Source organism: Flavobacterium notoginsengisoli, from assembly GCF_014207905.1.
Lineage (GTDB): Bacteria > Bacteroidota > Bacteroidia > Flavobacteriales > Flavobacteriaceae > Flavobacterium > Flavobacterium notoginsengisoli_A.
Genome location: NZ_JACHLB010000006.1, coordinates 173,014 through 288,356, shown reverse-complemented (window position 1 = coordinate 288,356; position 115,343 = coordinate 173,014). Strand labels below are relative to the sequence as shown.

Here is a 115,343-nt window from a genome sequence, read left to right as displayed (position 1 = left end):
AATTTAGTCTCTGTTTTTTTACTTTGTGCATTACCAGAAACCATTACAAATACCATAACTATGGCTGAAAGAATTACATTTTTCATTTTTATTTAATTTTAATTGTTTAAAAAAAGGGTACTATTGATGTTTCTGAAAATATGTATATCAACTTACTTACATGAAAACACATATCATCAGTGACTATTTGGTTAAAGAACGGATCAAAGGGCAGTCTAAAAAATTAGATGCATTTTTTCCATTTCAATAAATTCGGAACATCAGTAGTCACCGGAACATTGATTGGTTATTATGTAAATAACCCGATATATTTATAAGTAAGTAGTTAACTGTCCTACAGTTCTTTTTTCATAGAACCACAGGTTAGCATTTTTTTTCCTTGATATGGATTCTTGATTTCCTTAGTTTCGCTTATCCAAATAGCTCCTTTCCCACCATCATACATAGGGCAAAAATCTTGATACAATTTTTGCTCTGATTTGAAAGATTTTATCAAATCATTCAAGTCTTTACTTAACATGGCAAAATGCTCTCTTTGGTGTTCGATATTTCCACCGTTAGCTCCAATATGTTCTGCGTGTTCTTTAGCATCATCAGCAATGTCAAGATATTCTGACTTTAATTTCGCATCTATTGAATTGGGATTTACATTATTAAAAATTGCATACAATGCTTGTCCGGCATTTGCAGCTCCTTTTGTATCATCTTTGGTTAATGCATTTTTTAAAGTTAGATAATTGCTCACAATTTCGTTTATAGAAAATGTTGCTTGAGCAGCTTGAGTTGTTTTTACCTCTGCACTTTTTTCAGTAATTTCCTTTACTGGCTCGGTTAATTCCATTCCGCATTTGGAACATTTGTCTCCTTTTTTTCCTGTAACTTCAGGATGCATGGAACAGGCGTACAATTGTGAATCATTCTGAGTGGTCCCGGAAGTAGCTTCAGGCGTTGTAGTTTCTTTGTTTTTTGAATTACAGGCTGCAAGTACAATTACCATTACAAGGGTTGAGAAAATTATTTTTTTCATTTTTTTTAGTTTTTGATCTCTTATAAATGTTGTTTTGTCCAACATTCTTTTATTTGAGTGTTATACGAATTATTCTTTTTTTGATTGTGCAAATTCAATCTCCAGTTGGCATTTTGAAGACCTTTTTAGGATAGGATTTACATTTTTAGCACCAACCCGTTGGGTTTTCGGCCTACATTAATGGTTTTAGAGACAGTGTGATTTGATACATTGACTACAGAGACTGTATTGGCTGTCTGATTGGTCACATATGCTGTATTGCCATCCGCTGTAAATGTTATTGCATGGGCACCAGCGCCAGTAGTAAATACACCTCCATGCATCCACATCATCATAGTCTGGTCCCAAGTCCAATAATGTACTTTTGCATTAACTGGATCGCTTACCCAAAGTTCTTTCTTACTACCATTATGAGACGCTATTCCAGGCATAAATCCTAAATCAATTGTTTGATCTACAGCATCCGTTGCCACATTGATTACCGAGATAGATTGCCCGTCTTCATTATCAACATACATTCTGGCATCACTTCCTGTCCAAGCACCCACAGGGTTGTTCCCTACAGCAACAGTGGCTGTAACTTGTTTGCTTGTCGTATTTATAACTGACACAGTATTATCATCTCCATTAGCAACATAAGCCTTAGTCCCGTCAGAAGAAAAGGTAAGCTCAGCAGGCATCATGCCCACTGCAATGGTATTTTTCAATGTGTATGTTAATGCATCATAAACCAGAACTTTTCCATTCATGTCCATTTGAGGTACCCAAATTTCTAAACCATTTGGACTGTAGATCGTGTTATGGTTCATCATTGGCAGGTTAATGTTTTTTACAGTTGTTCCATTGACGGCATCAATTACTAGGAGTTTACCTGTCATTCCTTCCATGCCGGCAGTATGACCGGCAGAGAAGTCCATTCCGGGCACGCCAATGGCCAGGTGATTAGAATGTAAAGAAATGTGGTGCGGCCACATGATCATATCGGTTCCGGTCCCCATAAGGCTGACGGTCTCTGTAACTTCATTGGTTGCCAATTTGATTACTGAAATTGTGCCGTCCTGACCATTGACCACATATGCGGCAGGATAGTTTATATTCAATTTTGGATCGGACATATTCATATCATCTGATTTACTGCAAGAAGACAGCCATAGGGTTCCTAAGATTAATGCTCCAAGGATTGAAGTACCTGTAATTATATTTTTCATTTTTGATTTGGGATTATTTGATTGTTTCTATAGTTGATCCACAGCTTAGCATCTGGGAACCGTAATACGGATTCTTGATACCACTTTCTTTGCTCAGCCAATTCGCATCAACCATTGGGCAATGATTATAATAAACTGGTTGTGGCTGATTGGTAGTTTTTATAAGATCATAAGTGTTTTTAGATAAGCTTTTAAAGGATTCTCTTTGTTTCTTAATATCCTGGGTTTCAGAAATGTTTTTTGCATCTGTAGCTAAACTTTTCATTACATTCATCCATGCAGTATGTTCTTTAGGTTTTAGGTTGTCCATTTTAACAGCATTGATTGCAGTAAGAAGCTCTTTAGATTTGATTGCAGTAGTCTTGGCATCTGTTTTCACTAAAGCATCTTTTAACTCAAAGTAGTTGTCGAAAATTGTTTTAAATGGACTGTCTTGTTGTGCATCTGGAAGAACTGCGGTTGTATGCTGGGAATGATCCATTTTCTCCATATCCATTTTTGATTCTTTGATTGGGACAGCCATCTTATTTGTTCTTTCATATTGGCAGCATTGTGGAAGTTTTGCATATGCTTCGGCAGGAGATAAGAATTGCTCACTGTCATATCCCGCTAAGGCAATTCGTTTAAGGATCTCATCCTGATTTGTTTTCTTCTGGTCGTAGGTAATGGCCGCAATTTTGGTGTTCTCATCCCAGTTTACCAAAGCAATATTTTTGATGTTTCCTGCTTTTTCAATAGCAGTTTTGCACATTAGACAATTACCATAAATTTTTGTGTTTACGGTTTTGGCATTTTTTATAGGTGCGCCATACACTATGACTGATAGCAATATTGTAATTGCCATCAATCCTTTTTGAATTGATTTCATTTTAAAATGTATTTAGAAGTGAATGTAGCCTTATGAGAAATAATTGTATATACGAGGTGTATAGACTATTATTCTATATAAGCGAAAAATTAAAATAAATGAAAAGCAAATGCCTTCCTTTTTTGACACACGTATGGCTATCAAAAAAGGTTTTTAGCTTATTTTAGGTATAAGCCAGATAGAATAGAAACCTGTTAAAATTGAGGTTTCTGAATTGTAGAATTTTTGTTTTTGAGAAAAAAGACTCAAAGTATTGTTTTTGAATTCTAGTTCGTTTAAAAAGGAGATACCTCCATTACAAACTGAAGCACACCCGCATGAAGCATGTCCACATTTATGACCGCATCCATCATGGTTTTCCTTTTTGGAATGACTGCCTTCTTCTGAGCAGCAATCCTCATTATGGGTTTTAGAAGTTTCCTTAGTACAGGAAGCTTTCTTTGAAAGATTTCCACATGCAAAAGTTGCCGTTGGCACTAGGAAGAGGCCAAGGGTAACAATTAATATGATGTAAAATCTTTTCATGAGAAGTAAATGTATACAACAAAGGTACTTATTATAAGTATAAGTTAAAATAAATTAAATGTTAAAGTTGTTAATTTTAAATACCGTTTATCAGCTCCACGGATAATTCCTGCCATGGTTAAAATGGCAGGATGATTAATTTATATTTTTTACAATGTAATCAAAGTTGCTTTGCTCATTATAATGTGCGTATTCTACCTCCGGAATAGCAAAAGGATCACAATGTAATACTAAATACGAAACAGTTCAATTTTAATAAGCATTAATCTTTAAATTAGTGTAACTGTACTTAATGTTTATCGAGATCTTGTAAGATTATTTTAGCACAGCATTTTGTTGAAATTTTAGGTATCTTTGACTAGATAGTAACCTGATTTAAGAAAGTTTGCGTAATGAAGATTAAAACAATAGAAATAGGAAATTTTAGGCTATTAAAGAAGGTTGTTCTTAGCTTAGAAGATTACACTACCGTCGTGGTAGGTAGAAACAATTCTGGAAAAACCTCATTAACCGAAATTTTCCGAAGGCTGATAGGGGATAAAAACCCAACTTTTTCGCTTTTTGATTTCAGTATTTCTTCTATCGAAGGTTTTAAATCTGCATTGCAGAAAAAGCTAAGCGGTGCAAATGATCAAGAAATTCGAGCTGATATTCCCTCAATTGAAATTAAAATTACAATTGAATATCCTATTGACGCTGAAGACTTGGGCGCACTAAGTGATTTTATTATCGATCTTAACGTAGCAAGTAACACTGCCGTTATCTTGGTTCAATACACTTTGAAAGATGGTAAATTAGATAACTTATTTGAAGGAACTACTGACGATAGTGCTGAAAGCATTGCGGCATTTCTTAAGTCATTACGAGAAAAAATTCCTAATCTTTTTGAAGCTAAGATATTTGCACAAGATCCAAATGATGAAACTAATGTTGCGGCAATGGATCACTCTAAATTTAAAGCCGTTATTGGAGCAGGTTTCATCAATGCACAGCGTGGCCTTGATGATGTGACACATTCAGAAAAGGACGTACTAGGTAAAGTATTGTCGCAACTTTTTAAAACATCAAAATCTGATTCAGCACCTGAAGACATGAAAGAAAAGTCAGAGGCACTGCAAGTTATTATAGATGAAATTCAAGAAAAAGTTGATACAGATTTTAATGGAAAACTTGACAAACTGCTTCCAGCGTTAGCACTATTTGGCTATCCTGGTTTGGCCGACCCAAACCTAAGTACAGAAACGCGTCTCGACGTGTCAAACATCTTAGATAGTCATACCAAAATAAGATACAATCAGGGCGACAACCTATTCTTGCCAGAAACATATAATGGCCTTGGATCAAGAAATCTAATTTATATTTTGTTTCAATTATTTGAGTTTTTTCGTCAATATCAAAGTAGACCGGTTAGCAATAGTCTAGACATAATCTTTATTGAAGAGCCTGAAGCACACCTTCATCCACAGATGCAGCAGATATTTATTAAGAAGCTTTACGAAATTGCAGAAGAATTTTCAAATGTTTTAAATGAAGGAAAACCTTGGCCCGTACAATTTGTTGTAACTACACACTCAACTCATATTGCCAATGAAGCGGAATTTGAGGCTATACGATATTTTCTAACTTCCAATAATGAACAAAGAGAAACAACAATAAAAGATCTGCGAAAAGAATTTCGTGCTGATGAACTGCAGGTTGACAAAGAATTTTTACACAAATATCTAACTCTTACAAAATGTGATCTTTACTTTGCAGATAAAGCCATTTTGATTGAAGGTATTGCAGAGCGACTAATGATGCCATTACTAATTAGCAAAAGCGATGCTTTGACGAAGGCCAAATTAACTGTAAATCCTTCAACTGATATAGTTATTGATGAAGAGGATCTAAAAGATACTGTGACCAGAGAAATTCGAGCTCAGCTTCCGGATACAGAGAAAGAAGCTGAAAAGGACACCAACGCTCCCGAGGCGATTTCAACTCACGAAGTTCCTATTACGGCAGCAGAAGCAGTTGACAATGCTTCTTTGGACGAAACCACGTTGTCCGTCGAAGACTGTCCTACACTGGAGACACAATACATTAGCGTAATCGAAGTTGGTGGTGCCTATGCACACCATTTTTATAAATTTTTAGACTTTTTAGAACTGAGGTGCCTCGTTATCACTGACATTGATGCCGTTGTTTCCACAGTAAAGGACAATAAAACTTCATATCCAGGATCAATTGTAAGCGAAGGCACACATAGTTCAAATGCAGGAATAAAAAATTGGTTCGCACCAGGTACAGCCGGTTATTATCCAATGGCGGATTGCTTAGCTAAAACAGCTGATCAAAAAGTTGCAGGTTCCCGACGGATTGCTTATCAAATTCCAGAGGATGGGCTTATTGGATGCGGAAGAAGTTTCGAAGAAGCTTTAATTTTAGCCAATCGCGATCTATTTGCAGTAACAGGAGCGTCGATTTCAGAGATTGAGAAGTTTGCTGACGATAATGCGCCAGACAACAAGAATAAGTCTGGTTTCGCTTTAGAGTACGGATTGGAAAAAACGGATTGGAAAGCACCAAAGTATATTGTTGAAGGTTTACAATGGCTGGCACTCAGACCGAACAAGCCTTCACAAGAAGTTGAGGAAGCAATTGTTGAACTTGTACAATAAAAATGATGGCAGAAGAAGATCAAACCAGTCCGGCAGAAAAAGCATCGCAAGAATGTTTAATGCAAGTGCTCAAGGCGATTGATGAGCATCAAAATTTTCTTGTTGAAGCAGGCGCAGGCGCAGGAAAAACTTATACGCTCATTAAAGCATTAAAACATTTAATATCAAAATATTCAGTGGAGTTTGAAAGAGCAAATAAAAAAATAGCTTGTATCACTTATACTAATGTCGCAAAAGATGAAATTAAATCTCGTACTGACAATCATCCGGTTATAATCGCTGATACAATTCATGCTTTTGCTTGGCAAGTCATGCAGGTTTTTCAAAAACCTTTACGGGATAGGATATCTGCCTTGGGGGAGAAATGGGTTGCAAGAATTGAAGTGGCTGGTGGTATTACTGACCAAAAAGTCATTTATAATTTGGGATATCCCAAAATTACTGACACGGAGATTTTCTTGCATCATGACGATGTAATTAAACTTTTTACATCACTATTAAGCGACTTAAAATTTAGAAAGATATTTGCAAACAAATATCCGGTGCTATTGATTGACGAATATCAAGATACGAACTTATCTTTAGCAAATACATTGGTGGAGAATTTTATCGAAACCGAAGAAGGACCATTGATTGGTTTTTTTGGAGACCACTGGCAAAAAATATATGGTTCAAGCTCGTGCGGATTGATACAAGCTACAGATGGTAAATTACTTTCAATCGGAAAGCAGGCTAATTTCAGATCGGATAAAAGCATTGTTGATGTATTAAATAATATGCGGCCTGAATTACCTCAACACGAACATGACCCAACTTCTGCTGGCGAAATCAGTGTTTATCATACAAACAATTTTACTGGAGAGCGACGTACTGGAGCACACTGGAATGGTGATTTACCCGAAGATGTAGCGCATGAACGCTTGGAAACACTCAAAGAACTCCTGCGGGCATCAGGATGGAATATTTCTCCTGAAACTACAAAAATATTAATGCTGACAAACAATGTACTTGCTTCTGAGCAAGGATATCAAACTGTTTCCTCTGCATTTTCTGACTCAGATGATTACCTGAAAAAGAACAATGAATACATTTCATTTTTAACCGACACGGTAGAGATAGGTGCTGCGGCATTTTTAGAAAAGCGTTATGGCTTAATGATAGAAGCATTTAGAATTAATACCAATCGAATTAGAAGACATAGCGATAAGCAGGTCTGGCATGACGCTATGATGCAGCTAAATGATGAGCGCACCAATGGTACAATTGGCAGCGTTATAGATTTGCTTAAAGTGACTTCAAAACCAAGGCTACCAAAGAAAATCGATGAGCGTGAAAACCGCATAGCGACAGTTCGACTTCAGCCCGAATCAGAGCGTAGTGACGAGGATAAAAATTTCCTAACGAAATATGATGGTATTCGCACAATTCCTTATCCCGAAATTGGTAATTTGGCGAAATACATAGATGACAAAACCATTTATTCCACGAAGCACGGAGTCAAAGGCGCTCAATTTGACAACGTAATTGTTGTGTTTGGAAGGGGATGGAATCATTATAATTGGAATCAGATGCTTGAGCATGTCAACTCCGGAAATGTACCTGAGGGCAATCGAGATGCATTTGAAAGAAACAGAAATCTTTTTTACGTTGCGTGTTCTCGACCTAAGCATCGTCTAAGCCTTTTATTCACACAAGAATTATCGGCTAATGCTATTCTAGGCTTACAGCACTGGTTTGGTGAAATAGTACAACCTATTTAAGTAGTTGTTCATGATAAAAGTACATAACCGTTAGAGAAAGTCTCCATTTTAATTCTATTTTGTGAAGACAAGCATTTTTAAAAGTAAAAAATTGAAAAGCCTACTTATCCTAGATACGATCACAAGCAAAAAAAAATTATTATATAGTGTCTTCGTTATTGGTCCTTAGCGGTTTTTACCTTAATGTAGTTTGTGAGTTTCTCGTATTCTATTTTCTTTATGTAGTTTTCCATATAGTCATAGTCGATATGCCCTTTTTTATTTATCGGAAATAATAACTTTTGTCTTAACATTCGGGTTTCATTAAACTTATAGGCATATTGAAACTTGGACTTTTGGTTTAAAATACTTGTTTTTATGAACAAATATAAAAATTCATTTCCTTTTACTTCTTTTAGGCTTAATCTTTTTACATCATCAGAAAATATAGCTTTGTAAGGATGATAAAAGTTTTCTACAACACTTCCGTTGTAGTTTACTCCTAAAACATTCGAATCTAAAGAAGAATTGATATTTGAGACAAAGTTTGTAATCCCATTATTTGAATCAGATGCACCAATAAATGGGGTTTCACCCTTAAACATATCCGCTTTTGTCAGTCTTTTACCAGCCTTTATGTTAAAAACATCTTCAATAAAAAATTCTCCCCACTCTTTTTCATTAAGTGTCTCAACCTCCTTGAAATCTTTTACTTGTTCTAATTTTTTAGTAATGTAATTTTCAATTTGTTTGTTTTTTTCATGCATTTTAAACTCTATATACTTTTCCATAAAAGCATAATCAGGTTTACCTTTGGAATTTACAGGCAACAAAATTTTTTCTCTTTGAATTCTTTTGTCGTTTATTTCCCTATTAAAACCATATTTCTCATTTAGTCTTTTTGCAATACTTGATATAAATAAGTAAACGTTTTTACTAAAATCTTTATTCTCAAGTTTGGTAACGTGATCACTAGCTACAAATGAAAATGGCTGAAAAAAGGTTGCACCTACACTACCACTATTAGCAATTGTTAAACACTTTTCAAATTTTCTTACATTTTCTGTATTTCCAATAAAACCATCAACACCATTATTTAAAGCAGTTGATGAAATGTAAGGTTGATTACCTGCTTTATGGTCATCCTTTTTTAATCGTTTTCCTCTTTGAATACTTGGAAAAATTTCGTTTAAATTGAATTCACTCCACTTAATATCTCTTAAGTCCATTCTAATAAGGTTATTAGTTATCAAATAAATATTGTTTGCCTTGCAAAACCATATTTAATTCAAATGTTAGATAGTTTGCGATGGTCTTTTCAAAGTCATCTGCATTAGGAATTTCATCATTGAAATAGTAAAATGAATGCAACCATTCATCTTCAGGCTCAATAGTAGTTTTTACGCAAAATTTCGTTTCGGCTTCAATTCGGTTAAACCATACATCTAATAAATGTTGTTTTTTATCTTTAGCGTGGATGGTCTCAACAAGACCTCTATGTTTTTGGACTTCAAATCCATCTTTTTCAAAGTTAATAAACTTTACTTTCTTGTCTTTGTAATGTGGAACACCTGCAGTAAAAACTGCAATACAGGGATTTGTTCCTACTCCATAGAACGTATTTTTATTTAACGTAATCACCCCTTCCAAAGTGTGATGTTTTAAAATATTTTCTTTTATTGCCTGTTCTTCCTTAGTTTTACCTGTCATAGAAGATTGAGGAACAATTACAATTACTTTACCATCTTGAACGATAGAATTTAGTAAATGTTCAGTAAAATTGATCTCGTATAAATTCGTATTGTTTTTGCTCCCCATTGAGTAAGGTGGATTCATCATTCCAATTGTACAACCTTTTTCCTGTAATAAGGACGAGTTAAATTTTAAAAAGTCTTCTTGTTCAAGATTACTTTTCCCATCGCCACGCAAAATCATGTTTGTGGTAGCAATAGTAAACATATAAGGTTGTAGTTCTAAACCATGCAACTGGTTTTTCCTAATATTTTTTTGCTCTTCCGGATTATCCGTTTTTTGTAACATATTATGCATAGATGCGATTAAAAAACCTGCTGTTCCGCAGCAAGGGTCTAAAATTGAATCCGAAGGTTTTAATTCTACCAAGTCACAAAACAACTCGGTAACATGCTTTGGTGTTAATACAATACCTAATGATTGACCATCGCCGCCAGAATACGACATAAATTCCCCATAAAATCTTCCCAAATAATCTTCAGCAGACTGTATGTATTTAATGTTTTTATAAATGTTCTCGTATAAAAACTCTGTAAAGTGCTTTAAAGGAGTTTTCTTTAAATATTCGTTTTCTTCGTTAATGGCTTTGGTATCTTTTATTACCAAAAACTGGCTAAGTAATTTATCCTTTTTTACTTGAGGTGAAACATTGGCTCTTTTTAAGTTTTTTTCAACAGCTTCATAAATTTTTTCACCATCCGTTGTTGTTTGATCACCTACAAGGCTATCAATACTGAAACCTTTATGTTCCATCTCCCGTAATGCCAAAAGAATCCCTGAAACTATTAATGGCTTATCTTTGTCCTGAATACTACCATAGTTTCTTAAATCTTCGTGAAGATTCTTGGCATCCCTGAGAATTTCTTCTGTGGTTTTGTCTTCAGGTGTCTGCTCTTTGAGAATATTTTTAGTGTAATATTCATCAATATTTTTTTCATTGAAAAGAGTAAACGTTTCTACGTCGTCAAGTTCTTTATAACCTCCTCTTTCATCTATAAATATAGGCGTTATTTTATGTCTTTTCTCATTTCCTGAAACTCCAAAAACTATGAATTTTTTATAGGTTGTTTTCTGAGCTAAATGTTTGCCATAAAATAAAGCTCCATTTACAGCATAATTCTTTACGCTCGCAATTTCATTGCATATTAAGTCCTTTTCATTTCGCCTTACATGAAGTGAAACATCTGATTTATTTTCGATAATTAAAACAAAGTCTTTGACAACTCCGCAATATTCGGGAAAACCAACTTTTCCTGTACCTGCTTTTGAAGCTGATTTTAAAGCATTGTCAATATCTTTAATGTTGCTTCCTTGTGGGTGCAAATTAACATTCGCTTCTTTAAGCATTTCATAAACCCACAAATCTGTCAATACTTCTTTTTTTGCCATCTATCCACTCAAATTATAAATCATATGTAATAGTTGGTAAAGTTAAGTTTTTTTAACTCTTTTACCTTTCAAAAACTTTCAATTTATCAACTATTCGTATGCAGAATATTAACATAAATGTTTTCAGCAAAGGGGATCTAAATAAAAATTACACGAAAACTATTAATATTTATGCCACTTTAGCATCAATTTTAAGTATATCTTGCTTCACATTTATATTTAAAAAATAATAGGATTATCGATAATTCAGGTATGTTGGTGCATGATCAATACTAGATGCAACAACAAAAATTCTGTCTAATACCGATATTAAACCTGTCCAATCATGATCGGATTGAAGCGAGCCATTTGCTATGGCGACGCGTATTTCTTTTAAGTATTTTTTTTGCAATTCAGCTTTACGGGAAATCTCTCCTTGGCAAGTATTTATTTGCGCTTCAATATTTTTCCATTTAACAGGAACCAACGTGTTATTCGCGCCAGTCAAAATATCAATGCCTAAGTACATTTCAATGCTACATGCACGTCCATTGACATTTTCATATATTATTCCATCTGGTCCAATGGTTGGGTAGTTATTTGCAAGTTCAATTGCTGGCAAAGTTATTACTCTAAAATTGCTAGGGAATTTTCTTTTTTTTAAGCGTTCAGTCGCTGCTACACCTGCAGCATCATAATCAAATAACGCTATAATTTTATTGCTGATTCCAGCCGCTGCAAAAGATTTGACTGTTTTTTCAAGCATAGCTGATCCGCCCTCTGCTTTATAGGTGTCAAAATCCAGAAATGAAAAGTAGCTATACACCTTGGGATAGAGTAATTTCAAAGCTTTACTAAGTATCTTACTATCAGAAGAACCTTCGGTAAGGATTATGATTTTTTGGAATGGTAAAGTAGAATCAAGATACATCTGTGCGGTGCTTGCACAAACAGGCTCATCCTCTTTGTAATATCCCGAATCAACCACAGAGGTTATGTCTAAAATTAATTCTGAACGAGGTTCTACAGCTTCCAAAGCTCCCCGAAGAAAGTAACCTATACCGATATTCGGGTAACCTAAATACAAGTCTTCGTCAACATCATTATAATCAAGAATAAAGCTGTAGATATCGTCATGTAGCTCGAGGTTATCGCTAAAGTTGGTAATTTTGTTATCAAAAATATACTTAATTAATTTTAACCAGTATTCAAATCCACCATTCTTTAAAATATTGAGGTGTTTTTCATCACTATTTTCAACTGTATTAAATAGTTCAGCATTGTATTGCTGCCTACTTTTTAAAGCAATCTCAATACCATCAGCATATTTAAGTTTAACTTTATCTAAAGTATAACCCATGATTTCAAGGCGCAGCTTCATTGTATCAACAGAAGCCGAATACTCAAAGGTAGGCACATTATTATTATCTGTAATAGGTTGTGTATAATAAAGATCGTAGGGAACAGAACGACTTCGTCGGTCATCTTCATTAAAAAAACATGACCAAAACGTACTGATGTAGCTTTTAGACTGATCTATTTCATAACCATTTAATGTTAATGCGCAAAAACTTCCCATAGCTTTTAGTATTGTAAATATTTAAATTCAAATAATTCTTTTGCGTTTACCATTAAACTAAGAATTGGGTATGCTATAAAAAACTCCCACCTTAGATGAGAGTTTACATTGTAGCAATTCATTTCTATACAACTTATGGTGTTTTAAATTGTGAATAGTTTGTAATTTTGTGTTTCTCAACGAAAGCATAAAGTTCTTTTCTTAACTTAGTTTCGGTTGTCATCCTCTTATGTTCTTTTTCAATCGTAAAATTAAGTGAAATCTGTAGTTCTGCATCACTTGATCTTTTTGTAATATAGTCTGGGAATGCGATTACAAGATTAGCGGTACCTTTAACGCCCCTGATATCAAAACTATACTTAAGAGATATTGATGCAACGATTAGCTTGTCATGATAAAGATTGTTTTTCAGTAAAGGGTTATTTTGAAGGCCACGCCCGTTTATTTTTAATGAGTCAATTTCATCAACCAAAGCTTTGATATCTGCATGAGATTCTTGTTCTTCATCAAGATAAAGATCTATATCTGTTATTGATTGAAATTTTAAATAAATGCAGAAGTCTTTTGTAAAGGAGTAGAAAAACTGAATCCTCTGTGCGTTTGTAAAATCCTTAAACTTAATACGAATAAAATCATCACCTGGATTGATGAAGCTTTGGTCCTTGAGAAGTTTTTTTACCTCACCTACAATTAGCTCGTTTATCAAAATAGTTTCTTTTGAAGTTGAGTTCTGTTCGACTGACAATTCGAGATTCCCTTCTTTTGATTTTTTAACAAAAACCTTTCCCGAATGTTCGGTCTTGTTGCTGGTCCAGTTCTCAAGAAAGTTATCACGTTCGATTTTGTAATCGAAAATGGCCGTCTCATCCTCTATATAGAATGTCGGAGTTCCTAAAAGCTTAAAATTTGGCTCATACTTATGTGCCTCTTTAATTTTTGCAGCAAGATCCATTGGGGCAGAAAAAATATTTGTTAAATCGAAATCTGAAGTACATTTAATAGTTGCAGTTCTGAATTTAATAGTATCCTCTTTCTTCTTTTGCGCCTCATGTAAATCGCGAAAATCTTCAGGACTTACCAGAGTTTTCATCAATAACGGGATTGAATTATTCTTCTCTATGTGACCTAGAAAAACCCCTTTATCTCGAAGCAAACTGTTAATATTGGTCGTTGAAATGCTCGCGTTAACGAGGAGCTGTCTTATATGGTCGCCTTGTGGCAAAAAATCTTTTTCCATTTTTTAACTATTTCTAAAATCTGATGGATACTTACTTACTAAAAAGTTTTGATTAAAGGTGTATTTCGGAAATTTTGACAATTCGCCCTCAATAATGCCTTTGTGGTGTAATTCATTGTAATCAGGGAAAGATAAAATTGTTTTCTTCGCTGAGGCTAAATGATCGAAACTCTTTGCAAAAGAAAGAAGTTTAGATAGATTATCTTTTGAAAAACTATCTTTACAAAATATAAGAAATTCCACATCGCCTCCTTTTTCAATTCTCAATGGAATAATATTTGAAAAGATGTATTGTACAGGCATAACATCGCCGTAGCTTATAGAGTTTAAGCCGATGATATTGAGGCTAGTATTGTGATAAACAAATTTAACATTATCTACACCGTATACTTCCTTCGCCCTAAAAATTGTTTGATGTAGAAAATCCATTCGATTGTTGTCTATTACAATAATCTTGTCGAAAATAAGATCAGCATCAATTTGCATATTGGCAATTTTAGGAATAAGTTCGTAGTCTTCCGGGCTCTTGTCCGATAGCCATACTAAAATTCCTGTAATTTCTGTTCTGGTTATTCCGCTAAATTTATAGTTTGTTTCGGAATACAGTTTAGAATTCTTGAAGCATTCAAGGGTAAACGCCAAATCTTCGAAGTGCTCTTTAAATTTTGCCTTCGGGCTGTTGGGGTACTCGTCTGCAGTGTATTTTGATGATACGACAACTATATCCAGCAACTGATCTTCAAGAGGGCTTTTACTACTTATCAGCGCATCAATACCATGAGTAGTTTTATCCCCTTTAGACGCCTTAGATTTATGTTTTGTCCCTTTAATACAGTTTATTGTCTCATTGGAAGTAACAGAATTATATCCGAGTATATCCTTAAAGAAAAAGTCGACTACCTTTTCGCCTTTTTCGCCGACTGTTTTTGACCATTCTCCCATACGTTTTTAGTGTTTTATTGACTAGCTAAGATAAAGAGAATAATGCACTGTTCTTCGCCAAAATGTATATAAAATAAGAAAGTTACGAACTGATGATATATAAATTGAGAATTCATTTCTGTTTTTAACATTTTGTCAAATTAAGTGCATAGTCTGGATTTAAACTTTTCATTATCCTATTAAACAAAAAATATTAAAACATTTTTTTGTTTAATTATATTATCGTAATATTGCAATATAAATATATTACAATGGGAGCAACTAAAACAGATCACTTTACAGACCAGCAGAACGACCTTGCCATTCTGGCGAAAGCTTTAGGGCATCCCGCCCGTATAGCGATAATTGAATACATATTGAAAGTTGACGCTTGCATCTGCGGAGATATTGTCAACGAGCTGCCTTTGGCCCAACCTACAGTTTCACAGCACTTGAAGGAACTGAAAAACGCAGGACTTATTAAGGGAAATATTGAAGGCAATGCAATCTGCTATTGCATCAATGAACCGGGATTTGAAAAAATCAAAGGCTTCTTCCAGGATATTACTGAACGATTGGAAAAGAAAAGAAGCGAGTGCTGTTAAAAATCGATTAAACATTAAAAAATAAGAAAAATGAAACTATCTGAAATTAAAAATCATCTTGCCGATATGGAAACATTAAGCTTTATGCTTCCGAATGGCACATTTGTACCGCAAAATTTCCATGTGACTGAAGTGGGGCTAATTACCAAGAACTTTATTGATTGCGGCGGTACTGTAAGAAAAGAAACAGTTGTTAACTTCCAATTGTGGGAAGACTCAAACGATGAAGACCATAGGCTGAAACCACACAAGCTTTTAAGCATTATTGCCCTATCTGAAAAAGTATTGGGTATTGAAGATTTTGAAATTGAAGTCGAATATCAGGACACAACAATCGGAAAATACGATTTAGGATTTGACGGAAAAAACTTTACACTCCAGAATAAACAGACAGCCTGCCTTGCACAAGATCAGTGCGGAGTTCCGTCAGATAAGCAAAAAGTAAGTTTATCATCAATTACTGAACAATCAAATAGCTGCACTCCTGGTGGCGGATGCTGTTAATTTCAAAAGATGACCATGATATTAAAAACAAATCTTTTCCAGGAAATTCAAAGTGTAGTTACTGCATTTAAATTCGAAAGCGTAACTGTCGAGCGCAAGGCTGTATTGCAGCCGTTAATTGACTTTATTCAGGAAAAGCACACTTCCCATGAAGAAATAAGGCTTAATCTGATATGTACCCATAATTCGCGCAGAAGCCACCTTTCCCAAGTTTGGGCACAGACGGCAGCAGCTTACTATGGCATCAAAAATGTCTTTTGCTATTCCGGGGGAACGGAAGCTACTGCTTTGTTCCCGAAGGTCGCCGAAACCTTAAAACATTCCGGATTTAGGATTCAGGTAATTTCCGATGGAAACAATCCCGTATATGCCATAAAATATAGCGAAAATGAGCATCCTGTCATCGGATTTTCAAAAACCTATGATGATGCATTCAATCCTGAAAGCGGATTTGCCGCAATAATGACCTGCTCCCAGGCTGATGGCGGCTGCCCGTTTATTGCCGGTGCTGAAAAACGTATTCCGATAACCTTTGAAGATCCGAAGGCGTTTGACAATACACCTCAGCAAGCTGAAAAATATCAGGAAAGAAGCCTGCAGATTGCAAATGAAATGTTTTACATATTCTCACAAATCAAATAAAAATTATGTCAGCAAATAATTGTGCACCCGTGGCAGGGCGAAAAAAATTAGGATTCCTGGATCGCAACCTAACTTTATGGATATTTCTGGCTATGGGTATTGGCGTGGCAATTGGCTATTTCATGCCTTCAAGCAGCGGATTCATTAATTCTTTTTCAAGCGGTACTACAAATATCCCGCTCGCCATAGGATTGATCCTGATGATGTACCCACCGCTGGCTAAGGTTGACTACGGCAAGATGGGCGAAGTCTTCTCAAATACCAAAGTACTTGGCGCATCATTATTTTTAAATTGGATAGTTGGTCCGATCCTGATGTTTACCTTGGCACTGCTATTTCTTAAGGGATATCCAGAATACATGATAGGCGTTATCTTAATAGGACTGGCCCGATGTATAGCTATGGTAGTGGTGTGGAACGACCTTGCTGACGGAAATCGCGAATATGCGGCTGGTTTGATCGCCCTAAACAGCGTTTTTCAGGTTTTTCTATACAGCATATACGCCTATATTTTCATCACAGTCTTGCCGCCATACTTTGGATATGATGGTTTTAACGTCGATATAAGTATAGGACAGATTGCTGAAAGTGTAGGCATCTACCTGGGCATTCCTTTTGCCTTGGGAATCATCAGCAGGTATATGCTGATTAAATTAAAAGGCAGAAACTGGTTTGAGACAAAATATGTTCCTTTTATATCACCTATTACACTAATAGCTTTATTGTTTACTATCGTGATCATGTTCAGCCTGAAAGGCGAATTGATTGTGCAGATACCCATGGATGTAGTAAGGATAGCTATCCCGCTGGTCATATATTTCACGATTATGTTTGTGGTAAGCTTCTTTACTGGAAAGTACTTCGGGGCAGATTATTCTAAAAGCGCCTCTATAGCCTTTACGGCTACAGGCAATAACTTTGAGCTGGCTATTGCTGTTGCCATTGGCGTATTCGGCATTAACAGCGGACAGGCATTCGCTGGCGTTATCGGTCCGCTTGTTGAAGTGCCTGCATTAATTGCTTTGGTAAACCTGGCCTTTTGGTTCAGAAAAAAATATTACTCAAAGCCAATGATACAATAGCTATCTGGCAATAAAGAATCTTTGCCACACCTACAATTCCGGATTTTGCTTACATCTGATGCACCCCAATGAAAAAAAATGGATAAAATATTTGATAGTATTATTATAGGCGGAGGCCAAAGCGGCTTGGCGTGTGGCTATTATCTAAGACGAAGTAAATTAGAGTACCTCATCTTGGATAAGCAGGAACGTTGTGGTGGAGCATGGCGCAATACCTGGGACAGCCTCACCCTGTTTTCACCCGCACAGCACAGCTCCCTTCCGGGGTGGCTGATGCCTAAATCAGAAAATTTGTTTCCATTAAAACAGGAAGTGATCGATTATCTGTGCCAATACGAACAGCACTACCAGCTCCCTATTGAACGGAATGTAAATGTAAACACCATTACATCCGAAAACAGCATATTCAGAATCAGCACAAGCAAGGGCGAATATTTTGCAAGGACAATTATTGCCGCAACCGGAACATGGGAAAATCCTTTTGTTCCAGAGGTAAAGGGCATCGCCACATTTACCGGAATACAAATACACTCTGCCCAATACAAGAATCCCGAACCATTTAAAAGCCTAAAGGTACTGGTCGTAGGCGAAGGCAATTCAGGAGCTCAAATTGTAGCTGAAGTATCAAAAGTCGCCATTGTAAAATGGTCGACTAGAAAGCCACCGCAATACCTGCCCGATGATGTTGATGGATTCTATCTGTTCAATGTAGCATCGGCAAAATACAACGCAGAGAAAGAAGGAAAACCTTTCGATGCCGCCAATTATGATCTGGGAAATATCGTCATGGTACCGCCGGTCAAGGAAGCTCGTTCCAGGAATACACTTAATTCATCAGGGAAATTTGAAAGCCTGTATGAAAATGGCGTAGTCTGGGAAGATGGTACTAAGGAGGAATTTGATGCCATCATCTGGTGTACCGGTTTCGGCTATGCCACCTCATATCTAAAAGACCTCGTTTCAACCGATGAAAGAGGCATTGTGAAAACAGAAGAAAGCCGTGCTTTGGAAGTGTCAGGGTTATGGCTTGCGGGTTATGGCAGTTGGACAGGCTATGCCTCAGCAACTTTAATTGGAATTAACAGGAATGCCAAACAAACGGTAAATCAAATAAGTGAATACCTAAGTGAATCTAAATCAATAGTATCATGAAAATAGCATTATTCAGCGACATCCACGCCAACCTGCCGGCTTTGGAGTCATTCTTTAAAGACCTTGAAAGAAGCAAACCTGATGCAGTTTATTGCCTCGGAGATTTGGTAGGCTATAATATTTGGCCAAATGAAGTAATCAACGAAATTAGGAAAAGAGGGATTCCTACAATTGCAGGGAATTATGATTTCGGAATTGGCAGGACAAGCGATGATTGCGGGTGTGCCTACAAAACTGACGATGAGAAAGCGAATGGTGCCGTATCCATATCATTTACGAATTCAATTGTCAAGGACGAGCAGAGGCAATACTTACGAACTCTTCCTGCTCACCTTAAAATCGAGTTCCAATTAAATACTGATAAGCTAAATCTGCTGCTTGTACACGGAAGCCCTAGAAAGATAAATGAGTACCTTTTTGAGGATCGCGACCAGAAAAGTATGCTACGCATCATGGAGCAGGCTGATGCAGACATCATGTGCTTTGGACATACGCACAAACCGTATCACCGCATATTAAATTCAGCTGCTGACGGGCAGGATCATTTCCGCCATGCCGTTAATATAGGTTCAGTCGGAAAGCCTAAAGATGGAAATCCGCAAGGCGGCTATGTATTATTGACGATTGATGACAGTTCTTCCATACTCAGTAAAGACAGCATAGCAGTCGAATTTGTACGTTTTGATTATGATATTGAAAAAGCCGCAAACGCAGTCGAGAACAGTCCTCTTCCAAATGCATATGCTGAAAGCTTAAGAAACGGAATATAAAATATGAGAATTGCAATAATATCTGATATCCATGCAAATCTTCCTGCACTGGAGGAAGCATTCAAAAGTATTGATGGGCAGAAGGTAGATGCAATTTACTGTCTGGGTGATCTGGTCGGATATAATATCTGGCCAAATGCGGTGATAAGTGAGATTAGAAAGCGGCGAATACCGACAATCTCAGGAAACCATGATGAGAAAGCTGTCGAGATATTTAATGACGGCAGGTTTTTAAAAGATGATGACAACTTTGCTTGTAATATTATTAATAGAGAGCATATTCAATATCTCTCGATGCTGCCTGCCCATATTAGGCTGGAATTTCTTATCGGCGGTAAGCGGTTCAATATAATGATGGTGCATGGCAGCCCTTATAGCAGCAAGGAATATTTGCATTGTGATAAAGATGAAGCGGAGTTTAAAAATATTTTTTGGGAGAAAGGAATAGATATGCTCATATTTGGACATACCCACAAGCCTTATCATCGTCTCATCCATAATGAGTTTACCGGGGAAAATTTGCATGCCTTGAATGCGGGATCTGTGGGCAAGCCAAAGGATGGAGACTCCAGGGGTTGCTATACGATTATTACATTGGATCATAACAGCACGTTAGCTATGTCTAATAGAGTTTCGGTTGAATTTGTGCGGGTAGCCTACGACGTAGAAAAAGCTGCAAAAGCAATTGAAAACAGCCTTCTGCCACCGGCTTACGCAACAATGTTACGCAAAGCCTATTAAGGAAATACTCAGCAATTCATTCCAATAATTCTGCAAAATAAATACAGATGAAATCCAATAGTCTGCAAGTTGAGTGGGATAAAATACCAATTAAGGGAAACTTGCCAGACGATATAAAGTCAAAAATGTGGATCAATATTGAAAGGTCAACGATTCGCAAACCGAAAAGCTGGAACGGATACCTAATCATTCTGTTTGTCGTTAAACTTTTAAAGAAGCTAATAGCTTATAAAATAATTTAATGAGAGATAATAATGTTGTAATTTATTATCATTTTTAATACTTTTACATATATAAAAGTACATTGACTGACTGCTATTAAATTGATCAGAGACACAAAGGGCTATAAGGTAACTCGTTTTAAATGAGACCTATTCGGTTACCCTTTTTGGAAGAGTGCTTGGAAACACCAGTAAAATCAACGAATTAAGGAATAGGCAGGTCGTCCTGCCACCCCGACAAAAGTCTTTTCAGAAATGGAAAGACTTTTTTTTTGCAATAAAATCAAAAGCATTCGAACGGTTATCGTGTCCCGATTGTCATCGGGAAGACCGCAGGTTCTCCCGAAAGCTTTCGGGACTGCCACCCCGACAAAAGCCGAACAGAAATGTTTGGCTTTTTTTTGTTCTTATATATCTTCAAATTATGCAGGTGAACAAAACAATGAGATTTATAAAATAGCCTATGCTTTCAAACACAGGAATGCTTTATAATCTTACTATACGTTTCCCGTGGTTGAAACCACGGGCTATGCTTAAAAAAAACCTCTAAAAATCAATCGATTTTTAAAGGTTTTAATTTCAAAAGTATCAACGTCTTATTTGTTTTACATATTAATATACTCTGGATAAGATTCACGATTAGGCAAAGTAAACTCTTCATTATAAGGCTGTATACCATCGCCATTATTATAAAGAGCTACACGTTTTACTCCAGTAGCTGTACTTCCTCCAGTACTATTTATCACATTTTGAGTATTTCCTGGACCGGCAAAACGGGTAGTACACATTTTTTCCAGTTTCACATTAGGGCTATTTGGTACTTCAAAACCGTTCTTCTTATTCACTTTTCCATCTGTTCCGGTAAAAACAGCATAAGACCCCATTCCAATACTATGATGCTCTTTTACAGTATTGGCAACTTTGAATGCAGCATAACCATCAACCCTACCTCCTTGACTGCTCCAAGTAGCTTGATTTGGTGCATCATATGGTGGTTCATTCTGGAAGAAAAAAGTTCTGCCACGTTCTCCAAGCCATAAAACTTCGTACTCTTGATAATGTTCCGTAAACAATCCATAAAGTGTGACATCATTTCCAGTCACTATAAGTCCGTTTTTGCATCTGTCTCTTGTCCAGCGTGCATCTCCTCCACGCTGCGAACCATGATCGGCACGCCACAACCAAAAATGATCTCCAATTACATTGTTACTATTAATCTGCATAGAAGCTTGTATCTGGATATTTTTTGATTGCACTCCTCCCACACGGCAAGTAATATCACTAAGCAAAATAGGATCTACAGAATGATTAGCATTTGCTCCATCATTACCAATTCTAACCTGATAAGTTGTACTATTTAGCGAATCCATTAGAAGTCCCGCAATGATAATTCCGTCCTTATCATCAGCATAAATGCATCCCCAAGTATTTTTATCAGTTGGTTCTAATGTTACAGAAGCAATCCCAGCACCAAGAAGAATTGCATCTTTCCTATTAACTTGTATTGGGGCGTTTAACGAATAATGTCCCGGAGTAAAAAATATATTTTTACCAGCTTTTAATGCTGCATTTATTTCTACATCCGAATCACCTTCTTTAGCAACATACCAATTCATAAGCAAGTCCTGAGCCTCACCTTTACCCATATCCGTTGAGGTCCAAGAAACTCCTACTCTATCTTTTTGCCACGTTGGCACAAACACCTTGTATTCACCATCAGCATCAAGAAAAAGGAAAGGTTTTTCTCTTATAATAGGCGTTACAGCAATTGGAGAATTCACATCATCGGCTTGAGGTGGGTTTACACAACCTTGCCAAACCATATTATATGAACCTCCCATAGGTCCAGAACCATCAGGAAAAACAGCATTCCTGGTATACCATTGCTGTTGTCCTCCCCAACTAGGTCTTGATGACGCATAATACGTATCTGCAATAAATCCGCCACTACCCCAAAAATTAGTATCTCCAATATCTGAAATATATTTTGAGGTACTTCCAATTAAAATTCTTCTCGCACTTGTTGACTGAGAAACTGTCCAAGCAAAATCACGCATTACTTCTATATTTTCTACAGAACGCCAAAACGTACAAGTTGCATTTGCCCCCCCTGAAAGGTGTGGCCTTGTAAATATAGCTCCAAGCTTAACATCGGATGGCACTTTACCTAAACCTCCAATATGAGAATAGAAACCTAATTCTATAGCATTTGCGGATGCTGAAGATGCAGAACCCGATCCCCCAACATCATAAGTTTGACCTTTCTCATTTGGTTTAAAATAATAAGACTGTCTCTTTGTGGTCCATTCGCCATTTGCACCGCCTAAACCAATAGCACTAAATTGAGCATTAATATCATTTCGAGCACTTTCTGCTTTTTCATACTTTCTGTCATAGAAATACACATTATCTCCGAAAATCTGATTTTCTAACGAAATTACTACAGTAATACCACTACGCGAAACTTTATAATAATTCTCATATTTATTACTATTCGGCTTATTGTCAATAAATGACAACTTTGAAGTCGATCCAATTGAAACAAAATCTGATGCTAGACGACTGCCTCCTCTTGTAATTACATAATTGCCAGAAGAACCAAATGCAGCCCATGATAACGTAATATTGTGCTTCTTTTTATTGTAAATTATTTTACGTTCTATTTTTTCATTCCCTTCTAGTTTTTGGTTAACCGAATAGAGCGAAGTAAAACTGCATAAAAACAGCATGAACCCAAATAATAAGATTGTTTTTTTACTCATAAGAATGTTCGTTTTTTTTTGGCTTGATAGATTGTAATGATTAAAGTTTTTAGGATTCCCAAAATACCAATAATCTTTAATCTGCTTCGCCATTCTTATGTTCAATTTTCTTATCAAAAACTATACAAAATGCGGTATTTACCAGTTTTAGAAGCATAAGTAAACTACTTTCTCAAAAAAAAACTTCAGCGCGATATCAAAATAAGGGATAAAAAACAAAGAAATGCAAGAGAGTAAAAACTGTTTCTTTCTTATTTCTTAGATAGAAAAGTCAATCAAATCAAAAGAACATTTTAAACATTCTCTTCAATAAAAAACCGACCACGGAAAAGTCTTTCTTAAACTTAAAAAATATTTTTCTCCAAGACAAAATAAAGATTCGAACCTTTTATGACAGGAATAGCAAATAAATTAATAACAATGTAGCTAATAATTTTATTTATAACTAAAAAAAAATCTGCCGAACACCTATAAAACAACGAATAGTCAAACTTTCACAAATGTTAACAAAATAGATTTTCAAAAACCATAAATAATTGTATTTTTACGGTTCAAAATTCAGAAAATAAATGGGCAAAATCATTGCTATTGCTAATCAAAAAGGAGGCGTTGGAAAGACTACTACATCAGTAAATCTTGCTGCCTCATTAGGTGTTTTAGAAAAAAAAGTATTGTTAATCGATGCTGATCCTCAAGCCAATGCTACATCTGGTCTTGGAATTGATGTAGAAACTGTTGAACTAGGGACTTATCAAATTCTTGAGCATACTGCAACACCAACAGAAGCCGTTTTAAAATGTACAGCTCCAAATGTTGATGTGATACCTGCTCACATTGACCTTGTAGCTATCGAAATTGAATTGGTTGACAAAGAAAACCGTGAATATATGCTTAAAAAAGCATTGGAAGCAGCAAAAGAAGAATACGATTATATTATTATCGACTGCGCTCCTTCTCTAGGTTTGTTAACCTTGAATGCCTTAACTGCTGCAGATTCTGTAGTTATTCCTATCCAATGTGAGTATTTTGCTCTTGAAGGATTAGGAAAATTATTGAACACCATTAAAAGTATTCAAAAAATACACAATCCAGATTTAGACATCGAAGGTTTATTATTAACGATGTATGATTCTAGATTACGTTTATCAAATCAGGTCGTAGAAGAGGTTCAAAAACACTTTAACGACATGGTTTTTGACACTGTAATTCAGCGAAATGTAAAATTAAGTGAAGCACCTAGTTTTGGAGAAAGCATCATTAACTATGACGCAACTAGCAAAGGTGCAGTAAACTACATACATTTAGCTCAAGAAATTATCAAGAAAAACAGCAAATAGTTTTTATGACAAAAGCAATTAAAAAACAAGCCTTAGGAAGAGGATTATCAGCATTATTAAAAGATCCAGAAAACGACATTAAATCAGTAGATGACAAAAATGCTGACAAAGTTGTTGGAAACATCATTGAGCTTGAAATAAGTGCTATAGAAATAAATCCATTTCAGCCTAGAAGCAATTTTAATGAAGAATCGTTACGTGAATTAGCCACTTCTATTAAAGAATTGGGTGTAATTCAACCTATTACTGTTCGTAAATTAGATTTCAATAAATATCAATTAATCTCTGGAGAGCGTCGTCTTCGTGCTTCGAAATTAGTAGGACTTACACATGTTCCTGCGTATATTCGTATCGCTAACGACAATGAATCTTTGGTAATGGCATTGGTTGAAAATATCCAACGTCACGACTTAGATCCAATTGAGATTGCCTTATCATACCAACGTTTGATCGACGAAATTCAACTAACTCAAGAACAAATGAGCGAAAGAGTTGGAAAAAAACGTTCGACAATTGCTAATTATCTACGTCTTTTAAAACTTGACCCGATTATCCAAACTGGTATTCGTGATGGTTTTATTAGCATGGGACACGGTAGAGCCATTATCAACATTGATGACTTAGATGTTCAAACAGATATTTATCAAAAGATTGTAAGCCAAAATTTATCTGTTCGTGAAACGGAAGCTTTAGTTAAAAATTATCACGAAGGACTACAGCCAAAAGCAGAAGGAAAACCAAAAGCTGATTCTGCATTTGTAGTTAGAGAAACTCAAAAAAACACTTTCAACGATTACTTTGGTTCGAAAGTTGATATAAAAGTCGCTGGTAACGGAAAAGGAAAAATCACAATTCCATTTAATTCTGAAGCCGACTTTAACAGAATTATAAAATTAATAAACGGATAGTGAATAAAATTGTCCCCATCAGTCTATTGTTCTTTCTAATAGGAACCGTTTCTCTTTTTGCCCAGGTAAAAAAAGACACGGTTTTGGTCGTAAAAGACACCACTGCATATAAAGAAATAGACCCGCTTACACCAGCAAAAGCAGCCTTTTACTCTGCTATCTTACCTGGTTTAGGTCAAGCCTACAATAAAAAATACTGGAAAATTCCGTTGGTTTATGGAGCAATCGGTACCAGTTTATATTTTTACATTGACAACAACAAAAAATATCACGACTATCGTGATGCTTACAAACGTAGATTAGAAGGCTACAATGATGATAACTATCAATTCTTGGATGACAGCAGATTAATTGCTGGTCAAAAATTTTATCAAAGAAACAGAGACTTATCTGCCCTATTTGTGGTTGGCTTTTACGTTTTAAATATTATCGATGCCAATGTTGACGCTGCTTTGATTCAGTTTAACGTAAACGAAAGACTGTCTCTGCGTCCAGAAATTTATCCCGCCGACGTCACTTTTAAACCTAACGTCGGACTAACTTTTAATTACAAATTTTAATAGATTTAATTCTATTTAAAAAAATCAAAAAAATAACAATCATAATGAAAATTGCGCTTTTAGGATACGGAAAAATGGGTAAAGTAATTGAACGAATTGCTTTAGAACGAGGTCATGAAATAGTTTTAAAGAAAGATGAATTCAATACTTATGACGGACTTTCAACAGCAGATGTTGCTATTGATTTTAGCGTTCCTTCAGCTGCAGTAAGCAATATTTCTGCTTGTTTCAATTCTAATGTTCCTGTAGTTTCTGGAACAACAGGATGGCTAGAACATTATGACGAAATGATCGCACTTTGCAATGAGAAAAAAGGTGGTTTTATTTCGAGTTCAAACTTCAGCTTGGGTGTAAATATTTTCTTCGGATTAAATGAATACTTAGCTAAAATCATGAATCAATTTGATTCTTATAAAGTTTCAATGGAAGAAATTCACCATATTCACAAACTTGATGCACCAAGCGGAACTGCTATTTCTTTAGCACAAGGAGTTATTCAGAATAGCAATTATGCTGAGTGGACTATGGAAGAAGCAAAAAACAATCAAATTCATATTGAAGCAAAAAGAATTGGAGAAGTTCCAGGCACTCACACCGTAAACTACGATTCGGCTATTGACAGCATCGAAATTAAACATACTGCCCACAATCGTGAAGGTTTTGCCCTTGGAGCAGTTGTTGCTGCAGAATGGCTTGCCGGAAAACAAGGAATCTTCACTATGAAAGATGTATTAAACTTACAATAATTGAATAAAATTCAAGATTAATTTAATCTGAATTGAAAATTTAAAAATACAATATTATGACACTTTACTCTTGGTTCGTATTTTTCTTAGCTGTCCAAATAATCCATTTTCTTGGCACTTGGAAATTGTATCAGGCAGCAGGAAGAAAAAGCTGGGAAGCAGCAATTCCTGTGTATAATTCTATCGTTTTGATGAAAATGATTGGGCGTCCAACTTGGTGGACTCTTTTACTTTTTATCCCGATTATCAATTTGATTATGTTTCCTGTTGTATGGGTAGAAACCTTAAGAACATTTAATAAAAGATCAACTTTAGATACGATCTTAGGTCTTTTTACTTTAGGTTTTTATATTTATTATGTCAATTACACACAAAAACTTGAGTACCGCGCTGAACGCCAATTAACACCAGAAAACAAAACAGCAGACACTATTAGCTCTTTGCTTTTCGCTATAATTGTTGCCACTTTAGTACACACTTATGTTGTACAGCCTTACACAATTCCGACATCATCTTTAGAAAAATCATTATTAATTGGTGATTTCTTATTTGTAAGTAAAATAAATTACGGACCAAGAGTTCCGATGACAACGGTAGCATTACCGATGGTTCACGACTCTATTCCTTTAACTAAAAAGAAATCTTACTTAAGCTGGCCACAATTGCCTTATTTCAGATTACCAGCAATTCAAAAAATAAAACGATGCGACATTGTCGTTTTCAACTGGCCCGCAGATACTGTTCATTATTTCTTTGAGCCAAAAGGAAGACCAGGCGTTATCAAACCTATTGACAAAAAATCTAATTACGTAAAAAGATGCGTTGGTATTCCTGGAGACACTTTATCAATAAAAGATGGCTATGTTTTTATTAATGGCCAAAAATTAGTTTTACCAGAAAGAGCTAAGCCCCAATATTCTTATGCTGTTGCATTAGACGAAAAAACTCCGATTGATTTTGAAACAATTATCAGAGAATTAGACATTACAGATTCTTACTATTTCAGAGTAGAAGAAGATTCTTTAGGAAACAGAGTTCAAAAAAGAGATACACTTTATTTTAATTCCTTAACAGAAGTTGGAACTGAACGTTTTAAAAGTACTCCAGGTGTAACTGCCGTGGTTCGAAAAATTGACAGACAAGATGACAACAGAATATTTCCTCACATCAACAAATGGAGTCAGGATAATATGGGGCCAATCTACATTCCTGAAGCTGGAAAAACAGTAGCATTGAATAACGTATCGCTTCCTTTCTACAAAGAAATCATTACGAATTATGAAGGAAACAAATTAACGATAGAAGGTTCAAAATTCTTAATTAATGGAAAACCTGCAACAACTTATACCTTCAAACAAAATTATTACTGGATGATGGGAGATAACCGTCATAATTCTGAAGATAGCCGTTATTGGGGTTACGTTCCAGAAAATCATATTGTTGGAAAACCAGTCTTCATTTGGATGAGTTGGGATACTAACGGAAAAGGCATCAACAAAATTCGTTGGAGCAGAGTTTTCACAACTGTAGACGGAGAAGGCCAACCACAATCTTACTTCAAATATTTCCTAATCGTTCTTGCCTTGTATTTTGTAGGTGACTTTATTTGGAAAAAAAGAAGAGAAAATAAAGCATAATTAAAAACAGTCAAATGTTTAAAAGTCTAAAGTCATAAAGTCAAGCTCACAAACTTAATTTTATGGCTTTTGACTTTTGACTTTAAAACTTTAGACATATATGAATTCCCTACTACTTCCAACTTATTTCCCATCAATTAGTCATTTTGCTGTTATAGCGCAATCTGAAAGCATTACTTTTGAAATGGAAGATAATTTTCAGAAACAGACTAATAGAAACAGAACTTACATCTATAGTCCAAACGGAATTCAGTTATTAAATATTCCAGTTAAGCATTCAAAAGCAGCGCATCAAAAAACAAAAGACATTTTGATCGAAAATGAATTTGATTGGCAGAAACAGCATTTTAAATCGCTTGAAGCAGCTTACAGAAGCTCTCCCTTCTTTGAATACTTCGAAGATGACTTAATGCCTATTTTCGAAAAGAAACACACCTTTTTGATGGATTTAAATTTTGAAGTTCTAGACATCGTCACAAAATGTCTTAGATTGAAATTTGAATTTGGTAAAACAGCAGAATACTTTCATGAAACTCCAGATTTTACTGATTTCAGGTATTTAGCAAATGGAAAAAAAGACACTAATTCTTTCGAAAAATATACACAAGTTTTTGATGACAAACACGGTTTTATAAACAACCTAAGTGTTTTGGATTTACTTTTTAATGAAGGTAAATTTGCTGTAGATTATTTAAAAACTCAGAAACTAATTTAAGTTGTGAGTTACAAATTTCGACTTTCGACTTTCGACTAAAAAATTCATTCCATTGAAAGCCTTGTCATAATTGGATAATGATCCGAGTTTTCAAAATCTGAAAAACTTTCAAATTGCTTTACTTTCATTTTACTGTCTGTAAAAATGTAGTCAATTCTGGCAGGGTAATATTTAAATTTATAAGTAGCACCAAAACCTCCGCCTGCTTCTTCAAAGGCATCTTTCAGCTTCCCTTTGATATTTCTATAAACATAAGAAAATGGACTATTATTCATATCTCCGCAGATAATCATTGGAGTTTTACATTTTTTTATGTGTTCTTTAAAGATTTCAGCTTGTTCTTGCTGTTGAGAAAACCCTTTACTAATCCTGCCATAAATACGTTGCGATTTCTTCTGATTTACATTATCTATATCATCTGAAATTTCGCTAACATCAGGAGAAATTTTAATAGATTGCAAATGCATATTATAAACTCGTATCACATCTTTTCCTCGTTTAATATCGGCATAAACCACGTTGTTATCTGATTTTGGAAAAACAATATTGCCTTGATCAATAATTGGAAATTTCGAAAAAATAGCCTGTCCGGTTTTTACCTTTTTTCCATCTATAAAAATATATCGATGCGGGTATACTTTTAAATCGAGATGTGCAGAATTTGAATATTCTTGAATACATAGAATATCTGGATCTTTTTCATCAATAAAAGCTTTAATATTTTCTGGAATATCATCACGGTCCAACCATTTAAAAACATTAAAAAGACGAACATTATAGCTCATTACAGAGAAATCTTTCTCATCTCGAACATATTCTTTGGCAGAAAATTTATAAAATTTATTAATAAAAGTAATTCCGATTAATAAAACCAATCCAGACAAAATGAGACGCTTTTTAAACTGAATTGCCCAATAAACAAAGAAAAGTCCGTTTGCCACAAAAAAAGCCGGCATAAACAGCGTAAGCACCGATAAAAGCGGAAAACTTTTAGGTGCTAGAAAAGGCAGAATATAAATGCTAAATGTAAGCACAGTAAGCACTATATTCAAAAAGAACATTATTTTATTAAACCAAGAAAGGTTTTTCATATTTTTCTCCTACAAGTTTATTTTCCAGCTTTAAATAAAAACTCTTTTTCTTCTTTTGTCAGACAATCGTACCCTGATTGACTGATTTTATCTAAGATTTCATCAATTTGTTGTTGTGTTTTGTCTTTCGTAACAATTTTTGATGTCGTTCTTTCTGTAGGTTTTTTGTAATTTTTATGAACTTTTGTAAATGGGGTCGTAGGAGATTTTCTAAACAGATTTGCAAAGAAATCTAATGTTTTAGAAACAATTACGCTTAAGTCTGTACCGTTTTGAAGCAATTTAATATAAGCAAAACCAAAAAATGCACCTGCTAGATGTGAAATATGTCCGCCCATATTTCCTAAACGAAATTGCATTAAATCTAAAATTAAAATAACAGCCGTAATGTGCCATAATTTTACATTTCCAAAAAGAAATAAACGAACATTCATTAAAGGAGAATAAGTTGTAGCAGCCACCAAAATTGCCATGATAGCAGCAGAAGCTCCAACAATTGAAGCTGTATTTCCTAGAATATAAAAACTTAGTGCAAAAATAACCCCAGAGAAGATTGCACTTAAAATATAAAGTCCTAAATACTGCTTCTGAGTAAAAAAAGTTAAAAACAAATTACTAGCAAAATTTAAAACCAACATATTAAACAGCAAATGCCAAAAGTCGAAATGAAAAAAAGCATATGTTAAGAATGTCCAAGGCTTAAATAAAAAAACTTGAGGATCTGCAGATAAAGCAAGCCAATTAGGATAATCAAATCCACCACCTGAATACTGCCAGAAAAAAATCAAAGAGATAAGAAAACAAGCCACATTCCAATAAATCATGCGCATTGCTATACCACCCAATCTGTATTGCATTTTTAAATCATCAAGAATATTCATAAAGTCTTCTTTTGCTTTTTAAAATTAATTATTAAAGTTATAAATTAATTCCAACGATTGTTGTTAAACTGATTTTTTTTCCAGTACCACATAATCATAAATCCGAAAAAAGCACCGCCAATATGGGCATAATGAGCAATTCCTGAGTCTATTCCCATTAATGAATTTCCGAAAATCCCAAAAAAACCATCAAATAAAAGCATGTATACAGGCACAAAATATTTCGCTTTTACAGGAATCGGAATAAACATAATACCCAATTCTGCATTTGGAAACATAAAAGCAAATGCCACAAGCAAACCATAAATTGCACCAGATGCGCCTACAACAGCCCCAAAATAAGCTTCAAAAAGATGTTTAATTTGAGAGGTTGTTAAAATATCATTCCATCTTGTATCAATCTTTCCTTGATTTACTATTTGCAAAATTTGAGTTTTACTAAATCCATTTGACATCAAAACATTCATCGCATCTTGATAGAAATAATAATTTACTGCAAAATTTATCAAAGCTGCTCCTAATCCGCAGGAAATATAAAAGAATAAAAATTTCTTCCCGCCCCAGAAATGTTCTAGTGTTGAACCGAAAGAATACAATGCAAACATATTGAATGCAATATGAGCAAATCCCCCATGCATGAACATATGTGTAATAGGCTGCCAAACTCTAAACGACGGGTTTTCAGGAAAAAATAATGCTAAAAAATGTTCAGAAGCAGGCACTAATTGAGAACCAATAAAAAATATAATATTAATTATCAATAATTGTTTTACTACAGGAGTTATTTTCATCATAAGGCAAACTTTTTATCTATATCTTCCACACGCATCGTGATGAAAGTTGGTTTTTGAAAAGGTGAAATATTTGGATCTTTACAAGCAAACAAACCGTTTACTAAATTATCTTGTTCTTTTTCAGTTAAATAAGATCCCGTTTTAACCGCTAAACTTTTTGCCATAGATTTGGCAATGGTATCGTTTTGACTGTAGCTGCTTGCCGGAATTCCATCTTGCAAATCGCTCAATAATTGTTCGATTACAAGAGAAACTTCGCTTTCTGTAATATTTACAGGAATTCCCGAAACTACAATATGATCGGTTTTACTTTCATCAAAAACAAAACCTGTTGTTTCTAAAGAAGGTTTCAGTTCTTCAATCAATTTCATTTCTGTTGCCGAATAAAATAAATCTAACGGAAAGAGCAATTGCTGGCTAGAAGCCTGATTAACTGTCATATTCAGCAAAAATTGCTCGTATAAAATACGCTGGTGCGCACGATGTTGATCAACAATCACCATCCCTGATTTTATTGGCGAAACAATGTATTTTTTGTGAATTTGATAGGTTTTTTGAGTCGATTGCTCAATCTCATCATCATTAAACAAAGAAGAGGTAACTTCTTCATTTTCGAATGTAAATGGTGAACTTTCTATAGCTTCAGGATTTTCTGTATCCAAACCAACATATAAACTTTCCCAACTTGCCGTTGGTTCAACTCGTTTAGAATAACCCGAATAAGAAGAGCTTGAACCCGAACCAGAATAAGAAGACGATGAAGAAGATCCAGAACTATAACTTCCCGAACCTGATCCTGAACCCGCTTTACTATAATGCTGATTGGTTTTATCGTCTGTAAACGGATTAAAAGTGCCATCTACCTGAATCGTTGGCGTTTCTGCTTCCATATCTTTATAATGATATGGCGTATCTAGATTCGAATCTCTATCAAAATCTAAAACTGGCGCAACATTAAACTGTCCCAAACTATGTTTGATTGAGGCTCTTAAAATAGCATATAACGCAGATTCATCATCAAACTTAATTTCTGTTTTTGTTGGATGAATATTGATATCAATTGTGTTTGGAGGAACTTGCAGATACAAGAAATAACTTGGTTGAGAACCATCTTTCAATAATCCGTCATAAGCAGCCATTACTGCATGATGCAAGTAACCACTTTTTATGAAACGATCGTTTACAAAAAAGAACTGCTCTCCTCTATTTTTCTTTGCAAATTCAGGTTTGCAAACAAACCCTTGAATACTAATAATATCAGTTTCTTCACTTACAGGAACCAATTTCTCATTGGTTTTACCAGACATAATACCAACAATTCTTTGGCGATATCCCGCTGCAGGAAGATTGTACAATTCGCTTCCGTTATGATAAAAGCTAAAATGAATATTAGGATGTGCCAACGCTACACGCTGAAATTCGTCCATAACATGACGAAATTCGACTGTGTCTGATTTTAAGAAGTTGCGTCGGGCTGGAATATTAAAAAACAAATTCTTAACTGCAAATGAAGTCCCTTTTGGCAAAACTGCCACTTCTTGCGAAACAAATTTACTTCCTTCTATAACAATATGTGTCCCTAGTTCGTCCTGATCTTGCTTGGTTTTCATTTCCATGTGTGCAATCGCCGCTATAGAAGCCAAAGCCTCGCCACGAAAACCTTTTGTTCCAAGCGAAAACAAATCTTCTGCTTGACGAATTTTTGAAGTGGCATGACGCGCAAAACATAAACGTGCATCTGTAACGGTCATTCCAACCCCATTATCTATAACCTGCACCAAAGATTTACCAGCATCTTTGATGATTAATTTAATATCAGTCGCTTTCGCATCAACAGCGTTTTCTAACAACTCTTTTACTACAGAAGCTGGTCTTTGAACCACTTCTCCAGCAGCAATTTGGTTAGCAACGTGATCAGGAAGCAATTGAATAATACTCGACATTAAGCAAAAAAAGTTTTAAAGATTAGATTCGGTTTTTTCCAACCAAGAAGTACAAATTTAGTAAATTTTGATTGGCTTTTAGAATAAGAATAATCATAAAAAAAACAAAAAAACCTATACCGTTATGACACAGTATAGGTTTTAATATTTTTAAAACAAATGTGTTTATTCGTTCTCAATTTTCTTTGGAGAATCTTCAATTTGAAGCGCTCCAGAAGTTAATAATGGCTGATTGTAAGCATGAGCTATTGAAGCCTGCTGGCGAATATAAGCCATTTTTATTGCAGCAATTGCAGCTTCAGTACCTTTGTTTCCGTGAACACCGCCACTTCTATCGATAGACTGCTGCATGTTATTATCTGTTAAAACACAGAAAATAACCGGAATATCAGTTTGAACATTTAAGTCTTTTATTCCTTGTGTAACACCTTCGCAAACAAAATCAAAATGTTTGGTTTCTCCTTGAATTACGCATCCAATTACGATTACCGCATCAACATTCTGGGTTTGAAGCATTTTTTTTGCTCCGTAGATTAATTCAAAACTTCCTGGAACATTCCAACGAATAATTTGCTGAGCAGGAACTTCGCAATCAATTAATGCATCAAAAGCACCATTGTAAAGCCCTTCTGTTATAGTTTCATTCCATTCAGAAACAACAATCCCAAACCGAAAGTCTTTCGCGTTTGGGATTGTGTTTTTATCGTATTCTGATAGATTTTTATTTTCAGTAGCCATCTGTAATATTTTAGATTTTTTATTTTAGAATATAGATTCGTAACTACAAATCTACAATCTTAAATCTAAAGTCTAAAATTTTTATTGAGCTAATCCAATCAAAGCATCAACAGATGCTGCTTCTGGAGCAGTATCGTAATTGTCTTTGATATCATTTAAATATTTCAAAGCATCTTCTTTCTGACCTAAAGCTAAAGCTGTTTTAGCCGCTTTTAATAAGAAACGTGGTGTTGTAAAATCGTTTTTGTTAGATTCAGCAGCTTTCACATAAAAATCTAAAGCTTCTTTTTGCTGATTTTTTTGAGAATAAGCGTCTCCTGTTGCACCTTTAGCTAAAGCACTTAAGATTAAATCTTCAGATTTAAACTCTCCTAAATATTTAATTGCCTCATCGTATTTACCTGTATTCAAGTAAGCGATACCCGCGTAGTAGTTTGCTAAATTTCCTGCATCTGTTCCAGAATATTCGTCTGCGATTTTAATAAATCCGAATTTACCTTCTGAACCGTTTAATGATAATTTGAATAATGAATCGCTAGAAACACCATTTACAGCTTTTTCAAAGTTTTGCTGAGCAACGAACATTTCACTTGCAGCTTCTTCTTGTTTTGGAGTTGCAATGAATTTTTGGTAAGCCAAATACCCAATTGTAGCAACAGCAATACCAGCCACTAAACCAATAATGATTTTTTGATTTTTAGCCACCCAATCCTCAGTTTTTGAAGCTGTCTCATCTAGTTTTGAGAAAACACCAGCTGTTGTGCTGTCTTTTTCGTCAATAACCACTTGTTGTTCTTCAGTAACCTCTTTTACTTCCTTCTCTTTTGGTGTCTTATATCCTCTTTTATTGTAAGTTGCCATTTAAAATTTATTTAGTGAACGGCAAAAATAAAATTTTTATTGAAAATGACGTAAAAAATTTCAATTTTATCACTTATTTAAAGGAATTATTTTTGGTATTCGTTTTTTCTTTCGCTTAAGCGTTAAAATAAATCAGACGAGAATTGCTCTCAGACCAATTATATCAATAATTTTCGGTAATTTGCACCCTCAAATTTCCACTGGTTCAAATCAGTAAATTTTACCTATTGAGTCCCTAAAAAATGCATTTAAACAAAATATCTTTATTCAATTATAAAAACTTTTCTGAAGCAAGTTTTGATTTCGACATCAAAATCAACTGTTTTGTGGGAAAAAATGGTATCGGAAAAACCAATGTATTAGATGCTATTTATCATTTAGCATACGGGAAAAGTTATTTTAATCCTCTTGCAGTTCAAAACATCAAACACGGAGAAGATTTTTTTGTAATTGATGCCGAACTGGAAAAGAACGAAAGAACTGAGCAAATTGTATGCAGTTTAAAAAAAGGGCAAAAGAAGGTTCTAAAAAGAAACGGAAAAGCATACGACAAATTCTCAGATCATATTGGGTTTGTTCCGCTAGTCATTATTTCACCAGCCGATAGAGATTTGATTGTGGAAGGCAGCGAAACGCGTCGTAAATTTATGGATAGTGTGATTTCGCAGTTAGACTCCAATTATCTTCATGAATTGATATTGTACCAGAAAGTAATTACCCAGCGAAATGCTCTTTTGAAATATTTTGCTTTGAATCGTGTATTTGAAAACGACACCTTATCTATATATAACGAACAATTGCAAGGTTACGGAAAATCGATTTTCGAAAAGAGAAAAGAATTTCTAGAACAATTTATACCTATATTTAATAAGCATCATCAAGCCATCACTGGATCTGAAGAAAGTGTACAATTGGTTTACGAAAGCCATTTGTTCGAAAAAGACCTTTTGACTCTTCTGCAAGAAAACATCAACAAAGATCGCGTGCTTCAATATACAACGGTCGGAGTTCATAAAGATGATTTATCTTTTGAAATTGATTCACATCCGATAAAAAAATTTGGATCTCAAGGACAGCAAAAATCTTTTTTGATTGCTTTAAAATTGGCTCAATTCGAATTTCTAAAAAAACAAAGCGGCGTAAAGCCAATTCTCTTGTTTGATGATATTTTTGACAAACTAGACGAAACGCGTGTTGCCAAAATTGTAGAAATGGTAAACAGCGAAACTTTCGGACAGCTTTTTATTTCGGACACACATCCTGAAAGAACCGAAGCTATTGTAAAATCGACACATCAGAGTTATAAAATTTTCAATTTATAAAGTTTTTTCGCCACGAATTTCACGAATTTACGCTAATTAAAAACTTTGACAAAGTCTAGAACTTTGTCAAAGTTGATCGATAAGCAATTAAAAAATTAGTGTAAATTAGTGTAAATTCGTGTAATTCGTGGCAAACAAAAAAACGAATTAAAAAAATAACTGCAATCAAAAATATAAAATATGCTAACGAAAGAATCATTGCAATTTTTAGACGATTTAAAAAGAAACAATAATAGAGAATGGTTTCAGGAAAATAAAAAACGATACGAAGTTTTCAAAAAAGACTACCACCAATTGGTAAGCGATTTTTTGGATGCCATGAAACCGCTTGATCCTTCATTAGAATTATTGGAAGTTAAAAATTGTACTTTTAGAATCAATCGTGACATTCGTTTTTCTAAAGATAAATCTCCATACAAGGCGCATTTAGGAGTTTGGCTTTCGGCAGGTGCAAAAGGCGCAAATCGTGCAGGATATTATGTGCATATCGAGAAGGGAGCTAGTTTTATTGCTGGAGGATTTTATTCGCCTGAAGCGGAAGATTTAAAAAAAGTGCGTAAAGAAATTGCTTTTTTCTATGATGATTTGCAGGAAATTTTAAACGATAAAAACTTCAAAAAAGAATTTGGAAGCTTAGATATCAATGAGAATAATTCTCTAAAAAGCATGCCACGCGGTTATGAAAAAGATCATCCTGCAATTGAGTTTTTAAAATTAAAAAGCTTTACCGCGACGCAACCTTATGACATTTCTGAAGTTACAAAGAAAGATTTCGTAGAAAAAATGAGTAAGAAACTTATTGCTCTAAAACCGCTGAATGAGTTTATAAACCGTGCTTTAGAAACTGAAGAGTAAAAATAAATCGCCACGAATTCACGAATTTATCAAAAATCAATTCGTGAATTCGTGGCGGAAATTTTTTTATAAATGAAAAGAAAAATACTTTTTCTTGGAGAATCTTACCGCGCCGACGCCATAACTTGGATGAAAGGCCTGAAAGAATTTGGCGATTTTGAAATTATTACTTGGGAACTTCAAACACCAAACAATCAAAGATTCAAACGCATTTTGGAGTATCTCTTCTCTCCTTTTGCCATTCAGAAAATTATTAAAAGAGAAAAGCCAGATATGGTTATTGCAGAAAGAACCACAAGTTACGGTTTTCTAGCCGCATTATCTGGAGCAAAAACAATTGCAATCGCACAACAAGGACGAACCGATTTATGGCCAGAAGAATCTGTTTTATATCCATTTAAAAAATTCATTCAAAAATATGCTTTCAAAAAAGCACACTTAATTCACGCGTGGGGACCTGTAATGGCAATTCACATGAAAGCAGTTGGAGTTGACATGAATAAAGTTCTCATTCTTCCGAAAGGAATTGACTTGTCGATTTTTACTCCTTCAACAAACAATTCTCCTAAAATTGAAGCAATTGTAACACGTTCCTTAATGCCAGAATATCGTCATGAATCTATTTTAAAAGCATTTGGAGTTTTACATCAAACACAAATTGATTTTTCTTTGACAATTGTTGGCGATGGACCAAGATTGCAACATTTAAAAGATTTAGCAAAAGATCTTCAAATGGAAAAAAAAGTACTTTTTACTGGAAGAATTCCGAATACAGAACTTCCTAAATTATTACAGCAATCCAATATTTACATCAGCATGCCAATTACAGAAGGTGTTTCAGCATCTTTGTTTGAAGCTATGGCTTGTAATTGCTATCCAATAGTTTCAAATATTCCAGGAAATCAAAGTTGGATTACGCATCGGGAGAACGGGCAACTGATTGAAATTGACAATATCGAAATGCTAGCAAATGAATTGATTTGGTCTTTTGAAAATTCTGAATTTCGAAACCAAACTATTATTCGAAATAGAAAGTTTGTTGAAGAAAATGCCAATTATGATATTAATATGAAAATTATTTCGGAGAAATATCACGAATTGATTAATTATAGAAAATAATTTAACCGCAAAGAACACAAAGCTTTGCGAACTTTGCGTAAAACTTTGCGCTCTTTGCGGTTAGAAAAAATTATAATCCTTACTTTTGAAGTCAGATTTAAAAAGCCTTTTATTTATGGAAATCCAATCCAATTTTTCTTTAAAAAAACACAATACTTTTGGCATTGAAGCCAGTGCAAAACAATTCGTTGCAGTTCATTCTATTGCTGAATTGAAAACCATTTTATCGGAAAATAAAAACGAGAAAAAATTTATTTTGGGCGGCGGAAGCAATATGCTTTTAACGAAAGATATTGATGCTTTGGTTATTCATATTGATTTAAAAGGCAAAAAAATCACAAAAGAAGACGACGATTTTGTTTGGGTTGAAAGTCAGGCTGGCGAAACTTGGCACGATTTCGTTCTTTGGACAATCGACAATAATTTTGGTGGCTTAGAAAATATGTCCCTTATTCCGGGAAATGTTGGTACAACGCCTGTTCAGAATATTGGCGCTTATGGAACCGAAATTAAAGACACTTTTATTTCGTGCGACGCGATGAACATTGCAACTCAAGAAATGAGAACTTTCAATAATGACGAATGTAATTTTGGCTACCGTGAAAGTATTTTCAAACATGAAGTTAAAGATCAATACATTATTACTTCGGTGGTTTTCAAACTAACCAAACGCAATCATAAAATAAATACTTCTTACGGAGACATTTTAGCTGAATTGGCTAAAAACAATATTACGGAACCAACTTTAAAAGATGTTAGTAACGCTGTAATTGCTATCAGACAAAGCAAACTTCCTGATCCAAAAGAATTAGGAAATAGCGGAAGCTTCTTTAAAAATCCAATTATATCCAAATCTGATTTCGAGAAAATCCACCAGAATTTTCCAGAAATGAAGTTTTATGAAGTTTCCGAAACTGAAGTAAAAGTTCCTGCTGGTTGGCTTATTGAACAAGCTGGCTTTAAAGGAAAACGTTTTGGAGATGCGGGAGTTCATAAAAACCAGGCTTTGGTTTTAGTAAATTATGGAAACGCAACGGGACAAGAAATTTTAGCCGTTTCTAAAGAAGTTCAAAAAACGGTTTTTGAAAAATTTGGAATTCAGATTGAAGCGGAAGTAAATGTGATTTAAAAAAATATTCGCCACGAATTACACGAATTTTCACTAATTAAATTCGTGTAATTCGTGGCAAAAAAAAGACAACAATGTATACTCCAGATTTATACAAAAACGAAAATCAAGAAGAAATCAGAACTTTTATAAAAGAAAATAGTTTTGGAATCTTAATCAATCAAACTAACGGAAAGTTATGTGCCACACATATTCCGATAGAACTTGAGATTAACGCCGAAGGAAAAGAAATTTTACAAGGACATATTTCAAAATTAAATCCGCAAGCCGAAGGTTTTAAAGAAAACGATCAGGTTTTGGCTGTTTTCACAGGCTCACATAGTTATATTTCTTCTTCTTGGTATGATCACGAAAATGTTCCAACATGGAATTACATAGCCGTGCATGTTTATGGAAGAATCAAAATTGTTGATTATGAAACTTCTGTTGAACAATTAAAAAAGCTCGTAGACAAATACGAAGCAAATTCTGAAAATCCGGTACGAGTTGAAGATTTATCAGCAAAAACAATGCGTGAAGCTAGAGGAATATTTGGTTTTGAAATAGAAATTGACGAAATTCAAGCCACAAAAAAACTCTCTCAAAACCGAGACGACCACAATTATAAAAACATAATTTCGGAATTAGAAAAAACAGAAAACCCTCAGGCTATAGCTGTTGCGAAAGAAATGTCGAAATGCCGAAAGTAAATCGGGTTTGGCTATTGAATTTAAAGAATTCATAAGTACATTTGCAGTCGCAGAACGTGAAAATTAATAGAACCAAATAAATCAGATGCTTATATACATATTTTACTTTTTTATTGCTATTGTCGTAGTTCAATTATTTTATTATTTAGGTGTTTTTGGAAAATTTGCTTTTGCCAAACCTCAACATATAAAACCTAAAAATCTTCCAGTATCTGTAATTGTATGCGCAAAAAACGAAGAAGAGAATGTAAAAAAATACGTTCCGCTTTTGGCACAGCAAGACTATCCAGATTTTGAAATCGTTTTAATTGACGATGCATCAAGCGATGAAACCCTTGAGGTTTTTGAAGAATTTGAAAAAGAATTCTCTAATATTCGTTTGGTAAAAGTTGAAAACAACGAAGCTTTTTGGGGAAATAAAAAATACGCTTTAACGCTAGGAATTAAAGCAGCAAAAAAAGATTACCTATTATTTACAGATGCAGATTGTTTCCCGTCTACCAAAGATTGGATTACTTCTATGACTTCTCAGTTTACACTAAACAAAACTATTGTATTAGGTTATGGAGGTTACGAAAAAGTAGAACGTTCTTTTTTAAATAAAATCATTCGTTTTGAAACGGTTTTGACAGCCCTTCAATATTTTTCTTGGGCAAAATTAGGTTCACCATATATGGGAGTTGGACGCAATTTGGCTTATAAAAAAGAAGAGTTTTTTAACGTAAACGGATTTATTGATCATATTCAGATTCGTTCTGGCGATGATGATTTATTTATCAATCAGGCGGCAAATAAAACAAACACAACCATTTCTTATACTCCGGAAAGTTTCACTTATTCGAAACCAAAAAAAACATATAAAGAGTGGTTTACACAAAAAAGAAGACATATTTCTACTGCGGAACATTATAAGTTTTTTGATAAAATGCAGTTGGGATTATTTTTCCTTTCACAATTATTTTTCTTTTTATTAGTTATAGTTTTATTGGCTTTCCAATTTCAATGGATTGCTGTATTAGCAATTTTAGCAACGCGCTATACCATTGTTTGGACAATAATTGGATGTTCAGCAGGAAAACTAAAAGAAAATGACCTTAAAATTTGGTTTCCAGTTGTTGAGATAGCGCTTATATTAACGCAAATTAATATCTTTATAACTAATATCTTTTCAAAACCAGTATATTGGAAATAAATTCTAAAATAGAAAAAGCAAAAAAAGGCGATCAGATCGCCTTTACTTTTTTATTAGATCATTACTGGAATGAGGTGTATTCGTTTATGCTCAAACGTACCGAGAATGAAACGATTGCAGAAGATATTACAATAGAAACTTTCTCAAAAGCTTTTGACAAAATAGCTTCTTACAACGCCGAATTTCAATTCAATACTTGGCTTATTGCAATAGCAAAAAATGTCTATATTGATTTACTTAGAAAAAAGAAAACCAGTCTTTTTATAGAAATCACAGACAACGAAGACCAGCAGGCTTATAATATTGCCGACCCTACTCCATCTGCAGAAGATGCTTTGATTAAAGAACAAAATCTTTCTCGTTTGCTCTTGTGCATCAAAGAACTTAAACCTCACTATCAAGAAGTAATTCAGCTTCGTTACTTTCAGGAAATGTCTTATCAGGAAATCGCCGTTAAGATTGACGAACCTTTAAGCAGTGTAAAAGTTAAACTTTTACGCGCTAAAAAATTATTAGCAGAAATTATCGAACGTAATAGATAATTTATTATCTTTAGGTAAAGAATAAACTATTCGTATTTTTATTCTTAAAAAAATATATTTCTGCAATACTAAAACTACAACTTTTACGTTGTTAGCTCAAACCCAAACCCTTTCTGCGTATGATTTAAAGTTACTTAACCTTAAAACCCAAAAATTATGTCTAAATTAAGCATTTATGAAAGCAAGTGGACTGACCTTGTTTTCGAGAACAAGAATAAAGAGTACGGCGCGTATCAATTACGCCAAGAGAGTTCCAAAAATTCTGTTACAGCTCTGTTTATGGGTTTATTGTTAATAACGGCATTAGGAGGTGCATCGGTACTTATTAACAAACTTAGACCTCCAGTTGTTGATTCTTCTACAGAAACACCACCTATTTATGAGGATCCTATGACTGTGGTCAACGTTGATCCAAATGTTGCTCCGCCACCGCCAGCTCCACCAACTCCAATAATGGAACAAAGTGCAGCAAGCGCAACTGAAGCAATTCAGTTGGTTAATCCCGTGGTTGCAACTACAGAAAATGCAGTTGAAAATATAGCTCCTAACGTAGAAAATGCTCCAACTTCAGTAAATACTACCGGAAATGGAACAGCTGTTAATGCAATGCCTACAACAGGAGGAGGAGGAAATGGTGATGTTGCTTCAGTAGCTCCGCCAACAAACGACCCAGTATCTTCTGCTATACTAGACAAAGTTCCTGAGTTCCCAGGTGGAATTGCTCAGTTCTACAAGTATGTAGGAAACAATTTCCGCAGACCTGATTTAGACATGGAAAAAACATTAAAAGTATATGTTTTCTTCATCGTTGAAAAAGATGGTTCGCTTACTGATATTACAGTAAAAAATGACCCAGGTTACGGAATGGGAAAAGAAGCAATTAGAGTTTTAAAATCATTAAAAACAAAATGGAGTCCAGGAATTCTAGACGGAAAACCTGTGAGAACAGCATATAGTCTTCCAATTACAGTAAAAACAGAATTGGAATAATTTAACATATCATTTCATAAAAAAAAGCAGAACTTCGGTTCTGCTTTTTTATTTACTTTTATTTATCAAATGCTAAAAAAATAAACTGAATTAAATGCCTTTTACTTTTTCACATCCTGCCATAATTCTTCCTTTAAGATATCTGCCAAAATCATGGTTTTCACTAACAAGCCTTATTATCGGCAGTTTAATTCCCGATATTGAATATTTTTTAAGAATGAAAGTAAAAAGCAATTACAGCCATACTTTTACTGGCATTTTTTGGTTTGACTTACCTCTTGCACTTTTACTTGCTTTTGTTTTTCATAATATCATTAGAAATCTTTTATTTCAAAATCTTCCTTCATTTATGAAAACTCGAATTCTCACGTACACTGATTTCAATTGGAATGTTTATTTCAAAAAAAATTGGCACATCGTTTTAATATCTTTACTCATTGGCATAATTTCACATCTTTTCTGGGATTCTTTTACTCATAAAAACGGTTATTTTGTAAATGAAATAAATAGCTTTAGAAATACAATCTACATTTTTAGTACCGAAATTCCGTTATGGAAAATTGCTCAACATGGAAGTACTTTCATCGGCAGTATTGCCCTTCTTATTGTTTTTCTAAAACTTCCACAAGATTTCAATATTAAAACTCCCATTGAAAAATTATACTGGAAGGCTGTTATTTTATGCATAGCTACCATTTTGCTTTTGAGATTTGCTGTATGTTTTCAAGATTTTAATATTGGAAATTTCATAGTCACTTTTATTGCATCTTTTATTATTTCAACAATCCTAATTCCATCTTTAATTAAAATAAAATCAGGTGTTAGAAATTAGCAAAATCACTACTTTTACTCCTTCAAAAAAGAAATTCATTCTAACTATTAATAACAAAATAATGGGAATATTTTCAGCAATTCTTGGCAATGCAGGCTCTGTAAGTCAAGAAGATTTAATTAAAAAATACGGACAGCTTTTAACAACCAACGAAGAGATTGAAATGGGTTTCAAACTAATTCGCGACACTTTTATTTTTACCAACAAAAGATTAATCTTGGTTGACGTACAAGGATTAACTGGAAGCAAAACAGAATACAAATCTATCGCTTACAAAAACATCACAAGATTTAGCGTAGAAACCGCTGGCACTTTTGATCTTGATGCTGAGTTAAAAATCTGGATTTCTAGCGAACAGCAACCAAGCATTGTAAAACAGTTCAATAAATCGGTAAATGTTTACGAAGTACAGAAAATTCTAGCCTTTCACGTTTTAGGATAAAAACAAAAACCCGGCAAATTAAAAAATTGCCGGGTTTTAAATTATTACGCAAACAACTACTTATTTCTTTTTTGTAGTTGTTGTTTTCTTTGCAGTGGTTGTCTTTTTAGTCGTAGTTGCTGGTGCTGGAACAGTATTTACAATTTTTTGTTGCACATAAGCTTTATACAAGCCATCTTTTTCTGCTCTTTTTTTAGCATCGTCTGCTCTTTTCTTAGAATCTGGGTGCGAACTCATCATTTGATCAATAAAAGAAGCTTGAGATCCTTCACTCATTTTTGCTAAAATTCTAAAAGCAGATTCTTCAGCATTTACATCGTAACCATTTTTCTTCATGAAATTGTACGCAAACAAATCTGCTTCCGATTCTTGTTTACGGCTGTATTTACTATCGATAATTGCGCTTCCAATTTTACCAAGTTGGCTATCTGTAACCGTTGCTAAAGTTGCCGACTGCGAAGATGCTCCGTCCATTAAAGCTTCTTTTTGGTAAGCCGCGCGAATAGCGTCTCTAGAATCATTATTTGCAACGTGTCCGATTTCGTGTCCGATTACAGCAATTAATTCATTATCATCCATGATATCCATTAAACCTGAATAAACACGAACACTTCCGTCTGCCGTTGCAAAAGCATTCACTTCTTTCAATTTATAAACTTTATAATTTAAAGTAAATCCGTCACCAGAAGCATGTTTTCCAAAAACTCGATTTAATCTTAAAGTATAACCGTCTGTTGGTCCAGCTATTTCATGTTCAGCATCTAATTTATCAACAGCTTCTTTAGATAATTTAGCAGCATCTGCATTACTAAAAGTAAAACCAGTAACTCCTTTTTGAACAGCACCAATTGCTTTTTCTCCCAAATTAATCTGTGCATTCATTTTAGAAATCCCAAAAGATGCTAATAAAATTCCTAATACAATAAATTTCTTTTTCATTTTTACCTATATTAATTTAACACCAAATGTACTACAAAAGAACCGTGCCAGTATTATAAAAATTCGTTTTTTTTAACATTTAAAGATATAAATTTTAAAGCACTAAATATCAAAACATTGCTATTATTATTCATGACAACAGATTTTACAAAAGGAAATATACTTTTAAAACCAAAAAAGCATTTTAAACACACTTATTTAACTTTTTTATTACACATAATTAAACCGTAATAATACTTGATTTACTATTCAATCATTAAATTAAATCCTAAAGAAATCTTCAAATGAAGTACATTCCTTATCTTTGTACTTTGATTATTGATATATGGAAACAGTCGCTGAAAATATACCGACCACAAAACCTAAGTGGTTAAAAGTAAAATTACCCATCGGACAAAAATATACTGAACTTAGAGGTTTAGTTGATAAATATAGTTTAAATACCATTTGTACTTCTGGAAGCTGCCCAAATATGGGAGAATGCTGGGGTGAAGGAACTGCGACTTTTATGATTCTTGGAAATGTCTGTACTCGTTCGTGCGGATTCTGCGGTGTAAAAACAGGCAGACCTGAAACGGTAGATTGGGATGAACCTGAAAAAGTAGCTCGTTCTATTAAAATCATGAACATTAAACACGCCGTTATTACAAGCGTAGACAGAGATGATTTGAAAGACGGAGGTTCTATTATTTGGATGGAAACTGTTAGAGCGATTCGTAGAATGAATCCTCAAACTACTCTTGAAACTCTTATTCCTGATTTTCAGGGAATGGAAAGAAATCTAGATCGTATTGTCGAGGCAAACCCTGAAGTGGTTTCTCACAACATGGAAACGGTACGTCGCTTAACTCGTGAAGTTCGTATTCAGGCTAAATATGACAGAAGTTTAGAAGTTCTGCGTTATTTGAAAGAAAAAGGCATCAATAGAACTAAATCTGGAATTATGTTAGGTCTTGGAGAAACAGAAGAAGAAGTTTTTCAGACTATGACTGATTTAAGAAATGCTAACGTAGATGTAGTTACTATTGGACAATATTTGCAACCAAGTAAAAAACATCTTCCTGTAAAAGAATTCATTACACCTGAACAGTTTGCTCGATACGAACAATTTGGTCTTGAATTAGGTTTCAGACATGTTGAAAGCGGACCTCTTGTTCGTTCTTCTTACAAAGCACAAAAACACATTTTATAAATTTAAGTTTAATCGTTTAATTGGTTAATCGTTTAGTCCCTGATACATTTGACGATTAACCAATTAAACGGTTTCAACGGTTAAACGAATAAACCAAATAATTGAAAACAAGAATTGCCATTAATGGATTTGGAAGAATAGGAAGAAATCTATTTCGTCTTCTTCTGAATCATCCTGAAATCGAAGTTGTTGCCATTAACGACATTGCCGACAATAAAACTATGTCGCATTTAATTAAATATGATAGTATTCATGGGGTTTTACCTTTTGAAGTAAGTCATGATGAAAACAGCATTATTGTAGACGGAAGGCATTTTTTCTTTTTTCACGAAAAAAACATTTCAAATTTAGATTGGAAATCACAATCGATTGATATTGTTATCGAATCGACAGGAAAATACAAAACTCACGAAGAATTAAACGCACATCTAGAAGCTGGAGCTAAAAAAGTTATTCTTTCTGCACCTTCAGAAGTTGATACTATAAAAACTGTCGTTCTTGGAGTTAATGAAAATATCTTGGATGGAAACGAAAATATAGTTTCTAATGCTAGCTGTACAACAAATAACGCCGCCCCGATGATACAAATAATCGAGGAGTTATGCGGAATAGAGCAAGCATATATTACAACTATTCATTCTTACACAACTGACCAAAGCCTTCACGACCAGCCGCATAAGGATTTAAGACGTGCAAGAGGAGCAAGTCAGTCAATTGTTCCAACAACTACAGGTGCAGCTAAGGCTTTAACAAAAATTTTTCCTAAATTGCACAACAAAATGGGCGGATGCGGTATTCGTGTTCCAGTTCCAGACGGTTCATTAACAGATATTACCTTCAATGTAAAACGAGCTGTTACTATTGAAGAAATAAATAATGCATTTAAAGAAGCTTCCAAAACAAATTTAAAAGGAATATTAGATTACACAGAAGATCCAATAGTTTCAGTTGATGTAATCGGCAACAGACATTCTTGTTTATTTGATGCTCAGCTAACTTCGGTTATCGATAAAATGGTAAAAGTTGTGGGCTGGTACGATAACGAAATTGGCTATTCATCTAGATTGATTGATTTAATTTTACTAATAAGAAAAAAATAAGATTCATTGTAAAAGCATTGCCATACATGAAATACTATCTTTTTATTGTTGTTTGTTTTTTTAACTCGCTTTTGTATTCTCAAGTCAAAAAGAATACAGACAGCGTTACCTATTACAACAAACTAGCCAATTACAATCTCAACAATAAAAAGTTCAGTCAAGCAGTATTTTACACTCAGAAATCAATTAATTTTTGTGAAGTAAATGGCAAAAAAGAAAATTTAGCCATCCAAACTTTAAAACTTGGCAAAATTTATTACAATCAAAGAAAATTTGAAGACGCTTTAAAGAACTTTCATAAAACGGTTTCTCTATTTGATACATTAAAACCAAGCTGTACAAAAGTTTTGGCATTGCATTATATTGGTCTTACCAATACGGCAAAAGGCGACTATAAAACGGCCGCTATTTATTATGATAAAGCTCAGCAATTATTAAAAGAATTAAATATTGAAGACCATGCTGATGTTTTGAATTATCAGATTGCAATGGCCTTAAAGACCAATAATAATCTTCCTTTAGCGGCAAAAACATTTCAAAAAATCACTAAAAAGCCCGATAATAGCGCTTTAATTAAAACAAAAGCAGATTCTTACTATCAATTAGGCTTAATAGAAACACAGCTAAAAAGGAACGATTCTGCTATTATTTATCTTGATAATGCACTCGAATACAATGCTAAGAACAACGATTTTGTAAAAAAATCTAAAATTGTTTTAGCCATAAGCCAATACTACAAACAAACCAAAAATTATGATTTGGCTTATTCTTATCTAGACGAACATTATCAGCTTGAAAATTATCTTTTAAAATTAAAAAATGCCAAAGTTGATTTGAATGAATTCGAAAAGTTCAAGAAAAACCAATCTTTAAACAATTCTATAAAAAAGGAAAGCGAAGAAAAATTTCAATTGAAAACTTATCGTTATTCGAAACTGGTAAGTATTTTGGCTATTGCATTAATTTCTATTTTATCGCTTTTGAGTTTGGCTTTGTACAAGAACAATATCATTAGAAATCAGAATAATTTACTGCTTCGAGAAAAAAATAAAGAATTAATTTTAGCCAAAAATAAAGCCGAAAAAGCTTCAAAAGCCAGATCTGAATTCTTATCTACGGTAAGTCACGAATTGCGTACGCCTTTGAATGCGATCAATGGAATTACGCACATTTTACTAGAAGATAATCCGAAGAAAAAGCAATTAAAGTATTTAGAATCCTTAAAGTTTTCTGGAAATTACTTAACTACTTTTATCAATGAAATTCTCGAAGTCAACAAAATTGATTCGACTAAAGTAGAAGTAGAAAATATCAGTTTTAATCTAAAAGAACTGCTTTTTAATATTCAAAGTTCTTTAAAAGAATTAGCAACTGCCAACAGGAATTATTTTAACTTAGAAATTGATAGCTCGATTCCAGATAATTTAATGGGCGATCCAACTAAGTTGTCTCAAATTATACTAAACTTAATTAACAACGCATTAAAATTTACGCAAAACGGACACGTAAATGTTATTGCAAAGTTGTATTCGCAAGAAGATGAATATGCTACCGTTTACTTTGAAATTGTAGATACCGGAATCGGAATTCCTGAAGACAAACTTCAAACTGTTTTTGAAAGTTTCTCGCAAGGATCTATAGAAGTAAACAGAAAATACGGCGGAACCGGATTAGGACTCACAATTGTAAAAAAATTAATTGAACTATTAGGAGGAGAAATAAAGCTAAAAAGTGAAGTTGGTAAAGGTTCTACTTTTACCTTTAAGTTAAATTTTAAAATTAATAACGAACCTTTGGAAGTAATAGAGGAAGTAAAACCATACAGCGACAAACAATTGATGGACAAGTCTATTTTATTGATTGAAGACAATAAAATCAATCAAATGATAACTCGAAAAATGCTCGAAAATAAAAACATTACCTGCGAAATTGTAGATAATGGAGAAGATGCTGTCGAGCTTTTAAAAATCAAGCGTTTTGATATGATTTTAATGGATGTCCACCTTCCTGGAATTAACGGAACTACAGCTACGAAATTGATTCGAGAATTTGATAAAACTACTCCCGTTATTGCATTGACCGCAATTTCGCTTGACGAAAATCGAGATATGCTACTTTCTTTCGGAATGAATGACGTTATAACAAAACCTTTTGTCCCAGACGAATTCTACTGTACAATTGCTAAGTTTTTTGATTAATTTTTTTAAGATTCTGAGGTTCTAAGTTTTGTTTCGCAAACTCTAAAATCGCTGAATCAAAACTTTTAGCGTTATTAATAAAAGTACTTTTTATAGGCAAATAATACAATTGCGAAACTAGTTTGGAGTCTTTTAAACGAACGTAATCTTTTTCGGTTGTAATTATCTTTTTGCCGTTTGCTTTACTTAGAATAGTATCTAAATCTGCATCAGAAAAATGATGATGATCTGGAAAAGTTAAACATTCGTCAGTTTCATTTTTTAGATAATCAAAAAAAGGTTTTGGTTTTGCAATTCCAGCCAACAGCAATTTTGATTCTGATTTGATTTCTGCAACTTCAATTTTTTCCTCTTTGCCAAAAATCACTTCATCATAATCTATGAATGTAAAAAAAAGTTTTTGAGAAGAATTTAATTTTAGTTTTTGATTTATTTCTATTTGCTGTTCTTCAGATAAATCTTTTGGGCATTTAGTAACAACAACAATATTCGCTCTTTCTGCTCCGCTCCTGCTTTCTCTAAGATTTCCTGTAGGAAGCATAAAATCATCTGCGTATAAATCATCAAAAGCAGTCAAGAGAATATAAAAACCTGCTTTTACTTTTCTGTGTTGGTATGCATCATCCAGAAGAATAACTTCTGGCGTAATTTGTTGAGAAAGCAATTCTTTAATACCATTTGTTCGATTGGCATCAACTGCAACCATAACAAATGGAAATTTTTGATAAAACTGAAATGGTTCATCGCCAAGTATTTCTGCATTCGAATTTTCATTAGCCAAAACAAAACCTTCCGATTTTCTTTTGTAACCACGACTCAAAGTAGCAAGCTGATATTTATCTGCCAATAAGCGAATCAAATATTCTATCTGTGGTGTTTTTCCAGTTCCGCCGACGCTCAAGTTTCCAACTGCAATAACAGGAACATCAAATGAAGTTGATTTTAAAATTCCTTTATCAAAAAGAAAATTACGAATTGAAGTAATAAATCCGTACAAAATGGCGAAAGGGAAAAGTATTTTTCGAAGTAAGTTCATTTTACGAAAGTATAATTTTTTTCGTTAATTTGTTTTAGGTTTTGGCACAAGTCAAAGAACTTGAAACCTGAAACCTAAAACTTGAAACAAAACTCAAAATGAAAATCAGAAATATCATATCCGTTCTAGAAGAAATGGCACCTTTGGCTTACGCCGAAGATTTTGACAATGTTGGACTTTTAGTCGGAAACTCAGAAACCGAATGTTCCAGTGTTTTAGTTTGCCACGATGCGTTGGAAAATGTAATTGACGAAGCTATTTCAAAAAACTGCAATTTGGTTGTTTGTTTTCATCCAATTTTATTTTCTGGAATTAAGAAAATTACGGGTAAAAATTATGTGGAACGTGCTATTCTGAAAGCAATTAAAAATGATATTGCCATTTTCGCCGTTCATACAGCACTTGACAATCATTCGCAAGGCGTAAATAAAATTTTTTGTGATGCTTTAGGATTGACAAACACTAAAATATTAGTTCCTAAAAATAATTTCATTCAAAAACTAGTCACTTTTACTGTTCCGGATAATGCCGATAAAGTTAGAAACGCCTTATTTGAAGCCGGTGCAGGAAAAATTGGTAATTATGACAACTGTAGTTTTAATACTCAGGGATTTTTTACTTTTCAGGGAAATGAAGACAGCAATCCAGTAATTGGAGAAAAGGGAAAATTACATACCGGAGAAGAAATTAAAATCGAAGTTGTCTTCGAAAAGCATTTACAATCCCGCATTTTAAAAGCACTTTTTGCCAATCATATTTACGAAGAAGTCGCTTATGAAATTTACGATCTACAAAATCAGCATCAAAATATCGGCTTAGGAATGGTTGGCGAATTTGAAAATGAAATGGATGAAAAAGATTTTCTTCATTTTGTGAAAGATAAAATGATCTCAGACGGAATTCGTCATTCTGTTTTTCTAGGAAAAAAAATCAAAAAAGTAGCCGTGCTTGGAGGGTCTGGAAGTTTTGCTATAAAAAATGCAATTCAAGCTGGAGCCGACGCTTTTTTGACCTCCGATTTGAAGTATCACCAGTTTTATGAAGCTGAAAACAAGTTACTTTTGGCCGATATTGGTCATTTTGAGAGTGAACGCTATACAAAAAACTATATTGTTGATTTTCTTCGAAAAAAAATTCTTAATTTTGCAATCATTTTATCGGAAGAAAATACAAATCCAGTTAAGTACTTATAAAATATGACGAATACGAAAGAATTAAGTGTTGAGGACAAGTTAAGAGCAATATACGATTTACAGCTTATTGACTCTAGAATTGACGAAATCAGAAACGTTAGAGGAGAACTTCCTTTAGAGGTTGAAGATTTAGAAGATGAAGTTGCAGGTTTGAGCACTCGTTCAGAGAAACTGAAAGGTGAACTTGAAGTGATTGAGGAGCAAATCAAAGCAAAGAAAATTGCTATTGAGGAGCATAAAGAGGTTATCAAAAAGTACACAAAACAACAAGAATCAGTACGTAACAACAGAGAATTTAATTCTTTGACAAAAGAAGTTGAGTTTCAAGAATTAGAAATTCAATTAGCTGAAAAGCAAATCAAAGAGATGAAAGCTTCTATCGAGCACAAAAAAGAAGTTATTTCTAATTTAAAAGAAAAACTTGATGCTAAAAGCTCTCACTTAAAACATAAAAAATCTGAATTGGATGCTATTATGGCTGAAACTCAGAAAGAAGAAGCTTTCTTAACTGAGAAATCTGCTGAATATGCTGCACAAATCGAAGACAGATTATTGGCAGCTTACAACAGAATCAGAAGCAGTGTTCGTAACGGATTAGCTGTAGTTTCTATCGAAAGAGGAGCTTCTGCGGGATCTTTCTTTACAATTCCACCTCAAACTCAGGTTGAAATTGCTTCAAGAAAGAAAATCATCACTGATGAGCACTCTGGAAGAATCTTAGTTGACACTCAGTTAGCAGAAGAAGAGAAAGAAAAAATGGAAGAATTGTTCGCAAAATTCTAAATACAAAGTCCCGATTAAATCGGGACTTTTTTTTGCTTTTTTGCAACTAATTCCACTAATTTTCACTAATTATTTTTTTTATCTGTAATAGTGCGAATAAAAAATTCGTGATAATTTGTGTAATTCGTGGCAGACCTTTTTTTACCTTTAGAAAAAATTTAAGTTTTGAAAATTAAAAAAGGAATTCGTTTTATTACCTTAAAATCAGTTGGATCTTACATAAACTTTTTGAGCTACGTTCGTCCGCAAAAAGCGATGGAACTTTCATATGCCCTTTTTAGCCAACCTCGAATTGGACGCTTAAAAAAAGAAAAACTTCCAAAAGTTTTGCGACATACTGAAACTGAAATTTTCCATCATAACGAACATCATTTTCAAACCTATATTTGGAAAGGAAATGAAACCAAAATTTTACTAGTTCACGGTTGGGAAAGCAATGCTTCACGTTGGAAAAAGACTTTACCACATCTTCAAAAATCTGGAAGTACTATTATCGCCATTGATGCCCCAGCTCATGGTCAAAGCAGCGGAAAAGAATTTAATGTTCCGCTTTACGCTGAATTTATTAATAAAGCAGTCGAGAAATATCAGCCAGAAATTATTATCGGACATTCTATTGGTGGTGCCGCTTGTGTGTATCATCAATATTTATTTCCAAATACCAGCATTAATAAAATGGTTATTCTGGGCGCTCCATCAGATCTAAAAACTTTAATTGACAATTATATTGCAATGTTGAGTTTGAATAGAAAAATGCTGCCTCTATTAGAGACTAAATTTATAAATCGCTTTAATTTTAAACTTGAAGATTTTTCAGGACAAAAATTTGCATCTCAATTTACTATTCCTGGGTTTATTGCTCATGATACCGCAGATAATATTGTGGCTTTCGCCGAAGGGAAAAAAATAGCCAGTAACTGGAAAAATAGCCAATTTGTTGAAACCAGTGGTTTAGGTCACGGAATGCATGACGACGAGTTGTACGATAAAGTAATTGAGTTTTTGTTTGAAGATGCAAAGTAACAAAGGTTCAAAGTGACAAAGTTTTTTCCAAAAATCTAAAATCTGAATTCTAAAATCAACAATTAAAATGATCGCTGTAATTTTTGAAGTAATTCCGAATGAAGGAAAAAAAGAGGAATATCTAGATATTGCCGCAAACTTAAAACCAGAGTTAAGTCAAATTGATGGTTTTATTTCTATAGAAAGATTTCAGAGTTTAGCTGATCCGGGAAAAATTTTGTCTTTATCGTTTTGGAGAGATGAAGAAAGTATTCAGCAATGGAGAAATCTAGAAATGCATCGCAACGCACAAGCAAAAGGCAGAAATGAAGTTTTTAAAGATTATCATTTAAGAATTGCAACTGTTGTTCGCGATTATGGCATGTTTGAAAGAAAAGAAACTCCTGAAGATAGTTCGATTTTTCATGATTCTTAGGAAAAAGATACTGAGGTTCTAAGCTACTAAGATTCTAAGTTTTTTTCTTAAAAATCTAAAAACTGAAATCTAAAAACTAAAATCATTTTTTTGCCTATTTTTGCAGTATGGAAGAGAATTTAAAACGTCTTAATAAATTTATTGCTGAAACGGGCTTTTGTTCTCGTCGTGAGGCAGATAAATTAATTGAAGAAGGACGCGTAACAATAAATGGCACCGTACCCGAAATGGGAACTAAAGTTTCATCTGATGATGAAGTCCGAGTAGACGGGAAATTAATCGTTGAGAAAAACGAAAAAATGATTTATCTGGCATTCAACAAACCTGTTGGAATTGAATGTACAACCAATCTTGAAGTTAAAAACAATATTGTCGATTATATTAACTATCCTAAACGTATTTTTCCAATTGGAAGACTGGATAAAGCCAGTGAAGGATTAATTTTTATGACCAATGACGGTGATATTGTAAACAAGATTTTACGCGCCAGAAATAACCACGAAAAAGAATATACGGTTACGGTAAACAAACCTATTACTGATCGTTTTATACAAAGAATGGGAAATGGAGTTCCGATTTTGGATACCGTTACTAAAAAGTGTAAAGTAGAACAAATCAGTAAATATACTTTTAAGATCATTCTAACGCAGGGATTGAACCGACAAATTAGAAGAATGTCTGAATATTTGGGTTATGAAGTTACGGCACTAAAACGTATCCGAATTATTAATATTTCTTTGGATGTTCCCGTTGGAAGATACCGAGATTTAACGGATGCTGAAATTAAAGAACTGAATCAATTAATTGAACCTTCGAGCAAAACAGAAGAAGCGAGTCTGCCGAAAGTAGAAGCTCCAAATAGAAATTCAATTGGAAATTCGAGCAGAAGAACTCCTTATATTTCGAAAAATGATCCTCGATTTAGAAAAAGAGGAGATAACAAATAAAAAAAAATCCCATTCATTTTAAACGAATGGGATTTTTTTTTTAAGAATTTATAATTCTGTTTATTTTTTATGAAGCTTTCTTATCTACAAATTTACTTTTTCTCTTTATTTAAAAATTCATAGTAAAGCGCTTTACCCAAAAACTTTTCATTTTGATAATAAGAAATCAATTCTTCTCTTATTGTTTCAGCATTTTTTCCGTCTAAATTATTTTTCTCAAAGTATTCTCGGCGTGCATCATCATTAAAATTTAATCCGCTTAGAAAAACTGGCTCTACTCCTTTGTTTACGGAAATATTATAATTCGTAATTAGTCCTCCCCAATTAATATAACTGCACAAAAGAATTGTTCCATAGAAATACCAAATCATTTGATTAAACAAGAAAGCATTCGTTTTTTGTTTGGCGATTTTTTGAAATGAAACAATCAATCCGATAATTGCCAAAATTAGAAAAGCATAAACGCCGAGCCTTTTATAGGTTAAACCGAAGAAAGAAACATATTCTGAGTTCTTAATAATAGCGCTAATGATCAAAACCACATTTAATCCAAGCCAGATTTTTGCTAGTTTCTTTAAAGAAGATGCTTTTTCATCAAAATTGAAACCGCCTTTGAAATAAAACATAATTACACCGACTGCCATTAGAATCGAAAAAATTACTGCATTTACACGTTCGTGTGTATCTGAACTTAAATTATTTTTTTCAACAACTTCGAAAAACTGTTCATAATTATAGGTTCCTATAAAAACTAAAAGCATGATATTCAATAAAAGCAATGTAATTACGCCACTTTTTCTTTCAAAGTCTAAATCTAAAAAAGAAAAAGTGCTTTGATTTTTTACTTCAGAAACATTCGTAAAAGTATTACTCAATTTAGAATTGTATTGATAACAAACATCTGGAACCCAATAATTCCAAAAGCTGAACGAAATGTAAAAACCAAGTATACTGATTAACACCAATTGAAAAATATCTATATCTAAAGTATAATCTGTAAACAATGAAGAGAAATGATTACTTCCGAAAGAATAAACGATGAAAAACAATCCTAAAAATATTAGTGGAATTACCACAAAAGCAACTAATTTCTTGGCAAAATCATTATGTATTTTTCTTTCAGGAAGCCATTGCTGGAATATAAAAATTCGCCCTAAAGAAGTAATTCCGTTTAAAACTATTAAAGGAAAAACTTGAATGGTTTTGAGTTCTCCATCTTGCGTCTTGAATTGCAAAATCAGAATTGATAAAGCTAAAGCAAAAAAGGAAGCCGCATCGCCGTACCATGCGAAAGCAAAACAAGATAAAATAGAGGTCATTACGAGCAATAAATGTGATCGGTCTACAAACTTTTCCTGAAAGAAATAACTAATTAACAATGTTAAGGTTACCCCAAAAATAGAAACATTGATTCCAGGAGCCTGATTGTAAAAAAGCATTGCAAAAACTGCTGTGCATACGAAGATAATTTGATGTTTTTTCATGATTTTAGTTTTTAAAAGTACTTTGTATTTCAAAGTTTTTAGGTAAAAAATTTTAGTTTCTAAGATTTCATTAATTTTTCAAGATAAGAAAGGTGTTCTTTGAACGCCGCTCGGCCTAGCGGTGTTACCTGATAAGATGTTTTGGGCTTTTTGCCAACAAATTCTTTCTTAATCTCTATATACTCCGATTTCTCAAGAGCAGAAGAATGACTCGCTAAATTACCATCGGTGATATTTAAAAGGGTTTTCATCTCGGTAAAATCTACCCAGTCGTTAACCATCAGAATAGACATAATACCTAATCTGACACGGCTTTCAAAATCTTTATTTAGTTTGTCAATAATTCCCATTCAATTATTTGTATTTTTTGAATGCCACTAATCCGTATATAATATGTAAAATTCCAAATCCAATGATCCAAAATATTAATCCATAACCAATATAAAAAAGTGAAATACATCCTAAAATTAGTTCCGAAAATCCTAAATATTTAATATCAGTGAACGTATATTTTTCAGCATTTATTACCGCTAATCCGTAAAATATTAATGTTGATGGCGCTACTAAACCAAAATATCCATGATAGATTAAAGCCAAGCAGAATATTCCGCCAGCTGCAAGTGGAATTGCCAAATGCAATAACATATTTTTTGTGGCAGAAGTCCAAATTGGCAAATTGTATTTTCGGCTTTTTCTAACTGTAAAAAAAGTTCCAAATACAAAGGCGCAAACTAAAATTATTACTCCAGTCCAAACTAATTCTGAAACCAAGCTTCCTGATAATATTACATGTTCGTCTGTAAAATATTCGATGCCGTTCAGTTTGAAAAGCTCATAAACATATATTCCGCCAATTAAAGCCGAAAGTCCAGCGAAGACTCCCGAAAGTCCGCTTAATGATATAAATCTTGAAGAACGCTCCATCATGGAACGAATATGCGCTAAATCTTCTTGGTGCTTTTGATTCATAATTAAAGTACTTTGCGTTACAAAGTTATTATTTATTTTGAATTGACAAATAAAAAAGTAAAAAAAATTATAATTAAGGAAGGTAAGTTCCTGCAAGGTTTTGAAAACCTTGTAGGTTTGAGATTGTATCTGAATAAAAAAAAATCTTGCAAACCTCGAAATATACCTACAAGGTTTTCAAAACCTTGCAGGAAAGAGACTTTCTTATTAAACGAGATTGCGTGAGGGATAGGAGCTAGCTACCGAAGTAGCGCGGATAGCCCGACCCCGACCCGTTGAGAGGGCGTATAAGCGTAAAGTATGTTTGCCCTCTCAACGGGTCGGGGTCACGCCCAAATTATAAAAACAAAAAAGCCCATTCTTAACGAACAGGCTTTTACTATTGTGAGATTTAAAATTAAAACCATCTTCTTCTTTTGAATAAAAAGACTCCGAATGAAGACAGAATAATGGAAACTAAAAGCAGAATCCAAATTCCGTATTTGCTTTCTTCTAAACCGTTTGGCACGTTCATTCCGTACAAACTGGCGATTAAAGTCGGAATCATTAAGATGATCGAGATAGACGTCATCTGTTTCATGATCGTATTCATATTATTAGAAATTACAGAAGCGTAAGCATCCATCATTCCGGTTAAGATGTTGTTGTAAATATTGGCAGTATCTTGTGCCTGATTTAATTCGATTTCGACATCTTCTAATAATTCTGGATCGTAATTGGCTTTGTGCGCTTTTAGATTTTTAATTCTTTGAAATAAAACGTCATTTGCTTTTAATGAAGTGATAAAGAATACAAAGCATTTTTCGATTTGAAGCAGCGCTTGTAATTCTTCATTTTTGATCGATTTCTCTAAATTATCTTCTGCTAATTTTATTTTATGATTGATTTGTTTCAGATATTTCAAATACCAGACGCTTGATGATAAAAGTAATCTTAGCACCAAATTGAAATTGTCTTCTATTTCGATGTTTTTTCGTTGTGAGTAAGCAACAAAATCTTTGATTATTTCTGTTTTATAAAAACTGATGGTAACACATACATCATCTTTAAAAATGATTCCGAGAGGAACGGTATGAAAAGGGATTTTGACATCACCGCTTTTAACGGGAATTCGCATAATAATAAGCGTCCAGCCGTCTTCGATTTCGATACGAGGTCTTTCATCGATATCCTCAATATCATTGTAAAAAGCTTCAGGAACCTGAAGTTCTTCTAGTAAGTAATTTTTATCTGATTCTGTTGGAGATTCGATGTGAATCCAGCAATTTGAAGTCCATTTTTGGATTTCTACTAATCCGTTTTTGTTTGTGTAAAAGGCTTTCATTTCAAAATACAGGGTTTTAACGCAGCATTTTGAAATTTCAAAAGCTGCTTAATTTAATACTAACGAATAATAATAATCGTCCATTTGGAGAAGTGTTTTTTAAAGTGCTGCAAAAGTATCCTTTATTTTTAAGAAGTAAAACTTTAAACTATTAATTATATATTAAAAACGACAAAACCCGTTCAAATGAACGGGTTTTGAATATTTTTCAAGAAGAAATTATTTATTTCTTGCGCTTCTCATTTTACGAGCTAAAAGTGTATTTTTAAGTAACATTGCAATTGTCATTGGCCCTACTCCACCTGGAACTGGCGTAATGAATGCCGCTTTTTTGCTTACTCCGTCAAAATCAACGTCACCTTTGATAACGTATCCTTTTGCGTTTGATGCATCGTCTACACGTGTAATTCCAACGTCGATAACTGTTACGCCTTCTTTTACCATATCTGCTTTTAAAAATTCTGGAACTCCTAAAGCTGTGATGATGATATCAGCATTTTTAGTAAATTCTGCTAAATCTTTAGTTCGGCTGTGTGTTAATGTAACTGTAGAATCACCAGGATTTCCTTTACGGCTCATTAAGATACTCATCGGGCGTCCTACGATATGGCTTCTTCCAATTACTACTGTATGTTTTCCTGCAGTTTCAACTTTATAACGCTCTAACAATTCCATAATCCCGAACGGTGTTGCTGGAATAAAACTTTCCATTTCAAGTGCCATACGTCCAAAGTTCGTTGGGTGGAATCCGTCAACATCTTTATCAGGATCGATTGCTAATAGAATTTTTTGCTCGTCGATATGTTTTGGCAAAGGCAACTGAACGATGTATCCGTCAAGGTTATCATCTTCGTTTAATTCTTTAATTTTTGCAAGCAGTTCGTCTTCAGTAATAGTTTCTGGCAGACTTACTAAAGTAGAATCAAATCCGATTTCCTGACAAGATTTTACTTTACTTCCTACGTAAGTTAAACTTGCTCCATTGTTTCCAACTAAAACCGCTGCTAAATGAGGCACTTTTCCTCCAGCTGCTTTTATAGATTGAACTTCGGCTGCAATTTCGTTTTTAATGTCGTTAGATGTTTTTTTACCGTCTAGTAGCTGCATGTGTTGTGTTTATTTTGTTTCAGGTTTAAAGTTTCAAGTTATTTACGGAACTTAAATTTTTATGTAATTAAAAAAGTTTCAAATTTTAGTCTCATAACTTGAAACCTTAAACTTGAAACTTTTTTTATTTTATCTCGGCATTCCTCCTGGCATACCACCCGGCATCCCTTTCATACCTCCCATCATTTTCATCAGATTTTTTCCGCCTGGGCCTTGCATCATCTTCATCATCTTGCTCATTTGGTCAAACTGCTTCATCAGCTGATTTACCTGCTCGACTTTAGTTCCCGAACCTTTTGCGATTCTGGCTTTTCTTTTTACGTCGATAATTGCTGGTTTGCTTCTTTCAGCTGGAGTCATCGAATAAATAATTGCTTCGATATGTTTGAAAGCATCATCTTCGATTTCTACGTCTTTCATGGCTTTTGAAGCGCCTGGTATCATTCCAACCAAATCCTTCATGTTACCCATTTTCTTTACTTGCTGAATCTGTGTTAAGAAGTCATCAAAACCGAATTCGTTTTTAGCGATTTTCTTTTGAAGTTTTCTTGCTTCTTCTTCATCAAATTGTTCCTGAGCTCTTTCAACAAGAGACACAACGTCTCCCATTCCTAAAATACGCTCAGCCATACGTTCTGGATAGAAAACATCAATTGCTTCCATTTTCTCTCCAGTACCAACAAATTTAATTGGTTTGTTTACAATCGATTTGATTGAAAGCGCCGCTCCTCCACGAGTATCACCATCTAATTTCGTTAAAATAACTCCATCAAAATTCAAGATATCGTTGAAAGCTTTTGCTGTGTTTACAGCATCTTGTCCTGTCATAGAGTCTACAACGAACAATGTTTCTTGCGGCTGAATTGCTTTGTGTACACGTGCAATTTCGTCCATCATTTCCTGATCTACTGCTAAACGTCCTGCTGTATCGACGATAACAACATTGAATCCGTTTGCTTTAGCGTGTTTGATTGCGTTTTGAGCAATTTCTACAGGATTTTTATTTTCTGGTTCTGAGTAAACCTCAACACCTATTTGATCTCCCACAACATGCAACTGATTAATCGCCGCCGGACGGTAGATATCACACGCTACAAGAAGTGGTTTCTTATTTTTCTTAGTTTTTAAGAAGTTTGCTAATTTTCCTGAGAAAGTTGTTTTACCAGAACCTTGAAGTCCTGACATCAAAATAACAGTTGGATTTCCTGATAAGTTTACACCAGCAACATCTCCACCCATTAATTCTGTCAACTCATCTTTTACCAGTTTTACTAATAATTGTCCTGGCTGTAAGGTTGTCAATACGTCCTGTCCAATTGCTTTATCTTTTACTCTAGCTGTAAAATCTTTAGCAATTTTAAAGTTAACATCGGCATCAAGTAACGCACGACGAACTTCTTTTAAAGTATCGGCAACGTTTACTTCTGTAATTTTACCGTGTCCTTTTAATATATGGAACGCTTTATCTAACTTATCACTTAAATTATCAAACATACTATTTTCTTTATTTGAAGTGCAAAGATAATCTAATTAGATATTTCAGGCAATTTATTTTTTAAGGTTCAAAGGGATAAAGTTACAAAGGCGCAAAGTTTTTTCTTAGCCACGAATTTCACTAATTTCTCGAATTTATTTTTTCTCTCGCAGATTTTGCAAATTATTTTTTGCTCACAAGGTCGCAAAGTTTTTTCACGCAGATTTAAAAAAATTTAAGCAGATTATTATTTAAAAACTAAAAAAATAAAATCTGCCAAAATCTGCAGAATCTGCGTGAAACAATAATCTTTTTAATCCGTGACAAAAACAAAAAAAAGGCGCAAGAAGAAAAACCTCTGCACCTTTGTAACTTTATCCCTTTGAACCTTTACTTTAGAATTGGAAATATATGAAAGGCTGTGAACCTGCAACTGCTGTTGCGTAAACAATCCAGTAAACGAAACCTAAAATTATTGCTTTTACTAAAATCGGTGTTTTATCAAAAACCGATTTCATTCCGTTTGTGAAAGTTTCTGGCAAGAAATGCCAAACATAACCGAATAACATTAATCCGAATACATTTTTATATCCGAGAACAATTGTTTTCCAAAGTTCTGGCTCGAATGTCAATTGTCCGATATTATTAATTACCTGTAATGCTGTTTCGAAATCTCTTGCACGGAAGAAAATCCAACAGAAAACCACAAAATGGAATGTGATTACGATCGAGAAAAATCTCCACAAGAAATTTGGGCTTTTATCTTTTTTAGAAGGAAAGAATTCCATGAATATTTTATGAACTGCCAAAGCTAATCCGTGCAATGCTCCCCACACAATAAATTGCGCTCCTGCTCCGTGCCACAAACCTCCTAAAAGCATTGTAGTAAACAAGTTGAAATTGGTTACCAATGTTTGTTTGATTTTACTTGAAAGTAAAAATGACAAACAGAAAACCAAAATACTGCTTCCTGCAACAATTAGCGGAATGACACTTTCGTTATAATTTGAAATTCCCCAAAGCAATAATCCGAAGAAAAATAAACTCGGAAATAAATAGCCTGCAAAAGAACCGTTACGGTTTCCTCCAATAGAGATGTATAAAAAGTCTTTCAACCAAGTCGAAAGCGAAATATGCCATCTTCTCCAGAAATCGGTAATCGAAGTTGATTTGTATGGCGTTCTAAAGTTGGCTGGCAATTTAAATCCTAACAATAATGCAATACCGATTGCCATGTCTGAGTATCCCGAGAAATCGCAATAAATCTGAATTGCATAACCGTAAGATGCCATTAAATTTTCAAAAGAAGTATAACTCAACGGTGTATCAAAAACACGATCGACAAAGTTTACCGAAATATAATTTGAGATTACCGTTTTCTTTATTAAACCTCCAATAATTAGAAACAAAGCGTTGTTTACATCTTGTCGAGTTAGATTTAATTTTTGATAAATCTGTGGCAAGAAATCTTTCGCGCGTACAATTGGACCTGCAACTAATTGAGGAAAGAACGATACGAAAAATAAATATTCTATGTAATTTTTTGTCGGTTTGATTTCTTCTCTGTAAATCTCAATAATATAACTCATTGATTGAAAAGTGTAGAACGAAATTCCAACAGGAAGAAAAACATTGTGAAGCGCAAAATTACCATGAAACATATCATTGTATGTTACAATCAAAAAGTTCATGTATTTGAAATAGCCCAGCAAAGCTAAATTCAAAATCACACTTATTACCAAATAAAATTTCTTTACACTGTCTCGGCTTTCTTTATAAATAATCTGGCTTAAACCATAATCTACAACCGATGAAAGTAACAATAACAGAAAATAAATTCCGCTAGATTTATAATAAAAGAATAATGAGAAGAGAATAACATATGTTAATCTCAAATAAAATGTTTTGCGTAAAAAACCATACACAAAATAGAAAACCAAAAATAGGCCTAAGAATAAGCCAGTATTAAATAAAAGTTTTTCGTCTTCATTGTAAACAAACCAACTTTTAACTTGTTCTATTGTAATTGCACCAAAATTTTGAATGAACCAATTATTAATGCTATCTATTGTTGTCAACTTAATTCTTTAATTTAAAATTATCGTATGCTTTTAAAAACGCCTGAGTAAACAAATTACCTTGTTTCTCATATCCTTTTTTAGAATAATGAACCCAATCTGGACCAATTAATCCTTGAATTTTTAATTGTTTGATACCGCTCATTCCACCAAATTCATCATATAAATCCCAAACGGCAAAACCGTCTTTTTGAGCAATATCGATAATTTTTCGTGTGTAATCATCAATATAGGTATTTGGTTTTCTTCTCAATAATGAAGGTGGCGGTGTCATAACAATAATTGGCGCATCTATTTTCTGCGCTTTAATATTGGCTATAAACTCACGCAATTCTTGGATGTAATTTGCCGCATCTAAATGATCGTAGCTTTCATTTGTACCTAACGAAAAAACTAGCAAATCTGGATGCAATGCCTTTAATTGTTCAAAGAACAAAGGATATTTGTTATAGTCTGAATATTTAGCTCCGTTTACACCTATTCCGCTATAAAGAATTCCTGGAGCATCTTTTTCTAAAACAATTCCGTTTAACTCAAAGTCTGAAGCTTCTTTATTCGGAATCAGAAAAATTCGGCTTAAAGCATTTTCTGAATTGTAATAATGAGTATACGAATCTGATTCTAGTGTTAACGGCACAAATTCCGACATTGAAACTGTTTTTGATCTTGTCTCGTTTGTTGCAATTTTAAGAGTTCTTCCAGCGCGAATATTATTCCCTTTTAAATGATTGTCTCTTTTAATTTCTTCAATCGAAACATTGTATTTATCTGCAATGCTTCCCAAAACTTCGCCTTTTTTAATTTTATGCGTAATGACCTTTCGCTCTGTTGTCTGAATCGAATTGATTTTAGATGAAACAGCCAAATCAAACATATTCTGATTTTGAGGCGTTATAATTTTTATGGTATTGAATTTATATGCCGGATCTTTCACATTCATTTCCATCACAAATCCGCCAGTGTTTCTCCAAAGTCCGATACCACTTAAACCAACAGGACAACTTTTAAATGGATGAATATTTCTATAACTCTCCCAAGTTCTGTTCGATTTGAAACGTTCATTATAAGATCCGTTTGTTTTTGCTAACTGATATGGAAAAACCAACCCTCGTCCAGCATTTCCAAATTTCTGTTGCAAATTTTTTCTGATTTCATTAGTCATCAAATCGCCTTGAATATGAGAATCTCCAATATGAACAATATTGATTTTTTGATTTTTAAGATTTTCATTTTCTTCTAATTTTTTGAAGAAATCCTGTAAAACTTTCGCATTATAAATCTGACCATCAGAAGGAGCTTCAATCGCTGCGGTATCCACTTTTTGAATCATACTTTTAGGTATTGGATGTACATCTTTTTTGGGAGGTTTTTCATTTGTTGCAAAAAAAAGACAACAAAAAAAGACCATTAGTTTATTTATCATAAGCTGTCTTTTGTTATTGAAACGGAATCGGATTTGGCTCTTTTTACTGGTTTTGGCTTAGTCCCTTCAGCATCTCTTTTTTGTCTGAGAACTTTGTATTCTTCGTATCCTTTATTTAATTGTCCGTACAGCAAATTACCAATTGCTTTTGCTCCACGCTGGTTAAAGTGCGTGTAATCTTTATTGGCTTTTGCTGGTGTTTCATCAACCCATTTTATCATCGAACCGTCACCCCCCATTAGGGTATATAAATTTACAAATCCTGCTTGAGTTTCAAGTGCATAATGTTTTTGTGCTTTCATTAAAGGAACTACGGCAGAATCGGTTTTCATTTCCATATCATATTTAGTCGATTTATCTGCTGTAGAAACAATTAGAATTGATACTCCTGGAAAAGATTCTTTAATTTTATTTACGGTTTTGGTCATTCCTTTTTCATACCAAGAATAATTTTTGGTTCCGTAATTCAAAACGTTTGTTCCGTAATGAAGAATAATCAAATCGTATTTCAGATTATTATTAAAAGCTCTCATTACGTCGGCATTGAACATTGAAATCGGAAGGCCTGAATTTCCTCTTTGAGAAAAATTATCTACGTGAACTCCTGCTCCATTATCAAAATTAAATCCGTAAATCGGAATAGAATCTGCTTGAACGAAATTGGCTTTAAATGCTTTCAAATTTCCTGAAGAAACTCTCAATGTATTGACTAAATTATTTGGAGAAAGACTTTTCTTGATAGTATCTTTTCCAATAATAAAATTCACTTTTCCTGTTTTAGAAGCGCGACCGTAAAATAAAGTTGCATTGTCTAAAGAAGTAGAATATTTGTTAAGACCTGCCTCGTACTGAACCCAAGTTGGATTTGATTTATCATTCGCAAAAAACACATGACCGTTTACACCAAACGGACTTGTCGGTCTTTTTACATTTAAGTACGATTGTGTTTTCCAGTTTTTAGAATAAGTAGATTTTACAGAACCTCTCGAAGCAGCTGATTCTGAAGTAATAGAAACAAAACCAACTCCATTTCCTCCAAAACGTTCTTGGTAATTATTACGAACGTCTTGAACGATTAAATCTCCATCGGTCATTGAATCTCCATAATAAGCAATTCTAACTTTGTTCTGCGGATTTTTTTCTAGCTGATATAATTTCTCATAAAAAGAAATCAAGTATTGATAACCTTTATAATCTTCAAAAGTTTCAGCAGGAAATTCGATTCCTTCTGTCTGATCAAAAACAATTTTCTGATTATTTAATTCTCTTTCACTTTCGGCAATACTATCATCATCCAAAGCAAGAGAATCTTTAGCAACAGACTCTAAAAGCAGACTGTCTATTAATATGTTTTTAGAATCTAATTTACTGTCTGAAAATATTTTGTCCGGAAGGATTTGTTTGAACCCAATAAAAGCAACAAGCGCTAACGCAACAATTGCAAAAGACTGAAAGAAATAAGATTTTGTATTCACTTAAAATATTATAAAAGTATAAAGGTCTGCATTCAAAAATTAAACCAATTAAATAATTGTTAACTTATTGCAGAAAAAATTTGTGCAAAGATAGAATAACATTTTGTTTCTAATTCAATTTAGTAAGAAAGTAGAACAAAAAAAAGAGGTTAGATAAATCTAACCTCTAAATCAAAAAAAAATAAAAAAAACAAAGCTAATGATTAACTAAATTTTAATGCCTTGCGCATTATATATTAGAATGAATAATCTTTATATTTTTTAGATTTTCATTTTAAAATTATTTTAGCATTGCATATTGGAAAGTTGGGAATCCTCTTTCTCCAGTTGCGCTTGCACCACCTGTAAATTTCAATTTATAAATGTTTCCTGCTGGATCTTTAATTACAAAGAAACGATCTGTTCTTAACACAAAAGCAGAAACTGGAATTCCATCTGCACCTGTAGCACTTGTACCTCTCCAGTTAGATCCAATATTTCTTTGGTCATCTGTAAATTTAGTATTGTCAACATTTGCTAACGTAAATGCATCATAAGTAAATGCGCTTGTAAGTACTTGATATGTTTTCGCACCACCTTTTAAGTTGTTTAAAACAAAATCTGGGTAATAGTAAGGAATTGGCGTAGCACCTGGAATAATGTTTGTAAAAGTTGTAAAACTAATATCCCATTGTGCTTTTTGAGGCTCAACACTTACTACCTTTTTATCTAATAAACTTAAGAAAGTAAAGTTGTAAGCAGCATTTTTAGTAACAATAATCTCATCGTGAGTTGTAGCTGCAATATCTGCATATTGAACTTTGTAATCGTTTCCGCTTCTTAAAATTCTAACTTTTTTCCAACCTCTAGAAGTTCCACCTGCTGAACCTTCAGAACCATTTGCTGGTTTAGTTGTAGATGGATTACTTCCCATGTTTATCAAGTATACTTTATTATCAGAATCTGTAGCAGAAACTGCTGCAATTGTTGTTTTAGAGATATCTCCAGCTGGATCATCAATTTGTGATGCATTTCCTTGACCTTGGTTGATGATCATCGTTGCATCTTCTACTTGAACTTCGTCAATATTTGTGCTAGTAGTTTGTTTAGCAGACATTTTTACAGAACTGTTTAAAGCTACTCTAAAATCTGTTCCAGAATAGAAACCAAGATCCCAAGAAGTTCTTAAAACGTTTGTTAATTTCCCACTGCTTAAATCAACAAAAACTTGATTTGGCTGAGTTGAACCACCAACTTCTGCTGCTAAAGCATTTCCTAAAGAAGCCGTTTCATTGAAGTTTACCTGAATTGATTTGTTTTCAGAAATTGTAGAATTGATAGTTACACTGCTAATAGTGAAAACCACATTTTTAACTTCACCTTCGATAGCTTCTTTTAATTTCTTGAAAGTAAAACTTACAGAAGAAACATTTTTATCAAAAGGTACTACAACAGTATTTGCTGCTACTGCTGGTGTAGTGCTGAAATCTGTTCCATTTGCTACCGCAGTTTCAGTAACTGTTAAAGTTAACGATCCTGCAGATGCAGTTGGAGATGCAAATTTAATTTCAATCGGCGTTGATTCTGCCGATAAATTTAACGACGTAGAAGCAAAAGCTACTGCATTTGCTTGAGCTACTTCATCATCGCTACTACAAGCTCCAATAGCAAGTAATACAAACGATAGTATTAAAATAAAGTTCTTTTTCATGTTCTTGAGTTATTGATTTATTAATTAAAATTTAGATTATACGTAAGTTTAAGAAAGTATGAGCGTCCGTATCCTAACATGATATCAGAACTCGTAGGACCGTGTGCCCCTCCTGTTGAATCGCCTCCACCACCATTTTGGATAGATTGTAAATTTGTAACATTAAAAATATTTCTGGCTCCAACTGTAACTTCAAATTGATTTTTAAAGAATCCTTTTCTAATTGAAGCATCCATCATGCTATAAGGTTCAAGTGTATTTAAGAAAAATGCTGTCTTTCCGTCTGTACCAGTTCCAGCAGCATACTGTTGCGTCTTTCCATTATACTTATAATAAAGAGCCAATAAAGTGTTCCATTTAGAAATATTATAAGAGACACTCGAGTTTAATCTTAAAGAATATAAAAACTTATCATCAGATACTACGTTTAAGGCTGCTAAATCAAGCTTTCTAGAAATACCAACTACCGCAGCACCAAACATAACATTCCAGTTTTTATAATTGTATTGTTCGATAGTCGAAATGTTCCACATTTTGTACTTATTAATATTTACATATTTATAAGCTAAAGTTGGCTGACTCTGAATTAGAACCATATCAATTCTATCATCAACATCTAAAAATGTTACCGCTAGATTATTAGAAATTTGTGCACCTGAATCAAAATAACAAGCTCTTTTAAAACTAACTTCGTAAGAAGTACTATTTTCAGGAACTAAATCAGGATTACCCTGTACATTGTGATTAGAATCTACAAAATAGGTATAAAGTTCATCAAAATTCGGAGTTCTGTAAGACTTTCCTAATGAAGCTCTCGCTTCTAATCCTTTAGTAAAAAGATATCTCAGACCTAATGAACTGGCATATTGATTGTCGAAAGCGGATTGAAATGAAAAACGTAGTCCAGGTCGAAGGGAAAATTTCTCATTTACACCAATTTCTGCAACCGAATAAATATCATAATTTTCAAGTCTTTTTCGTATGTCTTTAAATTGCTGATTTTCATCTTTAAAGGTTCCTGCAGTAGCGTCAAAATAACCATTTTCATTGGTGATTTCGTAACCTAACTGAAAATCAACTTTTTTACTATTGAAAAGATTACTAATCGCTCCCGTTGAATACCAAACTTCTTTTGACTGATAGGTTTCTCTGTTATTATCAAATTCGTTATGAGTTTCTATTTGATAATTAAATTTTTCTAGATCTCGCGCCTGTTTTTGGTATGAAGCTGAAATATTATAATTCAATTTTGAGAATAATTTCCCACTTGCATTTAGGTGATTATAGTAACGATTTGTTATATATCGCTTATCATTTGTAAAATACGTTTCTGGAAAAGGATAGTTATCCTGTGGAATTAAAATCGGACTATAGAAGTGAACATCTTCACCATAATAATCAAATTTGTAGAAGATTCTAAAAGCATCTTTTTGGTATCCAAGAGTCGCATTTCCTACCAATTGTTCTTTCGGAAGCTGTCTGTATCCTCTTAAACCATCATTTTGGTCGTAATCTTTTCCTTTTCTATTATCATAAAAACCATCCATATCATTACGATTTCCTCCAATATTAACAAACCAGTGCTCATTAAAATTATGCCCAATTTTTGCAGATTGAATATGGCGTCCCTTATTAGAAAGAGAATACTCACTTCCAACTGTTTCTTCTTGAAGAGTTGCAGAAATCTGCCATTTATATCCGCCACCTTTTTTTGTGATAATATTTAAAATACCCGTTACAGCATTTGCCCCGTGAGTAACCCCCATAGATCCTTCGATGATTTCGATTCGCTCGACGTCATCCAGATTTACCTGTGTTAAATCGACGTTTGTTCCCATTCCAGTATCACTTACTAAAGGAATATTATCTATTAAGATTTTAAAATATTGAGAATCCAGTCCAAACATTGAAACCGTCGAACGGCCATCTTCGCCACTAGATGTCACACTTATATTCAAATACTGATTTAAAACATCAGCAAGATTATTTGCTGCAAGCTGTTTTATATTCTCTTTTGAAATTACTCGAACATTAAAAACTGATTTTTTAATTGATTGAGGCTCTAATTGTCCTGTCACAACAACTTCAGACAGTTTCTCCTGTGCTTTTATAGTATCTCTCTGCTGAGCAAAAGAATAAGCACTTATTAATAGCGCAGCAAAAAGGGTAATTTTAATTTTCATTATTTTTATTGAGTCTTAATAATCGATGCAAATATATAACTATTTTTAACTATTCTAAATTAAATTTATATATTTGCAAAAAATTTAAAAACAAAACAATAAGTTATGATTTCGAAAAGTCTTTTAATGTCAGCCGCTGTGGCTTTAACATGCAGTCTTGGTTTTAGTCAGGACAAGAAACAACAAGATATTAAGTCTATTAAATCAATGTGTGGTTGTTATGAAGTGAAGTTCAATTTTACTGAAACATTCTCATATCCAAAAGATTCACTTACATACAAACCTTCTGAAACAAAACACGAATCTGCTTTAGAATGGGTACAATTAATAGAAGACACTCCTAACAAAATTGTAATGCAGCACTTATTAATTGTAAGTCCTGAAATGATTATCAAACACTGGAGACAAGATTGGTTATACGAAAACACAGACTTATATTCTTTTGACAAAGGAACTTCTTGGAAATACAAAAAATTAGACAAAAAAGCCGTTAAAGGTCAGTGGACTCAGAAAGTATATCAAGTAGATGATAGTCCTCGTTATGAAGGTTCTTCAACTTGGGTTCATGTTGACGGAAAAGATTATTGGGCAAACGTTGCAGATGCGCCACTTCCTAGAAGAGAGCAAACAAAACGTAACGATTATAATGTTTTAAAAAGAAGAAACATTCACGAAATCACTGCTACAGGATGGAATCATGAGCAAGATAACGACAAATTGGTTCGTGACGATGCTGGAAAAGATGTTTTGTTAGCTCAAGAAAAAGGATTTGACGTTTACACTAAAGTAGATGATTCTAAATGTGTTGCTGGACAAAAATGGTGGGCAGAAAACAATGCTCTTTGGAAAAACGTTCGTGATAAATGGCAAACTCTTTTTGACAGACACAAAGACTTAAACTTAGAGGCTAAAGTAGACAGAAAAGCACTTTACTCTTTATTATTTGATTTAAAACCAGATACTGCAAAAGCAGAAACAGATAAAATCATTGACAAATTTGTTAAGTAATTAGAATTAATTGTTATTAGAAAAGCCGGAAGTTTTGAGACTTCCGGCTTTTTTATTGTTGAAATTCACTAATCCAAACTATTTAAAAAAGTTAGAAGTATTTTACTCTATAAATTATTCAAATAATTAGCATAAAAGTATACCTCTCTCTACACACAAAATACCTTTATAAGCCATAAAAACAATAAAAAAAGCCAATAGTTTTCGAACTATTGGCTTTTTCATTTCTTATATGCTTATTCTTACATTCTCTCTGGAACTTCAATTCCTAATAATTGAAATGCTGACTTGATAACTTCAGCAACTTTTTGAGAAAGTTGAACTCTAAAAATCTTTTTCGTTAAGTCAACTTCTCCTAAAATGTGAACAGATTGGTAGAATGAATTATATTCTTTTACCAAATCGTAAGTATAATTGGCAATTAAAGCTGGACTGTGATTTTGTGCTGCGTTCTGAATTACCTCTGGAAAAAGTTCAATTTGTTTTACCAATTCTTTTTCTTTTTCATGAATTTCTTCAATTTCAATTTTAGTAGAAAAATCAAAATCCGATTTACGAATTATAGATTGAATTCTGGCATAAGTATATTGAATAAATGGTCCTGTATTTCCAGCAAAATCTACAGATTCTTCTGGATTAAATAGGATACGTTTTTTTGGATCTACTTTTAAAATGTAATATTTCAAAGCTCCAAGACCAATTGTTTTGTACAATTTCGCTTTTTCTTCGTCAGAATAACTATCAAGTTTACCTAAATCTTCTGAAATCTGTTTTGCTGTATCTGTCATATCTTGCATCAAATCGTCTGCATCGACAACAGTTCCTTCACGGCTTTTCATTTTTCCAGATGGTAAATCAACCATTCCGTATGATAAATGATATAGACTTGAAGCCCAGTCAAAACCTAATTTTTTCAAGATTAAGAACAACACTTTAAAGTGATAATCTTGTTCATTTCCAACAGTATAAACCATTCCTCCAACGTCTGGCATATCTTTTACACGCTGAATTGCAGTTCCGATATCTTGCGTCATATAAACGGCAGTTCCATCAGAACGTAAAACAATTTTACGATCTAAACCTTCATCAGTCAAATCAATCCAAACAGAACCGTCTGGATCTTTCTCGAAAACACCTTTATCTAAACCTACTTGAACAACATCTTTTCCTAATAAATAGGTGTTGCTTTCGTAGTAATATTTATCAAAATTAACTCCAAGATTGGTGTAAGTCGTTGCGAAACCTTCATAAACCCATTCGTTCATTTTTTTCCAAAGCTCAATCACTTTTTCATCGCCAGCTTCCCATTTCTTAAGCATATCTTGTGCTTCAATAATAATTGGCGCTTGTTTTTTTGCTTCTTCTTCTGTTTTACCAGTTTCGATTAAACCGTTAATTTCATTTTTATAAGCTTTATCAAACTCAACATAGTATTTTCCAACTAATTTATCGCCTTTTAAACCAGAAGTTTCAGGAGTTTCTCCGTTTCCGAATTTCTCCCAAGCCAACATCGATTTACAGATATGAATTCCTCTATCGTTGATAATTTGAGTTTTATATACTTTTTTACCAGAAGCCTTTAAAATTTCTGCGACAGAATATCCTAACAAGTTGTTACGAACGTGTCCTAAGTGCAAAGGTTTATTTGTATTTGGTGAAGAATATTCTACCATTACTGCTTTTTCAGCAGGGTTTGGCTGAACAAAACCAAATTGTTTACCGTCTTTTATTCCGTTAAAGAAATTCACATAATAACTATCTGAAATTACAATATTCAAAAAGCCTGAAACTACATTAAAGCGCGCAACTTCAGAAACATTTTCAACTAGATAATCTCCAATTTTATTTCCTAATTCTGCCGGATTACTTTTAATTACTTTCAACAATGGAAATATGACCATTGTAATATCGCCTTCAAACTCTTTTCTGGTAGTTTGAAACTCAATTTTATCAACAGTAACATCAAATAATGCTTGTATTGCTTTTTGTATAGAAGGTGTAAGAATTTGTGGTAATGACATGTAAACTTATTTTAAAGTGAGCAAAGATACTGCTTATTCATCAATTAGAGAAAATCAAAAACATATTAAATTCAGGAAAAGGATTAGAATTTCATAAAAAATCAGTTTTTTGAATTGTTAAAATTATCAAAAAATCAAAAGCTTAATCTCTTACAAAACAAGGGATACAAAAATTTTAAAACTTTTTTTTACAATTTATTGTAACATATTAAACACAAAAGAGTCTTAATAGAGACTTCAAATTTATTTCTGAAGTTAAAAATCAAAAAAGAAAAAAACAAAAAAGTAACTAACACAATCATCATCAATCAAATCAAAAATAATCAGTAAAAATCATGAAATTAAAAATCTTTCTGTTCGCGTTATTGGGGGTAATCGCAACAGCACAAGCCCAGAATACAGGAAATGTATCTGGGAAAATTACAGAGAAAGCAAACGGAGCGCCTATTTCTTATGCGACAGTTTCTCTTAAAGAAAATGGAAAAGTAGTATCTGGCGTAAATACAGACGATAATGGAGACTTTTCATTTAAAAACATAGCTTTAAAAAGTTATACAATCGAAATCCAATATATCGGATTTAGAAAATATGTAGGTTCTGTTCTTTTGAGCGAAAACAAAAAATCTGCAACTGTAAATGTTTCTCTTGAAGAAGAAGCAACTCAACTAAAAGGTGTAAACATTGTTGCAGAGCGTTCTACAATTGAACAAAAAATCGACAGGAAAGTTGTGACAGTTGGTAAAGATTTAACAACAGCGGGAGCTTCGGCATCGGATATTATGAACAATATTCCTTCTGTAAACGTAGATCAAGACGGAAAACTTTCGCTTCGCGGAAATGATAATGTTCGTGTATTAATCGACGGGCGTCCATCGAATATTGATCCTGCACAGTTGTTGAAACAGATTCCATCAACTTCTATTAAAAAAATTGAATTGATTACAAATCCAAGTGCCAAATATAATCCAGAAGGAATGTCTGGAATTATTAATATCATCTTGCACAAAAATGCAAATACTGGATTTAATGGAACTTACAGCGGCGGAATCACTTTTGGTGAAACAGCAAAATACAATCAGTCTTTAGATTTAAACTACAAAACAGGGAAAGTAAATTTCTTTGGTAATGCTGGAAATAATTTTGGAACCTATTTTAACGATGGCCATATCCAGAGATTAGATCAAGATGTGGTTCAAAAATTAGATATTTCTAACGATAATGACAATTATTTATATAAAGTAGGTATGGATTATTTAATCAATGATCACAATACTTTATCTTTCTATACCAATCAAAACAAATCTACTGGAACTGGTATTGTAAATACTGACATTGATTATAATAACGGTGATCCGGACATTAAAAACATTTATCAGAAATCAAGATATCAAGGACCTAACGAAACGGGAACTTATAATTTAGCATACAAACATATCTTTAAAAAAGAAGGACATACGTTAGATTTCGAAGGAAATTACAGTAGAACTATCGAAACTCAAAATGCAAATTTTGACACTCAAACTACAACTCCTGCAAATGCAATCAGTAATACTGTTTACAATGATTATATTCATGAAAGCAGAAAATTAGGAACTTTTAACGTTGATTACGTAAATCCTTTGAATGAGAAAACAACTCTTGAAGCTGGTGCTGAAGCGAGAATAACAAGGACAGATAATATTTACAACACAACAAATCCTGCATTTACGCCTTCTACTTACACTTATGATACAGATATTTATTCTGCATATGTAACTTTTGGTCAGAAATACAAAAAATTCAGTTACCAATTAGGAGCACGTTTTGAGAGTTATAATGTAAAGTCTTTTTTAGATCCTGGTCAGAAAAAATTTGATGACGATTATATTACATTATATCCATCTGCTTATTTAACGTATAATTTGAATGAAAAAAATGTTTTACAATTAAGCTACAGCCGTCGTGTCGATCGCCCAAGTTTAGAACAGACAAAACCTATTCGTGAATTTTCTACTCCATTGGTGACTTCATACGGAAATCAAGAATTAAGACCTCAGTTTACAAACTCAGTGGAAGTAAATTACACTAAAACTCTTGAAAAAGGAAGCATCACTGCAGGTGTATTTGTAAGAGCTATTAACGATCAAATCAGCAGAACTTTAAGACCAGATCCAGACGATCCTTCTGAAAAACAAATCTTAGGTTTTACAAATTTTGACCACAATACTGCGTATGGTTTTGATGTTTCGCTTAACTATAAAATCACTAAATGGTGGGATATTCAACCAGCAATTGATTTTTCAAGTATTAAACAACAGGGGGTAGTTTTCGAATATGATCCAGCGACTAATCTAAGTACACCTTTAGAACGCCATGTTACAACTTCAGCGTTCAATGCACGTATGAACTCAAACTTTAAACCAACAAAACGTTTAAGCTTTTTATTATTTGGTTTTTTCAGAGGTCCTGTTGATGAGATTCAGCAAAAAAGAAATGAGATGTATAAAATTGATATCGGTTCACGCTATACTTTGTTAGACAACAAAATGAATATCAGCGTACGTTTTAATGACGTTTTCAATACAATGAAATTCTCATTTGATGGTATTTATCCTTATCCACAAACTGGTCAGTTTACTTGGGAAAGCCAAACAGTTTATTTAGGTTTAACATACAACTTTGGCGGAGGAAAAATCAAAAACTTACAGCGTAAACAAAGAGATGACAACACTAATAAAGACGGTGGCGGAATGTTCTAATCGTCTTATTGCAAGAATTTTTTAATAATTTTAGAATAATTTTTTGTAGAAGAAAAGTCTGGAGATGCCAACTCCAGACTTTTTTTATTTTTACAAGTTTATAAAAAATTGCGGATTTCCTTAATTTCTTCAGGATTTGCAATTTCTGTATTGTTTGTTATCGCTGATGAATGATAAAAAGTGAGATCTAATTTTTCTTGTAACAGCTTTATATTTGAAGATCTCAAACCTCCACCTGGCATAATTTCAATTCGATCTCCAGCCAATTCTTGAAGTCTTTCCAGAGCCAAAATTCCTTCTTCAACATTTATACCTTGACCAGAAGTCAAAATCGTTTTAAAACCACAATCGATAACCGCTTCCAATGATTTTTCCGGATTTTTAACCACATCAAACGCACGATGAAATGTGCAAGATAATGGATGTGCTAAATGCACCAACTCTTTATTTTGCTTTTTGTTTACTTTTCCATTTTCTTTTAAGATTCCGAAAACAAAACCATCAACTCCCAATTTTTTAAATTGCTTAATATCTTGTTTCATTTCTGTAAGCTCTTCATCAGAATAAACAAAATCTCCTCCGCGAGGTCTAATAATAACATGCATTTTAATATTTACGCTTTCGCGGACTTTAACCACCAAAATAGAATTTGGTGTTGTCCCTCCCAGTTTCATGTTTTCACATAATTCAATTCTATCTGCACCATTTTCCTGTGCAATAATCGCAGACTCATAATTAAAGCAAGCTATTTCGAGTTGATTTTTTTTCATTTAATAAAATAATTTCTTCTGTTTTGTCCTTTTAAAAAGACAAAGTTGTGCATTTTAAATTCCAACACTAAAGTATAAAAAAACCTGCTTCGAAAGATGAAGCAGGTTTTAAAAAAATATAATGTAAGATGATTATTTTACCATTTAATAATAGCACTTGCCCAAGTAAATCCACTACCGAAGGCCGCTAAAACTACAGTATCTCCAGATTTGATTTTTCCTTGTTCCCAAGCTTCTGTCAAAGCAATCGGAATAGATGCTGCCGTTGTGTTTCCGTACTTTTGAATATTATTATGCACTTGATCATCTGTCAATTTGAATTTATTTTGAATGAATTGCGAAATTCTCAAATTGGCCTGATGCGGAATTAACATATCAATATCTGAAACTTGAAGACCGTTTGCTTCCAATCCTTCATTAATTACTTCTGCAAAACGTACAACTGCATTTTTAAATACAAATTGTCCATTCATATAAGGATAATAACTTTCATCATTCGGATCATTGTCTGCAATAATATCTGTTACCCAACGTGCTCCCATTCCCGGTGCCTGCAAAGCTAATTCTTCAGCATGTTCTCCTTCAGAATGCAAGTGTGTTGACAGAATTCCTTTTGTTAAATCTTCTTCACGGCTTAAAATCGCTGCTCCTGCTCCATCTCCAAAAATTACCGAAACACCGCGTCCGCGTGTTGTCATATCTAATCCTGTAGAATGAACTTCTGAACCAATTACCAAAATATTTTTATACATTCCGGTTTTTATATATTGATCTGCCACAGAAATTGCATAAACAAATCCTGAACATTGATTTCTAACATCTAAAGCTCCAACAGTTCTAAGACCTAAATCTCTTTGAACCAAAACTCCTGGACCTGGAAAATAATAATCTGGACTTAATGTAGCAAAAACTACAAAATCAATATCTTCTTTGGCGATACCAGAACGCTCGATTGCAATTTTAGCTGCTTTTACTCCCATTGAAGTTGTAGTGTCTTCTCCACGAATAATGTGTCTTCTCTCCTGAATTCCAGTTCTTTCCTGAATCCATTCGTCATTAGTATCCATTATCTTAGACAAATCATCATTAGTCACTACATTAGAAGGAACATAATATCCTAAACCAGCTATTTTTGAATGATACATATTCTATTATTATTTATTAAAAATTGGAATGCAAATTTACGCATACTTTAAAATATACGTATACAAAATACTATTTTTTTCGTAATTAGCAATTTAATATATTCTAATAATAAAGCCAGATACTATCATTTGCTTTTTGAAAAAACAGCTTTCTGTTACAAAAACTGAAAAAAATTTAAAATCAGATATAAAATGTAACAAGATGAAAGTATCTTAGTCAAACATTTTGAATCCCATTTATAAACCACTAAAATTCAAATTATGAAATTAAAGGTTACGCTATTCTTATTTTTAAACATAAGCTTTTTCTCTTATGCACAAGAGAATCTAACTTATCAAAAACCTTCTAAAAGCATTTTAGATTTAGCAGACTACCAGAGACCTCCATCTGTATTGATGGATACGAAAAAGGAAAATATGCTGCTAACTTATCGAAATACATATAAAACTCTTGATGATTTAAATCAGGATGAAGTTCGTTTAGCAGGTTTGAGAATTAATCCCGTTACTAATATTTCTAGCACCGTAACTTATGTAACCAATCTTAAACTGAGAAAAATTAGCGGTAAAGAAGAGGTTCAGGTAAAAGGTCTTCCTGAAAGTCCTAAAATTGCTAACATTCTTTGGTCACCAAACGATAAAAAAATCCTTTTTTCTCATACTGCTACTTCTGGTGTAGAACTTTGGGTTTTAGATGTCGCATCAGCGCAAGCTACAAAACTTACAGAAGCAAATGTAAATGCCAATCTTGGAAATCCGTTTAACTGGTTTTTAGACAATGAAACCATTTTAGTTAAAATGCTTCCAAAAAACAGACCGGCACTTTTAGATTCAAAAAAGGATTTACCAACGGGTCCGATTATTTCAAATACATCAGGAGAAAAATCGCAAAACAGAACGTATCCTGATATGCTGAAAAACAAAAATGACGAAGCAAATTTTGAAAACAGCATAACTTCGGAATTATATAAAGTAAAATTAAATGGTGATGCCGTTTTATTTAAAGAAGCAGCCATGTTTGCTGGAGAAAGAATTTCTCCTGATGGAAATTATATCATGCTGACTACGATTCAAAAACCATTTTCTTATGTTGTTCCGTTAAATAGATTTCCATCAAAAACCATTGTATACAATATAAGTGGTAAAGAAATTAAAACCGTAAACGAAATTCCGCTAAACGAAATCATGCCAAAAGGTTTTATGGCTGTTCGTAAAGGAAAAAGAGAAATGGCTTGGAGAAATGACAAACCAGCAACATTATCTTATGCAGTAGCTTTAGATGAAGGTGATCCAGCTAAAAAAGTAGATTTTAGAGATGAAGTTTTCCTTTGGGAAGCTCCTTTTGACAAAGATGCTACATCATTGGTAAAAACACCTCAACGTTTCAGTGATATTATTTGGGGGAATGATAATTTGGCTGTAGTATCTGATGAATGGTACGATACAAGAAATACTAAAACTTATTTGATAAATCCTTCAAATCCGAGTCAACAACCAAAATTAATTACAGATCGAAATTCGCAAGATGCTTATTCAGATCCTGGAGTTTTTGAAACAAAGAAAAATGCTTACAACAAATATGTTTTAGCTATTGAAAAAAACAATCTTTACAGAATTGGAGAAGGTTACACAAAAAACGGACAATTTCCTTTTGTTGATGAATTCAATCTAGAATCTTTAAAATCAAAACGTATTTATACTTCTCCTTATAAAGATAAAAAAGAAGATATTTATGAAATTGAAGATTTTAAGTCTGGAAAAATTTTGGTACAGATTCAATCTAAAACCGAATATCCTAATTACTATTTTAGAAATATAAAAAAACAAAACAGCTTAACCCAAATTACTGATTTTAAAAACCCTTTCGAAAGCATTAAAAATGTCGAAAAAGAAGTTATAAAATACAAACGTAAAGACGGTTTAGAACTTTCAGGAACTTTATATCTTCCTGCTGGTTATGATAAAGCTAAAAAAGAAAAATTGCCTTTATTAATCTGGGCTTATCCAGCAGAATATAAAGACAGAAATAGTGCTTCGCAATCGACTCAAAATTCTAATGAATTCACATTTCCTAGCTATGTTTCATTTATATATTGGGTAACAAAAGGATATGTGGTTTTAGATGATGCTGCTTTCCCAATTATTGGAGAAGGAACAACAGAACCAAACGACAACTTTATTTCTCAATTAGTAGACAACGCTGCTGCTGCAATTGATGCAGTTGATGCTTTAGGATACATTAACCGTAAAAAAGTAGCTGTTGGAGGTCACTCATACGGAGCATTTATGACTGCCAATTTATTAACGCACTCTAATCTTTTTGCGTGCGGAATTGCAAGAAGCGGTGCTTATAATAGAACTTTAACTCCATTCGGATTTCAGACAGAGCAAAGAAATTATTGGGAAGTTCCAGAAGTTTACAACGCAATGTCTCCTTTTATGAATGCTGACAAAATGAAAACGCCAATTTTACTGGTTCATGGTGAAGCAGATAATAATCCAGGAACTTTTACTTTGCAGACAGAAAGATACTTTCAAGCCTTAAAAGGATTAGGAGCGCCAGCAAGAATGGTTATTCTTCCAAAAGAATCTCACGGTTATGCTGCTAAAGAAAATATTCTTCACTTACTTTGGGAACAAGATCAGTTCCTAGAAAAGTATTTGAAAAATTAATTCTCATCAATTATTAAAAAGAAACCCGACAGATTTTAGAAATCAATCGGGTTTCTTTTTTTTAATATATTTTCTATTGAACAGAATCATTCCGTAGGAATGTTTCGTTGGTAGAATTAAATTTGGATTAGAGTTATTACACATTCCATAGTAACGTTTGATTGGTGAGCTAGATTGTTATTCGTTTAGAAAATCAAGTGTCCCTACAGGACACAAAATATACGATAATACTTTATTCTTCCAACGAGATATTCCTACGGAATATTTTTATACCCTACAGGTTTTGTCTTTATAAATAATTTAAAACTAGAAACACTTCTTGTTCTAATGGCAGATCGATTTCACTTTCAAAGAAAATCAATTGTCTTTTATGAACCGTTTCAATCAAAAAATGACTTCCTCTAAAATAGGTTCTTCTAATTTTCACTTTCAATCTAGATTCTGAGACCATTTTAAACTGATGCGGATAAACCAATGTTTTATGTGTTTCATCTTCATACGGCAGCAATAAATGTGTTGCCACCTCATTCACTTCACCAAAAAGAGAAGCCACATATTTTATCTGCGGATCTTCATATATCTTAGTTGGATTACCTTTTTTTATGACTTCGCCATGACGCATTACAATAGCTTCATCTGCAAAAGACAAAGCATCTGTGCTGTCATGAGTAGCTATTATACAGGTAATTCCTTTTTGTTTTAAATAACGGAATAAATTTCGGCGCAAAGCATTTTTTCTAAAAGCATCAATCTGACTAAACGGTTCGTCTAGTAAAATAACTTCTGGTTCTAAAGCCAAAACTCTAACCAGCGCCACTCTTTGCTGTTGTCCTCCACTTAAAAATTTTGTTTTTACATTAGAAAACTGCTCCATCTCGACCATTTCCAACAGTTCCTGAACACGCAATTTTTTCATATTGGCAAAACCATTCGAAAGAAATTTACCAACATTTTCTGCTACAGTTTCATATGGAGACAAATCAAAGTCCTGAGCTAGATATTTCATATAAGGCATTCCAGGAATCAAATTGAACTTTGGGCCTAAAATAGGCTTATCTCCGTAAAAGATTTTTCCTTCGTCTAAATCGTACAAACCATAGATAAGTTTAAGAAGTGTACTTTTTCCGCAACCGCTTTCTCCTATAATAGCAATATTTTCACCTTTGTTAATGGTAAAAGAGACGTCTTTGATAACTGGAGTATTATCTGTATATGAAAAAGATATATTTTGAATGTCAAGCATGAGTTGTAATATGAGAGGTCAAATTTACAATGTTTAATTTCTAATGTCAAAAAAAAGCTGCTCCAATTATGAAACAGCTTTTTTTATATTTTATTTTGTTTTGAAATTATTTTCCAGCTTCTGCTTTAGCGTCATTTACCATTTTGTCGTTTGCTGTAATTGAGAATTCAACACGACGGTTTTGTGCTCTTCCTTCTGGAGTATCATTTGTTGCAATAGGATCAGCAATTCCTAAACCTGAAGTTTTGAAACGGCTAGATTTTAATCCTTTAGCAACTAAATATGCCTGAACAGAAGCAGCTCTCTGTCCAGAAAGTGTCAAGTTATATTCTGGTTTTCCTGTGTTATCAGTGTATCCGAAAATTTGAATATCAGTATCTCCATATTCATTAAATACTGGAACCAATTTATCTAAATTAGCTTTTGCAGTCGAAGTCAAAGTAGATTTGTTAGTATCAAAACGAACTGAATTTTCATTCAATGTTAAGTGAATACCTTCTCCAACTCTTTCTACAGAAGCACCTGGTAAAGCCTGATCGATTTCACGAGCTTGTTTGTCCATTTTGTTACCAATAAGCGCACCAGTTCCACCACCTACGGCAGCACCAATTGCGGCACCTAGAGCAGCATTTCCTCCACGGCCAATATTGTTTCCTAAAACAGCACCAATTACACCTCCAGCAACAGCACCAATTCCGGCACCTTTTTGAGTATTATTTGCATTTTTTACTGAATCACAGCTAGTAAAAAAACTAGTTAATACCAATAAACTACATAAACCTAAAACAGTTATCTTTTTCATCTTTTATACTTTTAAAATATTAATTAGCTCTTTGAAATTGGTACGTCACATCTTTTACCTGACCACCAACATTTATGTTATCAATTAGCTGAAATGAAGTTTCAGTCACACCAGCAACTCTAAGCAGATAACCATCTCTTACTTTTTTTGCTTTTTCTCCTGCATCAAGAATTTTAAGGACAAACATCCCTTGACTATTGATACTCCAAACAATTGGCGAAGAAAATGAAGTACAACTTGGCGCTGTTAAAGCCATTGTCCCCTTGTTATTGTTTGAAATAAAACTCCAAGTACTTCCGATAAAACATTTTGAATCTGCCAGATCAAAAGAATTTACTTTTATATAATCTGAACCTGGATAAGTTACATTGGTCAGGACCCAATTTCCTTTTAAGGCTACTTGAGTTTTCTTGTCAAGTTTAGTTGAAAGTGTTGTTGCTTCAGATGAAGCTGTTGTTGACGAAGCTGATTTACATGCAAAAAACATCGTGGAAATCAGACAAATGAAAATTATCTTCTTCATTTTGCTTATTTTTTTAAGTTAATACTTACAAGTTTAACAATTATTATACCACAAATATACGATTCGTAGAAATAAGTTCAGTTTTAGAATCTAATTATTTTCTTTCAAAATTAACATTTAAGACATTTTGTCACCCAAAAAACAATTGGTATTCTATTTGAATAAATGAATATCATCACATTAAATAAAAAATTAAAAAATATGGCAACAGGTAAAATTAATGTTTCAGTAGAAAACATTTTTCCCTTAATTAAAAAGTTCTTATACAGCGACCACGAAATTTTCTTGCGCGAGCTTGTTTCTAATGGTACTGATGCTACTTTAAAATTAAAACATCTTATTAGCATCGGCGAAGCTAAAGTAGAATACGGAAACCCAATTATTGAAGTAAAAGTTGATAAAGAAGGTAAAAAAATCCACATTATCGACCAAGGTTTAGGTATGACTGCTGATGAAGTTGAAAAATACATCAATCAGGTTGCTTTTTCTGGAGCTGAAGAATTTTTAGATAAATACAAAGATTCTGCTAAAGATTCTGGAATTATCGGACACTTTGGTCTTGGTTTCTACTCTGCTTTTATGGTGGCTGAAAAAGTTGAAATCATTACAAAATCATACAAAGACGAGCCGGCAGCACACTGGACATGTGACGGAAGTCCTGAATTTACTTTAGTACCTGCTGACAAAACTTCACGCGGAACTGAAATCATTCTTCATATTGCTGAAGATTCTTTAGAATTCTTAGATGATTCTAAAATCAGCGGTTTATTAAACAAGTACAACAAGTTCATGCCTATTCCAATTAAATTTGGAACTAGAACAGAAACGCTACCTAAACCAGAAGATGCTCCAGAAGATTACATTAATGAAACTGTCGAAACTGACAATATCATCAATAACCCAAATCCAGCTTGGACAAAACAGCCTTCTGAATTATCTGATGAAGATTACAAAAACTTCTACAGAGAATTGTATCCAATGCAATTTGAAGATCCATTATTCCATATTCACTTAAATGTAGATTATCCGTTTAACTTAACTGGAATTTTGTATTTCCCTAAATTGGGTTCAGATATGCAAATCCAAAAGGACAAAATTCAATTGTACCAAAACCAAGTTTATGTTACAGATAACGTAGAAGGAATTGTACCTGAATTTTTGACTATGCTGAAAGGTGTTATCGATTCTCCAGACATTCCATTAAATGTTTCTCGTTCTGGTTTACAAGCAGATGGTGCAGTAAAGAAAATCTCTAACTATATCACTCGTAAAGTTGCAGATAAACTGAAAGCATTATTCAATGAAAACCGTGCTGATTTTGAAGAAAAATGGAACGATATTAAAATCGTTTTAGAGTACGGAATGCTTTCTGAAGATAAATTCTACGAAAAAGCAGGAGCATTTGTTCTGTACCCAACTGTAGATAATACTTATTTCACTTTAGAAGAATTAAAAGAAAAACTAAAAGAAAACCAAACTGATAAAGATGGTAAATTGGTTGTTCTTTATGCCGGAAATAAAGATGCACAGCACTCTTATATTGAAGCTGCAAAAGATAAAGGTTACGAAGTATTACTTTTAGATTCTCCAATTATCTCGCATTTAATTCAGAAAATTGAAAATGATAATGCTGGAGTAACTTTTGTTCGTGTAGACTCTGATCACATTGATAATTTGATCAAAAAAGACGAAAACACTATTTCTAAATTATCTGAAGAAGAAAAAGCAACTTTAAAAACTTCATTAGAGGCTTATATTCCTAAAGCATACAGCGTGCAATTGGAAGCTATGGATTCTCAAGCAGCTCCATTCATTATTACGCAACCAGAATTTATGCGAAGAATGAAAGAAATGAGCCAAACTGGCGGCGGAATGTTCGGAATGGGTAATATGCCAGAAATGTACAATTTGGTTGTAAATACAAACTCTGATTTGGCTTCGAATATTTTAAATACAGAAGACAAGACACACCAAGAACATTTGGTAAAACAAGCTTTAGATTTAGCTAAATTATCTCAAAACTTATTAAAAGGTGAAGCTTTAACTGCTTTCGTAAAAAGAAGTTTTGAAATGATCAAATAATCATTCATACAGAATACTTTCAAAAATCCTGCAAATTCAATTTTGCAGGATTTTTTTTTGGATATAATCCCCTTCAAAAAAAGGGCAAATCTCCCCTTTTCTCAAAAACACCCTTTGCATAATTTTGAAAAACAACCAATTACACCAAAATCACACAAACAAAATCAAAATTCTAGAAATCATGGATAAAAAGAAATTTACAGAAAACGGGACGGTTCTAGCAATTATCAACGATTTAAAAGATAATATTAAAAACAAGAAATTTTCAGACATTACTGATAATAATAATTATCAATATGTTGACCTTGTTCAGGAAGGCGGAGGCGTTCTCGGAATTGCCTTAATTGGATATGTTTATGTTTTAGAAAAAATGGGAATTCGTTTTCTGAGTTTGGCAGGAACATCAGCTGGAAGCATTAACACAATGTTGATGGCGGCAGCTGGAACTTGTGATGTAGAGAAATCAGAATGGATTTTAGATTGTCTTTGCAACAAAAATTTATACGATTTTGTTGATGGAGATCGTGATGCCCGTCAGTTTATTGATGCATTACTGAGTGATGCCGGAAATTTAAAACTGATTATGAGAGGTGTTCAGGTTGTCGATAATTTTAAAGATGATTTGGGATTAAATCCTGGAAATAACTTTCATCAATGGATGACCAATTTACTTTCGCAGAAAGGAATAAGAAATTATGGCGATTTAAAAGCTTTGAGAAAAAAAGGCGTTTCAGATAAAAATAAATTATTTCGAATCAACGATCAGGGCCAAAAAGAAGAATACAAAAGAGTAGACCATTGGAGCGAAATGGCAATTATTGCAGCCGATATCACAACGGAAAGTAAAATCGTTTTTCCTAAAATGGTCGATTTATTTTACTCAAATCCAGATGTTCAAAACCCTGCCGATTTTGTTAGGGCCTCTATGTCAATTCCGTTATTTTTTGTTCCATTCAAAATTAAAAATATTCCTGGTGGAATTGATGCTTGGAATCGATGGAATGAAGCAACATGCCTTAGAACTTCAGTTCCTGCAGAAGTTATGTTTATGGACGGCGGAATTATTTCAAACTTTCCTATTGATATTTTTCATGAAAATTTAAATGTTCCTGCCTCTCCAACTTTCGGAATCAAATTAGGTTATGACAAAAACGAAATCAATACCAATGAGAAGTTTTCAAATCTCATTAGCTCTATGTTTGACACCGCCAGATATGGCTACGACGCCGAGTTTTTAAGAAAGAATCCCGATTTTAAACACTTGATAGGTTATATAGATACAGGAATGCATAATTGGCTCAATTTCAATCTGACCGAAGATGCTAAAATAGATTTATTTATTCGAGGTGCGCAAAATGCTGCTGATTTTCTAAACCGCTTCAATTGGGAAGAATACAAAAAAATAAGAAAAGCCAAAAGTGATTATTACAAATCGGTTTGATTTCTAATTATACTTTTTTCTTCAAAAATCCGTTATAACATCCTGTAACTAACCATTACAGGATTTTTCTTTTGTAATTCATTTTTTTATTACATTTGATTGCCTTTTTAATCTAACTAAAAACAAATACCACCATGAAAAAAACTGCAATTTTATTATCAACTATCTGTGCAACAGCATTTCTTTATGTTTCTTGCTCAAGCAGTGATGAGAGCGACAATGGTTCCTCATCTACAGATTTAACAAATGTTGCGGCATCACTAGCCGTAGATGCTTCGACAGCTATGGATCTTAATACTGGTCTTTTGGTTACTGCTAACTCTACTACTACAGCAAAAACCGCAGAAACTCAACCAGGAATTTGCGCAGCAATTACCGTTACTACACCAGAAGGAACAGCTTATCCGAAAGTTTTTTTATTAGATTTTGGAACAACAGGCTGTAAAGACGATAACTTAACAAGAAAAGGAAAGCTTAAAATTACTCTTACTGCACCAGTTACTACAACTGGAAGCAAAATGACTATTGAAAGAATAGATTATTACATTAATAATCTAAAACTTGAAGGGACAATCGAATACACTAATACAACAAGCGTAGCAACCGTACCACAATGGACAAGAAAAGTAACAAACGGAAAACTAACAGACTTGCAAGGTGGCGTTTATACTAATTCTGGAATTTACACTACAAAACAAACTGCTGGCGTTGACACTCCTTTTGTTTTAACTGATAATGTTTACGAAATCCCTGAAGGAACTCAAACAATAACTTCGCCATCTGGAACTACACTTACACTTACAGTGACAGAAACATTAATCAAAAAATACTCTTGTACATTTATTTCTAAAGGAAAATTAAAAATTCAAGGTGGAATTATAAATGGCACTATCGATTATGGAAATAATGACTGTGATGCCTTTTATACGTATACTCACGAAAACGGAATTACATTTAGCTTGTCAATGTAAAACCTTTTATCACATTATTTTAAATCCCAATTTAGAAATAGATTGGGATTTATTTTTTTATAAAAATAAAACTTCAGTCTCTTTACATTTAAACTATTTTCTTTATTTTGCACCAAAATCTAAGAAACCAATGAAAAAAACACTAATTGCTTTTGTTACGCTTGCACTACTTGCATCATGCAGCAAAAAAGAAACTACTGACGGCTTACATCTAACAGGAAACATAAAAGGATTAAAGAACGGAACTTTATATATTCAACGAATTGTTGACACATCTCTTGTTGCCATAGACAGCATTAAAATAGACGGAAACGCTACTTTTGAAAGAGATATAAAATTAGATTCACCAGAAATGCTGTATTTATTTTTAGATCGTGGTGTAACAAATTCTCTAGACAATAACATCTTATTCTTTGCTGAGCCAGGAAATATTAATATCGAAACCAACTTAGATAATTTTATTGCAGGCGCGAAAATCACTGGATCAAAAAATCAAGAGTTATATGAAGAATATCAAAAAATAAACTCTCGTTTTGTAGAAGAAAACCTTTCTTTAGTAGAGCCTCGTTTTAAAGCTATAAAAAGACAAGATCAAAAAGCATTAGACAGTTTAACTAAAAAAGGAGAATCTAACATCAAAAGAAAATATCTTTATGCTACAAACTTCGCGTTAAACAATAAAGATCACGAAGTAGCCCCTTATATTGCTTTAGCTGAAATTTACGATATCAATATTAAATTTCTTGATACAATTCAAAAATCAATGACTCCAAAAGTGGCTAAATCACTTTACGGAAAAAAGCTGACTAAATATGTTGAAGATTTAAAAAAACAACAGCAAACAGCAGCATCAACAGCAGAATAACATTCGATATATACACCAACAAAAAGGCCCTGAAAATTCAGGGCCTTTTTTATATTTTAAATGTAATGATTTATCTTCCCATGATACCTCCAATAATAGCGAACACGAAGAAAAGTGCATAAAATGCCAATAAGATAACCATTAAAACCCCAATGAATTTATAATGCGACTTTAAATATCCCAATGAATCTGTAAGGGCACCAGAATCGTTGTCTCTAAACGCTTTTTTAGTATTTGAACTAAACTTGTACAAATAGTAAATTGGAAAGAAATAAAGAGCTGCCATTAATAAATAAATGAAAGTCATGATTGCTCCGAACGAACTACCATAAGCCCCCATTCCTGGCATTGTGCTTCCGATTGTAGAAAAAATTGCTCCTGCAAAAATGGCAATTAATACTAAAAATCCAAGTCCAATAAATCCTAATATAGACAAGAAATAAGCCCATTTAGCTGTTTCTTTTAAAAAGTCTTTTGCAGCGCTGTCTAACTGCAATTCAAATTTTTCAAATGCTGAAGTTTCTTCCATCAGTTTTAAGGTTTTTAGGTTATCTAACAAACATAGGAAAAATATTTCTAAAAAAACATTAAATTAAATTACCGAAAAAGAAATTTTAAAAATTCAAATTTCAAATCCCAATCTGAAACTTGAAACTTGAAACTTGGAATTTGGAATTTGAGCAAAAAAAAAACCATTCACTTAGTGAATGGTTTTTGAGCCGATAGAGGGACTCGAACCCACGACCTGCTGATTACAAATCAGCTGCTCTAGCCAGCTGAGCTACATCGGCCTATTTTGCGAGTGCAAAGATAGAAATGTTTTTTAATAATCCAAAAAAAATTTCACACTACCCTCTATAATTTAAAAAACCACCACATTTCTGTGATGGTTTCCGTTTTTTTGAGCCGATAGAGGGACTCGAACCCACGACCTGCTGATTACAAATCAGCTGCTCTAGCCAGCTGAGCTACATCGGCCTCATTACGGGTGCAAATATAAAGCGGTTTTTCGTTTTCCCAAAATAAATTTGCACTTTTTTACACTTTTTTTTGCTTATAAAGCGTTGATTTTTTCAATCAATTGATTAGCAGTTTGTTCTAATTCAACATTGATTTGTTTAAAGTGTGCTTTTTTATTTTCAACGTTCTTTGCGTTCACTTTTGTAATCAAAGTATCGAATGCAGCAATAGCTTCATCGATCAAAGCATTCGTTTCTGGAGTTGGATTTCCTGTTGTTGACATCTCAAACAAATAAACTGCTTCAATAATATCTCCTAATACGAAGTTGATGTCTTTCTTTAAATTCTTAACGTTTGCCATTTTATTATAATTTTAATTTGCGTCTGCAAAAGTACATATATTCTTTATATTTAATGCTATGAAATGTAAATTTCTAAAATTGAAGCATTTCCGCTCAAATTAAATGCATTTATCGCAGCTGGAACCAAAACAGTATCGCCTTTTTTATAAGCTTGTTTGAATCCATCATATTCAATCTCAAAACCTCCTTCGATACACATATATACCGTAAATGTTTCTCCAGTTTTAGCCACTTCAAGTTTATTTTCTAATGGAAGAAAATTAGTGGTGAAATAAGGACAATCTACAATTGTGTTAGAAGTATTTACTTTTGAGTCGTATTTTTTCTGCGTATCTACTTTATCATAGTTAATCGCATCTAAAGCAAGATCAACGTGTAATTCTCTTTTGTTTCCTTGTGCATCTACACGATCAAAATCGTATAATCTATACGTAATATCAGAAGTCTGTTGAATTTCTGCAACGACTAATCCTGCACCAATTGCGTGAACTGTTCCTGTTTCTAAAAAGAAAACATCGCCTGGTTTTGCTTTCACATCATCTAAGATTGAAACTAAAGTATTGTCATGTAAATGCTTTAAATATTCTTCTTTATTTGAATCTTCTTTAAAACCAACAATAATTCTTGCATCTGCATCTGCCTGCGTTACGTACCACATTTCTGTTTTTCCGAATGAATTGTGGCGTTCTTTCGCTAATTTATCGTTTGGATGAACTTGAATCGAAAGATCTTCTCTTGCATCAAGATATTTAAAAAGTAACGGAAATTGTTTTCCAAAACGCTCGTAAACTTTAGTTCCTAAAATGGCATCTGGCGTTTCATTAATCAAATCCATTAAAGATTTTCCTTTTAAATCACCATTTGCAACCACACTTACATCTCCTTCTACAGTAGATAATTCCCAGCTTTCGCCTGTAATTTTAGAAACAATTGGTTTGTTTAGAATAGTTTTTAGTTTTTCTCCTCCCCAGATTCTTTCTTTCAAAATCGGTTCAAATTGCAAAGGGTATAAATTTTGGCTCATGTTTTAGGCTAATATTTGGTTTAATAAATTATGTTGATTATTTCTTTCAATTATAATACTAATTCTTTTACGGTTTCTAAGGCTTTCGGAATATGTTTAGCAGCATTTACACTATCAAATATCGAAATCACCAAACCGTTTTTATCAATTATATAGGTAACGCGCCCTGGAAGCAGTCCGAACAAATTGTTTCGAACTCCAAAAAGCTTTCTTAATCTTTTATCTTGATCTGAAAGCAAAATAAAAGGCAATTGATGTTTAGCAGCAAATTTGTGATGCGATTTTACGCTATCACTGCTAATACCGATTACCTCAGCTCCCAAATCTTTGAAATCTTCATATTGATCTCGAAAACTGCACGCTTCCGTAGTACAGCCTGGCGTATTATCTTTTGGATAAAAATAAATTACCAATGGCTTTCTTCCTAAGACGCTCTGACTTTCAAAAAGTTCTCCATTATTGTCTTTCGCAGTAAAATTCGGAACGATATCTCCTATTTTTAATGACATTTTTTATTCTCCTTTATAAGTTACAAAATTGCGTTCCGTTTCGTTCAAAACGACTTCTAAATCAAAGTCGGCATGAATTCGTTGTCTAATTTTATTCCATATCACAACAGCAATATTCTCTGCAGTCGGATTCAAATCTGCAAATTCTGGTACATCCAGATTCAGATTTTTGTGATCAAACGGAATTTCTACTTCTTCTCGTATAATGTCCGCCAATACTTTCACATCTAAAACAAAACCAGTTTCGGGGTCAATCTTTCCTGTAACACTTACTGTTAAACCATAATTATGACCGTGAAAGTTAGGATTATTGCATTTTCCAAAAACAGCATCGTTTTTTTCAAATGACCAATCCTTTCGATGTAGTCGATGTGCAGCATTAAAATGTGCTTTTCTTGATATGGTTACTCTCATTTAGGCTTTTGGTTGGTCTGGATTAAAGTTTATGATCTTCTAAATAATGATAAAATTCATCAAAAATTATTTTAAACCAAACGGTATATATTTCGGGCTGTTTCTGAATATCAGTTTTTACATCTTCAATTTTCATCCATTTCCAAGCTTCAACTTCTTCTGTGTTGATGTTTGGATTTTCATTATAATATCCAATCATTACATGATCTAACTCATGTTCTGTCAATCCGTTATCAAAAGGAGCTTTGTAAATAAAATGAAATAGCTCTTTTAATTCCGTTTTAAATCCCATTTCTTCAAACAATCTTCTGCTTCCCGCTTCGATGTTGGTTTCACCTTCGCGCTGATGGCTACAGCAAGTATTCGTCCAAAGTAAAGGCGAATGATATTTTTGATGCGCTCGCTGCTGCAACATGATTTCATTTTGTTCGTTTAAAACAAAAACTGAAAATGCACGGTGCAATAGCGCTTTTTCATGTGCTTCTAATTTTGGCATTAAACCAATTTGCTCATCATTTTCGTTAACCAATATTACTTTTTCTTCTGTCATAAGTCTTCTTAAGCAAACAAAAATACGAAAAAAGAAATGGCTTAAAAATCCTAATTACAATTGCAAAAAGTCTAAGCTTTAACTCTTTTTCTATTTTTCTGATTTACAATACAATAAATCGAGTTCAAAATTAAAAGCTGTTAAAATTAAGACATAAAAACTAGATTGACCTCTTTTACGTAACTAATAAAAAGTTAAAACACACTTAAAAAAAACTGAATTCTTTGAAACTCAGTATTTCGAGGCAAAATCTAGTCGTATCTTTGAATTGAAAAACTAAAAAAGCCCTTAAACATTACTGATTTAATCTTTTAAACTTTTACTATTTTGTTTATGAAATCTAAAACTCAATTTATAAGCCTTTGCTTTTTGTTACCGCTTTTTATTTTACAGGCTTGCGGGCAAAACAACAAAAAACAGGTAAAATCTACTTCTATGGAAAATGTAATTAGCAAACCTGGAAATCCTTATTATTCAAATACCGACACTACAAAACTAAATGTTAGCAATGCCGAATGGAAAAAGGTATTGCCAGAAGATGTTTACGCAGTTATGCGCGAAGCAGATACCGAAAGGCCGTTTACCGGAAAATATTGGAATTCTGATGAAAAAGGAACATATTATTGTGCTTCTTGTGGCAATAAACTTTTTAGATCTACAGCCAAATTCTCTAGCAGTTGCGGATGGCCAAGTTTCTTTGAACAAGACAGCAAAAAAAGCATTGTTTTCAAAGAAGATAATTCGCTTGGAATGGAGCGAACTGAAACACTGTGCGGACGTTGCGGCGGACACTTAGGACACATTTTTGATGATGGCCCCGAACCAACCGGAAAACGCTATTGCATGAATTCTATTGCTCTTGATTTTATTCCCGACAACAAATAATCTTACTTATGAAAAATATACTTTTAATATGTTTTATGGCGCTTTCGCTGAATGGATTTTCACAAAACAAAAAAACTGCTAATCTAGAAACCATTACGCTTGGCGGAGGTTGTTATTGGTGTGTTGAAGCAGTTTATGAAAATCTAGACGGAGTAAAATCTGTAGTTTCTGGATTTTCTGGCGGAAATGTTGCCAATCCGACTTACGAAGAAGTTTGTACTGGCGAAACTGGTCACGCAGAAGTAGTTCAGATTACGTATGATAAAAACATCACAGACATTAACGAAATTTTCAAAGTCTTTTTTACCGTTCATGATCCTACAACTTTAAACCGTCAAGGCGCAGATGTGGGAACACAATATCGTTCTGTGATTTTCTATAAAAATGCCGAGCAAAAGAAAGCCGCAGAAAGCATTATTTCGGAATTAAATAAAGCAAAAGTCTACAAAAACCCGATTGTGACTAAAGTAGAACCTTTTAAAGTTTTCTATAAAGCCGAAGATTATCATCAAAACTACTATGCAAATAATAAAAACCAGCCGTATTGCAGAATGGTAATTCAGCCGAAATTGGAAAAATTTGAAAAAGTTTTTAAGGATAAACTTAAAAAACACTAAGCATAAAAAAGGGGAAATGAATTAAATTCATTTCCCCTTTTTATGTAGTTGAACTTTGTCAAAGTTTGAAACTTTGACAAAGTTGAATTAGCTAAAATTATTGTTTAGCTACTTTTTTGAATCGCATCACTGGAATATCTCCGTTGATCAAATTCAATTTCCCATCTTTATCAATAGAGTAGCTTGTAATTTGTTTTATTTGCTTTAAAAACTCCTGTTCTCCCCCACCTTCACAAAACATCATTGTTGTTGGGCCAGCCTCTCCAAAAGACAAAGATTTTCCATTTAAAGTATATGGCGCACTGTAACCATTACATCCGTTATTGCCATAAACTCTTGTTTCTTTCTGATCAAAAGTAAGTTGCGGTTTTTTATTTGGGTACAATCCCTCAAAAGCAATTCTTGGCCCAGAAATATACTCCAATTCCCAAGTTGTATCAAATAGATTTCCTGCGTTCTTTGTGTCTTTTGATGCCATACAAGAAGTTAATAATAAGGTTAAAACTGAAACGACTGCAAGTGTGTATTTTTTCATAAAAATGTACTTTTAAAGATTAATATAATTTGTTTTTTGAAGATTAAAATTGATCTATAAACATTCTTTTCTCAATATTCGTGCCCATCTGCAGGTTTAAATTTTAGAATTGGGAGTTTTTTCTACACCTAAGTTACTCCATTTTTCTTAAAGTTTTATAAGTCAATTCTTTAAAATCAATTAATCAACTGCATTTTTTTGTAATTTGCATCAATCAAAAAACCTAAAATCATCACTCAAAAACCTAAAAAATGAAGCAATTCTTATTATTGTTTGTATTTATCTTTACTTTTTCAACAGCACAATCACAGGAAAACCTACCGACAGATTATCTTTCTAAAGAATTTCACCAAGGAAGACGCGAAGCTTTTAGAAACCTAATGCCTGCTAATTCTGTAGCAGTCATTTTTTCTTATCCAGAAAGAGTTTTTTCAAGAGACATCAATTATAATTTTCATCAAAATCCAGATTTATATTATTTGACAGGTTATAAAGAACCTGATGCCGTTTTATTGCTTTTTAAAGAACCGCAAGGAACAGAAAAATATACCGAAGTTCTTTTTGTAAGAGAAAGAAATGCGCTTAGAGAAACTTGGACAGGAAGACGTTTAGGAATTGAAGGCGCTAAATCTAAATTAGGTTTTACAAAAGTTTATAATGGAGTAGATTTTCAAACTTTCGAAATTGATTATAAAAAATTCGACAAAATTATTTATGATGATTTCCAAACCGATATTACGGCTAACGTTCTACCTGAAAGCCTTTATGAATTAGTGCAAACATTTAAGAAAAAAGCTGGCATTACAGAAGAAAATCCAGATTCTACAACTTTATTCTATAATATTACATCGTCGCTGCGAGAAATAAAAACTCCAGAAGAATTGGTCTTAATGCGAAAATCGGTTAAACTTTCTTGCATTGCCCACAATGAAGTCATGAAAGCGGTTGGTCCTGACATGAGCGAGAATGAAGCAGACGGAATTCACAGGTATATTCACAGACATTATGGCGCCGAAGACGAAGGTTATCCTCCAATCGTTGGTGCGGGTGCAAATGGCTGTATTCTACATTACGGAGAAAACAACTCAACCAAAATAGATAATCAATTATTACTGATGGATGTTGGTTCTGAATATCATGGCTATTCTGCTGATGTTACCAGAACTATCCCTGCAAACGGAAAATTCAGTCCTGAGCAAAAAGCGATTTATGAATTGGTATACGAAGCCCAAGAAGCCGTTTTTAAAATCTGCAAAGAAGGAACTCCACTAATAGCCTTAAACGAAACTGCAAAAGATGTTTTAGCAAAAGGCTTAATCAAATTAGGAATTATAACAGACGCTAAAGATGTAAGATTGTATTATCCACACAGCTGTTCGCATTTTCTTGGTTTAGATGTTCATGACAAAGGGATTTTCAACGGTCCGCAAACTCTCATAAAAGAAAACATGATTTTGACTGTTGAACCAGGAATTTACATTCCGGCTAACAGCAAATGCGACAAAAAATGGTGGAATATTGGCGTTCGTATTGAAGACGACATCTTAATGCTTAAGGATTCTTATGAAAATCTTTCTGCTGATGCACCAAGAAAATGGCAGGAAATTGAAGCTTTGGCGAAACAAAAAAGCACTTTTAATGAAATGAAATTTCCTAAGATCTAGTTTTTATTTTTTGCCACAGATTAAGAAGATTGCCACAGATTAAGCTTTTGAAAAATCCTTTTAATCCTTCTAATCTGTGGCAAAAAAATTATTTCAAAAACTAATTTTCACTTACTTTGTATTCCTAAACAAATTCAAAAATGAAAGCACTTACTTTCTCCTCTTTTGGAGATTCTGATGTTTTAGAATATATTGAAATTCCAGATCCGATATTAAAAAACGACGAGATTTTAGTCGAAATGAAAGCCATCGGATTAAACTTTGCAGATGTTTATCGCCGAAAAGGAAATTATCATTTAAAAGGAAATCCACCATTTATTGCGGGTTATGAAGGCGCAGGAATTGTAGTCGATGCTAATAATCACTCTGAATATAAAGTTGGTGATCGTGTGGCTTTTGCCGATGTTCCTTTTGCAAACGCCGAATTAGTTGCCGTAAACACAAATCACGTGTTGCCTTTGCCAGAAGCTATTTCTTTTGAAACCGCAGCTTCAGTTCTTTTACAAGGTTTAACAGCGCATTATTTAGCAACCGATAGTCATAAAACTCACAAAGGCGAAACAATATTAATTCACGCCGTTGCTGGCGGCGTGGGACAAATTCTAACTCAAATCAGTAAATTTTTAGGAGCAACTGTTATTGGTTTGACCTCTTCTTCAGAAAAAGCAAAAGTAGCTCTTGAACAAGGAGCTGATTATGTTTTCTTATATCAGGAAAATTGGAAATCTCAAATTTTCAAAGTAATCCCAAAAGGTGTCGATGTGGTTTATGACAGTATCGGAAGCACATTAACAGAAAGTTTTGAAGTTACTAAAGAATGCGGTCAAGTCGTTTTCTTCGGAATGGCAGGTGGAGATCCAGAACCTGTAAACCCAAGAATGCTAATGGATACCTCAAAAACGCTAACTGGAGGCGATTTATGGAGTTATTTAAATTCTAAAGAAGAAAGAATTAAAAGAGCCAACCAATTATTTAACTGGATTATCGAAGGAAAAATCAAACTTTCTGATCCAACTTCTTTCCCTTTATCAGAAGGAAAATTAGCTCATGATTACTTAGAAAGCCGAAAAAGCACTGGAAAAATTATCTTAATCCCTTAATATAAAACCAAGAATGAATAACCAAAACCATCTTTTTAACCATAAAACATTATTTGCTTTTTTATTACTTTTCTTTTTTGCCCTAACAGCAAATTCACAAAAACAAATCTGTAGAATATACTTCGATGACGGTACCGTCTTAAGCGGAATTGGAAAAATTAGAAACGACAACACCATCAAGTTAAAATTGAATGATGACGATAAAGGAACCGATTACGATCCTATGATTATTGATCGAATTGAGCTTGAAAGAGACGGAATTTCGCAAGTTTATAAATACAAAAAAGAAGTCGACGGTTTTCACAAATGGCTAAAAGTTTTGATTGAAGGCAAAGTCAGTTTATACAAATACGATATGTCTGGCTTTAATTTTGCAACAATCCCAAATTCTGGTTTTTCAGGAATGAATACAGGAATGGGTATGGGAATGTCAACTCCTGTAACTTATTATTACGTTGCCCATGGTGAAGACTTTGAAGTTTCTATAATTACATCTTTAGGAAACATCAGCAAAAATTTCAAAAAAACGGCTTCAGATTATTTCAAAGATTGTCCTGTTTTAGTAGAAAAAATCAATGCCAAAGAATTTAAAAAAGATGATATTTTTGAAGTTGTAAAATTTTACAACACAAAATGCGATACAGAAAACGCGAGTATCGAAATCAAAGCAGAAAATTAAAAATACAAAAGCCCATTAATAAATTAATGGGCTTTTTTTATAATTGGTTGATTTCAATCTTCGTCAATTCTGACAACTCTAAAATTCTTTCCACTTCACCTTTATTCGCAACAAAAAAGAGATAATTGTCTCCAAAAGTCTCATAAGTTAAAAGTTCCAAATTAGATTTTTCTAATTCTGTTTGAATGTAAGGAAAGAGATCGTGGCTGTACGTTTCTTCAGGGTAATCGAATTTAAAATCTTCACCTATAAGTTCTGAGATAAAATATTCTGCATCTTCTGGATCAAACTTCCAGTCGCTATTCCAAGCATTTATTTCTTCGAAAAAAGCATAATGTTCTTCTGTACTTTCGTAATCCTCCTTGGTTCCATCATTGAAATTTTCAAAAAGATTTTCAGCATATTTATTAAGTTCTTCTTCTTGAATACTGCCTCTCGAAACCAGATTAACAAACTCTTTAAAATCTTCGATAGTGGCATTTTCATCAAATAATACACTTTCTAAAGAAGGAAATTCTACTGTTTTTGGAATTTCAAGATTCAAATATTCACAGATTCCTTGTAGAATCAATTTAAAATCTTTTACACCAATTTCTTGAGTTTCATTTTTGGGAGCCTCAAAATCAAGAAATTCAGAGTCCAATAATCCTTTTGTATAATCTAAAAAATGACTACCCGAATACAAAATTCTAATATCGTTTATTTCTAAACTATTCGTACAGCAAAAGAAAATCATGAAGTTATTTATAACACGCTTAAAGTGCTTCTTCATTTCCTGACTCGGCTGAGAATAAAACTGAATATGAATAAAATCGTACTCTAATCCTTCCTGAATCATTTCTTCGGACAAAGTTCCGATGTTCATTTTTTTATAAAGTTCATTTAAAACTTCATAAGCATTATTAAATCCTGCTTTTTTAATCTCCGCCCTTCCTTGTTCATGATCTAATGAATACGGAATAGAATATAGATTAACAAAAACCGAATCTTGAATTCCTTTTACCTTAAATTCTAAGCTATTTGATTCGTTATACAGATAACCGTAAATCGGATTTATAACATCAAACGAAATTATGGATTGAGGGTTGTTATTTCTATTAAATAAATTGGAAAAGAAGTTTGCCATTAATTATCTAGTTTAAAATATTCGAGTTTTAAAAATTTAGAAATCGACTAAGACAAACTAAGATAATAAAGTTTTTTTGTGCAAAAAATTATTTTAAAGATTCGGCAATCATCAAGGCGCATTTTTCGCCATCAATAGCTGCAGAAATAATTCCGCCTGCATAACCTGCACCTTCCCCACAAGGATACAAACCTTTTATTTGAAGATGTTCTAAAGTTAAAGGATCTCTCGGAATTCTAACTGGCGAAGAAGTTCTGCTTTCTGGAGCATGCAAAATGGCTTCATTGGTTAAATAACCACGCATTGATTTTCCAAAATCCTGAAATCCCTGACGCATAATTTGAGTCAAAAATCCTGGAAAAACCTGTCCTAATTCAACTGAAGTGGTTCCTGGAACATAAGACGTTTTCGGAATATCAGATGAAACTTTGCTTTTTGTAAAATCAATCATTCTTTGAGCTGGAACTTTTTGAGTTTGTCCTGCCAAATGCCATGCTTTTTGCTCAATGCTTTTTTGAAATTCCATTCCAGCCAAAGCACCAAATTTGGCAAAAGGTTTGAAATCTTCCAATTTCAATTCGACCACAATTCCAGAATTCGCAGTTGATTGATCTCGTTTAGATGGCGACCAGCCGTTTGTAACCACTTCTCCTGGACTTGTCGCACAAGGCGCAATTACACCTCCTGGACACATACAGAACGAGTACATTCCGCGGCCGTTAACTTGTTTTACAATAGAATATGGTGCTGGCGGCAAATGTTCGCCACGATAGTCACAACTATACTGAATACTATCTATAAGTTCTTGCGAATGTTCTGCACGAACTCCTAAAGCAAATGGTTTTGCTTCTATTAAGATTTTCTTTTTATCTAATAATTCGAAAATATCTCGAGCAGAATGTCCAGTTGCCAAGATCAATTTATTGGCGTGAATTTTATCTCCATTTTGAGTTACAATTCCTTCCACTTCATTATTCTTAACTAAAATATCATCAACTCTAGTGTCAAATAAAACTTGGCCTCCGAATTCGATAATTTTTTCACGGATATCTTCGATAATTTTTGGCAATTTATTGGTTCCAATATGCGGATGCGCTTCAACCAAAATATCTTCAGAAGCACCAAAAGCTACTAAAAGTTCTAAAATTCGGGTCACATCGCCACGTTTTTTTGAACGAGTATATAATTTTCCGTCAGAATAGGTTCCTGCTCCGCCTTCTCCAAAACAATAATTAGAATCTTCGTTTACAATATGTTCGCGATTTATTGCTTTTAAATCACGACGGCGTCCACGAACGTCTTTTCCGCGCTCCAATACAATTGGTTTTAATCCTAATTCGATTAACTGTAATGCTGCGAAAAGTCCAGCGGGACCAGCTCCAACCACAATAACTTCTTGTGCGTTGGAAACATTTTTATAATTAGGAAGCTCTATTTTAGTTTCCTGAAATGGTTCGCCTTTTAAATAAATAAGAACTTTCAAATTGATTTTAATCGCTTTCTGACGTGCATCAATAGAGCGTTTTAAAATCGAAACATGCTGAATTTCTTGCACAGAAACTTTAATCTGCTTAGACAAATGGTCTTTTAGCAATGATTCGTTTGCAGCAATTTCGGGTGTAACTTGAAGTAAAAGTTCTTTAGGCATTTTGTCTTTTTTATTCTATTAGCTTTTCTTTCTATGAAAAGAAGTTGCAAAAGTACTATTTTGAAATGAGATTTTATATTTACCGCAAATTTTCACGCAGATTTACACAGATTTTCATCACAAGCCATATCGTAAAGACGCACCGCTGTGCGTCTACGCAAAGAGTATCCACAATACGTTAGACGCACTGCAGTGCTTCTCTACAGAAAAAAAACTCAGAACCTTTGAACCTTTGAACCTTCAAGAAAGACTTTGTATCTTTGTCACTCTGAACCTTTGCACCTTAAAAAAAATGTCTAGAAAAATAAAACTAATTTGGGATTTCCGAGGGCCAGCTTCTGCCAAAACTGCTGAACATCACGAAATTCATTTGAAAGAATATATTGCAATCGAGAAATTACCTTTAAATATTACAGGTTTTTCGATTGTAAATGATATGCACGCAACTGCCTTTATGGTAGTTACTGACGAAAATATGATTCAGGTAAGAGATGCCTTGAAACCGCATCGAGGGGAGCTTTATACAGAGTAAAATTCCAATATTTCTGTAAATTCCAATAAAAAAATTCCAAATTCCAATTGCTGAGATCGCTTGGAATTTGGAATTTATATTTTGGAATTTAACTTTAATTCGCTACTTCGCTAATAAATTTAATACGCATTAAACGTAATTCATCAATATCGTAATCGCCGTCAAATTCTTTTAGAGCGTCTTCGATTTTATCAGATTCTGATTCCATAAAGTAATCGTGAATTTCTTCTTGCTGATCGTCGTCTAAAATATCGTCTAACCAATATTTGATATTTAATTTGGTTCCTGAATATACGATTTGCTCCATTTCTTTAATTAGTGCATCCATAGTAAGACCTTTTGCAGAAGCAATATCGTTCAATGGTAATTTTCGGTCGATGTTCTGAATGATATATAATTTATTGGCAGAATTGACTCCGGTAGATTTTACAACCAAATCGTCTGGACGAATAATATCGTTATCTTCAACATAGCGAGCAATTAAAGCCACAAATTCACTTCCGTATTTTTTAGCTTTTCCTTCACCAACACCATGAATATTATACAATTCTTGAATAGTTATTGGATATTTTAAAGCCATATCTTCAAGCGAAGGATCTTGGAAAACTACGAATGGAGGAACTCCCAATTTTTTAGCGACTTTTTTACGAAGTTCACGAAGCATTCCCGTTAGAACTTCATCAGCAGTACCCGCAGATTTACCGCCTGTTACTACCGTTTCATCATCAGCCTCAGTATATTCATGATCTTCAGACATCATAAATGAAACTGGATTTTTAATAAAATCTAAACCTTCCTGAGTTATTTTAATTACTCCGTATGTTTCGATATCTTTTGACAATAGTCCCGTTACCAAAACTTGTCTCAATAACGCCATCCAGTATTTCTCATCATGATCTGAACCAGAACCAAAATAAGGTTGTGTATCGGTTTTATGTGCTTTAATTACCGCATTAATACGGCCAATTAAAGTAAATACAATTTCTTTTGATTTGTAAATATGCTTGGTATCGCGCACAATTTCAAGTAATTTAACAACTTGTTCTTTAGCCTCCACTTTGTGTTTTGGATTACGAACGTTGTCGTCCATATCGGCACCTTCACCAGTCTCGCTGTCAAATTCTTCACCAAAGTAGTGAAGAAGAAATTTTCTGCGCGACATAGAAGTTTCAGCATATGCTACAACTTCCTGCAACAGAGCAAAACCAATTTCTTGCTCCGCGACTGGTTTCCCAGACATAAATTTCTCTAGCTTTTCTACATCTTTATAAGAGTAATATGCCAAACAATGTCCTTCTCCTCCATCACGTCCTGCACGTCCAGTTTCTTGATAATAACTTTCAAGAGATTTTGGAATATCGTGATGAATTACAAAACGAACATCTGGTTTGTCAATTCCCATTCCAAAGGCAATCGTTGCAACCACAACATCTACATCTTCCATCAAGAACATATCTTGATGTTTTGCTCGTGTTTTGGCATCTAAACCTGCGTGATAAGGAACAGCGCTGATTCCGTTGACTTGTAAAACTTCAGCAATCGATTCTACCTTTTTACGGCTTAAACAGTAAATAATTCCAGATTTGCCTTTATGCTGTTTGATAAATCGAATAATATCCGATTCAATGTTTTTTGTTTTAGTTCGAACTTCATAATACAAGTTCGGCCTGTTGAATGACGCTTTAAAAGTACTTGCATCAGACATATCCAAGTTTTTTAAGATATCTTCCTGAACTTTTGGCGTTGCAGTTGCGGTAAGTCCAATAATTGGCACTTTACCTAATTGTTTGATGATGTTTCTTAGATTTCTGTATTCAGGCCTAAAATCGTGTCCCCATTCTGAGATACAATGCGCTTCGTCAATAGCGACAAAAGAAATTTTTACACTTTGCAAAAAGGTTACATATTCTTCTTTGGTTAAAGATTCTGGGGCTACATACAAAAGTTTGGTTAAACCAGAAGTTATATCTTTTTTAACCTGAGCAATTTCGGTTTTGGTAAGAGAGGAATTCAATACATGAGCTATTCCATTTTCCGACGAAAGACTTCGAATTGCATCGACTTGATTTTTCATCAAAGCAATCAATGGTGAAACAACAATTGCTGTTCCATCCTGAATTAAAGCGGGTAATTGATAACAAAGAGACTTTCCACCACCTGTCGGCATAATTACGAAAGTATTCTTATCATCTAAAATACTCGTAATGACCTGCTCTTGCAAGCCTTTAAATTGGCTAAAGCCGAAATACTTCTTTAATTCTTTATGTATTTCAATTTCGTTTGAATTCATTCTTTATATTAACTGTATTTTGTATAAATTTGCAACACATAAAGATACAACTTTCTTTTATACATACAAATTTTAAATATTCTGATTTGATCACAAAAGAAAATATATTGGCGATTGCCAAGAAAACAATACTCTCTGAAAGTGAAGCAATTACAAAACTAATTGATTTTTTGGACGAAAATTTTTACGAAGCTGTCCAACGTATCTATGAAAGCAAAGGGCGACTTATTGTAACTGGAATAGGAAAAAGTGCGATTATTGCTCAAAAAATGGTTGCTACCTTTAACTCTACCGGAACACCTTCAATGTTTTTACATGCGGCAGAAGCTATTCACGGAGATTTAGGTATGATTCAGAATGACGACATTATAATTTGTATTTCAAAAAGCGGTAATAGTCCTGAAATAAAAGTCCTAGTTCCATTATTAAAAAGATTTGGAAATACCTTAATTGCAATTACTGGAAACATCACTTCTTTTTTAGCAAAAGGTTCTGATTTCGTTTTAAATACAACTGTTGATACCGAAGCATGTCCTATAAATTTAGCACCAACAAACAGCACTACGGCCCAACTTGTTATGGGAGACGCGTTGGCGGTTTGTTTAATGGAAATGCGTGATTTTAAACCTGAAGATTTTGCGGTTTATCATCCTGGAGGTGCTTTAGGAAAAAAACTTTTGCTTCGCGTAAAAGACATGATTGAACATTCATTAAAACCAATGGTTACTCCAGATACTTCAATTAAAAAAGCAATTTTCGAAATTTCTGAAAAAAGATTAGGAGTTACCGCAGTTATAGAAGACAATAAAATTGTTGGAATTATTACTGATGGAGACATCAGAAGAATGCTGAACGATCGCGACACAATCGCAGATTTAACAGCAAAAGATATTATGTCTAAAAATCCAAAAGTAGTTTCGTCTGAAACTATGGCTGTCGATGCTTTAAACATTTTAGAAGACTTTTCGATTACGCAATTAATCGTTGCAGATAACGGAGAGTACAAAGGCGTATTACATTTACATGACATTTTAAAAGAAGGAATCGTATAATGGCAAAGAAAAACCTTGGCGAGATGTCATTTTTAGATCATCTTGAAGAATTAAGATGGTTATTGGTTAGAAGTACAATTGCAACATGCATCATGGCATTTGTCACTTATTTTATTAGTGATTATTTATTTGATCAGATTATTTTAGGTCCGATTAGACCAACATTTTTTACTTATGTTTGGTTTTGTGACTTATCACACCAATTAGGATTTGCAGACAGCATTTGTATTACCGAACTAAATTTCATTATTCAAAATACTGAAATGGAAGGTCAGGTAAACATCTTTGTTTGGATGTGTCTTTTAGCTGGTTTCATTTTAAGTTTCCCTTATATTTTATGGGAAATCTGGAAATTCATAAGTCCCGCGCTTTATGAAAAAGAAAGAAAAAATGCTAAATTATTCATTTTCGTTTCTTCTTTACTTTTCTTTTTAGGTGTCCTGTTCGGGTATTTTGTAGTAATTCCGATGTCTGTAAACTTCGTCGCAACATTCTCTGTGAGTGATGTTGTAAAAAACCAGTTTACACTTGAGTCTTACATGGGAATGGTAAAAACGAGTATTCTAGGAAGCGCCATCTTTTTTGAACTTCCGATTGCTATTTATTTCTTAACCAAATTAGGACTTGTAACTCCTGAATTTTTAAGAAAGTATTGGAAATATGCCGTGGTAATTATTTTAGTTATTGCTGCAATTGTTACACCGCCAGATGTTGTAAGTCAAACGATTGTAGCAATTCCGATGTTAATTATCTACGAAGTCAGTATTCTGATTTCTAAGATTGTTTATAAAAATAAATTGAAAGAAAATGTCTGATATCATTCAAGAATTTAACGACTATCGTTCTAAAATGAACGAAAAATTATTAGCTGACAATAACAAAATTGTAAAGCGAATTTTCAATCTTGACACTAATGCTTACGCAGAAGGTGCTCTTGATGTAAAAACAAAAGAGCTTTTAGGCTTGGTTGCTTCAACGGTTTTACGTTGTGACGACTGTGTAAAATACCATTTAGAAACTAGCTACAAAGAAGGCGTCTCAAAAGAAGAAATGATGGAAGCAATGGGAATCGCAACTCTTGTTGGAGGAACAATCGTAATTCCTCATTTAAGAAGAGCTTACGAGTTTTGGGAAGCATTGGAAGAAGCAGGAAAATAAATAATTGTTAATACGTTTAACTGTTGAATCGTTTATTTGTTAATTTGCAACGAATAAACGATTTATCGATTAAACGATTAAACTTTAAAAATGAAATTAAGAGCCGATAATTTAATCAAAACCTATAAAGGGCGTAGTGTTGTAAAAGGAATTTCTGTTGAGGTAAATCAAGGAGAAATTGTAGGGCTTTTGGGTCCAAATGGTGCAGGAAAAACAACGTCTTTTTATATGATTGTTGGATTGGTAAAACCAAATCAAGGTAATATTTATCTTGACGATTTGAACATTACCGATTATCCGATGTACAAGCGTGCACAGCAAGGAATTGGGTATTTGGCACAGGAAGCTTCGGTTTTTAGAAAATTAAGCATTGAAGATAATATTTTAAGCGTTTTACAATTAACAAAACTTTCTAAAGAAGCTCAAATTGCTAAAATGGAAAGTTTAATTGAAGAATTCAGTTTAGAACACATTCGTACCAACCGAGGCGATTTACTTTCAGGAGGAGAACGTCGTCGTACCGAGATTGCTCGTGCATTGGCAACAGATCCAAAATTTATTCTATTGGATGAGCCTTTTGCAGGAGTTGACCCGGTTGCGGTGGAAGATATCCAAAGAATTGTGGCTCAGTTAAAAAATAAAAACATCGGAATTTTAATTACCGATCACAACGTTCAGGAAACTTTAGCTATTACCGATAAAACCTATTTGATGTTCGAAGGAGGAATTCTTAAAGCAGGAATTCCAGAAGAATTGGTAGAAGACGAAATGGTTCGTAGAGTTTATCTAGGACAAAACTTTGAGCTTCGTAAAAAGAAATTGGAGTTTTAAAAAAGTTATAAGTGAATGGTAAAAAGTGAAATGTAAATTACTTTTTACCATTTTTTCATTTCACTTTTTACATTTTACATTTTACATTTTACAAAAAAACTATTCTACAGTAATAAACTGCAGTTGTTCTATATCGCCATTATAAATATTAACATCAACACGATGTTTGATTCCTGGCAAAGAGGCTTTCTCTGTAAACTGCCAGAAAAGCCAATCGTCTTCGATTTTTTCTCTGTAGAAATTGTAATTGGCAATCCAGAATAGATAATCTCCAAATTCTTCTTTTAAGAAATCAGAATAATATCTTTCTCCTGAATAAATTATCGGACGCACCTGATAATGTTTTTCAACTTTGGTAAGCCAACGCTTCAATCCTTTTTTCAAACTGTCTAAAGGTTGATTTTTTGGTAATTTTTCAATATCTAAAACTGGCGGAAGATCTCCCTTTTGTAATTTTACCGTTTTAATAAAAAGGTCGGCCTGTTCAATAGAATTTTCATTTGGGCGATAATAATGATAAGCGCCACGCATAATTTTATTCTCCTTCGCTCCTTCCCAATTTCTTTTGAATTGTCTGTCTACACGATCATTTCCAGCTGTTGCACGAATAAACACGAACTGAACAGGATATTTTTCGTCTAAAATTTCAACTTCTTCCCAATCGACTTTTCCTTGAAATTCCGAAACGTCAATTCCAATTACTTTCCCTTTGTGATTTTCAAGTACGCGAATATTACGCACATCCGAAAGATGTTTGTCTACCTCGTCTTCATCCAATACTTTTTCCGACTTGAATCCTAGATAATAAGCCAATCCTTTACGATAATGGTAAATTACGCCAATGAATAAAAGCGAAAAAAACAGGATAAAAAGCGCCCTGAAAATCCTGCTTAAAAAAGATCTTCCAGCTGGCTTTCTAGCATAAGTTTTACGGTAAGTTGTTTTTCTTGCCATCCAGCCGAACTACTTTTTCAAAAACAGATTATTGATAATTGAAAGCAATACATAAAAAACAATAATCAACGGAATTGCAATATAATGCAGTAATAGAACCAACAAAACAGAAACAATCAGAAATACGATTTGAAGAACATTATCCTTCAAAGTAAACTTTTTTACTTTTAAAGCAAATAATGGAATTTCAGCATTCATAACATAAGCACTTCCCAAAGTAATAAGCAATAAAACCCATTGATTGGTTAATAATTCAAGAATTACAAGAGAAGAATCTGCGTACATATCCAGAACTATTTGCAAACTAATGATAAAAATAGCATTTGCGGGAGTTGGCAAACCAATAAACGAATCTGTCTGACGAGTATCAATATTAAAATTGGCTAATCTGTAACAAGCACCTAACGTTATAATAAATCCTAAAAAAGGAACAATTCCTTGATTTCCTAATTGATCACCGCCTCTTACGAACATACTGTACATTACGTAACCTGGAACAACTCCACTAGTAACCATATCCGCCAAAGAATCTAATTGTAGTCCAAGCGGGCTCGAAACTTTAAATAATCTTGCAAAAAAACCATCAAAGAAATCAAAAAAGATTCCCAGACAAACCATGTAAAAAGCCATCAAAAAATCGCCTTTAGAGACAAAAACAATTGCTACACAACCGCAAAAAAGATTGATTAATGTAATAAGATTTGGAATGTGCTTTTTAATATTCATAGTTTGAAATTTTGATAATGGCAGAGAACAAATTTAGCATAATAACTGGATGCAAAACGAGTTTTTTCAAGAGTTTTTTAATTCTAGGCTGCACTTTTAGAATATTTAAGCAAAGGAACTTATTAGCTGACTAAAATATTATATTTTTGATAAAAATTAAATACAGGTCTAGATCTGCAAAAACATAACCGTTGAAGAAATTTTTAGCATTTATATTATTTTGGAGTTTTACTTTTCAGTATGGACAAACCGTTCGAAAATATTCGAATGAATTTATGAATATTGGAGTTGATGCTGCGGCACTGGGAATGTCGAGCGCTGTTACGGCTTCTACAAATGATGTGAATGCAGTTTATTGGAATCCAGCTGGATTAACCAATTTAGAAGATCACCAAATTGCTTTAATGCACGCAAGCTATTTTGCCAATATCGCACAATACGATTATATCGGTTATGCGAGTCCGATTGATGACAGAAGTGCTTGGGGAATTTCGATGATTCGTTTTGGAGTAGACGACATCATGGACACTACTCAATTAATCGACAGCCAAGGAAATATTGACTACAATAGAATTCGTCTATTTTCTACCGCAGATTATGGTTTTACTTTTTCGTATGCTCGAAAACTTCCTGTTGACGGATTTCAATATGGTGTCAATGCAAAAGTAATTCGAAGAGTTATTGGAAAATTTGCCAATTCATGGGGATTTGGTTTCGATATCGGCCTCCAGTTTGAAAGAAACAATTGGAAATTTGGATTAATGCTTCGTGACATCACAACTACGTACAATGTTTGGAATATTGATGAAGAAGAATATGCTAAAATCGCTAACGCAATTCCGGGAGAAAATAACGAATTACCAGAAAGCACTGAAATTACGCTTCCAAAAGCACAATTAGGAGTTTCAAAACGTTTTGATTTTCATAATGATTATAGTCTTGTCACTTCTGCAAACTTAAATATGCGTTTTGAACAAACCAATGATATCATTTCATCAAAAGTAGCAAGTATAGACCCAGCTCTAGGGTTTGAATTTGGTTATACTGATTTGGTTTTTGTGAGAGCAGGCGTAGGTAATTTTCAAAACGTAACACAATTGGATAATACTGAAAAATTAAATTTTCAACCCAATATTGGATTAGGTTTTAGATATAAAGGCATTCAAATTGATTATGCTTTGACCGATTTAGGAAACCAAAGTACTGCCTTGTATTCTAATATTTTTTCACTAAAAGTAGATTTAGGAATCTTTAGGTAATTTATCTAAATCATAAATTAAAAAAAATTAAATCATGAAAACTGTCATGTTCAAAAAAACACTTTCAATTCTATTTTTATTATTCAGTTTTATTGGTTTTAGCCAAAGTTTGCCATTAACAAAAGATGCTAAAATAAGCGTTTTAACTTGTGGCCTTGGAAATGAAACTTATTCTTATTTTGGACATACTGGACTTAGAGTCTCTGACCCTGGCAACAATTTTGACGTTGTGTACAATTATGGAACTTTCGATTTTAGAACACCAAATTTTGTTCTAAAATTCGCAAAAGGAGATCTACAATATTTTGCAACTGTACATTCTTATGCAGATTTTTACAACGAATATACGTATGAGAAAAGAAGTATTTTTGAGCAAGAATTATTAATTCCGCAAGATTTGAAGCAAAAACTTTTTGATGAATTAAACGCAGTTTTAGCTTCTGAAGAACGTTATTATACTTATAAATTTATTGATAAAAACTGTACTTCGATGGTTGTCGACGTAATCAATAAATCGCTAGGACAAACTGTAATCGCTAAAAAAGAAGATACAGACAAAACTTATCGCTCTATTTTGTTTCCTTATTTTAATGGTCATTTTTACGATCAATTGGGGACAAGTATTATTTTCGGAACAAAAGTTGATCAAATGGGAACTAGAATTTTTCTCCCGTTTGAATTGAAAAATAGCTTAGAAAAAACAACTTTTCAAAATAAGCCATTGGTTAGCAAAAGCAAAACTTTATTAGAATTTACCAAAGAAAATCCAACCTCTTGGTGGAATAACATTTATACTTATTTATTCATCTTGCTTTTTGTAATTTTCGCAAGAAGCAAAGGAGTCGACAAAATTTATTTTTTGATTTTATCTTTAATCGGAATATTTTTCGTCATTATGGGATTTTATTCTTTTCACCAAGAACTGGCGATGAATTATAATGTTTTACTTTTCAGTCCATTATTATTAGTTTTAGTTCTGTTTTCTGCTTTCAAAAACAAATTATGGACTTATAGATTTTCACTAATTAACTTTGTTCTTTTAGTGATCTACTTTTTGTTTTTAATTAATAAAGCGCACTTTTTTATCACGTTGCCATTAATTGTCACAAGCGGCGTAGTTTTAGTTAGAACAGCAATTAGAAATAAAAAACCAATTCCTATTATCATTTAATTATTGGCCTCGATAAAACAAAACTGTTGTAATCGTTTTTAAAGTAATACTCAAATCGAGAAATACACTTCTGTGTTTGATGTAATACAAGTCATACTGAAGTTTTATTAAGCTTTCTTCTATTGATTCTCCGTAAGAATAATTTACCTGAGCCCAACCTGTAAGTCCTGGTTTAATTACGTGACGTGTTTCATAAAGAGGCATTACACTTGCAATTTCTTCAACAAAAAAAGGTCGCTCAGGTCTTGGTCCAATTACGGCCATATCTCCTTTTAGGACATTAATAAACTGCGGAAGCTCATCGATTCTTGACTTTCGCATAAATTTACCAAAAGGAGTAACTCTTTTATCATTATACATTGCAAAAACGGCACCATCCGTTTCAGAATTTGCCGTCATGGTTCTAAATTTATAAATCTCGAAAACAACACCATTTTTACCTATTCTTTCTTGGGTATAAAAAAGACTTCCTTTGTTTGCGAAGTAATTTGCAACTACAATTATTGGAATAAGAGCTAAACAAATCATTAACCCAAATAGAGAAAAGAAAAGCTCCATTACTCTAATCAATAGCAAATATAGTTTGTTATTGTTACTTCGGCTAAATGGAAAAAATCGATAAAAATCTCTTCCGATATATTGCACTGGAATTCGCTGCGTTTTACTTTCATAGACTTGCGTATATTCCCGAATTATATTTCCATTCTCTAATAAATGAAGTAATTGCTGGTATAAATCTGTCGTGATTCCGTCTGTTTTTTGCGATGCGATAACTATTTCCGAAACATTGTGTTTGGTAACAAAAAGCTCTAAATCTTCCTTTTTTATTTCTTTCACATAATGAAAATCTAAATTTTCATTTAACGAATCAGAATTTACAAAACCAATGATTTTATAATGTGGATCAACGCTTTCAAGTCCTAAAACTAATTCTTCCACCTCGCTCTGATCGCAAATTAAAACTACATTTTGAACAAAACGATAAGAAGCTAGAAAATACACATAAAAAAATCGCCATATTAATAGTGAGCTTAAAATGGCAAAATAGAAAATAACGATAATTAATCGCTGTTTAGGAAGTTCTGGAGATAAAATCGGAGTAAGTAAATATACTGTTATTGAAGTTACGGAAGTTAAAACAACACCACGTAAAATCTGAAACTGACTACTTGCTGTCTGCAGATTATAGATTTCGAAAATATTCCCAAAAATATAAATATAGCCAACTAACAAAAAAGATTTTAAGTACTTGCCATCTTCCAAAACATAATAATGATAGTCGAATAAAACGCTAAGAGAATAAAGAGCAACGAAAACAAATAGTGCATCAAAAAGATAAAGAAGAACTTTTCTTTCTGAAATTTCAAAATGCATTTTGCTTCTTGTAGGCATTTACTATTTTATTTTTAGAATCGATTGGGCTGAGACAAATGTATTGTAAAAAAAGAATTTAGCCATTAGTTATCTCCGTTTTTTCTGGAATCTTAATTTTGACAGAAAGTAGACATAACGCATATACAAAAGCTGGAGCTGCAGTTCGCATTGCTGCGTGATTTATGGTTAATAACCAAAAGACAAAACAAGACAGAAAATACAAGTGCTGCCTATTATTGATATAAAGTATAAAAGGTGTTATAAATAAAATCAACAGAGCAAAAATTCCAAACACACCATGTTCAGAAAGCATTCTTGTAATTTCATTATGCGATGCTGCTTCTTCTTTCATTAACTCTAATCGTTTGAATTTACTTAATCCAACTCCCACACCTAAAACTGGATCATTAAGAAATATTTTTATTTCTGCATCCATAATTTCTTCCCTACCTCCTAACCGGTCTTTTTTTTCTCTTCCTAATGCATCTTTATTAGCATATCTTTTCTCAATTAATCCAGAAGTTTGAAAATAAGAATATGTCCAAACACCAACTCCCATTAAAGCAGTTACCGCAAATACCGTAATAAATTTACTCCTTCCTTTTGCATTTGAACTTCGATATAAAAAAAACAACAGACAACAGATCATCACTACACCTGTAATAACTCCTCCTCTTGAAAAAGTTACTAATCCTCTATATGTTATAAAAATTAGCAAACTAGCATTCAAAATCATCAATATTTTTGATTTTGAAAATAATATCAACTGACTAAAAAACACAAACATTCCTAAACCTAAAATAGTTGAAACTTGATTTGGACCAAATCCTCCAGAAGTCTCAAAATTTGACTGTGTTCCTGTGACTACATCTTTTACACTAGGGTTATATAAAAATAAATATACTGTGGTTGTAATGACAGGCATACCCATCGCAACTATTAGATTCTGAAAATCAGAAAATAAAACATTCCTTTTAATCGTATATATGGACGCAATTGCTAGACATACCGGTCCTGATAAATTAAAAAACAATGCTTTTTTGATGTCTACAGAAGGGTCTGCGACGGCAGTAGTCATTAAAATACCTGGAACTAATAAAACTAGAAAAAAACAATAAATTAATCCTATACTAGAGAAATTGCTATAGAACATTCCCATCAACATAAAGAAAGTCACGGCGAATTTGACATATTCATTATTAAAATTCCCTCCAGTCATTCTCAAAAAAACCTCAGCTCCAACCAGATATGCTGCAACTAATAAAACTTCATTATTTCTATTTCTTGTCTGGTAAACTACAATAAAACCAACTATAAGAATTAATGCACTGTATATTTTTGATAAAAACGGTACTACAAAAACAGCCAATGCTATTAATGCATGAATAATGATTAAAGTTAAGTAGCTAAATTTTGTGCTTTTTATTAATACGTTTTATTTACTTTGCAAAAGTAGTCAAAGATTCTAACCACTTTAAATAGTCCTTTAAAATTGATTTTTCGCTAAAATGTTGTTCTACAAAAAATTTAAAATTTATTCCCATTTGTTTTCGCAAATCTTCATCTTCAATTAATTTTTCAATTGAATTTACCAATTGATCTAGATTATTAGATTCAATTAAAAAACCCTCCTTTTCTGAAGAAAGGATATTTGGAATCTGTCCCACATTTGTTGCCACAACAGCTAAACCAGAAAAACCATATTCGAGAAGAGCTAATGGAAGTCCTTCAGAAAGAGATGTTAAAACTCCAATTTCAGAATTTTCAAGTAAACCTTGAGTGTTGTCTAATGGTCCATAAAAAAAAACAGTATTAGACAGTTTCAGTTCTTCTACTTTATGCTTTAGTTTTTCGCTGTAAGAGTCATTAAAATCTTTTCCAACCAAATGAAAAGTCCAGTCCGGAAATTTTTTCTGAATTTGAAAAGCGCCATGAATTAATAATTCGTGATTTTTTTGAGGGCGTAAATTAGCTACACAAATAATTCTTTTTCCATCCGAACCTTGTAATTCTAACGATTTTACAGCTTTATCTGATTGTTGGATAAAATTAGGAAGATAAATTATCCCTGAGCATTTCAGATAATTTTGAGCCCAATTCTGAAGTGATTTATTAACAGAAATAATTCCCGAGAAGAAAAAGGAACTTATTTTGAGAATGAAATTTTTTCTTGCTTCTAAATTTTGAGAAATTCCATAATGATCATGCCATACAATTTTGATTTTAGGCATCATAATTTTTACCAAAACAGCAATGAAAAAGGAAGAGCTATGGGCATGCATTATATCAACATTATTACTTTTTATATAGTTTTTCAATTTAAAAACAGCTTTTAAATCGAAACTTGACTTTTTTTCTAAAAATAAATAAAAGACATTTTTAGAAACATAATTTCGCAGTAAACCTTCTTTTCTGGTTACAATTAAACCTGAAAACTCAATCTGATTCGAAAGTGAATTGGCGTAATTTACAGCCATTCTTTCTGCTCCTCCTGTTTCTAACGAATCTATGATTTGAACAATTCTCATTTCAATAAAAGTTTTTTTATTTCTGTTTCAAAAAGTTCTAAAGTATAATTTTGAGACCAACTCTGCGCAAGTATGCTTTTGTTTTTTAAATTATTTTCATGGAAAATAATAGATTCAATTTCATCTATATCTCGATTTAAGTCCATTTCTAATAAAATACCTCTATTTCCAAAATCAAGCATAAAAGGAACACAAGAAATTTTTGTTGCTATTGGAACACATCCCCAAAACATTGCTTCTGCAATAGCTTTTGGCCAGCCTTCACTTTTAGATGGGAGTATTACAAAATGGCTTTGCTGATATGCCTTCTTGATAACTTCTTTATTTTTATTTCCATGAAGAATAACAAAATTTTGAAGATTATTTTCTTGAATATAATTCTTTAAACTTTCTT

At 33.4% G+C, this 115,343-nt stretch carries 104 protein-coding genes and 2 tRNA genes (2 of these 106 only partly in view); 52 read left to right on the top strand and 54 right to left on the bottom strand.

Features of this window, described 5'->3' with window-relative positions:
* From HNP35_RS18620 to HNP35_RS18600, 5 genes are all read right to left on the bottom strand, one after another.
* Positions 1-86: the 5' portion of a DUF3347 domain-containing protein gene (locus HNP35_RS18620; RefSeq protein ID WP_089055909.1), read on the bottom strand. It extends 427 nt beyond the left edge of the window; the window shows 86 of its 513 coding nt (coding positions 1-86); the start codon lies at positions 84-86; its stop codon lies beyond the left edge, outside the window.
* 248 nt (positions 87-334) lie between these two features.
* Positions 335-1,027 carry a DUF3347 domain-containing protein gene (locus tag HNP35_RS18615; RefSeq protein WP_089055924.1) on the bottom strand — a complete coding sequence of 231 codons (693 nt, stop codon included), beginning with the start codon at positions 1,025-1,027 and terminating at the stop codon, positions 335-337.
* A 137-nt stretch (positions 1,028-1,164) separates the two neighbouring features.
* A complete protein-coding gene (locus HNP35_RS23820) occupies positions 1,165-1,836 on the bottom strand; it encodes a hypothetical protein (protein WP_246453586.1) in 672 nt (223 codons plus the stop codon).
* A 412-nt stretch (positions 1,837-2,248) separates the two neighbouring features.
* A complete protein-coding gene (locus HNP35_RS18605; protein ID WP_089055907.1) occupies positions 2,249-3,103 on the bottom strand; it encodes a DUF3347 domain-containing protein in 855 nt (284 codons plus the stop codon).
* 153 nt (positions 3,104-3,256) lie between these two features.
* On the bottom strand, positions 3,257-3,628 hold the full coding sequence (locus tag HNP35_RS18600; RefSeq protein WP_123872414.1) for a hypothetical protein: 372 nt from the start codon (positions 3,626-3,628) through the stop codon (positions 3,257-3,259).
* Between the two features lie 392 nt (positions 3,629-4,020).
* On the opposite strand from HNP35_RS18600, the gene HNP35_RS23815 reads away from it, so the two are divergent.
* Together HNP35_RS23815 and HNP35_RS18590 are read left to right on the top strand one after the other, a co-directional pair.
* Positions 4,021-6,288, top strand: a complete 2,268-nt coding sequence (locus HNP35_RS23815; protein WP_244284431.1) for an ATP-dependent nuclease — start codon at positions 4,021-4,023, stop codon at positions 6,286-6,288.
* A gap of 2 nt (positions 6,289-6,290) precedes the next feature.
* The gene (locus tag HNP35_RS18590) at positions 6,291-8,048 is read left to right on the top strand and encodes a UvrD-helicase domain-containing protein (protein ID WP_244284430.1); all 1,758 of its coding nucleotides are present in this window, start codon (positions 6,291-6,293) and stop codon (positions 8,046-8,048) included.
* Positions 8,049-8,203: 155 nt separating this feature from the next.
* Here the strand turns inward: HNP35_RS18590 and HNP35_RS18585 are convergent, their stop codons facing one another.
* The 5 genes from HNP35_RS18585 to gapS4a all read right to left on the bottom strand — a co-directional run bounded on the left by HNP35_RS18585 (position 8,204) and on the right by gapS4a (position 14,905).
* Positions 8,204-9,256, bottom strand: coding sequence for a restriction endonuclease subunit S (locus HNP35_RS18585; protein ID WP_089055922.1), 1,053 nt, complete (start codon positions 9,254-9,256; stop codon positions 8,204-8,206).
* A gap of 13 nt (positions 9,257-9,269) precedes the next feature.
* A complete protein-coding gene (locus HNP35_RS18580) occupies positions 9,270-11,168 on the bottom strand; it encodes an HsdM family class I SAM-dependent methyltransferase (RefSeq protein ID WP_089055905.1) in 1,899 nt (632 codons plus the stop codon).
* A gap of 235 nt (positions 11,169-11,403) precedes the next feature.
* On the bottom strand, positions 11,404-12,726 hold the full coding sequence (locus HNP35_RS18575) for a HEPN/Toprim-associated domain-containing protein (RefSeq protein WP_089055904.1): 1,323 nt from the start codon (positions 12,724-12,726) through the stop codon (positions 11,404-11,406).
* A 133-nt stretch (positions 12,727-12,859) separates the two neighbouring features.
* Positions 12,860-13,963: a GapS4b family protein gene (gapS4b, locus tag HNP35_RS18570; protein ID WP_089055903.1), complete on the bottom strand. Its 1,104-nt coding sequence runs from the start codon at positions 13,961-13,963 to the stop codon at positions 12,860-12,862.
* 3 nt (positions 13,964-13,966) lie between these two features.
* On the bottom strand, positions 13,967-14,905 hold the full coding sequence (gene gapS4a, locus HNP35_RS18565; protein WP_089055902.1) for a GapS4a family protein: 939 nt from the start codon (positions 14,903-14,905) through the stop codon (positions 13,967-13,969).
* 251 nt (positions 14,906-15,156) lie between these two features.
* Between gapS4a and HNP35_RS18560 the strand changes: the two genes are divergently transcribed.
* From HNP35_RS18560 to HNP35_RS18530, 7 genes are all read left to right on the top strand, one after another.
* Positions 15,157-15,489, top strand: coding sequence for an ArsR/SmtB family transcription factor (locus HNP35_RS18560; RefSeq protein ID WP_089055901.1), 333 nt, complete (start codon positions 15,157-15,159; stop codon positions 15,487-15,489).
* Between the two features lie 30 nt (positions 15,490-15,519).
* Positions 15,520-15,993: a DUF6428 family protein gene (locus tag HNP35_RS18555; protein ID WP_089055900.1), complete on the top strand. Its 474-nt coding sequence runs from the start codon at positions 15,520-15,522 to the stop codon at positions 15,991-15,993.
* A 9-nt stretch (positions 15,994-16,002) separates the two neighbouring features.
* A complete protein-coding gene (locus HNP35_RS18550; protein WP_244284429.1) occupies positions 16,003-16,635 on the top strand; it encodes a low molecular weight phosphatase family protein in 633 nt (210 codons plus the stop codon).
* 5 nt (positions 16,636-16,640) lie between these two features.
* Positions 16,641-17,717 carry an ACR3 family arsenite efflux transporter gene (arsB, locus tag HNP35_RS18545; RefSeq protein WP_089055899.1) on the top strand — a complete coding sequence of 359 codons (1,077 nt, stop codon included), beginning with the start codon at positions 16,641-16,643 and terminating at the stop codon, positions 17,715-17,717.
* A gap of 78 nt (positions 17,718-17,795) precedes the next feature.
* On the top strand, positions 17,796-18,869 hold the full coding sequence (locus HNP35_RS18540; RefSeq protein ID WP_089055898.1) for an ArsO family NAD(P)H-dependent flavin-containing monooxygenase: 1,074 nt from the start codon (positions 17,796-17,798) through the stop codon (positions 18,867-18,869).
* Positions 18,866-19,639, top strand: coding sequence for a metallophosphoesterase family protein (locus HNP35_RS18535; RefSeq protein ID WP_089055897.1), 774 nt, complete (start codon positions 18,866-18,868; stop codon positions 19,637-19,639). The genes HNP35_RS18540 and HNP35_RS18535 overlap by 4 nt, the downstream gene beginning before the upstream one ends.
* A gap of 3 nt (positions 19,640-19,642) precedes the next feature.
* A complete protein-coding gene (locus HNP35_RS18530; RefSeq protein WP_089055896.1) occupies positions 19,643-20,380 on the top strand; it encodes a metallophosphoesterase family protein in 738 nt (245 codons plus the stop codon).
* A gap of 826 nt (positions 20,381-21,206) precedes the next feature.
* Here the strand turns inward: HNP35_RS18530 and HNP35_RS18525 are convergent.
* Entirely contained in the window at positions 21,207-23,363 is a 2,157-nt protein-coding gene (locus HNP35_RS18525) for a hypothetical protein (protein ID WP_184165142.1), read from the bottom strand.
* 569 nt (positions 23,364-23,932) lie between these two features.
* On the opposite strand from HNP35_RS18525, the gene HNP35_RS18520 reads away from it, so the two are divergent.
* From HNP35_RS18520 to HNP35_RS18495, 6 genes are all read left to right on the top strand, one after another.
* Positions 23,933-24,700: a ParA family protein gene (locus tag HNP35_RS18520; protein WP_184165145.1), complete on the top strand. Its 768-nt coding sequence runs from the start codon at positions 23,933-23,935 to the stop codon at positions 24,698-24,700.
* A 5-nt stretch (positions 24,701-24,705) separates the two neighbouring features.
* Entirely contained in the window at positions 24,706-25,608 is a 903-nt protein-coding gene (locus HNP35_RS18515; RefSeq protein ID WP_184165148.1) for a ParB/RepB/Spo0J family partition protein, read from the top strand.
* Positions 25,608-26,168 carry a DUF5683 domain-containing protein gene (locus HNP35_RS18510; protein ID WP_184165151.1) on the top strand — a complete coding sequence of 187 codons (561 nt, stop codon included), beginning with the start codon at positions 25,608-25,610 and terminating at the stop codon, positions 26,166-26,168. Before HNP35_RS18515 ends, HNP35_RS18510 begins: the two co-directional genes overlap by 1 nt.
* A 44-nt stretch (positions 26,169-26,212) precedes the next feature.
* Positions 26,213-26,914 carry a 4-hydroxy-tetrahydrodipicolinate reductase gene (gene dapB, locus HNP35_RS18505; RefSeq protein ID WP_184165152.1) on the top strand — a complete coding sequence of 234 codons (702 nt, stop codon included), beginning with the start codon at positions 26,213-26,215 and terminating at the stop codon, positions 26,912-26,914.
* Between the two features lie 56 nt (positions 26,915-26,970).
* Entirely contained in the window at positions 26,971-28,551 is a 1,581-nt protein-coding gene (gene lepB / locus HNP35_RS18500) for a signal peptidase I (RefSeq protein WP_184165155.1), read from the top strand.
* A gap of 100 nt (positions 28,552-28,651) precedes the next feature.
* A complete protein-coding gene (locus HNP35_RS18495) occupies positions 28,652-29,266 on the top strand; it encodes a WbqC family protein (protein ID WP_184165158.1) in 615 nt (204 codons plus the stop codon).
* A 44-nt stretch (positions 29,267-29,310) separates the two neighbouring features.
* On the opposite strand, the gene HNP35_RS18490 is transcribed toward HNP35_RS18495, so the two are convergent.
* From HNP35_RS18490 to HNP35_RS18465, 6 genes are all read right to left on the bottom strand, one after another.
* Positions 29,311-30,357, bottom strand: coding sequence for an endonuclease/exonuclease/phosphatase family protein (locus HNP35_RS18490; RefSeq protein ID WP_184165161.1), 1,047 nt, complete (start codon positions 30,355-30,357; stop codon positions 29,311-29,313).
* Positions 30,358-30,374: 17 nt separating this feature from the next.
* The gene (locus HNP35_RS18485) at positions 30,375-31,238 is read right to left on the bottom strand and encodes a rhomboid family protein (RefSeq protein WP_184165164.1); all 864 of its coding nucleotides are present in this window, start codon (positions 31,236-31,238) and stop codon (positions 30,375-30,377) included.
* Positions 31,239-31,282: 44 nt separating this feature from the next.
* Positions 31,283-32,032, bottom strand: a complete 750-nt coding sequence (locus HNP35_RS18480) for a rhomboid family intramembrane serine protease (protein WP_184165167.1) — start codon at positions 32,030-32,032, stop codon at positions 31,283-31,285.
* Entirely contained in the window at positions 32,029-33,975 is a 1,947-nt protein-coding gene (gene mutL / locus HNP35_RS18475) for a DNA mismatch repair endonuclease MutL (RefSeq protein WP_184165170.1), read from the bottom strand. The genes HNP35_RS18480 and mutL overlap by 4 nt, the downstream gene beginning before the upstream one ends.
* Positions 33,976-34,140: 165 nt before the next feature.
* Positions 34,141-34,713: a 6,7-dimethyl-8-ribityllumazine synthase gene (gene ribH, locus HNP35_RS18470; RefSeq protein WP_184165176.1), complete on the bottom strand. Its 573-nt coding sequence runs from the start codon at positions 34,711-34,713 to the stop codon at positions 34,141-34,143.
* Positions 34,714-34,794: 81 nt separating this feature from the next.
* Positions 34,795-35,574 (bottom strand): tetratricopeptide repeat protein, encoded by a 780-nt coding sequence (locus HNP35_RS18465; protein ID WP_184165178.1) that lies wholly within the window; start codon positions 35,572-35,574, stop codon positions 34,795-34,797.
* A gap of 242 nt (positions 35,575-35,816) precedes the next feature.
* Here HNP35_RS18465 and recF point away from each other — a divergent pair, with 242 nt between their 5' ends.
* The 10 genes from recF (at position 35,817) to HNP35_RS18415 (ending at position 44,686) form a co-directional block, all read left to right on the top strand.
* Complete coding sequence (gene recF / locus HNP35_RS18460) at positions 35,817-36,896, top strand: DNA replication/repair protein RecF (RefSeq protein WP_184165179.1); 1,080 nt, start codon at positions 35,817-35,819, stop codon at positions 36,894-36,896.
* A gap of 180 nt (positions 36,897-37,076) precedes the next feature.
* Positions 37,077-37,751: a DUF2461 domain-containing protein gene (locus HNP35_RS18455; protein WP_184165181.1), complete on the top strand. Its 675-nt coding sequence runs from the start codon at positions 37,077-37,079 to the stop codon at positions 37,749-37,751.
* Between the two features lie 72 nt (positions 37,752-37,823).
* Entirely contained in the window at positions 37,824-38,870 is a 1,047-nt protein-coding gene (locus HNP35_RS18450; RefSeq protein ID WP_184165183.1) for a glycosyltransferase, read from the top strand.
* A gap of 115 nt (positions 38,871-38,985) precedes the next feature.
* Positions 38,986-39,999, top strand: coding sequence for a UDP-N-acetylmuramate dehydrogenase (gene murB, locus HNP35_RS18445; protein ID WP_184165185.1), 1,014 nt, complete (start codon positions 38,986-38,988; stop codon positions 39,997-39,999).
* A 74-nt stretch (positions 40,000-40,073) separates the two neighbouring features.
* Positions 40,074-40,688, top strand: coding sequence for an FMN-binding negative transcriptional regulator (locus tag HNP35_RS18440; RefSeq protein ID WP_184165186.1), 615 nt, complete (start codon positions 40,074-40,076; stop codon positions 40,686-40,688).
* Positions 40,689-40,773: 85 nt separating this feature from the next.
* Entirely contained in the window at positions 40,774-41,880 is a 1,107-nt protein-coding gene (locus HNP35_RS18435; protein ID WP_184165187.1) for a glycosyltransferase, read from the top strand.
* Positions 41,871-42,422, top strand: a complete 552-nt coding sequence (locus HNP35_RS18430) for an RNA polymerase sigma factor (protein ID WP_184165188.1) — start codon at positions 41,871-41,873, stop codon at positions 42,420-42,422. The genes HNP35_RS18435 and HNP35_RS18430 overlap by 10 nt, the downstream gene beginning before the upstream one ends.
* Positions 42,423-42,578: 156 nt before the next feature.
* Positions 42,579-43,412: an energy transducer TonB gene (locus tag HNP35_RS18425; RefSeq protein WP_184165190.1), complete on the top strand. Its 834-nt coding sequence runs from the start codon at positions 42,579-42,581 to the stop codon at positions 43,410-43,412.
* Positions 43,413-43,506: 94 nt separating this feature from the next.
* Entirely contained in the window at positions 43,507-44,244 is a 738-nt protein-coding gene (locus HNP35_RS18420; protein WP_184165191.1) for a DUF4184 family protein, read from the top strand.
* A gap of 61 nt (positions 44,245-44,305) precedes the next feature.
* Positions 44,306-44,686: a PH domain-containing protein gene (locus HNP35_RS18415; protein ID WP_184165795.1), complete on the top strand. Its 381-nt coding sequence runs from the start codon at positions 44,306-44,308 to the stop codon at positions 44,684-44,686.
* Between the two features lie 60 nt (positions 44,687-44,746).
* Here HNP35_RS18415 and HNP35_RS18410 read toward each other — a convergent pair whose 3' ends face one another.
* Positions 44,747-45,625 carry a M48 family metalloprotease gene (locus tag HNP35_RS18410; RefSeq protein ID WP_184165192.1) on the bottom strand — a complete coding sequence of 293 codons (879 nt, stop codon included), beginning with the start codon at positions 45,623-45,625 and terminating at the stop codon, positions 44,747-44,749.
* Between the two features lie 325 nt (positions 45,626-45,950).
* On the opposite strand from HNP35_RS18410, the gene lipA reads away from it, so the two are divergent.
* From lipA to HNP35_RS18395, 3 genes are all read left to right on the top strand, one after another.
* A complete protein-coding gene (gene lipA / locus HNP35_RS18405) occupies positions 45,951-46,817 on the top strand; it encodes a lipoyl synthase (protein WP_184165195.1) in 867 nt (288 codons plus the stop codon).
* 101 nt (positions 46,818-46,918) lie between these two features.
* Positions 46,919-47,917: a type I glyceraldehyde-3-phosphate dehydrogenase gene (gap, locus tag HNP35_RS18400; protein WP_184165198.1), complete on the top strand. Its 999-nt coding sequence runs from the start codon at positions 46,919-46,921 to the stop codon at positions 47,915-47,917.
* Between the two features lie 26 nt (positions 47,918-47,943).
* Entirely contained in the window at positions 47,944-50,115 is a 2,172-nt protein-coding gene (locus HNP35_RS18395; RefSeq protein ID WP_184165200.1) for a tetratricopeptide repeat-containing hybrid sensor histidine kinase/response regulator, read from the top strand.
* Here the strand turns inward: HNP35_RS18395 and lpxK are convergent.
* On the bottom strand, positions 50,099-51,151 hold the full coding sequence (gene lpxK, locus HNP35_RS18390; protein ID WP_184165202.1) for a tetraacyldisaccharide 4'-kinase: 1,053 nt from the start codon (positions 51,149-51,151) through the stop codon (positions 50,099-50,101). The two genes, HNP35_RS18395 and lpxK, sit on opposite strands and share 17 nt — an antisense overlap.
* A 98-nt stretch (positions 51,152-51,249) precedes the next feature.
* Between lpxK and HNP35_RS18385 the strand changes: the two genes are divergently transcribed.
* From HNP35_RS18385 to rluF, 5 genes are all read left to right on the top strand, one after another.
* Complete coding sequence (locus tag HNP35_RS18385) at positions 51,250-52,344, top strand: Nif3-like dinuclear metal center hexameric protein (RefSeq protein ID WP_184165222.1); 1,095 nt, start codon at positions 51,250-51,252, stop codon at positions 52,342-52,344.
* 3 nt (positions 52,345-52,347) lie between these two features.
* A complete protein-coding gene (locus tag HNP35_RS18380; RefSeq protein ID WP_184165225.1) occupies positions 52,348-53,127 on the top strand; it encodes a zinc ribbon domain-containing protein in 780 nt (259 codons plus the stop codon).
* Between the two features lie 165 nt (positions 53,128-53,292).
* The gene (locus HNP35_RS18375) at positions 53,293-54,150 is read left to right on the top strand and encodes an alpha/beta fold hydrolase (protein WP_184165228.1); all 858 of its coding nucleotides are present in this window, start codon (positions 53,293-53,295) and stop codon (positions 54,148-54,150) included.
* A gap of 67 nt (positions 54,151-54,217) precedes the next feature.
* Positions 54,218-54,565, top strand: coding sequence for an antibiotic biosynthesis monooxygenase family protein (locus HNP35_RS18370; RefSeq protein WP_184165231.1), 348 nt, complete (start codon positions 54,218-54,220; stop codon positions 54,563-54,565).
* Between the two features lie 107 nt (positions 54,566-54,672).
* Positions 54,673-55,512, top strand: coding sequence for a 23S rRNA pseudouridine(2604) synthase RluF (rluF, locus tag HNP35_RS18365; RefSeq protein WP_184165234.1), 840 nt, complete (start codon positions 54,673-54,675; stop codon positions 55,510-55,512).
* 92 nt (positions 55,513-55,604) lie between these two features.
* Here rluF and HNP35_RS18360 read toward each other — a convergent pair whose 3' ends face one another.
* From HNP35_RS18360 to HNP35_RS18310, 11 genes are all read right to left on the bottom strand, one after another.
* Positions 55,605-56,996 carry a DUF4173 domain-containing protein gene (locus tag HNP35_RS18360; RefSeq protein WP_184165237.1) on the bottom strand — a complete coding sequence of 464 codons (1,392 nt, stop codon included), beginning with the start codon at positions 56,994-56,996 and terminating at the stop codon, positions 55,605-55,607.
* Between the two features lie 59 nt (positions 56,997-57,055).
* Positions 57,056-57,346: a winged helix-turn-helix domain-containing protein gene (locus tag HNP35_RS18355; RefSeq protein WP_179007906.1), complete on the bottom strand. Its 291-nt coding sequence runs from the start codon at positions 57,344-57,346 to the stop codon at positions 57,056-57,058.
* A gap of 4 nt (positions 57,347-57,350) precedes the next feature.
* The gene (locus tag HNP35_RS18350) at positions 57,351-57,965 is read right to left on the bottom strand and encodes a hypothetical protein (RefSeq protein ID WP_184165239.1); all 615 of its coding nucleotides are present in this window, start codon (positions 57,963-57,965) and stop codon (positions 57,351-57,353) included.
* A 397-nt stretch (positions 57,966-58,362) separates the two neighbouring features.
* Positions 58,363-59,289 (bottom strand): magnesium transporter CorA family protein, encoded by a 927-nt coding sequence (locus tag HNP35_RS18345; RefSeq protein ID WP_184165241.1) that lies wholly within the window; start codon positions 59,287-59,289, stop codon positions 58,363-58,365.
* Between the two features lie 219 nt (positions 59,290-59,508).
* A complete protein-coding gene (locus tag HNP35_RS18340) occupies positions 59,509-60,396 on the bottom strand; it encodes a bifunctional 5,10-methylenetetrahydrofolate dehydrogenase/5,10-methenyltetrahydrofolate cyclohydrolase (RefSeq protein ID WP_184165244.1) in 888 nt (295 codons plus the stop codon).
* Positions 60,397-60,525: 129 nt separating this feature from the next.
* Positions 60,526-61,890: a signal recognition particle protein gene (ffh, locus tag HNP35_RS18335; protein WP_111363229.1), complete on the bottom strand. Its 1,365-nt coding sequence runs from the start codon at positions 61,888-61,890 to the stop codon at positions 60,526-60,528.
* A 375-nt stretch (positions 61,891-62,265) separates the two neighbouring features.
* Positions 62,266-63,948: an MBOAT family O-acyltransferase gene (locus tag HNP35_RS18330; RefSeq protein ID WP_184165248.1), complete on the bottom strand. Its 1,683-nt coding sequence runs from the start codon at positions 63,946-63,948 to the stop codon at positions 62,266-62,268.
* Between the two features lies 1 nt (position 63,949).
* Positions 63,950-65,278 (bottom strand): GDSL-type esterase/lipase family protein, encoded by a 1,329-nt coding sequence (locus tag HNP35_RS18325; protein WP_246453583.1) that lies wholly within the window; start codon positions 65,276-65,278, stop codon positions 63,950-63,952.
* An 89-nt stretch (positions 65,279-65,367) separates the two neighbouring features.
* Positions 65,368-66,846, bottom strand: coding sequence for an SGNH/GDSL hydrolase family protein (locus HNP35_RS18320; protein WP_184165254.1), 1,479 nt, complete (start codon positions 66,844-66,846; stop codon positions 65,368-65,370).
* Between the two features lie 280 nt (positions 66,847-67,126).
* Entirely contained in the window at positions 67,127-68,536 is a 1,410-nt protein-coding gene (locus HNP35_RS18315) for an HmuY family protein (RefSeq protein ID WP_184165257.1), read from the bottom strand.
* 20 nt (positions 68,537-68,556) lie between these two features.
* Positions 68,557-70,719, bottom strand: a complete 2,163-nt coding sequence (locus tag HNP35_RS18310; RefSeq protein ID WP_184165260.1) for a TonB-dependent receptor plug domain-containing protein — start codon at positions 70,717-70,719, stop codon at positions 68,557-68,559.
* A gap of 105 nt (positions 70,720-70,824) precedes the next feature.
* On the opposite strand from HNP35_RS18310, the gene HNP35_RS18305 reads away from it, so the two are divergent.
* The gene (locus HNP35_RS18305; RefSeq protein WP_184165263.1) at positions 70,825-71,727 is read left to right on the top strand and encodes a DUF6607 family protein; all 903 of its coding nucleotides are present in this window, start codon (positions 70,825-70,827) and stop codon (positions 71,725-71,727) included.
* Between the two features lie 242 nt (positions 71,728-71,969).
* On the opposite strand, the gene argS is transcribed toward HNP35_RS18305, so the two are convergent.
* On the bottom strand, positions 71,970-73,748 hold the full coding sequence (argS, locus tag HNP35_RS18300; RefSeq protein WP_184165266.1) for an arginine--tRNA ligase: 1,779 nt from the start codon (positions 73,746-73,748) through the stop codon (positions 71,970-71,972).
* 335 nt (positions 73,749-74,083) lie between these two features.
* On the opposite strand from argS, the gene HNP35_RS18295 reads away from it, so the two are divergent.
* Entirely contained in the window at positions 74,084-76,486 is a 2,403-nt protein-coding gene (locus tag HNP35_RS18295; protein ID WP_184165269.1) for a TonB-dependent receptor domain-containing protein, read from the top strand.
* 98 nt (positions 76,487-76,584) lie between these two features.
* Here HNP35_RS18295 and HNP35_RS18290 read toward each other — a convergent pair whose 3' ends face one another.
* Positions 76,585-77,256 carry a copper homeostasis protein CutC gene (locus HNP35_RS18290; RefSeq protein WP_184165272.1) on the bottom strand — a complete coding sequence of 224 codons (672 nt, stop codon included), beginning with the start codon at positions 77,254-77,256 and terminating at the stop codon, positions 76,585-76,587.
* A gap of 137 nt (positions 77,257-77,393) precedes the next feature.
* Positions 77,394-78,401 (bottom strand): 3-oxoacyl-ACP synthase III family protein, encoded by a 1,008-nt coding sequence (locus tag HNP35_RS18285; protein ID WP_184165275.1) that lies wholly within the window; start codon positions 78,399-78,401, stop codon positions 77,394-77,396.
* A gap of 261 nt (positions 78,402-78,662) precedes the next feature.
* On the opposite strand from HNP35_RS18285, the gene HNP35_RS18280 reads away from it, so the two are divergent.
* Complete coding sequence (locus HNP35_RS18280) at positions 78,663-81,074, top strand: alpha/beta hydrolase family protein (RefSeq protein WP_184165279.1); 2,412 nt, start codon at positions 78,663-78,665, stop codon at positions 81,072-81,074.
* Between the two features lie 289 nt (positions 81,075-81,363).
* Here HNP35_RS18280 and HNP35_RS18275 read toward each other — a convergent pair whose 3' ends face one another.
* The 3 genes from HNP35_RS18275 to HNP35_RS18265 form a co-directional block, all read right to left on the bottom strand.
* On the bottom strand, positions 81,364-82,317 hold the full coding sequence (locus HNP35_RS18275; RefSeq protein WP_184165282.1) for an ABC transporter ATP-binding protein: 954 nt from the start codon (positions 82,315-82,317) through the stop codon (positions 81,364-81,366).
* 106 nt (positions 82,318-82,423) lie between these two features.
* The gene (locus tag HNP35_RS18270) at positions 82,424-83,119 is read right to left on the bottom strand and encodes an OmpA family protein (RefSeq protein ID WP_184165285.1); all 696 of its coding nucleotides are present in this window, start codon (positions 83,117-83,119) and stop codon (positions 82,424-82,426) included.
* A 19-nt stretch (positions 83,120-83,138) separates the two neighbouring features.
* Positions 83,139-83,642: a lipocalin family protein gene (locus tag HNP35_RS18265; RefSeq protein WP_184165288.1), complete on the bottom strand. Its 504-nt coding sequence runs from the start codon at positions 83,640-83,642 to the stop codon at positions 83,139-83,141.
* A 201-nt stretch (positions 83,643-83,843) separates the two neighbouring features.
* On the opposite strand from HNP35_RS18265, the gene htpG reads away from it, so the two are divergent.
* The 4 genes from htpG to HNP35_RS18245 all read left to right on the top strand — a co-directional run bounded on the left by htpG (position 83,844) and on the right by HNP35_RS18245 (position 89,001).
* A complete protein-coding gene (gene htpG / locus HNP35_RS18260; protein ID WP_184165291.1) occupies positions 83,844-85,724 on the top strand; it encodes a molecular chaperone HtpG in 1,881 nt (626 codons plus the stop codon).
* A 181-nt stretch (positions 85,725-85,905) separates the two neighbouring features.
* The gene (locus HNP35_RS18255) at positions 85,906-87,165 is read left to right on the top strand and encodes a patatin-like phospholipase family protein (protein WP_184165294.1); all 1,260 of its coding nucleotides are present in this window, start codon (positions 85,906-85,908) and stop codon (positions 87,163-87,165) included.
* A 134-nt stretch (positions 87,166-87,299) separates the two neighbouring features.
* The gene (locus tag HNP35_RS18250) at positions 87,300-88,136 is read left to right on the top strand and encodes a hypothetical protein (protein WP_184165298.1); all 837 of its coding nucleotides are present in this window, start codon (positions 87,300-87,302) and stop codon (positions 88,134-88,136) included.
* A gap of 130 nt (positions 88,137-88,266) precedes the next feature.
* Positions 88,267-89,001, top strand: a complete 735-nt coding sequence (locus HNP35_RS18245) for a DUF4369 domain-containing protein (RefSeq protein WP_184165301.1) — start codon at positions 88,267-88,269, stop codon at positions 88,999-89,001.
* Between the two features lie 70 nt (positions 89,002-89,071).
* On the opposite strand, the gene HNP35_RS18240 is transcribed toward HNP35_RS18245, so the two are convergent.
* The 8 genes from HNP35_RS18240 to idi form a co-directional block, all read right to left on the bottom strand.
* On the bottom strand, positions 89,072-89,530 hold the full coding sequence (locus HNP35_RS18240) for a DUF5362 family protein (RefSeq protein ID WP_184165304.1): 459 nt from the start codon (positions 89,528-89,530) through the stop codon (positions 89,072-89,074).
* Between the two features lie 188 nt (positions 89,531-89,718).
* Positions 89,719-89,792: transfer RNA gene (locus tag HNP35_RS18235), tRNA-Thr, on the bottom strand.
* Between the two features lie 113 nt (positions 89,793-89,905).
* Positions 89,906-89,979: transfer RNA gene (locus HNP35_RS18230), tRNA-Thr, on the bottom strand.
* Positions 89,980-90,055: 76 nt separating this feature from the next.
* A complete protein-coding gene (locus HNP35_RS18225) occupies positions 90,056-90,322 on the bottom strand; it encodes a hypothetical protein (protein ID WP_012022371.1) in 267 nt (88 codons plus the stop codon).
* Between the two features lie 56 nt (positions 90,323-90,378).
* Positions 90,379-91,347 (bottom strand): type I phosphomannose isomerase catalytic subunit, encoded by a 969-nt coding sequence (locus HNP35_RS18220; protein WP_184165307.1) that lies wholly within the window; start codon positions 91,345-91,347, stop codon positions 90,379-90,381.
* 50 nt (positions 91,348-91,397) lie between these two features.
* On the bottom strand, positions 91,398-91,856 hold the full coding sequence (locus HNP35_RS18215) for a peroxiredoxin (RefSeq protein ID WP_184165310.1): 459 nt from the start codon (positions 91,854-91,856) through the stop codon (positions 91,398-91,400).
* Between the two features lie 3 nt (positions 91,857-91,859).
* The gene (locus tag HNP35_RS18210) at positions 91,860-92,270 is read right to left on the bottom strand and encodes a 6-carboxytetrahydropterin synthase (protein ID WP_066033610.1); all 411 of its coding nucleotides are present in this window, start codon (positions 92,268-92,270) and stop codon (positions 91,860-91,862) included.
* Positions 92,271-92,292: 22 nt separating this feature from the next.
* Entirely contained in the window at positions 92,293-92,820 is a 528-nt protein-coding gene (gene idi / locus HNP35_RS18205) for an isopentenyl-diphosphate Delta-isomerase (RefSeq protein WP_184165313.1), read from the bottom strand.
* Positions 92,821-93,153: 333 nt separating this feature from the next.
* On the opposite strand from idi, the gene msrB reads away from it, so the two are divergent.
* Together msrB and msrA are read left to right on the top strand one after the other, a co-directional pair.
* Entirely contained in the window at positions 93,154-93,705 is a 552-nt protein-coding gene (gene msrB / locus HNP35_RS18200; protein WP_184165317.1) for a peptide-methionine (R)-S-oxide reductase MsrB, read from the top strand.
* A gap of 8 nt (positions 93,706-93,713) precedes the next feature.
* On the top strand, positions 93,714-94,322 hold the full coding sequence (gene msrA / locus HNP35_RS18195; RefSeq protein ID WP_184165320.1) for a peptide-methionine (S)-S-oxide reductase MsrA: 609 nt from the start codon (positions 93,714-93,716) through the stop codon (positions 94,320-94,322).
* A gap of 97 nt (positions 94,323-94,419) precedes the next feature.
* Here the strand turns inward: msrA and HNP35_RS18190 are convergent, their stop codons facing one another.
* Entirely contained in the window at positions 94,420-94,857 is a 438-nt protein-coding gene (locus tag HNP35_RS18190) for an META domain-containing protein (protein ID WP_184165323.1), read from the bottom strand.
* 251 nt (positions 94,858-95,108) lie between these two features.
* On the opposite strand from HNP35_RS18190, the gene HNP35_RS18185 reads away from it, so the two are divergent.
* The 3 genes from HNP35_RS18185 to HNP35_RS18175 all read left to right on the top strand — a co-directional run bounded on the left by HNP35_RS18185 (position 95,109) and on the right by HNP35_RS18175 (position 98,300).
* Positions 95,109-96,521: an aminopeptidase P N-terminal domain-containing protein gene (locus HNP35_RS18185; protein WP_184165326.1), complete on the top strand. Its 1,413-nt coding sequence runs from the start codon at positions 95,109-95,111 to the stop codon at positions 96,519-96,521.
* Positions 96,522-96,661: 140 nt separating this feature from the next.
* A complete protein-coding gene (locus HNP35_RS18180) occupies positions 96,662-97,621 on the top strand; it encodes a quinone oxidoreductase family protein (protein WP_184165329.1) in 960 nt (319 codons plus the stop codon).
* A gap of 13 nt (positions 97,622-97,634) precedes the next feature.
* The gene (locus tag HNP35_RS18175) at positions 97,635-98,300 is read left to right on the top strand and encodes a hypothetical protein (RefSeq protein ID WP_184165332.1); all 666 of its coding nucleotides are present in this window, start codon (positions 97,635-97,637) and stop codon (positions 98,298-98,300) included.
* 37 nt (positions 98,301-98,337) lie between these two features.
* Here the strand turns inward: HNP35_RS18175 and HNP35_RS18170 are convergent, their stop codons facing one another.
* Positions 98,338-99,426, bottom strand: a complete 1,089-nt coding sequence (locus HNP35_RS18170; protein ID WP_184165335.1) for a DUF6630 family protein — start codon at positions 99,424-99,426, stop codon at positions 98,338-98,340.
* Positions 99,427-99,514: 88 nt separating this feature from the next.
* The gene (locus HNP35_RS18165) at positions 99,515-101,074 is read right to left on the bottom strand and encodes an NAD(P)/FAD-dependent oxidoreductase (RefSeq protein ID WP_184165337.1); all 1,560 of its coding nucleotides are present in this window, start codon (positions 101,072-101,074) and stop codon (positions 99,515-99,517) included.
* A 292-nt stretch (positions 101,075-101,366) separates the two neighbouring features.
* On the opposite strand from HNP35_RS18165, the gene HNP35_RS18160 reads away from it, so the two are divergent.
* Entirely contained in the window at positions 101,367-101,606 is a 240-nt protein-coding gene (locus tag HNP35_RS18160) for a hypothetical protein (RefSeq protein ID WP_184165340.1), read from the top strand.
* 94 nt (positions 101,607-101,700) lie between these two features.
* On the opposite strand, the gene recQ is transcribed toward HNP35_RS18160, so the two are convergent.
* Positions 101,701-103,896 (bottom strand): DNA helicase RecQ, encoded by a 2,196-nt coding sequence (gene recQ, locus HNP35_RS18155; protein ID WP_184165343.1) that lies wholly within the window; start codon positions 103,894-103,896, stop codon positions 101,701-101,703.
* An 86-nt stretch (positions 103,897-103,982) separates the two neighbouring features.
* On the opposite strand from recQ, the gene HNP35_RS18150 reads away from it, so the two are divergent.
* From HNP35_RS18150 to lptB, 4 genes are all read left to right on the top strand, one after another.
* Positions 103,983-104,948 (top strand): KpsF/GutQ family sugar-phosphate isomerase, encoded by a 966-nt coding sequence (locus HNP35_RS18150; protein ID WP_184165345.1) that lies wholly within the window; start codon positions 103,983-103,985, stop codon positions 104,946-104,948.
* The gene (gene tatC / locus HNP35_RS18145; RefSeq protein ID WP_184165348.1) at positions 104,948-105,763 is read left to right on the top strand and encodes a twin-arginine translocase subunit TatC; all 816 of its coding nucleotides are present in this window, start codon (positions 104,948-104,950) and stop codon (positions 105,761-105,763) included. The genes HNP35_RS18150 and tatC overlap by 1 nt, the downstream gene beginning before the upstream one ends.
* The gene (locus tag HNP35_RS18140; RefSeq protein ID WP_144217757.1) at positions 105,756-106,106 is read left to right on the top strand and encodes a carboxymuconolactone decarboxylase family protein; all 351 of its coding nucleotides are present in this window, start codon (positions 105,756-105,758) and stop codon (positions 106,104-106,106) included. The genes tatC and HNP35_RS18140 overlap by 8 nt, the downstream gene beginning before the upstream one ends.
* A 90-nt stretch (positions 106,107-106,196) precedes the next feature.
* Positions 106,197-106,937 (top strand): LPS export ABC transporter ATP-binding protein, encoded by a 741-nt coding sequence (gene lptB / locus HNP35_RS18135; RefSeq protein ID WP_031455966.1) that lies wholly within the window; start codon positions 106,197-106,199, stop codon positions 106,935-106,937.
* Between the two features lie 99 nt (positions 106,938-107,036).
* On the opposite strand, the gene HNP35_RS18130 is transcribed toward lptB, so the two are convergent.
* Both HNP35_RS18130 and HNP35_RS18125 read right to left on the bottom strand, forming a co-directional pair.
* Entirely contained in the window at positions 107,037-107,891 is an 855-nt protein-coding gene (locus HNP35_RS18130) for a glycoside hydrolase family 25 protein (RefSeq protein WP_184165351.1), read from the bottom strand.
* 9 nt (positions 107,892-107,900) lie between these two features.
* Positions 107,901-108,617: a CDP-alcohol phosphatidyltransferase family protein gene (locus tag HNP35_RS18125; RefSeq protein WP_184165354.1), complete on the bottom strand. Its 717-nt coding sequence runs from the start codon at positions 108,615-108,617 to the stop codon at positions 107,901-107,903.
* Positions 108,618-108,892: 275 nt separating this feature from the next.
* On the opposite strand from HNP35_RS18125, the gene HNP35_RS18120 reads away from it, so the two are divergent.
* Both HNP35_RS18120 and HNP35_RS18115 read left to right on the top strand, forming a co-directional pair.
* Positions 108,893-109,876 carry a PorV/PorQ family protein gene (locus tag HNP35_RS18120; RefSeq protein WP_184165796.1) on the top strand — a complete coding sequence of 328 codons (984 nt, stop codon included), beginning with the start codon at positions 108,893-108,895 and terminating at the stop codon, positions 109,874-109,876.
* Between the two features lie 34 nt (positions 109,877-109,910).
* Positions 109,911-111,047, top strand: a complete 1,137-nt coding sequence (locus HNP35_RS18115; protein WP_184165357.1) for a DUF4105 domain-containing protein — start codon at positions 109,911-109,913, stop codon at positions 111,045-111,047.
* Here the strand turns inward: HNP35_RS18115 and HNP35_RS18110 are convergent, their stop codons facing one another.
* The 4 genes from HNP35_RS18110 to HNP35_RS18095 form a co-directional block, all read right to left on the bottom strand.
* Positions 111,048-112,439 carry a sugar transferase gene (locus HNP35_RS18110; protein ID WP_184165360.1) on the bottom strand — a complete coding sequence of 464 codons (1,392 nt, stop codon included), beginning with the start codon at positions 112,437-112,439 and terminating at the stop codon, positions 111,048-111,050.
* Positions 112,440-112,497: 58 nt separating this feature from the next.
* A complete protein-coding gene (locus tag HNP35_RS18105) occupies positions 112,498-113,790 on the bottom strand; it encodes an O-antigen ligase family protein (protein ID WP_221433470.1) in 1,293 nt (430 codons plus the stop codon).
* Between the two features lie 70 nt (positions 113,791-113,860).
* A complete protein-coding gene (locus HNP35_RS18100) occupies positions 113,861-114,949 on the bottom strand; it encodes a glycosyltransferase (protein WP_184165363.1) in 1,089 nt (362 codons plus the stop codon).
* Positions 114,946-115,343 carry the 3' end of a glycosyltransferase gene (locus HNP35_RS18095; RefSeq protein ID WP_184165366.1) on the bottom strand. Its footprint extends 721 nt past the window's final position, so 398 of the gene's 1,119 nt are visible here — the last part of the coding sequence; its start codon lies off the right edge, out of view; it ends in the stop codon at positions 114,946-114,948. Before HNP35_RS18095 ends, HNP35_RS18100 begins: the two co-directional genes overlap by 4 nt.

What these genes read in the sequence shown, in the direction of transcription:
- HNP35_RS18615 (WP_089055924.1), bottom strand. Translation starts at nt 1,027, where the DNA reads ATGAAAAAAATAATTTTCTCAACCCTTGTAATGGTAATTGTACTTGCA.
- HNP35_RS23820 (WP_246453586.1), bottom strand. Translation starts at nt 1,836, where the DNA reads ATGAACCATAACACGATCTACAGTCCAAATGGTTTAGAAATTTGGGTA.
- HNP35_RS18605 (WP_089055907.1), bottom strand. Translation starts at nt 3,103, where the DNA reads ATGAAATCAATTCAAAAAGGATTGATGGCAATTACAATATTGCTATCA.
- HNP35_RS18600 (WP_123872414.1), bottom strand. Translation starts at nt 3,628, where the DNA reads ATGAAAAGATTTTACATCATATTAATTGTTACCCTTGGCCTCTTCCTA.
- HNP35_RS23815 (WP_244284431.1), top strand. Translation starts at nt 4,021, where the DNA reads ATGAAGATTAAAACAATAGAAATAGGAAATTTTAGGCTATTAAAGAAG.
- HNP35_RS18590 (WP_244284430.1), top strand. Translation starts at nt 6,291, where the DNA reads ATGATGGCAGAAGAAGATCAAACCAGTCCGGCAGAAAAAGCATCGCAA.
- HNP35_RS18585 (WP_089055922.1), bottom strand. Translation starts at nt 9,256, where the DNA reads ATGGACTTAAGAGATATTAAGTGGAGTGAATTCAATTTAAACGAAATT.
- HNP35_RS18580 (WP_089055905.1), bottom strand. Translation starts at nt 11,168, where the DNA reads ATGGCAAAAAAAGAAGTATTGACAGATTTGTGGGTTTATGAAATGCTT.
- HNP35_RS18575 (WP_089055904.1), bottom strand. Translation starts at nt 12,726, where the DNA reads ATGGGAAGTTTTTGCGCATTAACATTAAATGGTTATGAAATAGATCAG.
- gapS4b (WP_089055903.1), bottom strand. Translation starts at nt 13,963, where the DNA reads ATGGAAAAAGATTTTTTGCCACAAGGCGACCATATAAGACAGCTCCTC.
- gapS4a (WP_089055902.1), bottom strand. Translation starts at nt 14,905, where the DNA reads ATGGGAGAATGGTCAAAAACAGTCGGCGAAAAAGGCGAAAAGGTAGTC.
- HNP35_RS18560 (WP_089055901.1), top strand. Translation starts at nt 15,157, where the DNA reads ATGGGAGCAACTAAAACAGATCACTTTACAGACCAGCAGAACGACCTT.
- HNP35_RS18555 (WP_089055900.1), top strand. Translation starts at nt 15,520, where the DNA reads ATGAAACTATCTGAAATTAAAAATCATCTTGCCGATATGGAAACATTA.
- HNP35_RS18550 (WP_244284429.1), top strand. Translation starts at nt 16,003, where the DNA reads ATGACCATGATATTAAAAACAAATCTTTTCCAGGAAATTCAAAGTGTA.
- arsB (WP_089055899.1), top strand. Translation starts at nt 16,641, where the DNA reads ATGTCAGCAAATAATTGTGCACCCGTGGCAGGGCGAAAAAAATTAGGA.
- HNP35_RS18540 (WP_089055898.1), top strand. Translation starts at nt 17,796, where the DNA reads ATGGATAAAATATTTGATAGTATTATTATAGGCGGAGGCCAAAGCGGC.
- HNP35_RS18535 (WP_089055897.1), top strand. Translation starts at nt 18,866, where the DNA reads ATGAAAATAGCATTATTCAGCGACATCCACGCCAACCTGCCGGCTTTG.
- HNP35_RS18530 (WP_089055896.1), top strand. Translation starts at nt 19,643, where the DNA reads ATGAGAATTGCAATAATATCTGATATCCATGCAAATCTTCCTGCACTG.
- HNP35_RS18525 (WP_184165142.1), bottom strand. Translation starts at nt 23,363, where the DNA reads ATGAGTAAAAAAACAATCTTATTATTTGGGTTCATGCTGTTTTTATGC.
- HNP35_RS18520 (WP_184165145.1), top strand. Translation starts at nt 23,933, where the DNA reads ATGGGCAAAATCATTGCTATTGCTAATCAAAAAGGAGGCGTTGGAAAG.
- HNP35_RS18515 (WP_184165148.1), top strand. Translation starts at nt 24,706, where the DNA reads ATGACAAAAGCAATTAAAAAACAAGCCTTAGGAAGAGGATTATCAGCA.
- dapB (WP_184165152.1), top strand. Translation starts at nt 26,213, where the DNA reads ATGAAAATTGCGCTTTTAGGATACGGAAAAATGGGTAAAGTAATTGAA.
- lepB (WP_184165155.1), top strand. Translation starts at nt 26,971, where the DNA reads ATGACACTTTACTCTTGGTTCGTATTTTTCTTAGCTGTCCAAATAATC.
- HNP35_RS18495 (WP_184165158.1), top strand. Translation starts at nt 28,652, where the DNA reads ATGAATTCCCTACTACTTCCAACTTATTTCCCATCAATTAGTCATTTT.
- HNP35_RS18490 (WP_184165161.1), bottom strand. Translation starts at nt 30,357, where the DNA reads ATGAAAAACCTTTCTTGGTTTAATAAAATAATGTTCTTTTTGAATATA.
- HNP35_RS18485 (WP_184165164.1), bottom strand. Translation starts at nt 31,238, where the DNA reads ATGAATATTCTTGATGATTTAAAAATGCAATACAGATTGGGTGGTATA.
- HNP35_RS18480 (WP_184165167.1), bottom strand. Translation starts at nt 32,032, where the DNA reads ATGATGAAAATAACTCCTGTAGTAAAACAATTATTGATAATTAATATT.
- mutL (WP_184165170.1), bottom strand. Translation starts at nt 33,975, where the DNA reads ATGTCGAGTATTATTCAATTGCTTCCTGATCACGTTGCTAACCAAATT.
- ribH (WP_184165176.1), bottom strand. Translation starts at nt 34,713, where the DNA reads ATGGCTACTGAAAATAAAAATCTATCAGAATACGATAAAAACACAATC.
- HNP35_RS18465 (WP_184165178.1), bottom strand. Translation starts at nt 35,574, where the DNA reads ATGGCAACTTACAATAAAAGAGGATATAAGACACCAAAAGAGAAGGAA.
- recF (WP_184165179.1), top strand. Translation starts at nt 35,817, where the DNA reads ATGCATTTAAACAAAATATCTTTATTCAATTATAAAAACTTTTCTGAA.
- HNP35_RS18455 (WP_184165181.1), top strand. Translation starts at nt 37,077, where the DNA reads ATGCTAACGAAAGAATCATTGCAATTTTTAGACGATTTAAAAAGAAAC.
- HNP35_RS18450 (WP_184165183.1), top strand. Translation starts at nt 37,824, where the DNA reads ATGAAAAGAAAAATACTTTTTCTTGGAGAATCTTACCGCGCCGACGCC.
- murB (WP_184165185.1), top strand. Translation starts at nt 38,986, where the DNA reads ATGGAAATCCAATCCAATTTTTCTTTAAAAAAACACAATACTTTTGGC.
- HNP35_RS18440 (WP_184165186.1), top strand. Translation starts at nt 40,074, where the DNA reads ATGTATACTCCAGATTTATACAAAAACGAAAATCAAGAAGAAATCAGA.
- HNP35_RS18435 (WP_184165187.1), top strand. Translation starts at nt 40,774, where the DNA reads ATGCTTATATACATATTTTACTTTTTTATTGCTATTGTCGTAGTTCAA.
- HNP35_RS18425 (WP_184165190.1), top strand. Translation starts at nt 42,579, where the DNA reads ATGTCTAAATTAAGCATTTATGAAAGCAAGTGGACTGACCTTGTTTTC.
- HNP35_RS18420 (WP_184165191.1), top strand. Translation starts at nt 43,507, where the DNA reads ATGCCTTTTACTTTTTCACATCCTGCCATAATTCTTCCTTTAAGATAT.
- HNP35_RS18415 (WP_184165795.1), top strand. Translation starts at nt 44,306, where the DNA reads ATGGGAATATTTTCAGCAATTCTTGGCAATGCAGGCTCTGTAAGTCAA.
- HNP35_RS18410 (WP_184165192.1), bottom strand. Translation starts at nt 45,625, where the DNA reads ATGAAAAAGAAATTTATTGTATTAGGAATTTTATTAGCATCTTTTGGG.
- lipA (WP_184165195.1), top strand. Translation starts at nt 45,951, where the DNA reads ATGGAAACAGTCGCTGAAAATATACCGACCACAAAACCTAAGTGGTTA.
- HNP35_RS18395 (WP_184165200.1), top strand. Translation starts at nt 47,944, where the DNA reads ATGAAATACTATCTTTTTATTGTTGTTTGTTTTTTTAACTCGCTTTTG.
- lpxK (WP_184165202.1), bottom strand. Translation starts at nt 51,151, where the DNA reads ATGAACTTACTTCGAAAAATACTTTTCCCTTTCGCCATTTTGTACGGA.
- HNP35_RS18385 (WP_184165222.1), top strand. Translation starts at nt 51,250, where the DNA reads ATGAAAATCAGAAATATCATATCCGTTCTAGAAGAAATGGCACCTTTG.
- HNP35_RS18380 (WP_184165225.1), top strand. Translation starts at nt 52,348, where the DNA reads ATGACGAATACGAAAGAATTAAGTGTTGAGGACAAGTTAAGAGCAATA.
- HNP35_RS18370 (WP_184165231.1), top strand. Translation starts at nt 54,218, where the DNA reads ATGATCGCTGTAATTTTTGAAGTAATTCCGAATGAAGGAAAAAAAGAG.
- rluF (WP_184165234.1), top strand. Translation starts at nt 54,673, where the DNA reads ATGGAAGAGAATTTAAAACGTCTTAATAAATTTATTGCTGAAACGGGC.
- HNP35_RS18360 (WP_184165237.1), bottom strand. Translation starts at nt 56,996, where the DNA reads ATGAAAAAACATCAAATTATCTTCGTATGCACAGCAGTTTTTGCAATG.
- HNP35_RS18355 (WP_179007906.1), bottom strand. Translation starts at nt 57,346, where the DNA reads ATGGGAATTATTGACAAACTAAATAAAGATTTTGAAAGCCGTGTCAGA.
- HNP35_RS18350 (WP_184165239.1), bottom strand. Translation starts at nt 57,965, where the DNA reads ATGAATCAAAAGCACCAAGAAGATTTAGCGCATATTCGTTCCATGATG.
- HNP35_RS18345 (WP_184165241.1), bottom strand. Translation starts at nt 59,289, where the DNA reads ATGAAAGCCTTTTACACAAACAAAAACGGATTAGTAGAAATCCAAAAA.
- HNP35_RS18340 (WP_184165244.1), bottom strand. Translation starts at nt 60,396, where the DNA reads ATGCAGCTACTAGACGGTAAAAAAACATCTAACGACATTAAAAACGAA.
- ffh (WP_111363229.1), bottom strand. Translation starts at nt 61,890, where the DNA reads ATGTTTGATAATTTAAGTGATAAGTTAGATAAAGCGTTCCATATATTA.
- HNP35_RS18325 (WP_246453583.1), bottom strand. Translation starts at nt 65,278, where the DNA reads ATGATTCAAAAAGTGGATACCGCAGCGATTGAAGCTCCTTCTGATGGT.
- HNP35_RS18315 (WP_184165257.1), bottom strand. Translation starts at nt 68,536, where the DNA reads ATGAAAAAGAACTTTATTTTAATACTATCGTTTGTATTACTTGCTATT.
- HNP35_RS18310 (WP_184165260.1), bottom strand. Translation starts at nt 70,719, where the DNA reads ATGAAAATTAAAATTACCCTTTTTGCTGCGCTATTAATAAGTGCTTAT.
- HNP35_RS18305 (WP_184165263.1), top strand. Translation starts at nt 70,825, where the DNA reads ATGATTTCGAAAAGTCTTTTAATGTCAGCCGCTGTGGCTTTAACATGC.
- argS (WP_184165266.1), bottom strand. Translation starts at nt 73,748, where the DNA reads ATGTCATTACCACAAATTCTTACACCTTCTATACAAAAAGCAATACAA.
- HNP35_RS18295 (WP_184165269.1), top strand. Translation starts at nt 74,084, where the DNA reads ATGAAATTAAAAATCTTTCTGTTCGCGTTATTGGGGGTAATCGCAACA.
- HNP35_RS18290 (WP_184165272.1), bottom strand. Translation starts at nt 77,256, where the DNA reads ATGAAAAAAAATCAACTCGAAATAGCTTGCTTTAATTATGAGTCTGCG.
- HNP35_RS18285 (WP_184165275.1), bottom strand. Translation starts at nt 78,401, where the DNA reads ATGTATCATTCAAAAATAGCTGGTTTAGGATATTATGTTCCTTCTAAT.
- HNP35_RS18280 (WP_184165279.1), top strand. Translation starts at nt 78,663, where the DNA reads ATGAAATTAAAGGTTACGCTATTCTTATTTTTAAACATAAGCTTTTTC.
- HNP35_RS18275 (WP_184165282.1), bottom strand. Translation starts at nt 82,317, where the DNA reads ATGCTTGACATTCAAAATATATCTTTTTCATATACAGATAATACTCCA.
- HNP35_RS18270 (WP_184165285.1), bottom strand. Translation starts at nt 83,119, where the DNA reads ATGAAAAAGATAACTGTTTTAGGTTTATGTAGTTTATTGGTATTAACT.
- HNP35_RS18265 (WP_184165288.1), bottom strand. Translation starts at nt 83,642, where the DNA reads ATGAAGAAGATAATTTTCATTTGTCTGATTTCCACGATGTTTTTTGCA.
- htpG (WP_184165291.1), top strand. Translation starts at nt 83,844, where the DNA reads ATGGCAACAGGTAAAATTAATGTTTCAGTAGAAAACATTTTTCCCTTA.
- HNP35_RS18255 (WP_184165294.1), top strand. Translation starts at nt 85,906, where the DNA reads ATGGATAAAAAGAAATTTACAGAAAACGGGACGGTTCTAGCAATTATC.
- HNP35_RS18250 (WP_184165298.1), top strand. Translation starts at nt 87,300, where the DNA reads ATGAAAAAAACTGCAATTTTATTATCAACTATCTGTGCAACAGCATTT.
- HNP35_RS18245 (WP_184165301.1), top strand. Translation starts at nt 88,267, where the DNA reads ATGAAAAAAACACTAATTGCTTTTGTTACGCTTGCACTACTTGCATCA.
- HNP35_RS18240 (WP_184165304.1), bottom strand. Translation starts at nt 89,530, where the DNA reads ATGGAAGAAACTTCAGCATTTGAAAAATTTGAATTGCAGTTAGACAGC.
- HNP35_RS18225 (WP_012022371.1), bottom strand. Translation starts at nt 90,322, where the DNA reads ATGGCAAACGTTAAGAATTTAAAGAAAGACATCAACTTCGTATTAGGA.
- HNP35_RS18220 (WP_184165307.1), bottom strand. Translation starts at nt 91,347, where the DNA reads ATGAGCCAAAATTTATACCCTTTGCAATTTGAACCGATTTTGAAAGAA.
- HNP35_RS18215 (WP_184165310.1), bottom strand. Translation starts at nt 91,856, where the DNA reads ATGTCATTAAAAATAGGAGATATCGTTCCGAATTTTACTGCGAAAGAC.
- HNP35_RS18210 (WP_066033610.1), bottom strand. Translation starts at nt 92,270, where the DNA reads ATGAGAGTAACCATATCAAGAAAAGCACATTTTAATGCTGCACATCGA.
- idi (WP_184165313.1), bottom strand. Translation starts at nt 92,820, where the DNA reads ATGACAGAAGAAAAAGTAATATTGGTTAACGAAAATGATGAGCAAATT.
- msrB (WP_184165317.1), top strand. Translation starts at nt 93,154, where the DNA reads ATGAAATCTAAAACTCAATTTATAAGCCTTTGCTTTTTGTTACCGCTT.
- msrA (WP_184165320.1), top strand. Translation starts at nt 93,714, where the DNA reads ATGAAAAATATACTTTTAATATGTTTTATGGCGCTTTCGCTGAATGGA.
- HNP35_RS18190 (WP_184165323.1), bottom strand. Translation starts at nt 94,857, where the DNA reads ATGAAAAAATACACACTTGCAGTCGTTTCAGTTTTAACCTTATTATTA.
- HNP35_RS18185 (WP_184165326.1), top strand. Translation starts at nt 95,109, where the DNA reads ATGAAGCAATTCTTATTATTGTTTGTATTTATCTTTACTTTTTCAACA.
- HNP35_RS18180 (WP_184165329.1), top strand. Translation starts at nt 96,662, where the DNA reads ATGAAAGCACTTACTTTCTCCTCTTTTGGAGATTCTGATGTTTTAGAA.
- HNP35_RS18175 (WP_184165332.1), top strand. Translation starts at nt 97,635, where the DNA reads ATGAATAACCAAAACCATCTTTTTAACCATAAAACATTATTTGCTTTT.
- HNP35_RS18170 (WP_184165335.1), bottom strand. Translation starts at nt 99,426, where the DNA reads ATGGCAAACTTCTTTTCCAATTTATTTAATAGAAATAACAACCCTCAA.
- HNP35_RS18165 (WP_184165337.1), bottom strand. Translation starts at nt 101,074, where the DNA reads ATGCCTAAAGAACTTTTACTTCAAGTTACACCCGAAATTGCTGCAAAC.
- HNP35_RS18160 (WP_184165340.1), top strand. Translation starts at nt 101,367, where the DNA reads ATGTCTAGAAAAATAAAACTAATTTGGGATTTCCGAGGGCCAGCTTCT.
- recQ (WP_184165343.1), bottom strand. Translation starts at nt 103,896, where the DNA reads ATGAATTCAAACGAAATTGAAATACATAAAGAATTAAAGAAGTATTTC.
- tatC (WP_184165348.1), top strand. Translation starts at nt 104,948, where the DNA reads ATGGCAAAGAAAAACCTTGGCGAGATGTCATTTTTAGATCATCTTGAA.
- HNP35_RS18140 (WP_144217757.1), top strand. Translation starts at nt 105,756, where the DNA reads ATGTCTGATATCATTCAAGAATTTAACGACTATCGTTCTAAAATGAAC.
- lptB (WP_031455966.1), top strand. Translation starts at nt 106,197, where the DNA reads ATGAAATTAAGAGCCGATAATTTAATCAAAACCTATAAAGGGCGTAGT.
- HNP35_RS18130 (WP_184165351.1), bottom strand. Translation starts at nt 107,891, where the DNA reads ATGGCAAGAAAAACAACTTACCGTAAAACTTATGCTAGAAAGCCAGCT.
- HNP35_RS18125 (WP_184165354.1), bottom strand. Translation starts at nt 108,617, where the DNA reads ATGAATATTAAAAAGCACATTCCAAATCTTATTACATTAATCAATCTT.
- HNP35_RS18120 (WP_184165796.1), top strand. Translation starts at nt 108,893, where the DNA reads ATGAATATTGGAGTTGATGCTGCGGCACTGGGAATGTCGAGCGCTGTT.
- HNP35_RS18115 (WP_184165357.1), top strand. Translation starts at nt 109,911, where the DNA reads ATGAAAACTGTCATGTTCAAAAAAACACTTTCAATTCTATTTTTATTA.
- HNP35_RS18110 (WP_184165360.1), bottom strand. Translation starts at nt 112,439, where the DNA reads ATGCCTACAAGAAGCAAAATGCATTTTGAAATTTCAGAAAGAAAAGTT.
- HNP35_RS18100 (WP_184165363.1), bottom strand. Translation starts at nt 114,949, where the DNA reads ATGAGAATTGTTCAAATCATAGATTCGTTAGAAACAGGAGGAGCAGAA.